Genomic DNA, 109,177 nt, shown 5'->3' on the forward strand with positions numbered 1-109,177 from the left:
TACCTCGCGGGGGGCCCAACACCCCGGGCCCCGCATACAACGCCCTCATCCACCCACCCCCCCCCCAAACCCTAGCGGCCCCCGCGGCCGCGCCCCCCCAATCGACGGGATCCCTCAGCCCCAGGCGAGCATGCGCAGGGGGTCTTCGAGCATGTCGCCGACGTCGCGGAGGACGCGGGAGCCGAGTTCGCCGTCGACGATGCGGTGGTCGAACGACAGCGCGAGCGTGGTGACCTTGCGGATCGCCAGCTCGCCCTCGTGCACCCACGGCATGTCGCGGATCTGGCCGAAGGCCAGGATCGCGGCCTCACCGGGGGTGAGGATCGGGGTCCCGGTGTCCACGCCGAACACGCCGACGTTGGTGATGGTGATGGTGCCGTCGGACAGGTCGGCGGGGGACGCCTTGCCCGCGCGGGCCTTCTCCGTCAGCTCGGTCAGCGCGCGCGCCAGGTCGGGCAGGGACATGTCCTGCGCGTCCTTGATCTTCGGGACGATCAGCCCGCGCTCGGTGGCGGCGGCGATGCCGAGGTTGACGTAGCGCTTGACGACGATCTCCGCGCCGGACGGGCCGTCCGCCCAGGTGGAGTTCACCATCGGGTGGCGTGCCACGGCCGTGAGCAGCGCGCGCGCGACGAGCAGGAGCGGGGAGACCTTGGTCCCGGCGAAGTCGGGGAGTTCCCGGAGCCGGGCCACCGCCTCCATCGTGCGGGTCACGTCGATCTGGAGGAACTCGGTGACGTGCGGCGCGGTGAACGCCGATCCCGACATCGCGGCGGCGGTCGCCTTGCGGACGCCCTTGACCGCGATCCGCTCCTCGCGTTCGGCGGCGGCGCGCGGCGCCTGCGCGGCCTGCGCCGGGGGCGGACCGGCCTGGGCGGCGAGGACGTCGTCGCGGGTGATCGAGCCGTTCGGGCCCGAGCCGGTGATCGTCGTCAGGTCGACGCCGAGGTCCTTGGCCATCTTCCGGACGGGCGGCTTGGCCAGCGGCAACCCGTTTTCCACAGGCTGTGGACGAACGGGCGCCGCAGGCGGCCGGACGGCGGGCGGTGTCGGTGGCGCCGGCGGTGCGGGTGCCGGGGCCGCTGCCTGCGGCGGCGCGGAGGACGGCGCGGGGGACGGGGCGGGCACCGGCGGCGCGCCGTTGGCCGCCTTGCGGGGACGGCGCTTGGTCGTCCCCTCCTTGACCCCGTAGCCGACCAGGACGGGCTGGCGTTTCGGCTGCTCAGGCGAGGTCATCCCGGGTTCGTCGGCGGACGGGACGCCCTCCTCGCGCATCGCCGCGGCCTGCGCCGGGGGCTCGGAGACCGGGGTCGCGACGCCGCCCTCGGCCTCGGTGCTCACCGCGATGATCGGCACCCCGACGTCCACGGTCTGGCCCTCGGTGACCAGCAGCTCGGCGACCACGCCCTCGAACGGGCAGGGCAGCTCCACGATCGCCTTGGCCGTCTCGATCTCCACGATCGTCTGGTTGACCTCGACGGTGTCGCCGGGCTGGACGTGCCACTTGACGATCTCCGCCTCGGTCAGTCCCTCGCCGACGTCGGGCAGCTTGAACAGTTTCGGGCTCACCGGCGTCACCACGCGAAGGTCCGGTCGACCGCGTCGAGGATGCGGTCGAGGTCGGGCAGGTAGTGGTCCTCGAGGCGGGACGGCGGGTACGGGGTGGAGAGCCCGCCGACGCGCAGCACCGGCGACTCCAGCCGGTAGAAGCACTTCTCGGTGATCCGGGCGGCCAGCTCGGCGCCGAACCCGCTGAACACCGGGGCCTCGTGGACGACGACGCAGCGTCCGGTGCGGTTCACCGAGCCGGTGATCGCGTCGATGTCGAGGGGGTTGAGCGAGCGCAGGTCGATGACCTCCAGCGACCGCCCCTCCTCGGCGGCCGCCGCGGCGGCCTCCAGGCAGGTCTTCACCTGCGGCCCGTAGGCCAGCAGCGTCACGTGCTCGCCGGGCCGGACGACCTTCGCGCCGTGCAGCGGCGCCCACGCGCCGGGGGCGGCGTCGACGTCGACCTCGGCCTTGTCCCAGTACCGGCGCTTCGGCTCGAAGAAGATCACCGGGTCGGGCGACGCGATCGACTGCTGGATCATCGTGAACGCGTCCGCCGGGTTGGAGCAGGCGACGACGCGCAGCCCCGCGGTGTGGGTGAAGTACGCCTCCGGCGACTCCGAGTGGTGCTCGACGGCGCCGATGCCGCCGCCGCACGGGATGCGGACGACGACCGGCAGCGACAGCGCGCCCAGCGACCGCATGCCCATCTTGGCGAGCTGGGTGATGATCTGGTCGGCCGCGGGGAACACGAACCCGTCGAACTGGATCTCGCAGACCGGGCGGTACCCGCGCAGCGCGAGCCCGATCGCGGTGCCGACGATGCCGGACTCGGCCAGCGGGGTGTCGATCACCCGCTCCTCGCCGAAGTCCTTCTGCAGCCCGTCGGTGATCCGGAACACGCCGCCGAGCTTCCCGACGTCCTCGCCCATGACCAGGACCTTCGGGTCGTCCTCCATGGCCTTGCGCAGGCCGGCGTTCAGCGCCTTGCCGAGCGTCAGGGTCTCCGCGGTCACGACGGCACCTCTTCCTCGAAGGACGCCAGGTAGGCGGCGAACTGCTCCTGCTCCTCGGTCATCAGCGGATGGTCTTCGGCGTAGACGTGCTCGAACATCGACAGCGGCGCCGGGTCGGGCAGCGCCAGGCAGCCCTCCCGCAGCTCCTTGGCGACCTGCTTGGCCTCGGCCTCGACGTCGTCCAGGAACGCGGTGTCGGCGAGCTCGTTGCGGACCAGGTACGCCTTGACCCGCTCGATCGGGTCCTTGAGCTTCCACGCCTCCTCTTCGGCCTTCAGCCGGTAGCGCGTGGGGTCGTCGGTGGTGGTGTGGGCGCCCATCCGGTACGTGTACGCCTCGATCAGCGTGGGGCCCTGGCCGGTCCGCGCGTTCTCCAGCGCCTTCCTGGTGACGGCCAGGCACGCGAACACGTCGTTGCCGTCCACCCGCAGCCCGGGGAACCCGTAGCCCTGCGCGCGCTTGTACAGCGGGATGCGCGTCTGCTTCTCCAGCGGCTCGGAGATGGCCCACTGGTTGTTCTGGCAGAAGAAAACGATCGGCGCGTTGAACACCGAGGCGAACACGAACGCCTCGTTCACGTCGCCCTGCGACGTCGCGCCGTCGCCGAAGTAGGCGATCGTGGCGCCGGCGGACGGCGTGCCCAGCACCCCGTCGCGCTGCACGCCCATCGCGTAGCCCGTCGCGTGCAGCGTCTGGCTGCCGATCACGACGGTGTACAGGTGGAAGCCGTGCTCGGCGGGGTCCCAGCCGCCGTGGTTGACGCCGCGGAACAGGCCGAGGAGGTTCAGCGGCGGGACGTCCCGGCACCACGCGACGCCGTGCTCGCGGTAGGTGGGGAAGACCATGTCGTGCTCGGAGAGCGCGCGTCCCGAGCCGATCTGCGCGGCCTCCTGGCCGAGCAGCGACGCCCAGAGGCCGAGCTCGCCCTGCCGGGTCAGCGCCACGGCCTCCCGGTCGATCCGGCGGACGATCACCAGGTCGCGGTAGAGCCCGCGGACCTCGCCGGGGCTCAGGTCCAGCGGGTAGTCGGGATGCTCGACGCGCTCCCCCTCGGGGGTCAGCAGCCTGATGAGCTCGGGTTCGGCGAGCTCGGAGGCGCCTGGCGCGCCGCGCACGGAGTCGATCGTCATTGATGGCACTCCTCGTTCGGGGCCGGTACGCGGGATCGCCGCACAGCCGGCCGATGTCAGCGGCCCCGTCCCCGGTAAGGGACAAAACCCACCAAAGACATCGTGGCAGACATCACACCCGGAGATGCAAGTGCCGCCCTCCATCTCCTACCCCGGTTGCGCGCGTCACTCCCGGGACAGGGCGCGGGTCGCGCCCGCCGCGACCGTCAGGCCGAGGACCAGCCCGGCCGCCACGATGAGGTTGGCGACCCACTGGTAGATCCCGCTCGGCGCGAACTCGACCTCCTGGCCGAGGCTGCCGATGGGCAGCAGCAGGTCGAGCGTGTAGAAGAACGCGTTGAAGTGCGGCTTGTGGCCGGTGTCCAGGACGTCCGGCCGGTGGATGGAGAAGACGATCGTCCCGAACGCCAGCAGCCCCACCAGCCAGCTCGCCGCCCGGAACGGCCGGTACCCGTAGCCGACCAGGACGTCCTGCAGGAAGCCGACGACCTTCAGCGGGATGCCCTGCGTGCGGCGCCGGTCGCGGGCCTTGGCGAGCAGGACCGAGCGCCCGTCGGCGTCCAGGCCCAGGGACCGGTAGGTCGCGGCGAGCCGCTCGTACGGCTGCGGAGCGTAGCCGTCGGTGTCGCGGCGCAGCCACGCCAGCCGCTCGCGCGCGGTCATCGGCGGTTCGAGCGTCTCGTACTGCAGGCCGTCGAGTTGGAGCCGGTCCGGCCAGGTCGCCGCATCGTCCCGCAGCAGGTTGATCCGCGCGTACGACAGGTCGGTGATCCCGGCGATCTTGTCCGCCGGGCGCAGCAGCAGCTCCTCCGCCTGGACGCGCTGCAGGCTCAGCGCCGTCCCCTGCTCGTGCCGCAGGTGCGCGCCGCGCAGGCTGAGCTGCCCGGTGACGTGCGCCCCGGAGAAGCTGACCGAGCCGTGCGCGGTGAACCCGTCCGAGCAGTACACGTCGGTCTCGACGGTGAGGTCGTCGGCGTTCAGCGCGGTCCGCTCGGGCGCCGACAGGTGCGCGCCGACGAACGACAGGTAGCCGCCGACGCGGGCGCCGCGCAGCCGGACCTCGCCCTCCGCGACGAACCCGCCGTCGCAGAACACGTTCGCCGCCACGTCCAGCCGGCTCGCGTACAGCGCGGCGCCGGACGGGTTGTGCAGCCGCGCCTTCCGGAAGATCAGCTGGCCGCCGACCCGCGCGCCGGGCAGCCGGACCTCGCCGTTCGCCGCGAACCCCTGGTCGCAGTAGACGTTCGCCTCCACCGTCAGCCGGTCGGCGAGCAGCGCGTCCCCGCCCGGGTTGGACAGCTGGACGCCCGACATGTTCAGGATGCCGGTGATGTTCGCCCCGTCCAGCCAGAGCCCGCCGGAGATCCGGCTGCCCTCCAGCCACAGGTGGCCGTCCACCCGGGTGCCGGACGCGACCAGCCCCGGCAGCCGGCACCCCATCAGGTGGACGCTGTTCATGCTCGCCCAGTACAGGTGCGGCGCCTCGTCGAACGAGCAGCCGGTCAGCGCCAGCGGCACGCGCACCTCGGCGTGCCCGAGGTTCAGCGAGCCGGTGATCCGGGCGCCGCTCAGCCGGACGGCCGCGACCCGTCCCGGCTCGGGCTCCACCGCGCCGACCAGCAGCGCGACCAGCACCTCGGCCCGGACCATCCGGTCATGTCCCCAGTGCGTCGCGTACCCGGGATCGTCGTGCGCCGGGTCGCCGGTCGACAGGTCCACGGGTTCGCCGCTCGGGAACGCCTCCCACAGGCGGCGCTCCGACGGGGTGAGGTCCTCGATGTTCATCGGACGGCTCCGGTGATGCGGGCGGGGTGCGGACAAGGGGGATGCGTGGGTCGCGAGTGCCAATGGTGCCGTACGCTTCAGGTCCGTAAGCAAAAGCGCAGATCAGTGAGGGGGCGACCGTGGCGCGTGTCGTCGTCGACGTCATGCTCAAGCCGGAGATCCTCGACCCGCAGGGCCAGGCGATAGCCCGGAAGCTGCCGCAGATGGGGTTCGACGGCGTCGTGGCCGTCCGGCAGGGCAAGCGGTTCGAGGTCGAGCTGGAGGGACCGGCCGACGAGGCCGCGCTGGAGCGGGTCCGCCGGATCGCCGAGACCCTGCTCGCCAACCCGGTGATCGAGAACTTCGAGGTGCGGGTCCTGCAGCCCGAAGGGCTCGAACCCGAGGCTCCGGAGGGCCTGTCCGAGGGCTCGGCGGCGGAGGCGCCGCCGGTCGACGAGCAGCCGGCCCCGACCGAGGGCCTCCAGGGCGAAGCGAAAGACCCGACAGTATAGCGGTTACGAAAGATTCCGTCGGGGAAGTTCTAGCTGCGTCGAGTCGTCGAGCACGCTCCGGGACCGGGGGCCCTGCCGGGACGCCCGGGGCATGACACGAGGTGTCCGGGGTGGATATGGAGTTCGCGCTCGCGCTGCCGCGCGAGGCGCCGAGCATTCCGGTGGTACGCCGGGTGGTGGGGGACGCGCTGCGGGGGCTGGGCGTCGCCGAGGACTGCGTCGCCGACATCCTGGTCGCCGCCTCCGAGGCGTGCACCAACGCGGTCCAGCACGCCCGCGCCACCGGGGACTACCGCGTCGCCGGGCGCGTCGACGACGGCACCTGCTCGCTGGAGATCGAGGACGGCGGCCACGGGCCGCGGCCCGTCCCGGCGGACCGGGGGGTTTTGAGCGAATCCGGGCGCGGGATTAAAATCATGCGGGCGCTGGTGGACGATCTGGACATCGACCGCACGCCCGACAGGGGCACCATCGTTCACCTGCGGAAGCGCCTGACCTGGCGGGACGGGGCGCTGGTGGGCGGCCTCGACCGCCGGCTCATGCACACGGCCGGGTAGATTGGTACGCGCGCGGGGGGAATGTGCGACGCGCGCAGCGGTGATCGGCGGATGAGATCCCGACCGTCCCGGCCGCACCTCATTTCGGAGGAACAGAACAGATGGACGCTGCCCGGGTGGGGGTCATCACCTTCCCTGGTTCCCTGGACGACAAGGACGCCGCGCGCGCCGTGCGGCTGGCCGGCGCCGAGCCGGTCGCCCTCTGGCACGCCGACCACGACCTGCAGGGGGTCGACGCGGTCGTGCTGCCCGGCGGGTTCTCCTACGGGGACTACCTGCGGGCCGGCGCGATCGCCCGGTTCGCGCCGCTGATGACCGAACTGGTCGCGGCCGCCAAGGCCGGCCTGCCGGTCCTCGGCATCTGCAACGGCTTCCAGGTGCTCTGCGAGTCGCACCTGCTCCCGGGCGCCCTGCTGCCCAACGCGGGGCTGCACTTCGTCTGCCGCGACCAGCGGCTGCGCGTCGAGAACGCCGGCACCGCCTGGACCTCGGAGTACACCGAGGGCCAGGAGCTGGTGATCCCGGTCAAGAACGCGGACGGCCGCTACACCGCCGACCGCGAGACCCTGGCCGAGCTGGCCGACTCCGGCCGGATCGTCGCCCGCTACCTCGACCTGAACCCCAACGGCTCCCTCGACGACATCGCCGGGATCTGCAACGAGGCCGGCAACGTGGTCGGGCTCATGCCGCATCCCGAGCACGCCGCGGAGTCGCTGACCGGCCCGTCCACCGACGGGCTCGGCTTCTTCACCTCGATCGTCAAGAGACTGGTCAACGCATGAGCGAGCAACGGCCCAACGCTTCCGGCCGCGCGGCGCGCGACGCCGCGCACGACGAGCCGTCGCTGGACTGGCTGGACGAGCTGAAGTCCGACGCCGACGACCCCGAGCTGCAGCCCGTCGACCCGTCGGTGACGCAGGCCTTCGAGGCCATTCTGGAGGAGGACCGGACCAACTCGGCCGCCGCGTCGCCCACGCCGCAGGGACCGCCGGCTCCGCCCGCCCCGCCCGCGCCGCAGGGATCGCCCACGCCGCAGGGACCGCCCGCACCGCCGGCTCCGCCCGCGCCGCAGGGGCCGTTCACCGGGCCGCTGCCCGTGCTGAACGACGACCCGGCCGCGACGGGACGCACCATGCCCGACACGGGCGTCCCCTCGGACGACTTCGCGCGCGCGCTGGCCGAGGAGGGCGTCGCCGTCCCCCTCCCGCCGCACGCCGACCCCACGCTCACCACTCCCGACCTGAGCGAGTACGCCGCGTTCCCGCCGCCCCCGCCCGCCGCGCCGCAGCGCGTCGCCGGCCCCGGGACCGGCCCGCAGCCCGCCATCGGCTCCGGCACGGGCCCGCAGCCCGCCGTCGGCTCCGGCACGGGCCCGCAGCCCGCCGTCGGCCCCCAGGGCCAGTCCGGCCCCTGGGCGAGCCCCGGCGCGAGCCCGCAGGCCGTCCCCGGTCCCGCGACGGGCCCGCTGCCCGCCGTGAACCCGAACACCGGCCCGCTGCCCGCGATCGGCTCCGGGACGGGCCCGCAGCCCGCCGTGGGGCCGAACACCGGCCGGTTCCCGGCCGTCGGCCCGTCCGGCACCGGCTCGTTCCCGGCCGTCGGCCCGTCCACGACCGGCCCGTTCCCGGCCGTCGGCACCGGCACGGGCCCGCTGCCGCCCGTCGGCCCCGCGACCGGTCCGCTGCCCGCGATCGGTTCGGGCACCGGCCCGCAGCCCGCCGTGGGCTCGAACACCGGCCCGCAGCCCGCCATCGGCGGCCCGAACACGGGCCCGCAGCCCGCGGTCGGCGGCCCCGGCACCGGGCCCCAGCACGCCGTCGGGTCCGGGACGGGCCCGCAGCCCGCCATCGGCGGCGGCGCCCGGCTCGCGATCGAGTCGTCCGTCAAGGCCGACCCCGGCACCGACACCGTCGCCATCGCCGCCGCCTCGCCGGACCGCCCGCAGCCGTACGTCGAGCTGGGCATGAACGACGAGGAGTACCAGCGCGTCCGGCACATCCTCGGCCGCCGCCCCACCTCCGCCGAGCTGGCGATCTACTCGGTGATGTGGAGCGAGCACTGCTCCTACAAGAGCTCCAAGGTCCACCTGCGGCAGTTCGGCGACAAGGCCCCCAAGACCGACAAGCTGCTCGTCGGCATGGGGGAGAACGCCGGCGTCGTCGACATCGGCCAGGGCTGGGCGGTCACCTTCAAGGTCGAGTCGCACAACCACCCGTCCTACGTCGAGCCGTACCAGGGCGCCGCGACCGGCGTCGGCGGCATCGTCCGCGACATCATGTCGATGGGTGCCCGTCCGATCGCCGTCATGGACTCCCTGCGCTTCGGCCCGGCCGACGCCCCCGACACCCAGCGGGTGCTGCCCGGCGTCGTCGCCGGCGTCGGCGGCTACGGCAACTCCCTCGGCCTGCCCAACATCGGCGGCGAGACCGTCTTCGACGCCTGCTACGAGGGCAACCCGCTGGTCAACGCCCTGTGCGTGGGCGTGATGAAGCACGAGGACATCAAGCGCGCCGTGGCCCCCGGCCCCGGCAACAAGGTGATCCTGTTCGGCGCCCTCACCGGCCCGGACGGCATCGGCGGCGCGTCCGTCCTGGCGTCCGCGACCTTCGACGAGGAGTCGCACGCCAAGCGGCCGTCGGTCCAGGTCGGCGACCCGTTCATGGAGAAGCTGCTCATCGAGTGCTGCCTGGAGCTGTTCCGCGAGGACCTCGTGGTCGGCATCCAGGACCTCGGCGCCGCCGGCGTCTCCTGCGCGACGACGGAGTTGGCCGCCGCCGGCACCGGCGGCATGTACGTTGACCTCGACGCCGTCCCGCTGCGCGACGCGACCCTGCGCCCTGAGGAGATCCTCATGAGCGAGTCGCAGGAGCGCATGATGGCGGTCGTGTCGCCCGACAAGGTCGACCGCTTCATGGAGATCTGCCGCCGCTGGGAGATCCCCGCCACCGTCATCGGCCAGGTCACCGACACCCGCCGCCTCGTCATGACGTGGCGCGGCGAGACGATCGTCGACATCCCGCCGGTCACCGCCGCCGACGAGGGCCCGGTCTACGAGCGGCCGTTCGAGCCCCCGAAGGACCTCGGCTCCCTGCAGTCCGACACCCCGGGCCGGCTGACCCGCCCGTCCAACGGCGACGAGCTGCGCCGCACCGTGCTGTGGCTCGCGGGCTCGCCGAACCTGGCGAGCAAGACGTGGGTGACCTCGCAGTACGACCGGTACGTGCTGGGCAACACCGTCCTCGCCATGCCGGACAACGCGGGCGTCGTCCGGATCGACGACGAGTCGGGCCTCGGCATCGCGCTGTCCCTGGACGGCAACGGCCGCTACACCCGGCTCGACCCGTACTCGGGCGCGCAGCTCGCGCTGTCCGAGGCGTACCGCAACGTGGCCGCCACCGGCGCCCGCCCCCTCGCCGTGACGAACTGCCTGAACTTCGGCTCCCCCGAGGACCCGGGCGTCATGTGGCAGTTCGCCCGCGCCGTCGAGGGCCTCGCCGACGCCTGCCAGTACCTCGGCATCCCGGTGACCGGCGGCAACGTCAGCTTCTACAACCAGACCGGCACCACGCCGATCAACCCGACCCCGGTCATCGGCGTCCTCGGCGTCCACGACGACGTCCGCCGCCGCGTGAACATGGCGCTCACCTCCGACGGCGCCACGATCGCGCTGCTCGGCGAGACCCGCGAGGAGTTCGGCGGCTCCGAATGGGCGCACGTCGTCTACAACCACCTCGGCGGCCTGCCGCCGCTGGTGGACCTGAAGGCGGAGGCGGCCCTCGCCTCGGTCATGGTCACCGCGATCCGCGAGGGCCTCCTGACGGCCGCCCACGACCTGTCGGACGGCGGCCTGTCGCAGACCCTGGTGGAGTCCTGCCTGCGCGGCGGCCTCGGCGCCCGGATCACCCTGCCCGGCGACCCGTTCGTCACGCTGTTCAGCGAGTCGGTGGCCCGCGCCATGGTCGCGGTCCGTCCCGGCGGCGAGGCCCGCCTGGCGGCCCTCTGCGAGTCGGCGGGCGTCCCGGTCACCCAGATCGGCGTCGCCGGCGGCGACACGCTGACCGTCGCCGGCCGCGGCCCGGAGGGCGACCAGCAGGAGCTGTTCTCCATCCCCCTCGCCGAACTCCGCGAGGCCAACGAGCGCATGCTCCCCAGCTACGCGAACTGACCCGCACGACCACAGAAGGGCGCCCCACCGGGGCGCCCTTCTCGTTTTCCATTGGACGCATGCCCCCTGCGATCCGCACCGCCACCGAGGCCGACGCCCCCGCGATCGCGCGCCTGCACCTGGCCTCGTACCGTGCCGCCTACCGCGGCCTTCTCCCGGACGGTTTCCTCGCCGCCTACGATGTGGCCGAACGCGAGCACCGCTGGCTGGAAAGGCTCCGCGACCCGTCCCGCACCGCGTTCGTCACCGCGCCCGCCATAGTCGCCTTCGCCGAAATCGGGCCGTCCCACGACGCCCCTCGCACTGGCGAACTGCTGGCCCTGCACGTGGCCGAGTCGCATTGGCGGCAAGGTATCGGTGGCGCCCTCCACACCCACGCCCTCAACGCCCTTTCCGGCCTCGGCCACGAGAGCGCCGTTCTCTGGGTCCTCGACGGCAATCGGCGCGCCTGCGCCTTCTACGAGGCCGCCGGGTGGGCCTTCACCGGCGAGACCCGCCACCGGAACGTCCGCGGCACACCCGTCGACGAACTCCGCTACCGCCGCGAGTTGCGCCCGCACCGTAGCCTGCCGGTGTGAAGGAGATCGTGACGTACGTCGAGATGACCGACCGCGCGCAGCTGGTCGCGGCCGCCCCCGTCCCCGGCCTGGCCCTGGCGCCCCTGGACCGGACCTCGCCCCTCGTCCCGGACATCCTCGCCCGCGTCGGCGCCCCGTACGGCTGGAGAAGCTCCCGCCGCACCCCCGAGGAATGGCGGGCCTGGTTCGACGAGAATCCCCGCCGGACGTTCGGCCTCCTGTTCTTCACCGGCGAGCACGCCGGAATCGTCGCCTACGACCCCCAAGACCACGAGGTCGAGATCAAGAGCTTCGGCCTGCTCCCCGATTTCGTCGGCAAGGGCCTCGGCGGCTACGCGCTGACCCTGGGAATCCAGCACGCCTGGGAACTGTCCCCGACGGCCGCCCGGGTCTGGCTCCACACCTCGTCCTTCGACCATCCCAACGCCCTCCCGAACTACCACCGCCGAGGTTTCCGCACCTTCAAAACCGAAGAGACCACCCGCTCCTGAACCATTCGCCCTTCATCGCGAATGGGCGGCAGGGATCCCAAGGGTTTCCTCGACCGGGCCGCACATTTCGGTGAGCGCGGTGCGAAGCTCTTCGCGTTCCCGCAGGTAGTCCGGGTCGTCCTCACGTACGCGAGGGGTCTCCTCACCGTCCACCCACTCGACGACCGGCAGGACGAGGTGCGCCAGGACGCCCTCGATCTCGAGCACCGCCGACCAGGCCCCGTTCACGGGGTCCGCGCCGAGAACGCACGCGCCGTCGCTGTCGAGGACGAAGGCGCCGAGCACGGGCCGGGCGGTCTCGCGCATCACCTCGATGAGCACCGTCCGCCAGTCGAGGTCCTGGTCGTGGCGGAACTGGACGCCTTGCCAGCCGTCACCGTGGTCCCAGGAGGCCATGCCGAGGGCGGCCCAGGACGACAACGCGTCCAGCGTCTCGGCGCGCCGTTGGGACCGTAGAAAGGCGACCGTGCCCCAGAACCCCATCCCGGACGCTCAGAAAGCCGAATTCTGGGCCGCGCAAGACCGCGACCAGCGAAGACACCCCGCACACACATTCACCTGGGTCTCTGCCCTCGGCGGACGCGTCGCGATGCGCGGCCCGAGCGCGTCGTCCCTTGGTTCAGAACAGCTCAATTCGGCAGCGTGGGGTCTTGCGGCTGCTCATGCTTCGGGGGTTCCGGTGGCGAGCAGTGCCCGGTGCGGCAGGGCGAGGCGGCCGTCCGGACCGGTGAACTCCGCGCTGAGAAGGTCGAACCGCCGTTTGATCTCCGCTCTGATCTCGGGCGGTTGGGTGGCGACGAGGTGGCCGATGAAGCCGACACCCGACGCCGCGCCATGCCACCACTCCTGCGCGGAGGTCCGGTGGTCCCAGGCGATGGTCCGGCAGGAAGGACGGGCAATCCCGGCGGCTCGCATCAGGTCCGCGAGCCCCTGCTCGGTCCGCGGGAAATCGGTCTCGGAGTCCAGGACCGCCCGGTGGGTGGGGCGATGCGCACCGGCGGCCTCGATCGCTCGTCCCAGCAGGGCCCGTCCCTCTCCGCCCGGCACGGCCCACATCGTCACCGCGATCCGGCCGCCCGGCCGCGTCACCCGGCCGAGCTCGGCCAGTGAACGCCGCGGCCGGCCCACGTGGTCCAGTACGAAGTTGGCGGTCACCACGTCGAAGGCATCGTCGGCGAATGGAAGGACGGGCAGCTCGGCGACGCCGACCTCGGCCAGCGGGACGGTCTTCGCGGCGACCTCCGCCATCCCCGGGTCGGCGTCGACGGCGGTGACCCGAGCACCTCTCGCGCACGCCCCCGCGGCGACGTTCCCCGATCCGGTGCCCACATCCAGCAGACGGACGTCGGGGCCTACTCCGGCGGCGTCCAGCAGGTCTTCGATCGGGTACGCGCACACCGCGGCGAAGGACTCCGCGTACGCGACCGCCCGCCCCGACCAGATCGAACTCGCACTCTCCCCCAAGTCGGTCACCGCACCACCCTAGTCAGAGCGCGATGCGGCTAGAAGACCGAGTTCTGAGCTGCCCAAGATCGCGACCAGCGGCGATACCCCGCATGACCGCGCTGACCTGCCATGAATCCCTCGGTGACTCTCAACGTCTCGTGCATGATCGCGCCCCCATGTGCCCTCGATGTGCCCTGCGCTTGAAATGGCATGACGGTGGCCGACCGGCCGGAAGGAGGGTGGGGTCATGGGATTCTGCCTACTCCGAGACGTATCCGGGAGTGGTTCCATACCCACCCTCCCTGAGCCGCGGACCCTGAAGGGTGCTCAGACCGGCCTCCAGCGGAGGCAGCGTACTGACAATCCGTATGAGCGGCCAGTTTGGAAGATGCTCCGCGCCAGGCGTCGGACGCCTCATCTAGCATGGCAGCCAAGACCGAACTCCCGGTAGGCGACGATCATCAGGTGATCCGCCTCGGCGGTGAGGCCGCCGTGGTCGTCCCGCTCGACGAGTACCGCCGGCTGCGCGAACTCGAACGCCGCGCGCAGCTCGCCGAGCAAGCCGACGCGGAAGAGGCGGAGGCCCTGGCCGAGTACCGCGCACAGCAGGACGCGGGGACGGTGACGGCGATCCCGCAGGACGAGGTACGGCGCCGGTTCGGGCTCACCCACTGATGACCGACAGCGTCACATGGAGTGAACCGGTACCGCGTCCTCTACGAGATCTAGCCGGAAGACCAAGCCATCATGGTTCTGCACGTCGGCCGGGTCGCCTAGCTTCCGCACCGCTGGGCGTGCGGCGTAGCCGCTGTTCTGCCCCCACCTTCCTCCCCCAGGGTCCGGCCGCCGCCATCCTCGACAGGCGGGGTCGGGGGGAGCCCCGCACCCTTCCAGCCCAGCTTGCAACATCCCCGTACCGCGGATGACCGTAGGTTCCACCATGGCTCACACGTTCACCTGGGCGTCCGCCCTCGGCGGATCACCCATGCGAGCAGAGGAATGGAGATGCTCGCTGGGAGCACTTGGTACGGGGGCCTAAGGAAGGCCACACCGATCGCGGCACTGACCACCACGATGAGAACGACCGGGATCGCGACGGGCATGCTCCGGGCCACGCGCCGGAGAACGTCCGTGAACGTCTCTCCTCCGGCCTCGCGCTGCTTTTGCACTCGGCTTCGGCGATCTTCACGGGACACCTTCGGAACGATCTCAGCAGGCAGTGATGAGCACAAGGCCTCTGCGTGGAGGTAGCCGCTGCGGCGGCGCGGCCCCCGCGGCGGGCAGTCGGGGCGGGGCCGGCGGACGTGGCGCGATGCGCGGCCCGGCGCGGCCGTCCGGTGACCGGCGCCCACGCCGCACGCTCCGGGCGGCCAGCGCGGGGCCGCGCAGCAGCCTGAGCGCCGCCGCTCCTTGATTTCAAACAGCTAGATTCAGCAACGCTACGTCATCCTCACGCCGTGGCCAGGCGCATCGATTACGCAGATGTCGGCGTACTCCTTCGGGAGCAGACCTTGGCACGGGTAGACGTGCACAGGTGCCACGTGTCGATGGGCTCTGTCCGTCGATGTCAGGCGGGTGGGAACCAGCATGGGGTTGCCTGCTGGGGCGGCGTGGGCTTCCGGTGCCCATAATCCGGTTAGATGCTGTTCGTGACTGCTCATGAGGTGGCTCGATCGCTGCCCGACATCGATCGGCTGCGGGATCTATGCCGGTCGGTGGCCGTGCTGGAGGCGATTTTGAGCCCCGTCTGGGAGAGCCGGTATTACTCCTTCTCTGCGGACTGGTCGCCAGGGGAAGAGATGGCCTCGATGAGGAACGGCTCGGGGGACGAGTACTCGATCGTCTTCTCGGCGGCTGGTGCCTATGTGCGCGGGTTCGCTCACGAGTCGGTGATGAGCCCGTATGTGAACGAGGGACCTTGGCCGGGGGTCCTGGACTCGGTTCCAGGGGTTTTCGGGTCGTGTGTCCAGGAGCCGGCTTTCTGCGACGAGACCGGGCTGCCTTTGGTCACCGCGTGCCTGTGGCGCGGGACCGGCGATGACCGCTGGCACGTGGGTGAGATCGACTACCCCGACGGTGAGCACGATGCCGATGGAGCGGACCGCCTCTTCGGGCTGCTCGCCGATCCTGTCCCTGAGACGTTCCAGCGCTTCGCCGAGGACTATTACCAGGTCTCGGTCGATCTGGAGGCGGTGCGTCACGTCTATTCGCTGCGCCCATTGACCGAACGTGTGATCACCGCGCTGAATCCCGAGGTCACCTTGGCCGACCTGGCTGAGGATCTGACCGAGGCCCGGTATCGCGCTGAAATCGGCGAAGGCTGAGGGGCGTCCGCCGGTCGAACGTGCCGTGGGTGCCAAGGAGCTCCGTTCAATCGTGGCGAAGCTCGTGTGAGCGGATGGCTCGACGGCAGGATTCGCTGGTATCTGAACATCCGGCTCTTGGGACCGCAGCCGGTGGCTGCGAAGTGAAAGCCTTTGAAGACGTGAGCAAGTCTCTTAGCTGGCTAACCAAGGGCGTGCCGATGTTCCGGCAACTCGGGAGAACGGCTTCCACGCGCTCCGCCATCACTTCGCGAGTGTGCTCCTGGAGCGCGGTGTGGACATCCGGGCGCTGGCCGAGTTCCTCGGGCACGCTGACCCCGGCTTCACGCTCCGGACGTACACGCATCTGATGCCGTCCAGCCGGGGACCGGATGCGCAAGGCGATCGACGACACGTGGGGAACGATTCCGGGGGCGAGTGCCCTGGATGTGCCCTCTCGGGAGATCTCGTGAGCTGCGGCCCTGGTCAGATCGCGATGCGGCTAGAAGACCGAGATGTGGACGTGGTCGTAGTGGTTGGCGGTTACGCCGCCGCGGTTCTCCATCGTGCGCCAGCCGGGGCTGCGGAGGTCGTAGATGCGCTGGCGCCAGATGATGTACTTGATGCCCAGGGCGCTCGCGTGGGCGATGGCGTAGGCGGCGGTGGCGTCGCCGTGGGCCTTGGCGGCGCCGGTGGCCATGACGCCGCCGGTGGTGATCATGAAGTCGCAGGCGTGGCCGGTGCCGTGGTCCTGCGGGTCGCCGGTGCTGCGGACGCAGCCGATCGTCGGGAAGGGGCCCTCTTCCTGGTCGATGACGTTCTTGACGTTCAGCATGCGCGGGGTGACGCCGCCCATGCCGACGCTCGGTGACTGCGGCTTGTACTTCTTGACCAAGGCCTCGACGCGCTTCTTCTGGCCCAGCAGGTCCTTGATCTCCTTCTGCAGTTCGGTGATCTTCTGCTGGGCCTGGGCGTGCGCCTTGGCCTGCTCGTCGACGAGCTTGCCGATCTGCGCGACCTTCGCCGTCTTGTTCTGCGCGAGGTGCTCGATGAGGGTGTAGCCGCTCAGCATGTCGGACGCGTTGCCCGCGGCGAGCATGGAGATGGTGGGGCCCTGGCCGTCCGTCATGTACTGGGTGGCGGCCATCTGGGCGACGAGGGAGCGGGCGTCGTTGAGGTCGCCCTGCAGGCTCTGAGACGTCTGCAGAGCCTTCTTGGCGGCGTACTGGGCGTCCTTCAGCTTGGCGAGGTCGCCGCCGTAGGCCTTGTCGAGCTTGGCGATCTGGGCGTTCATCTTGGCGAACTTGCCGCTGTCGCCGGGGTCGGACGGCAGTGCGGCGGGGGTGCGCGGCGCGGCGGCGGAGGAGGGGGCGGCGGTGCCGGCCAGCGGCAGGGCGACGGCGATGAGGGCCAAGGCCGCGCGCCGGGTTCGTCTCCGGAGGGTGGAGGTGGGGGACTCCACGTCTTCTCCTCTCCGGCCGGACACGGGGGCGTCCGGCCGAATGCCAACGGACGGCGAGGGGGCCGTCCTTGTCCTCGCCAAGGGTAAACGGCTGTGACGGGTGGGACGGTTCAACACCCAAGAAGCCCGGCCCCCCGTGGGGGAGCCGGGCCATCCTACGGGAGGGTCAGAGGTTGCTCTTGTAGAGCAGCCGGTTGGCCTGGCTGCGCATGCGCCCGAGGACGTTCTTGGTGGAGTTGTCGTTCAGCCACTTCTGCACCGTGGGGAAGGTCGCCTTGGGGTGCGTCTGCAGGTAGAGGGCGGCGGTGCCGGCGACGAACGGCGAGGCCATGGACGTGCCGCTCTCCAGGCCGGTCGTGTTGCCGGGCAGCGTCGACCGGATGTCGTAGCCGGGGGCGTTGATGTCCACGCACTTGCCCCAGTTGGAGAAGGTGGCGCGGTTGTCGTAGGACGTGGTGGCGCCGACGGCCATGACCCAGCCCGCGCCGGACGGCGAGGACTTGCACGCGTCGGCGTTCTCGTTGCCCGCCGCGACGGAGACGAACACGCCGGACCGGGACAGGTTCTCCACGGCGGTGTTCAGGGCGGCGGACTTGGGCGCGCCGATCGAGATGTTCGCGACGGCCGGCTTGGCGGCGTGGGTGCGCAGCCACTGCGCGGCGGACACGAGGTCGGACACGTAGCCCGTGCCGTCGCAGTCGAGGACGCGGAGCGCGCGCAGCTTGACGCCCTTGGCGACGCCGTAGGTGCTCGAGCCGATGATGCCGGCGACGTGGGTGCCGTGGCCGTTGCAGTCGGCGCCGTTGCCGTTGTAGGTGGGAGCGACCCACGCGATGGCGGCGCGGCCGCCGAACTGCGAGTGGGTGACGTCGAGGCCGGAGTCGATGACGTAGGCGGTGACGTCCTTGGCCAGCGAGGTGTAGTGGTAGCTCTTCGACAGCGGCCGCTTGCGCTGGTCGATGCGGTCGAGGCCCCAGGGCGCGGAACCCTGCGTCCCCTGGGCCTTCATGACCTGGTCCTGCTCGATGGCGGCGACGCGGCTGTCATGGCGAAGCTTGTCGAGCTGCGCGCCGGTCAGCTTCGCGGCGAAGCCGTTGAGGACGCCGTCGAAGCGCTGCGCGCCGGTGGCCTTCACCTTGTTGACGGCCGACTCGGCGGACGCGCCCTTCTTCAGGGTGACGATGTAGCGGCCGGGCACGGGGGTGCCCTCGGCGGCGGTCACCTTGACGAGGGAGGGGGAAGAGGAGTCCGCGAGGACGGGAAAGGCCGCCGCGCCGCCGACGCACGCCGCGACGACGCCGGCCAACAGGAGCCTCCGGTGGACAGCCCGCAAGGCTTGTCTCCTTCTGCCGGGGGGCCGCGCTCTCGGCGGCCCGTCAGAAGATCGAGGATTCGATCGAGGGGAAACCCTAGCGGAACTACTCAGATAAAGACCGCAAAAGCGGACGGGTCGGACGGGCTGCGCGGCGGCCGGAGTCGGCCGTCAACCGGAAGGCCGCGTCAGGAGACGGTTCCGATCCGGTCGCGCGCCCGGCCCTGTCGCGCGCCCCCGCGCGCCCGGCGACGTCGCGAGCGGGCGAGGGCGGGGTCAGCCGCGCGACAGCTTTCCGGAGTAGGCGAGGTTCGTGCCGGGCTTGTTCCACGCGTACTGGAGCGTCCCGTCCGCCATCCGCTTGATCTGGACGGTCCCGGGCGTGCAGGGCGCCGGGATGGCGAGGTCCATGGTCAGGTTGCTCTGCGTGCCGCTCTTGAGCGTGAGCGTTCCCGTGCAGCGCTCCTGCGGGTAGACCGCGCGCGCGGTGGTGGCCCCGGTCTGGAACGTCACCTCGACGGGGAAGGACGCGTGCTGGGCGGTGTTCACCACCGTGCCCTTCCAGGTGCCCGCGAACGGGCCGGGGACCGTGCTCACCGGCTGGTTGGCGGACGTGTTGGTCTGGTTCGTCGGCGGGTCGCCGTCGTCCTTCAGTTGCGGCCACAGCACGAGCACGATGATGGCGATGCCCACGCCCACGCCGATGACGAGGGACAGCGCGACGCCCAGGACGTGGTTGCTGGGCCGGCGCATCCGGCCGAGGGCGAGGAGCGCCGACGCCTTCCGGTCGCCACCGCCGCCCTGCTCGGCCCGCAGGCCGGGGATGAAGTGCGACGCCGTCGTCGAGTCCGACGCGTCCGGCATGCCCGGCGCGTCCGGCATGTCGAGGGGGTCGAACATGGCGGTCGGGGCCGGGTCGGACGGGACGGGGGCCTCCGGGACGGCGCTCAGCGTGGCCGTGGCGTCCGCCGACGGGGCGATCACGTTGAACGTGGTGGTCGCCTCGAAGGCGGCGGGGTCCAGATCGGGTGCGGACGGCGCAGCGCCGCCGGAACCGGCGGGGCCTTCCGGCTCGGGCTTCTGCTTGTCCTTCCCCAGGGAAGTGGAGGAGAGGAACTGCGAGAGCTTCCGGAAGGGACGCGACGGGGGCGGATGGAACGCGTGCCGGGCCGTCGCGGGCGGCGGCTGCATCTGCGGCGCGTTGCCGGGAGGCGGGGGCATGAACCCCTGGTGGGGCGGTGGCCCCTGGGGAGCACCCATGGGCGCGCCTACAGGACCGCCCATAGGCATCCCCATAGGAACGCCCATAGGCGAGCGCGGCGGCCCGGGCGGCATGGGTGCAGGCCCGGCGCCGGGAGGCGGCGGCCCGTGCGGTGCGGGCGGTCCCTGCAGGGGTGGCCCTTGCGGCGGGGGTGGTCCCTGCGGTGGGGGCGGTGAGGTGGGCTGCCCCAGACTGCGCGGTGGTGGCGGTGGGACCGGTGCCTGCGCCGGCGGCTGGGAGGGCTGAGAGGGCGGCGGCGGGGAAGCCTGCGCGGCCGGTACGACGCTCGTGGCGAGCGCACGGCCCTCGTCCACCATCGACGCGGGCAGGCGCTCCGCGAGCGCGCTGCTCTCCGCGAGGAGCCGTTCGAGCAACTGCTTAGCGGTGGGACGTGCGGCGGGGTCCTTGGCGAACGCGTCGCGCATCACCTCGCGCAGGGACGGCGGCGCCTCCGACAGGTCCGGCTCCTCGTAGATGATGTGCTGCATCACCTCGGACGGGGAGCCGTCCCCGAAGGGCGCCTTGCCCGTCGCCGCGAAGAGCATGGTGGCGGCCCAGGCGAAGACGTCGGCGGCCGGGCCGATGCCGCTGCCGCTGAGTTGCTCGGGCGCCTTGTAGGCGGGGTCTTCGGTGATGCGTCCGGTGGGCGCGGCGTTAACGGCCTCCAGCGCGCGCGCTATCCCGAAGTCGGCCATCCGGGGGCCGTTCCTGCCGAGCAGGATGTTCCCCGGCTTCAGCCCGTGATGGACGGCGCCCGCCCGGTGGACGGCGGCCAGCGCGACCGCCGCACCGACGGCCACGCGTTCCACTACGGCGCCGCCGCGCTTCCCTTCCTCGTCCACGAGCTGCTGCAGGGAAGGACCGTCCACCCACTCGCTCACCACGTAGGGGCGGTCGCCCTCCACGTCGGCGCTCAGGATCGCCGCCGTGCAGAAACCGGAGACCTTCTGGGCGGACGCGAAGGCGTTGGCGAACCGGGAGCGTGCCACGGGCTCGCCGCTCAGCCGGACGTGCAGGAGCTTCACGGCGACGAAGCCGCCCGCAGGGTCCCTGCCGAGGAAGACGGCGCCCTGCTCGCCGACGCCCAGCCGGCCCGTGACCTCGTACGAGCCGAGCCGTCGCGGGTCACCGGGCTGCAGGGGCAGCGCCTCGGGCATCTGACGAACCTCCGTGTCCTCCGGGGACGGCGTCCCCGGCTTCCCCGTTCCTTTCAAGTCCCCATGCGTGCCTGCTACCGGGGTCCATTTTTACCGTGTGTGAGGCGTTCGGGTGCCATCGATGGCCGAGCGCCCCGCCCCACCGCCGCCGAGAACCGCCGCCGAACACCCTCGCAGGCCGTCCCCGCGCACCTCCGTGCGGGCGGCCTCCCGCTCCTTCCGCCGGCGGCGACCCGGTAGCGTCGGGACGGTGCCGCGAACACCGCTCTCCACCGCCGTGCTGAACGAGCAGCGCGCCGCCCTGGGCCTGCCGCCTTTCCCCGGCCCGGACGAGGCCGCCGCACTGCGCCGCGCGGCCCTGGAGACCGTGCTGGCGGCCCTGGACGCGGGCAAGGACCCGGCCGGGGACGTGTCCCGCCCGGTCGTCCGCGGCGCCGTCCGGTTCCTGCTCGACCGGCTCGCGGAGCTGGCGCCGGGCCGGTCGGTCGAGGTGCGCGTCCCTCCGCACGCCGCCGTGCAGTGCATCGCCGGCCCGCACCATACCCGGGGAACGCCGCCGAATGTGGTGGAGATGGACGCCGGGACCTGGATCGCGCTGGCGACGGGACGGCTGAGCTGGGCGGACGCCGTCGCCGCCAACCGGGTGCGGGCCAGCGGCGCGCGCGCGGACCTGTCCGCGCAGGTCCCGTTGCCGCTCGGCTGATCCGGTTTCCCGAGCCTGACCTGCGATATCGGGCGCCGTGTCCGTTTCGTGCCTTGCCTGGCGCGCCGGGCGCTGCGAGCGTGGGTGCCGACCGTCGGGGCACCGCATCGGCGAGAGGCCGTGCAGGAGGTGGACCCGTGCTCGTTGCGCATTGGACGTTCGACGTCGCGACCGTCGACGGCCGCCGGGTGGCGGACGCCGCGGGGGGCGGGCCGGTCGCGGAGCTGAACGAGTCCGCGCAGATCGTCCCGGGACGGCACGGGGAGGCGCTGAGCCTGGACGGCCATGGCCGGGCGCTGATCCCCGCTATGCCGCAGCTGGTGCTGAGCCAGGTGTTCGGGTTCAGCGTGGCGTTCTTCGTCCGGGTGGAGGAGGAGCCGACCGGCGAATGGCGGAGCCTGCTCTACAAGCCGGTGGCGGAGAGCGATGCGCGCGCGCTCGGCATGTGGCTCTATCCCGACGCCATGCGCATGCGCGTGCAGTTGTTCACCATCAAGGGCCCTGAGTACGTGGACAGCCACGCGAGGCCGACTCTGGGGGAGTGGACCCACGTCGCCTTCGTCGTGGACCAGGAAGGCATGTTCCTCTACATCAACGGCCGTCTCGACACGGGCATGTCCCTGGAGCACGCCGTCGTGACGCCCGCCGGGCCCATCTACCTGGGCAGCGAACCCACCAAGCCCGGTTTCGGCGGCCTGATGGACGACTTCCGGGTCTACGCGTCGCCCCTGAGCGCCGAGGCGGTGGCCGCCCTCGCCGCCCCGGAAGCGGGCTGACGAGCGGCCCGGCTCAGGGAGCCGGCGTATCGCGGACGAACGGGAACTCGTGCTCCACGCACCCTTGGCGCGCCGCGTCGTCCGGGTAGCGGGACGTGTCCCCGCACATCGCCGCCTTGCTCAGCAACCAGGACAGCGCCAGGGCGCCCACCACGACGGCTATCCCGGAGCACACGATCCCCGCCACGGCGGGCCACCGCTCGGACCGCCCGCGGACGAGGGCGACCGTCCCCAGGACGAGCCCCACGAGCGCCGGGATCAGCCCCAGGAGGCACAGGGCGAGCCCTGGGAGCCCGACGATGCCGAGCACCAGGGAGGCCCGTGCCAGCCCGCTCCGCCTGGGCGGAGCCGGAGGCGAATAGGTCTGGTACCCAGGCAGCGTCATGCGTCCCTCCACGTGTCGGCCACCAGATTTGCGCGCGGACGCTGAAAGCCGTGCTCGCGGGGAGTAAAGGTCGCTTAAGGAGATCCACCGATCCGAGCAGGTGAAGGGGGCATCTAGACTGACTGGTGTGCCTCTCCGTGACGGACGTCTGAGCCACGACATCGATCCCTCCGACCGCCCCCCGCAGGACGCCTGCGGTGTGTTCGGCGTCTGGGTCCCCGCGGACCAGGCGCCGCGGGCGGAAGTGAGCAAGCTCACCTACTACGGCCTGTACGCGCTCCAGCACCGCGGGCAGGAGTCGGCGGGCATCGCGGTAAGCGACGGCTCCCGGATCGTCGTCTACAAGGACATGGGCCTGGTCGCCCAGGTCTTCGACGAGTCGGTGCTGAACACCCTGCGCGGCCACATCGCCGTGGGCCACTGCCGCTACTCCACGACCGGCTCGCCGACGTGGGAGAACGCGCAGCCCACGTTCCGCTCGACCGAGGCGGGCGGGCTGGCGCTGGTGCACAACGGCAACCTGATCAACACCCCGGACCTGGCCGCCCGGCTGGAGCCGGGGGTGCTGACCGCCACCACCGACACCGAGGTCCTGACCGCGCTGCTGGCCACCCGCGAGGGCGGCCCGCTCGCGGCGGCGCGCGAGATCCTGCCGGTGACGCGCGGCGCGTACTCCCTGGTCTTCATGGACGAGGGGATCCTGTACGCGGCGCGCGACCCCGAGGGGATCCGCCCGCTGGTGCTGGGCTCGCTGGAGGACGGCGGCTGGGTGGTCGCGTCCGAGACCGCCGGTCTCGACATCGTCGGCGCCCGGTTCGTCCGGGAGATCGAGCCCGGCGAGCTGATCGCGATCGACGGCGAGGGCGTGCGCTCCGAGCGGTTCGCCGAGCCGCGGCCGAAGGGCTGCCTGTTCGAGTACGTGTACCTGGCCAGGCCGGACACCACGATCGCCGGGCGCAGCGTCCAGGCGACGCGGGTCGAGGTCGGCCGCCGGCTGGCCCGCGAGCACCCCGTCGAGGCCGACCTGGTCATCCCGACGCCGGAGTCGGGCACCCCGGCCGCGATCGGCTACGCCGAGGCGTCCGGCATCCCCTACGGCCAGGGCCTGGTGAAGAACTCCTACGTCGGCCGGACGTTCATCCAGCCGTCGCAGACGATCCGCCAGCTCGGCATCCGGCTGAAGCTGAACCCGCTGCGCGAGGCGATCGAGGGCAAGCGCCTGGTGGTGGTGGACGACTCGATCGTCCGCGGCAACACCCAGCGCGCGATCGTGGGGATGCTGCGGGACGCGGGCGCCAGGGAGGTGCACGTGCGCATCTCCAGCCCGCCCGTGTCGTGGCCGTGCTTCTACGGCATCGACTTCGCCACGCGGGCCGAGCTGATCGCCGGGAACCTGTCGGTGGAGGAGATCCGCGACTCCATCGGCGCCGACACGCTCGGCTACATCTCGCTGGACGAGCTGATCTCCGCGTCGCGGATCCCCAAGGACAACCTGTGCCGGGCCTGCTTCGACGGCGTCTACCCCATCCCGGTGGAGGACGCCGCCCGCGGCAAGCACCTGCTGGAGGTCACCCGATGACCTCGTACGAGGCCGCCGGCGTGGACATCGCGGCGGGCGAGCGCGCCGTCGAGCTGATGAAGTCGCGGGTGGCGCGCGCGCGGCGTCCCGAGGTCGTGGACGACGCCAGCGGCTTCGCGGGCCTCTTCGACGCGTCCGCCTTCCTGCGCTACAAGCGGCCCCTGCTCGCGACGTCCACGGACGGCGTCGGCACCAAGGTCGACCTGGCGCGGCGCCTCGGCGTCTACGACACGGTGGGGCACGACCTCGTCGGCATGGTCATCGACGACCTCGCCGTATGCGGCGCCGAACCGCTGTTCATGACGGACTACATCGCCTGCGGCAAGGTCGTGCCGGAGCGCATCGCCGACATCGTCGGCGGCATCGCGGACGGCTGCGCCCTCGCGGGCTGCGCCCTGGTCGGCGGCGAGACCGCCGAGCACCCTGGCCTGCTGGAGGCGGACGAGTTCGACATCGCCGGCGCCGGGACGGGCGTGGTGGAGGCCGGAGAGCTGCTGGGGCCGGACCGTGTCCGCCCCGGGGACGCGGTCATCGCCATGGCGTCGTCCGGCATCCACTCCAACGGGTACTCGCTCGTCCGCCACATCCTGGCCACGACCGATCTCGCGCTGGAGTCGCAGCCGTCGGAGCTGGACCGTCCGCTCGGTGAGGAACTGCTCACACCGACCCGCATCTACGCGCAGGACTGCCTGGCCCTGACCCGGGCCGGGGGCGTCCGGGCGTTCGCCCACATCACGGGCGGGGGGCTGGCGGCGAACCTGGCGCGGTCCCTGCCGCCGACCGCGGACGCCGTGCTGCGCCGCTCGTCGTGGGAGGTGCCCGCGCTGTTCCGGGTCCTCCAGGACCACGGCGACGTGCCGCAGGCGGAGATGGACAAGACGTTCAACCTGGGCGTGGGCATGGCCGCCATCGTCGCCGCCGAGGCCGCCGACGAGGCGCTGCGGCTGCTGGCGTCGCGCGGCGTGCCGTCCTGGGTCCTCGGTGAGGTCACCGAGGGCGCCGGCCGGGCCGACTTCGCCTGACCCGTCCGGAAGCGACCGTCCGATCCGTCGATCAAGCGACCTGCCGTCCGATCCGTCCCGCCCGGGGTTCCGGGTGGGACGGCGAGGCGCTGAGCGCGACGCTGGGACGCCAGGGAGACCCGTGGGTCGGCTGATGCGCCGGAGACGCCGGACGCGGCCCCAGGCGTTTCTCAGCCGCGCGGGGCGGTGCTCAGGAGCGCCGGGGACCGGATGCCCGAAACCGAACAAACGCCACTGCCCGCGGGTGCGGGCAGTGGCGTGTTGTCAGCCGGTCAACCGGAGGTGCCGTCCTTGCGGTCCTCGGTCCCGTAGTCATCGGCGTAGTCCGCGTACTTCTCGGCGAGCTCATCGTAGGAGTCGTCACCGGAGTCGTTGACCCCGAGTTCGTGCTTCAGGCGGTCGAGGTCTGTACCGCCGCTGTTGTACTTGAGCTGGCGGGCAACCTTCACCTGCTTGGCCTTGGCTCGGCCGCGACCCATTGGCTCGACCCCCTCGATGGTCAGGGCTTTCGTGGGCCCATCAACGCGCGCGTGTACCACACGAACCGGTGCCTGATGAGCCATGCGTCAGTCACGGATACAACCGTACCCGTTTTGCGCCCGGCTCGGTACATCGACGGTACGTGGCGGCGCTCTTGTTGCTGAGACTCCAGTGTATCCGGTGGTCAGGGCCGCCCTACAGTGCGGCGGCAAGGCGCCCGCGACACGCGCGCGAGAGCGGCCGCCATCGGCGGAAACGCGGCGGACCGCCGCGGAGCCGGCCGTACCGGCCCCGCGACGGCCCGGATCACCGTCCGCTCGGAGGAGTCCGTCCGCTCAGAGGAGAATGCCGCGCAGGCGTCCGATCTCGGACATCCGCCGCTCGGCGAGCCGGTCGGCGGCCACCGCCGGCGGGACGCCCTCGTCGGCGGCCAGCGCGAAGATCTTCCGGGTCGTGTCGTAGATCCCCGTCGCGCGCGCCTTCGCCCGGTCGAAGTTGAAGCCCTCGATCTCGTCCGCCACCTGGATCACGCCGCCGGAGTTCACGACGTAGTCGGGCGCGTACAGCACGTCACGGTCCGCGAGGCGCTTCTCGATGCCGGAGTGGGCGAGCTGGTTGTTGGCCGCCCCGCACACCACCTTCGCGCTCAGCACCGGCACCGTGTCGTCGTTGAGGGACCCGCCGAGCGCACACGGCGCGTACACGTCCAGCTCCGTACGGACCATCTCGTCCTTGTCCGCGACGACGTCCACCTCGGGGTGCAGCGCCTGGACGCGCTCCACCGCCGCTTCGCTGACGTCGCAGATGACCACGTCCGCGCCGTCCTCGCGCAGGTGCTCCACCAGCCTGTGGCCGACCTTCCCGACGCCCTCCACGCCGACCCTCTTGCCGCGCAGGGACGGCGTGCCCCACACCGTCTCCGCCGCGGCGCGCATGCCCTGGAACACGCCGTACGCGGTCAGGATCGACGAGTCGCCCGCGCCGCCGTGCGCGACCGTCCGCCCGGTGACGAACCGGCACTCCCGCGCCACCACGTCCATGTCCTCGCTGTACGTACCGACGTCGCACGCCGTGTAGTAGCGGCCGTTGAGCGACTGGACGAACCGTCCGTACGCCCTCAGCAGCGCCTCCGACTTGTCCTTGGCGGGGTCACCGATGATGACGGCCTTGCCGCCGCCGAGGTCCAGCCCCGCCATGGCGTTCTTGTAGGCCATGCCGCGGGACAGGTTCAGCACGTCGGTGAGCGCCTCCTCCTCCGACCCGTACGGGTAGAAGCGGGTGCCGCCCAGCGAGGGGCCGAGCGCGGTGGAGTAGATCGCGATGATCGCGCGCAGGCCGCTGGCCTCGTCCTGGCAGAAGACGACCTGCTCGTGTCGGGGCTCTGTGCCCTTGTGGGGCGACCCGAAGACATTAGGCACGGTAGTGCCCTCCTCTCTGTCTGTAGATCAGACTAAGGGGCGCGGTATGGCGTGTTCGCGGCAGCGTTCGTCCGGTCTCATGTCACGATGCGGTGGTGTTTCCGTACGCGGCGTACCTACGGATATATGAACCGGTGACCGCCTTCCCGGAGCCCGCGCGGACCCTGTGGACGGCCTATGCCGACTCCAGGCGGCGGCCCCGCCGGATCCACGCGCTCGGCGCCGAGCACGACGACGCGGCGCGCCGGGTCGTCGGCGTGCCGCCGGAGGTCGTGCCGGACCGGGAGAGCCGGGACGCCTACGTCCGGCGTGTCGGCGACACGATCTACGTCTGCCCGTGGGAGACGCGGCTGCGGTCCTGGCTGGCGTTCGAGCGGTTCCGCGGGGAGCACGCGGCGGCGCTCGCGGCCGCGTTCGTCCCGCCGCCGCTGGCCGAGCGGGCCGTGCGCGAGTTCGAGCAGTGGAAGCGGGCGGGCCGCCCGCTGCGGCCGCACATCCTGACGAGCACGTGGCACGTGCCGCTGGACTGGTTCGTGCCGTTCGCCCGCGGGGAGCGGTGCCTGATGCTGGGCGCGCCGGGCGCCGGATACGGCCCGGAGGAGGACGCGTCCCAAGAACAAGCAGGTCATGGCCCTGCGACGGCGGCTCCTGCGCGTACTCTCATCTACGTCACCTCGATGGGGGAGGCGCGCCGCCGGGTCGCCGCCGCCCTCCCGGTGGTGCGCGAGACCCTCGGCGACGGGTCGGGAGAGGTCTTCCTGCTGTCGGCGGGCCGGCTGGACACGCTCGCCCGGTGGCTCGGGGAGTTCCATCCGCGGGCGCTGGTCGAGCTGGACTACGGCGGCCTCGTCCATCTGCTGGACGACCGGACGCTGCAGGGGGACGAGTCGGTCGCGGAGATGGCCGTCGCGCTCACCGGGATGGAGCGCGGTGAGGTCGAGCTGACCGTGGCGATGTACAAGCGTCTCCTCGCGCGCTGGAGGCCCGTACGGGCCCTCGAATCGGCGAACTAAAACAAATTTCCCGAATCCGCGCGCGATACGACTATACGTGTCGCTAGAATCACGCAGCGTGACCCAGTCATCATCGGACACGCGCAGCTCCCGGCCTCGGCGGGGATGTTTGCACGCAACTACCGCCAGGAACTTGCTTGTTGCGCTGAGTGGTGGCAAGGTTACACGTTGTGATGTCATAGTGGCTCTTTCGGGCCATAGGGGACATCAGTGACCGCGCGAGGATCAATCGCAGGATCGCTGTCATCGGTCCACGGAGGAGAGGCCGCAAACATGTCAGCACGTACGCCAGAGGCCGAGCCCCTGCTGACGCCGGCGGAGGTGGCGACGATGTTCCGCGTCGACCCCAAGACCGTCACGCGGTGGGCGAAGGCGGGGAAGCTCACGTCCATCCGCACGCTCGGGGGGCATCGGCGCTACCGCGAGGCGGAGGTGCGCGCGCTGCTGGCGGGCATTCCGCAGCAGCGGTCGGAGTAGCCGCTCCGGCCGGCCGGGCTCGAACCGAGCCCTGCCGGAAGCACCCGGCCGAACAACTGGGGGGGCGGTCAGGAGGCCCCTCGACGGCCTCGCACGTCGATTACGCGCGAGGACGCCGCAGCGGCCTCCTGGACGAACGGGCCGGGACCACGGTCATCCGAGAATCGCGGTCCCGGGCCGATCACCGTCCGGTCTGGATGTCCCGCTCGCGAACCGCGGGCGGGACAATCCTTTTCCCGACCCCGGTCTCGACGCCGGTCCCGGTCTCGGCCTCGGCCCGCGCCGGAGCGCACAGGGCGTGACCGGATGAGGTCAGCCGATCTTCCCGTTGTGGCAGGACGGGGCGCGGCTCAGACGCTCATCTCTTCCTGGGCGAGACGGTCGAACAGGGCGCCGGTCGACGGGTCGTGCTTGCCCGCCACGTGCAGCATCACCACGAGCTGGTCCACCACGAGGGCCTCCAGCTCGGGGCGGGTCACGTCGCGGTTGTCCAGCCAGTCCAGGCCCGCGGTCTCCACGGACGCCATCCACGAGCGCAGCGTGATGCGCAGGATCGGCGGCGGGGTCTCCACGTCCAGCGAGTGCAGGATCCGGTCCAGCAGGAGCTGCCGGATGCCGTCGACGATCTCGCCGACCTCGCCGGAGCGGTCCGCGGGCCCGCCGCGCAGCAGCGCCGTGTAACCGGCCGCGTGGCTCTCCACGAAGTCGAAGTAGCGCTCCAGCGACACCCGCAGCCGCTCCAGCGGCTTGCCCTCCGCCGGCGGCTCCAGCAGCACCGACAGCTGCTTGGCGGCGCTGCCGAGCGCCGCGAGGTACAGCTCGTACTTGCCGCCGAAGTAGTGGTAGACCAGCGCGCGCGAGGCGCCCGCGGCGGCCGCGACGTCGTCGATCGAGATGTCCTCGGGCGAGCGCGTGCTGAACAGCTGCAGCGCCGCCTCGATCAGTTCCTCTCGGCGTTCGTCCACGCTGAGCCTGCGGCGTCCTTGCCCGCCGCCCTGCCGGCTCCGCGCCTTACCGCCGGCCACCGCACGTTCTGCCACCTGGGCAGCGTATCCGAGGGCGGCCGGGGCGGGTCGCGGGCGCGTCCCGCGGGGCGGGCTTTTCACCGGGTCGTGATCACCCGCCGACACCGCTGTGATCCGGAACACCACAGGCCGCAACTGCCATTGTCGTATGCCCGTTACTCACTGTTGCGACGATATGGGGCGAAGGAGAGGCATCATGGCATCTCCTCCGCGGCGCAGGAGGTGCGCCGGCCCTCCGCGGCGTGCCGCCGCGGCAGGTCCGCCAAGACCCATGAGGCATGCCTAGGCCCCCCTGGACGGAGTGCCATGTCAGCTGGTGAAGCAAGCCCCCCGCACGAGACGCCGGTGGTGGGAGAGGGCGCGGTGCCCCCGCCGCGCGAGCCCGCCTCCGCGGCGCGCAGCGACGAGGGGAGGCCGGTGCCCGCGCCGAAGCCGACCATCCGCAACGTCGCCGAGCGGGCCGGCGTGTCGAAGTCGCTCGTGTCGCTGGTCATGCGGGGGTCACCGCACGTGAGCGAGCGGCGCCGGCAGGCGGTGCTGCAGGCGGCGCGCGAGCTCGGCTACCGGCCGAACGCGGTGGCGCGCAGCCTGGTCGAGGGCCGCACCCGGCTGATCGGGGCGATCGTCGCCGACCTGCACAACCCGTTCTTCGCCGAGTTCCTGGACGGCCTCCAGGAGAGCCTGCACGGCGCCGGGCTGCGGATGCTGGTCGGCAGCGGCCGCTGGGACCCGCTGTTCGAGGCGGAGGCCGTCGAGGCGTTCCTGGAGATGCGGGTGGACGGCCTCGTCCTGCTCAGCGTCGTCCCGGAGTCGCTGAAGGAGGCCGCGGCGAGCGTCCCGGTGGTGGTCGTCGGCGAGCGCGACGTCGTCGGGGTCGACATCGTGGTGGACGACGACGAGCTGGGCGCGAGCCTGGCCGTCGACCACCTGGTCGGCCTGGGGCACCGGCGGATCGCGCACATCGAGGGGGCGCGCTCGACGACCGCGCGGTACCGGCGGGCGGGCTACGAGAAGGCGATGCACCGGCACGGGCTGAGCGACGAGATCGTGGTCGAGCCCGGCGACTTCACCGAGGACGGCGGCTACCGGGCGACCCTGGAGCTGCTGCGCCGCGAGCGGCGGCCCACGGCGATCTTCGCGCCGAACGACCTGGTCGCCACCGGCGCGCTGTCGGCGGCGGACGAGCTGGACATGTCGGTGCCCGGGGAGCTGTCGATCGTCGGCTACGACAACACGCATCTCGCCGCGATCCGGCACATCTCGCTGACCAGCGTCGACCAGCCGCGCCGGGACATGGGGAGGGTGGCCGCGGAGCTGCTGACCGCGCGGATCGGCGACCCGTCCCGGGGGGCCAAGCAGAACCTCGTCGTCCCGCATCTGGTGATCCGTTCGACGACCGGCCCCGCTCCCGCCGTCTAGCGCGGCCTCCGCCGTCCGGCGCGCACGCGCCCGCGGGCGCTCCCCTCACGCCTGCCTGCGGCTCCCCTGGCGCCTCCCCGGGGGGGCTCCCTCGCGCCCGCCCCGGGTTCCCTGCCGCACCTGTCCCGCGCGCTCTCCTCGCTCCGTCCGACGCTCCGGACGGTCCGTGTTCCTCGAAGTGGTGTGGTGCGGGTAAGGGGCTGGCCAAGCCTGCCGCATTCATCAGCCTCCTCCCCCTCGGCGGCGCCTTAATGGACTCACCGCTCGGCGTGGCGCGCGGGCGGCTCCTGTATGGGGCCGCCCGCGCGGCCGGGCGGTACGGGTAAGGGTCGTGTTCACCCAAGGGGGTTCAGCTCGTGCGTGATCCGGAACTGGTGTCGTGCGCGCAGCGCGCGGCGAGCGAACTGGAGCAGGCGTGGTCGCAGTGGCGGCACGCGCGCGGCCTGGCCGAGCAGGTCTCGGAGTCGGTCGCCAGTTACGTCGCCCATTCGATCGACCACCCCTGGGGGCGGCCTCGCGTGGTCCTCGGCCTGGACGCGGACGAGGCGCGCGCGCTGGCGGCGCTGCTGGGCAAGGAGGACCCGCTCCTCTGACCGGAGCCTCCCCGTGCCCGTACGGGCGAACCAGGGCCGTCCAGAGCCGTCCTCGTTGACCTGGTACGGCCGGAACTCGCCCTACCCGTTTCTCCGACTTCGTTTGACGAACTCCCGCGCGTGTGCAGACTGTCAGGGTCGGTAACGAAGTCATCACGGAGGACGGTCTGTGCGCATCCAACGAGGAGGCCCCGCGGTCGCCGGTCTCGCGCTGTGCCTCGGCGCACTGGCCGCGTGCGGCGGATCGACCGGCGGGAAGGCGTCGCCGGCCGGTGACACCGCGGCGCCCCCGACCACGGGCGCGACGACGGGCACCTCGGCGGGCGGCCCCGTCTCGCCGCAGGGGTCCGGCGGGCACCCGCTGGCGGGCAAGGTCATCGTGATCGACCCGGGCCACAACGGCGGCAACGCCTCGCACCCGCGCGAGATCGCCAAGCCGGTGTACGTCGGCAACGGCACCAAGGAGTGCGACACCACCGGCACCGACACCGTCTCCGGCTACTCCGAGCACGCCTTCACCTGGGACGTGTCGAACCGGCTGGCGAAGATCCTGCGCGCGGAGGGCGCGAAGGTGACGCTGACCCGCAAGAACGACACGGGCGTCGGGCCGTGCGTGGACCAGCGGGCGGCGGTCGGCAACGCCGCGCACGCCGACGCCGCCATCTCCATCCACGGCGACGGCGCGGCCGCGTCCGGGCACGGGTTCCACATCATCGAGCCGCTGGCGGTCGGCAAGAACGCCAAGATCGTCGCTCCGTCCGCCAAGCTCGGCACGGCACTGCGCGACGCGTACCACTCCGGCACCGGCATCTCCTACTCCACGTACCTGGGCACGAAGGCCATCGACAAGCGCAGCGACCTCGGCGGGCTGAACATGTCGACGGTCCCGAAGGTCTTCATCGAGTGCGGCAACATGCGCAACAAGGGCGACGCGGCCAAGATGACCAGCGCCTCGTTCCGGCAGCGCATGGCGGAGTCCCTCGCGAAGGGCTTCCAGAACTACCTGTCCTGATCGTCGGCGCGGCGGCGGGCCGCCAGGACGACGAGGCCGCCGGTCGCGGCGAGGGCGGCGAGCGCGGCGGCGAACAGGGTGGCGCCCGCGGTGAGGCCCACGGCGTCGCTGAGGTAGCCGGCGGTGACCGGCAGGAGGCCGGCGGGGACGTAGCCGCCGATGTTGAACGCGGCGTTGGCCTCGGCGAGGCGGCGCGGCGGGACGGCGGAGTTCAGCAGCGACAGGCCCCCGAGCTGGCCCATGCCCTGCCCGGCGCCCGCGAGCACGGCGGACGCGGCGAGCGCCGCGACCGACCCGCCGTGCGCGGCGCCGACCAGCGCGGCCATCGCGGCGGTCGTGGCGGCGGCGCCCGCGAGGAGGACGGCGCGCCGGGGCAGCCGCTGGACGGCGAACTGCACGCCGGTGGCGGCGGCGAACATGACGAACGCCATGCCGCCGGCGACGATCCGGTTCCCGGTGCCGAGCAGCCCGGACAGCAGTGACGGGCCGAGCGACAGCACGAACGACGTCGCGGTGATGCCGGGCGCGAAGACCGCGATCCCGAGGACGAGCCGCATGCCGCTCCCGCGCGGGACGCGCGGGACCCGGATCCACGACCGCGCGGCGGGCCCGGACGGGCGTCCGGCCGGCATGCGCAGCACGACGAGGACCGCGGTGGCCAGCAGGACGGCCTCGACGGCGAACACGGTGGCGGTCGGGGCGGGCAGCGTCTCGGACAGGACGCCGGACAGCAGCGGCCCGAGGCCGGCGCCGAAGACCATCGCGGACGAGGCGAGGAGCGCGGCGAGGCGGCGGCGGGACGGCCCGGCGACGTCGGTGACGGCGGCCATGCCGGCGGAGACGGCCGCGCCGACGGCGACGCCGGTCATCAGCCGGGCGGCGATGAGCGCGGCGACGGTGCCGGCGGTCGCGAACACGCCGCAGGCGGCGAGCGCGAGGGCGAGCGCGGGCAGCAGCACGGGACGGCGGCCGAACCGGTCGGAGAGCACGCCGGACACCAGCAGGGAGCCGAGCAGCCCGACGATGTAGAAGGCGAAGACGACGGTGAGCGTGCCCTTGGAGAAGCCGATGTCGCGCTGCCAGAGCACGTAGAGCGGGGTGGCGGCGTTCGACAGCACGAAGACGGCGGTGACGGGCCAGGCGGCGAGCCAGATCCAGCGGGTGGGGACGGCGGCGGGCGGGGCGCCCTCCGGGGCGTCCTCCGGGGCGCGGATCGTCCGGGCGTGCGACATGGGGGGTCCCTTCGCCGAAGCAGTACGACTTTTTTCGAACATAACATGCAGTACGATGAAACTCGTACATGTGGGAGAGGGGACGCGGCATGGCGACGACGGGGACGACCACGCGACCGGCGATCCGGGTGATGGCCGAACCGCCCGGCCTGCCCGAGCCGCTGCCGGAACCGGCCGTCGAGGACCTCCGGCTGGAGACGGTGTTCGGCGCGCTCAGCGGGCCGCTGCGGCTGGAGATCGTGCGCAGGCTGCTGCTCGAACGCGAGGAGTTCGACCATCCCTGCGGCTGGTTCGGGTTCGACCGGCCGAAGTCGTCCCTGACCCACCACTTCAAGGCGCTGCGCGAGGCCGGCGTCCTGCGGCAGCGCCAGTACGGCCTGGAGCGCCGCAGCGAGGTCCGCATCGACGACCTCAACGCCCGCTTCCCCGGCCTGCTGGATTTGATCGCATCGTCCTCGGCGTCAGGCCACTAGACGGCCTTCCTGCAACGGACGGCGCGTGCGATCGCTGCATCGCTCCGACTCGCCCTGGGGGCTCGCTGCCCGATCGGATTCTCGCTTCGCTCGAATCCGGCTTCGCTCGCGATCGCGACGCCTGGGGTCCGTGCGGGGCCGGGGCGGTGCAGCGCGGGTTCGGGCATGCCGGAGAGCGGTCGGGCAGGATAGGCGGATGCGTGATCTTCGGGAGGCCCTGCGTCGCGTCCGTGCCGCGTTCGAGGACGCGGGCTACACCGTCGGCGGCGTGCGCGAGCTGCTCGGCCCGGTCGCGGGCGGCGCGCTGGCCCGCGACGAGATCGTCCCGGCGCTGCGGGCGACGCGCGGCGGGTCGGCGCTGGAACTGCTGACCCGGCTGTTCTGGTTGCAGGTGCCGGTGGACGCGGCCGCCCTCGCCGCGGCGGGCCTGGACGACCGCGACCTGTTCGCGGTGGGGCTGGCCGAGCCGTCCGGTGCGGAGGTGCGGCCGCTGCTGCACGCCGAGCCGCTGGAGTCGGTGAGCGGCGAGGGGCACGCGGGGTACGTCGTCTCCGATCTCAAGGTGCGGCCCGGCTCCGGAGCGGTCCCGGCGGACGACCATGTGGTGGGGGCGGGCGGCGCGTCGGGGAATCTGGCCCGGCTCGTTGTCCACAGGGCTGTGGACAACGTCCTCGATCTCGGTACCGGCTGCGGCGTCCAGGCGGTGCATCTGCACGACCGGCTGCGCCCCGGCCGGATCACCGCGACGGACGTGAACCCGCGCGCCCTGGAACTCGCCGCGATGAGTTTCGCGCTGTCCGGAACGGACGGCGTCGAGCTGCTGGAGGGCTCGCTCCTGGAGCCGGTGCGGGGCCGCCGCTTCGACCTGATCGTGTCGAACCCGCCGTTCGTGGTCGCGCCGTCCGGCGACCGCCGGTTCACCTACCGGGAGTCGGGGATGCCCGGCGACGACTTCTGCCGGCGGCTCGTCGGCGCCGCGCCGGAGATGCTGGAGGACGGCGGATACTGCCAGCTCCTGGCCAACTGGCTGCACGTCGACGGCGTGCCGTGGGAGGAGCGCGTCGGCGCGTGGACGGCGGGCTGCGACGCGTGGATCGTCCAGCGGGACGTCCAGGACCCCGCCGAGTACGCCGAGTTGTGGCTGCGCGATTCGTGCGAGGCGGGAACGCCCGAATACCGGGCGCGCTACGACGCGTGGCTCGACCATTTCGAGCGGCAGGGCGTCACCGGCATCGGGTTCGGGTGGATCACGCTGCGCCGCAGCGACCGCCCCTCCGTCCGGATCGAGGAGCTGCGGCAGGCCGTCGACCAACCCGTCGGCGCCTATCTGGAAGGCGTCCTGGACGGGTTCGGGAACGCCGAAAAGTTTTCCACAGGCTGTGGATCGCGGGTGCGGGCGGCGGCCGGGCTCGTCCAGGAACAGGTCGGCCCGCCGGGCGCCGAGGACCCCGAGCGGATCGTGCTGCGGCAGACCGCGGGGCTGCGCCGGGCGGCCGGGGTCGGCACAGTGGAGGCGGCGCTGGCCGGGGTCTGCGACGGCAGCCTCCCGATCGACCCGCTCCTCGACGCGATCGCCCAGCTCACCGGCATGGACCCGGGCCAGGTCCGGGCGCACGCCGAGGCCGTGCTGCCGGAGCTGATCGCCGACGGCTTCTTCGAGACGGTCCGGCCCGCGCCGGCGGCTAGTGCCTGAGGACGGTCTCCATCGCGCGGCCGAGATCGCGGTACCGGTTGATCAGGACGGTGAAGCCGATCGCGAGGTAGATCCCGGAGAGGACCAGCCGGGCCTGCTCGCCCGGCAGCGGGAACTGGATCGCGAACAGCACGAACAGCAGCGCGGCCTCCCACCGCCGCAGCACCAGGTCGATGAGGAGGCCGAGCCCGAGGACGGTCTGCGCGGCGGTCAGCAGCACCTCCTCCAGCTGCCGCGAGTCGAGCGGCAGCGACCAGGCGCCGCCGCCCGCCTTGTAGGCGAGGGGCAGGCTGCCGATCAGCAGCGTCCACTGGTTGACCTTGCTGGACAGCAGCGTGCCGATCGCGTCGGCGTCGCGCAGCCGCCACGCGAACATCACCGCGACGATCAGCTCCGGTGCCTCGGACGCCAGCGGCGCGAGCCACTGGACGAGCAGGAACTCGTCGACGCCGAGCGCGGACCCGGCGTCCACCAGCGAGTTCGCGAACGGTTCGGCGGAGATGAACACGAGGATCGCGCCGATCGCGAACCCGGCCGCGGTCGCGGAGCGGCGCATCCGGCGCGGCAGCGTGACGAGCCAGGCGGGCACCCCGGCGAGGTTCTCCACGTCCTCGCCGCCGCCCCGGGCGATCCGGCCGAGATAGACGATGTACACGGCGATCAGGACGATCGCGATGTACCACCCGATCTCCGCGGTGAGCGCGGGGACGAAGCCGAGCACGGTCGCGAGCGCGAGGAACCCCAGCTCCGTCCGGTGGTGCGGGGCGAGGCGGACGTCGCGCTCCTCGCCGGGCGGCAGCGCTCCCGGCCGTCCGCCGTGCCTCCTGCCGTGCCGCCGGCGGCGCCGGGTCGTCCGCCGGACGCCGAGCGTGAACGCCAGCACGACCAGCGCCCACCCGACGCCGACGAGGAGGCGGTTCGCGCCCGTCATATTGGCCGCCGCATAGCCCGCGTAGTGCGGTTTCGTGCCGGCCGCGAACGCGTAGTACACGTCCACGGCGTACTCGGGGAGGACGGCGATGAGGGCGAGCAGCGCGAGGGCGAGCGCTCCCGACATGTCGGCACGGGCCGTCTCGGCCGCCCACATCAGCAGGACGGCGGCGGCCAGCACCCCGGCGCCGTAGATCACGGCGGCGGCGACGGAGGGCGGGTGCAGCCCGGCGACCCGCGTCACGAGGGCGGGCATGCCGACGGCCAGCGCGGCGCCGATGCGGACGAGCAGCGTCTCACGGGGCACCAGGTCGCCGGGCATACCTGCACTCGTGCCCGCGCGATGCTCAGCTCACGGCAAAGCCGCGATCTCCGTTGGGTCCTGGCGTGTCGCCCTGCCCGCGGCCTGAGGACGAGACGCCCCGGCTCAACGGGGGCGGCGGGCGGCGGTGATGGTGGGGAAGGCGCTGGTCTTCAGGCGGCGGGCCAGGTCGCGGTGGACGCGGTGGGCCCACAGCGGCCCGCCGTAGATCATCCCGGTGTAGCCCTGGACGAGGGTCGCGCCGGCGCGGACGCGTTCCCACACGTCGTCGGCGGACTCGACGCCGCCGACCGAGACCAGGACGAGCCGGTCGCCGACGCGGTCGCGCAGCCGGCGCAGCACGTCCAGCGACCGGTCCTTCAGCGGCGCGCCGGACAGCCCGCCGGTCTCCTTCGCCAGCGCGGCGTCGCTGCGCAGCCCGGAGCGCTCGATGGTGGTGTTGGTCGCGATGATCCCGTCCAGGCCGAGGTCGAGGGCGAGGTCGGCGACCGCGTCGACGTCGGCGTCGGCGAGGTCCGGCGCGATCTTGACCAGCAGCGGGACGCGGCGCGGCGCGGACCGGTCGGCGGCCTCGCGGACGGCGGTGAGCAGCGGTCGCAGATGCTCGACGGCCTGCAGGTTCCGCAGCCCCGGGGTGTTCGGGGAGCTGACGTTGACCACGAGGTAGTCGGCGTGGGGGGCGAGCCGCTCGGTGCTCGCGACGTAGTCGGCGGCGGCCTCGGCCTCCGGGACGACCTTGGTCTTGCCGATGTTGACCCCGACGATCGTGCCGGGACGGCGGTCGCGCAGCCGGGCGGCGGCGGCCTCGGAGCCGGCGTTGTTGAACCCCATCCGGTTGATGACCGCCCGGTCGCGGACGAGGCGGAACAGCCGGGGGCGCGGGTTGCCGGGCTGGGGCCGTCCGGTCACGGTGCCGATCTCGACATGGCCGAACCCGAACGCGCCGAGCGCCTCGTAGGCGACGGCGTCCTTGTCGAACCCGGCGGCGAGGCCGAGCGGGCTCGGGAAGTCCAGGCCGAGCGCGTGGACGCGGAGCGCCGGGTCGCGCGGCGCGAGGACCCGCCGCAGCAGCGGCGCCGCGCCCGGGACGGCCTGGATCGCGCGCAGCGCCCGCAGCGTCAGGTGGTGCACGGTCTCGGCGGAGATCCGGGCGATGACCAGTGAGAACAAGAGTCGATACATCGCCCGCCAGTATCGCAGCACCGGCCCGCCCGAAAACACGTTGCCCGCCGCGCGGGGCGGTCCCTACGGCGGCGGGATGATCAGCGATCTCCTGGCCACCGCCGCGTGGCCCGTGCTCCAGCGCGTGCATCCGCCGCGTTCCGCCGGACGATCCGGCCGGGACGCCCGGGTAGTGAAGGGCGTCTGAGCGTCACCGCTCCCGCGCGGCCGGATCTGGGTGCAGGACCGATGGCACACCAGCCCGGACGGGAGTCGATCATGTCCAAGAGCAGGAGCCGGAACGGCATGCTCGGAGTCGGCGGCCAGCGCAAGAAGATCTCGCGGCGCGCGCTGCGCGGCGGGGAGGCCGCCGTGCCGGGCGGCGCCGCCGATCCGGCGGCCCGGAAGAAGGAGCTGCTCAGGAAGATGCGCGAGCGCGCCGAGCGGCGCGACTCCGCGGCGGACGAGCAGTAACGATCACCAGAGCGCGCCGGTCTCCGCACGGGAGGCCGGCGCGTTCGGCCGTCCGGCCCGGGGCCGGGCTCAGCGGCCGAGGAAGGTGCGGCGCAGCGTCCGGCGGACGTCCCGGCTCGCCTCGCGCAGCGTCCGGCGGACGGCGCGCAGCGGGTCGCGGACGGTGACGCGCCATGCCGCGCCGATGCCGCGCCCGATGGGGACCAGCACGGTCGTCCCGAACCAGCGGAGCGGGATCAGCACCAGCACGCGGAAGGGCGCGACCACCAGGGTGCGCCATAGCCAGGACAAGACGCGGGCGGAGAGCCGCCACGTCCCGGCGATGCCTGCGCCGATCGGCGCCAGCACGTACCGCCACAGCGCGCGCGCCGGAACGACGACGAAGACGCGCAGCAACCACCCGAGACAGCGCCCGGTCTGCCGCCATGTCCACACGACGGCGGTCGCGAACGCCCGCCACGCCGCGGCGAGCCCGCGGCCGATCCAGTGCGCGACCCAGGCGAGTCCGAGCAGCGGCGGCAGCAGCAGGTACCGCCAGAGCAGGCTGACGGGCAGGACGAGGAGGACGGCGACGAGCCATCCGATGCCCCGGAACAGCCACGCGAATCCGCGCCCGATCCATCCGCCGAGCCAGGCGAGGCCGCGTCCGAGGGCGCGGAGCGGCCTGAGCAGGACGAGATCGAGGACGTGCCCGATCGGCGTCAGGACGTACCGGTAGAGCCGGCGCGCGGCGGCCGCGATGCCGATGCCGAGCATGCGCAGCGGCCACCACAGGACGAGGCCGAGCGGCCGCAGCACCCACCGGTACAGCGCGACGGCGATCGCCGCCGGGACGCGGATCAGGACCCGCCAGCACGCCGCGACGCCGCGTCCGACCACCGTGAGCAGGTCGTACAGGAGCCGGAACGGCACGACGACGATCAGCGCGATCACCCGCGCCGGGACGACGAGCCAGGCCGGACCGGCCGGCGGCTCCGGCTCGGGCGGCGGCGGCTTGGCGAAGAGGCCGGCCGGCTGCGGCGGCGACGGCTTGGCGAAGAGGCCGGCCGGGTCGGGGGACGGGCGGCTCGGACGGTCGGGGGTCGGCACCTGCATACCTCGATCGCGGTGTTCGTGGGCTTTTCCTGGGACGTGTCCGAGGTTGAACCCGTTCCGCGCCCTTCACCGTACTGCTCCTCGATCAGGACGAGCGGTGCGGCCGCCTCCTCGATCGGCGTGCGGCACCCGGACCGAGCCGGGGCCCACAACACATGGAGGACACGAGATGCATTTCCCACGTTGGGCGTTCCCCGCCGCGGCCGCCCTCATCGCGTCCGGGATGGTGCTGTCGGCGTGCGGGCAGGAGAACGGGAACGGCAAGGGGCAGCGGAACGCCGCCGCCGGGAGCAGAGCCCAGGCGGACCCGTCGGCGTCGCCGTCGCCGTCCGCCGCGCCGACGACGCTGGAGGTCGCGAGCGTCACCAGGCTCGGCAAGGTGGTGACGGACGGCCAGGGCAGGACGCTGTACCGGTTCGACGACGACACGGCGAAGCCGCCCGCGTCGACCTGCGCGGGCGCGTGCGCGAAGGCGTGGCCGCCGGTGTGGGCGAACGGCGCTGCCACGCAGGTCAAGGGCGTCGAGGCGGCGCTGGTCGGGAAGGTGCGGCGGCCGGACGGCAAGTGGCAGGTCACCCTCGGCGGCTGGCCGCTGTACCGGTACGTGAAGGACCAGAGCCCCGGCGACGTGCGCGGGCAGGGCGTCGGCAAGAAGTGGTACGCGGCGGCGCCGACCGGCAAGAAGGCGCTCGCGGCGGCCAAGACCGCGAACAGGTGGAAGGGCTGGACGGTCGTCAAGGCGAAGAGCGACCCGAAGTTCGGGATGATCCTGACCGACGGGAACGGCCGCACGCTGTACCGCTACGACAAGGACACCAGCAAGCCGCCGAACTCGACGTGCTTCGGCGCGTGCAAGAAGGCGTGGCCGCCGGCGGTGTTCAACGGCTGGAAGCACCTCAAGCTCGAAGGCGTCAGCCGCAAGGTCGTCAACTTCATCGAGCGCAAGGACGACGGCAAGTGCCAGCTCACGATCAACGGCTGGCCGATGTACTTCTACGAGAAGGACAAGCAGCCGGGTGACACCAAGGGCCAGGGCGTCGGCGGGGTGTGGTGGCTGACGAGGCCGAGCGGTGCGAAGATCATGACCGGCGGCGGTTCCGGCGGCGGTTCCGGCGGCGGTTCGGGGAGCGGTTCGGGCACCGGGTCCGGCGGCGGCTCCGGTTACGGGACGGGCGGCGGTTACTGAGCCCCCGCGCCGTCCCCAAGGGCGAAGGCGCGGGAGGATCGCGGGTCGGTCGGGGTCCGCGAGCCTCCCGCGCCTTCTTCGTCTTCCCGCGTTCCCAGGTTCCCGCGTTCTCCGGGGACGGGCCGGGCCGGGGCGCGGCGGGACGGGCGGGTCAGGCGCCCTGCTCCTGCTGCTTGGCGATGCCGAGCGGGGAGGGGTGGGCGAGCTTGCCGATGGGGTTGGCGTGGCCGTTGACGCCGTGCTCGTAGGCGGTCTCGGCGTGCAGGGCGAGGTCGACGCCGCTCGTCTCGTCCTCGGCGGACACCCGGAACCCCATGACCTTGTCGATCAGCTTCCCGACCGCGAACGTGACGGTGAACGCGAACAGCCCGACGACCGGGACCGCGATCGCCTGCTTGCCGAGCTGGACGCCGCTGCCGCCGGCGATCAGCCCGGCCGCGCCGCCGGTCATCGAGCGCACGGCGAGCAGCCCGATCAGCAGCGTCCCGATGACGCCGCCGGCGAGGTGGACGCCGACGACGTCGAGGGAGTCGTCGTAGCCGAGCCGGTGCTTCCAGCCGACCGCGTAGGAGCAGACGACGCCCGCGACGAGCCCGACGGCGAGCGCGCCGAGCACGTTCACCGACCCGCAGGACGGGGTGATCGCGACGAGGCCGGCGACGACGCCGGACGCGGCGCCGAACGTGGTGGGGCGGCCGTCGCGGCGCTGCTCGACGAGCAGCCAGCCGAGCAGGCCGGTGCAGCCGGCGACGAGGGTGTTGAGGAAGACGGCGGCGGCGGTCCCGTTCGCGGCGAGCGCGGACCCGGCGTTGAAGCCGAACCAGCCGAACCAGAGCAGCCCGACGCCGAGCAGCACCATGGGCAGGTTGTGCGGCCGCATCGCCTCCTTGCGGAACCCGATGCGGGGGCCGAGGACGAGCGCCATCGCGAGCCCCGACGCGCCGGAGGCGATCTCGACGACGAGCCCGCCCGCGTAGTCGAGGGCGCCGAGGTCGGAGATCCAGCCGCCGCCCCACACCCAGTGGGCGATCGGCGCGTAGACGGCGAGGGCCCAGACGGGCACGAACACCATCCAGGCGGAGAACTTCGCGCGGTCGGCGATGGCGCCGCTGATGAGCGCGGTGGTGAGGATCGCGAAGGTGAGCTGGAAGGTCACGAACAGCAGCGCCGGGACGTGACCATGGGGTGTCGTCGGGGTGATGCCTTTAAGGCCCACGTGCTCGAATCCGCCGAGCAGCCCGAGGCCGCCGAGATCGTGGCCGAACGCCAGGCTGTAGCCGGCGACGAGCCAGGAGACGGTCACCAGCGCGACCGACACCAGGCTCATCATGATCATGTTGAGGGTGCTCTTGGCGCGGACCATCCCGCCGTAGAACAGCGCCAGTCCGGGCGTCATCAGCAGGACGAGCGCGGTGCTCGCGAGCAGCCACGCGGTGTCGCCCGCATCGGTTCCTCTGGGCACGGCGTCTCCCCCTTCGCGGATCCGGTGTCCGCCATCGAGAATCACCCGTGTCCGTTTCGTGTCCTATACCGCTTTGTTTCGGCTGTGTTTCGTGTTGCCGGTGCGTTGCGTTCCCCTCACCATCTCACTCTTCGCATCTCGACAGTTACGCATTCCGGTGTTCTCATGAAATCGGACCCGCCATGGATGCGTTCCGGCGAAGCGCCCGCACATGGTGGGTGGCTTCGGGAGGCCCGATGGTCGAGGGAGTCGGACGAGCACGCAGAACCGGTACCGCACTGAGAGCCGCGGTCGCGCTGGCGCTGGCGGCGGGCGGCCTCGCCGCCTGCGGAGGCGGCGGCACCCCCACCCTGAACTGGTACATCAACCCCGACAACGGCGGGCAGGACAAGCTCGCCGCCGCCTGCTCCAAGGCGTCCGGCGGGAAATTCAAGATCAAGACCTCGCTGATGCCGGACGACGCCACGCAGCAGCGCGAGCAGCTCGTCCGGCGGCTGGCCGCCAAGGACGGCGGGCTCGACCTGATGAGCCTCGACCCGGTGTTCGTCGCGGAGGCCGCGAACGCCGGGTTCCTGCGGCCGTTCCCGGCGAGCCAGGCGGCGCGGTTCACGCAGGGCGTGTTCCCGGTGGCGGTGCAGAGCTCCACCTGGGACGGGAAGCTGTACGCCGCGCCGTTCTGGGCGAACACGCAGCTGCTCTGGTACCGCAAGTCCGCCGTGAAGAAGGCCGGCGTCGATCCGAACGCGCCCGACTTCACCTGGGACAAGATGATCGACGCGGCGCTGCGCACCGGCACCACCGTCGGCGTGCAGGCCAACAAGTACGAGGGCTACATGGTGTGGATCAACGCCCTCGTCGCGTCCGCCGGCGGGCAGGTGGTCGGCGAGGCGCAGAAGGGCGACAACGCCCGGATCGAGATCGACTCCCCGGCCGGACGGGCCGCGGCGACCATCGTCCACCGACTGGCGACCTCCCGGGCCGCGAGCCCGACGCTGTCCACCGACATCGAGGAGCAGTCCCGCGCCCTGTTCAACGGCGCGCGCGGCGGCTTCATGGTCAACTGGCCCTACATCTGGGCCGCCGACGCCAGCGACGCCAAGGCCGGCGTCATCGGCAAGGCGATCCCGTCCGACATCGGCTGGGCCCGCTACCCGAAGGTGGCGCCGGGCCAGGACAGCAAGCCGCCGTTCGGCGGCATCGAGGTCGCGATCGGCGCCTACGGCAAGTACAAGAACACCTTCGCCGTGGACGCGGTCACCTGCATCACCTCCACCGAGCACCAGAAGGAGTACATGCTCGCCGAGGGCAACCCGGCGGCGCGTCCGGCCGTCTACGACGACCCGGAGATCCAGAAGCAGTTCCCGATGGCGGGACTGATCCGCGACTCGATCAACGCGGCGGCGCCGCGCCCGATCACGCCGTACTACACCGACGTGTCCGGCGCGATCCAGAGCCGCTGGCACCCGCCGGCGTCGGTGAACCCGAACTCGACGCCGCGCGAGTCCGCCACGTTCGTCCACCAGGTCCTGCGCGACCAGCGCCTGCTCTGAAGGGACCGACGATGACCGCAGTGCACACCGCCCCCGCCGCCGGAAGACCCGCGGCGCCCGCGGCGGAGATCTCCGACCGCGGCCGCGCCGAACGCCGGCTCGGCCTCCTGCTGTCCGCCCCGGCCGTGATCGTCATGCTGGTCGTGACCGCGTACCCGCTCGTCAACGCGCTGTACCTGTCGCTGTTCAGCTACCGGATCACCGCGCCGGACGACCGCCGCTTCGTCGGCCTCGCCAACTACGGGACGGCGCTGTCCGACCCGCTGTTCTGGCAGGACGTCCTCACCACCTTCGTCATCACCTTCGTCACCGTCGCGGTGGAGCTCGTCATCGGGTTCGCGCTCGCGATGGTGATGCACCGGGCCGTCTTCGCGCGGCGGACCGTCCGCACCGCGATCCTGCTGCCCTACGGGATCGTCACGGTGATCTCCGCGTTCGCCTGGAAGTACGCGTTCGACCTCCAGTCGGGGTTCGTGAACTCCTGGTTCGGGCTCGGCGACTACGCCTGGTTCTCCGGCCGCTGGTCCTCGATGACCGTGATCGTCCTGTCGGAGATCTGGAAGACGACCCCGTTCGTGTCGCTGCTGCTCCTCGCCGGGCTGGCGCAGGTGCCGGGCGACCTCGGCGAGGCCGCGACCGTGGACGGCGCGACGGCGTGGCAGCGGCTGCGCCGGGTGACGATCCCCAACATGAAGGCCGCGATCCTCGTCGCGGTGCTGTTCCGCACGCTCGACGCGTGGCGGATCTTCGACAACGTCTTCGTCATGACGTCCGGCCAGCAGAAGACCGAGACGCTGTCGTTCCTCACCTACCGGCAGACGATCACCCGGACCGCGATCGGGCTCGGCGACGCGGTCGGCGTGCTGCTGTTCCTGTCGGTGGTCCTCATCGCGGTCGTGTTCATCAAGGGGTTCCGCGTCGACCTGGCGCAGGCGCGCGGCGAGCGCGGGGGAGGCGAGAAGTGATGGAGACCGCCCGTTCGAAATGGCTGTGGGCCGTCGCGTCCCTGCTGATCCTCGTGTGGACGGTGTTCCCGATCCTGTGGATCGTGATGCTGTCGTTCAAGCAGCCCGGCGAGATCGGCAACCAGAAGGGCTTCCTGCCGCACCACTGGACCTGGGACAACTACCGGACGGTCTTCAAGACCGACCTGTTCACCGCCGCGCTGATCAACTCGATCGGCATCTCGCTGATCGCGACCGTGATCGGCGTCGTGTTCGCCACGCTCGTCGCGTACGCGATCGCCCGGCTGGAGTTCCCCGGCAAGAAGGCGATCCTGTCGTTCGCCCTCGCGATCGCGATGTTCCCGGTCGTGTCGCTGGTCGGGCCGCTGTTCGACCTGTGGCGCGACGTCGGCCTGTACGACACCTGGCCGGGGCTGATCATCCCGTACATCTCGTTCGCGCTGCCCCTCGCGATCTGGACGCTGTCGGCGTTCTTCCGCGAGATCCCGTGGGAGATGGAGCAGGCCGCGCAGGTGGACGGCGCGACGACCTGGCAGGCGTTCCGCAAGGTGATCGTCCCGCTGGCCGCGCCCGGCGTGTTCACCGCCGCGATCCTCACCTTCTTCTTCTGCTGGAACGACTTCGTGTTCGGGATCTCGCTGACGTCGTCGGACCGGGCCCGGGTCGTGCCCGCCGCGCTGGCGTTCTTCACCGGCGCGTCGGAGTTCCAGCAGCCGACGACCGCCATCTGCGCGGCGGCGGTCGTGGTGACCGTCCCGATCGTCGTCATCGTCCTGGCGTTCCAGCGCCGCATCGTCGCCGGGCTGACGTCCGGCGCAGTCAAGGGCTGAGGGCCCGAGGGGGTTGAAGCATGGCCGCCATCACCATGAAGAACATCGTCAAGCGGTACGGCGACGGGTTCCCGGCCGTGAACGAGGTGTCCCTGGACGTGCGGGACGGCGAGTTCATGATCCTCGTCGGGCCGTCCGGCTGCGGCAAGTCCACCCTGCTGCGGATGATCGTCGGGCTGGAGGACATCACCGGCGGTGAGATGCGCATCGGCGAGCGGGTCGTCAACAAGATCGCGCCGCGGCAGCGGAACCTGTCGATGGTGTTCCAGAACTACGCCCTGTACCCGCACCTCACGGTGTTCGAGAACATCGCGTTCCCGCTGCGGCTGGCGAAGGTGCCGCGCGAGGAGGTCGACCGCCGCGTCCGGGAGACCGTCGAGCTGCTCGAACTCACCGAGCATCTGGACCGCAAGCCGGCGAACCTGTCCGGCGGGCAGCGGCAGCGCGTCGCGATGGGCCGCGCGATCATCCGGCAGGCGAACGCGTTCCTGTTCGACGAGCCGCTGTCGAACCTGGACGCCAAGCTGCGCGGCCAGATGCGCACGGAGATCTCGCGGCTCCAGCGCCGGCTCGGCGTCACCACCGTGTACGTCACGCACGACCAGACGGAGGCGATGACGCTCGGGGACCGCGTCGCGGTGCTGCGCAAGGGCGTCCTGCAGCAGGTCGGGAGCCCGCGCGAGCTGTACGAGGAGCCGGTCAACCTGTTCGTCGCGGGGTTCATCGGCTCGCCGTCGATGAACTTCCTGCCCGCGTCCGTCGACGGCACGGCGCTCGACACCCCGCTCGGCCGCTTCGAGGTCGGCGACGAGCGCAAGGCCGCCGCGGTGGCGGGCCGCGACGTCGTGCTCGTCGGGATCCGCCCCGAGCACTTCGAGGACGCCGCGCTGGTCGGCGCGGAGAGGAAGGCGCGCGGCAGCACGGTCAGCGCGCGCGTCGACGTCACCGAGTGGCTCGGCAACGAGCTGTACGCCTACGTCCCGTACGAGGCGCCGGCCGACCTCGCCGCGCAGCTCCGCGACCTGTCCCGCGAGCTGGACAGCGACCAGCTGCGCACGCAGGCGGTGGTGGCGCTGGACGCGTCCAGCGGGATCACGCCGGGCGACGAGGCGGAGCTGTGGATCGACACCTCGAAGATCCACATCTTCGATCCGGCGAGCGGCGAGAACCTCACCCGCGACGAGGCGCGGGTCGCGGAGCTGGCGCGGGTGGCCGAGCGCGCCCGCGAGGCCCAGCGCCGTGCGCAGCGTCCCGGCGAGGGCGCCGGCGCGGCGGGCGACCCGGCCGGCGGCGCTCCGCGCGCGGCGGGCGGGGCGGGCGCGACCGGAGACGAGGCGGGCGCGCCGGAAGGGGAGGAGGGAGCGGCGACCGCGGGCGCCTCGGAGACCTGACCCCGCGCCCCGGACGGCGCGTCCGCGCGTACTGCGCGGGCGCGCCGTCCGGCGAAGGGTCTGGCACGATCGGACGCATGTACGACCGCTTCGCCGACGAGTACGCCGCGCACGCCGAAGTGAGCCCCCACAACGCGCTCTACGACCGTCCGGCCGTGCTGGGCCTCGCCGGGGACGTGCGCGGCATGACCGTGTTCGACGCCGCGTGCGGACCCGGCCTCTACGCCGCCGAGCTGCAGGAACGCGGGGCCCGGGTGCTGGGCTGCGACGCGAGCCCGAGGTTCGTGGAGCTGGCCCGCGAGCGCACCGGGGGCCGCGCGGACCTGCGCGTCCACGACCTGGCCGAGCCGCTCGACTGGGTCCCGGACGGGACGGCTGACCTGGCCGTCTTCGCCCTCGCGATCCATTACCTGGACGACCGCGTCGCGCTGCTCAGGGAACTGCGCCGCATTCTCGCGCCGGGCGGGGCGCTGGTGCTGTCGACCGAGCATCCGACGTCGAAATGGCTGCGGCTCGGCGGCTCCTACTTCGACGTGGCACCCGTCGAGGAATCGCTCAGCGACGAGCGCGACTGGCCGATCCGCGCCTGGCGCATGCCGCTGACGGACATCTGCGCCGAATTCCGCCGCGCCGGGTTCCTGATCGACGAACTCCTCGAACCCCGTCCCGTTCCGGAGATGGCCGAAAGCCATCCCGACGACCACGCTTCGCTGAGCCGGGTCCCGGCCTTCGTGGCCTTCCGGCTGATCCCGCGTCCCGGCCGGGCGGGGGCCGCCGCCTAAACTGGCCGGGTGCCGTCCCGCAGCGCGCCCGCCGAACCGGTCACGCCCGATCCGCCGGGCACGATCGACCGCCCGCTGCTCACCCAGTCCTGGCTGGACGTGACGATGGTGCACTGGACCGCCGATCCCGCCGACGTGGCGAGACTCCTCCCGGCGGGCACCCGGCCGGACACCTTCGACGGCGCCGCCCACGTGGGCCTGATCGCCTTCCGGATGCACCGCGTCGGCTGGCTCCGGTTTCCCGGCGTCCCGTATCTCAGCCGTTTCCCCGAGACGAACGTCCGCCTTTATTCGGTGGACGGGAACGGCCGGCGCGGCGTCGTGTTCCGCTCCATGGACGCCTCGCGCCTCATCCCCGTGCTCTTCGGGAGGATCGGTTTCGGGCTGCCTTACCTGTGGTCGCGGATGTCGGTCCGGCGCGTCGGCGACACCGTCTCCTATATCGGTTCGAGGCGCTGGCCGGGGCCGCGCGGCGCGGGCTGCAGAATGGTCGTCCGCGTCGGGGAGCGGATCGATGAGCCGACGGACCTGGAGCATTTCCTGACCGCCCGGTGGGGGCTGCACAATGCCTCCTTCGGCCGGACGATGTTCCTGCGGAACGCCCATCCGCGCTGGCCGCTGCACCGCGCCGAACTGCTGAAATGCGATGAGGACCTGGTGGCCGCCGCCGGGCTGCCCGCGCCGGGCGGCGAACCGGTGAGCGTCCTGTACTCGCCCGGCGTCCCCGCCCGTTTCGGGCTGCCGTCCGGCCCCCTGCGCGCCGACGCCTGACCCGTCAGGCGCCCTCGATCTCGATCCGGACGCCCCGGCTCCCGCCGGCGGCGTGGAGTTCCAGCACGCGGGCGGCGAAGCCGGGCGGGACGTCGAAGAGCAGGTAGCCGCTGAAGGAGGCGGCGATCCCCTCGACCTTCACGCCGCACCGGGGGTCGGACGCGGTGCAGAGCGGGGCGGGACCCCGCCCAGTGGACCCATGGGAAAGGCGGTAAGTTCTGCGCCATGGGGGACTATTGGGGCCGGTCTGGCCGTGTCGTCGCGGGGGCCGCGGTCCTCGCCCTCGCGCTCGCGGCGTGCCAGCGGTCCGCGGCGGAGAAGCCCAAGGGAGCGGCTCCGCCCGCCCCGGCGCCGCCCGGTCCGGCGGCGCCCGCCGTGGGGCAGCGGCCGGACACGGCGGCGGTCTGGCGGAAATGGGGCCTGAAACCGCTGGTCCCCGCGCCCGCGCCGCCGGTGGACAAGCCGCTCGAACTCCCGAGGAAGGGCCCGGCGAAGGTCTTCGAGAGCGTCCCCACGAAGGACCGCGTCGTCTTCGTGACCCTCGACGACGGGCAGGAGAAGGACCCGAAGTTCGTCGAGATGATGAACGAGCTCAAGGTCCCCGTCACGATGTTCCTCACCAAGGACGACATCCAGGACGACTACGGGTACTTCAAGCCGCTGCAGGCGCTCGGCAACCGCGTCCAGGACCACACCCTCACCCATCCGGTGCTGCCCACGCTCGGCCTGGAAGGGCAGAAGCACGAGATCTGCGGCGACCGCGACGCTCTCACCGAGCAGTACGGGACGGCGCCGACGCTGCTCAGGCCGCCCTTCGGCCGGTGGAACTCGCTGACGCAGCAGGCCGCGCGCGAATGCGGCATCAGCGGCATCGTGATGTGGCGGGCGTCGATGCAGATCCACGACTTCCAGTACGACGACCCGAAGAAGGAACTGCATCCGGGCGACATCCTGCTCGCGCATTTCCGGGGCCCGAAGCAGCTCAAGGGCGAGACGATGACGCGGATGTTCGCCGATCTGCTCAAGCAGATCGAGAAGCGCGGGTTCAGCGTCGCGCGGCTGGAGGACTACATCAGCGTTCGATGAACACCCGGACGCTCTTCACCGTCGGGTCGGCGGTGTCGGGGATGACCATTCCGGCGTCGACGCCCGTCCGCAGGTAGTCGATGACGGGGCCGGTGATCCGCTCGCCGGGCAGGACGGCCGGGATGCCGGGCGGGTACGGGGTGATCATCTCGGCGGAGACGCGGCCGGTGGCCCGGTCCGCGGGCACCTGCTCGGCGGGGCCGAAGAACGCGTCGCGGGGCAGCACGACCTGTTCGAGCCGCAGCTCGGCCGGCGGCGGCACCTTCACCTCGGGGGCGCCGGTGAGCGAGCCGACGTTCGCGCGCAGGTCGCGGAACGCGGCGAGGAGCTGCCCGACGGTGTCCTTGTCGTCGGCGAAGGTCAGCTGCGCGCTGATCCGGCGGTGGTCGGCCAGGTGCATGTTGATGCGGTGGTGGTCGCGCAGCCGGTCGGCGACGCGGTAGCCGCTCGTGCCGAGGCCGGCGAGGTCGACGACGATCGGCAGCGGGTCGAGGTCCCGGGCGAGGCCGGGGCCGGTGAACTCGTCGCGGCCCTGCACGTCGAAGCCCATCTCCGCGAGCTCGGAGCGGGCCTGCGCGGCCAGCTCCAGCGCGTTGCCGAGCAGCTCGCGGCCGTGCTCGACCATCTGCCGGCGCCACCCGTCCAGGCCCGCGTACAGCAGGACGGACGGGCTGGTCGTGCCGAGCAGGTCCTCGCGGGCCTTCAGCACGTCCGGGTCGACGAGATGCCCCTGGAGGTGGAACACCGAGCCCTGTTCGAGGCCCGCGCCCATCTTGTGGACGCTGGTCACGCACACGTCGGCGCCGGAGTCCATCGCCCAGGTCGGCAGGTCGGGGTGGAACGGCAGGTGCGCGCCCCACGCCTCGTCCACGATCAGCGGCTTGCCCCGCTTGTGGCACTCCTCGGCGATCGCCGACAGGTGCGCGCACGTCCCGTACGGGGTGGGGCTGGTGACGAGGGCGCCCTTGGCGTCGGGGTGCTCGTCGAACCGGGCGGCGTAGGCCCCGGCGGACGGCGGGTGGGCGAGGTGCCGCTCCGCGTCCCACTCCGGCTCCACCCAGATCGGGCGGATGCCGGCCAGGATGAGCCCCGACACGACGGACTTGTGCGCGTCCCGCCCGACCAGCAGCTTCTCGTGCGGCCCGGCGACCGAGAGCATCGCGCTCTTCACCGAGAGCGAGCTTCCGCAGGTGGAGAAGAACGTCTTGTCGGCGTGGACGGCGTCCGCCATCAGCTCCTGCGCGTGCTCCAGGACCCCGTTGCTCGACGTCCGGTCGTCCAGCCCCGACATCGCGAGCAGGTCCGACCGGTACACGGCGTCGCCGAGCACCTCGCGGGCGCGGGGGTCGGCGCCGCGGCCCTGCTTGTGGCCGGGCGGGGTGAACGGGACCTGGCCCTCCCGGTGGTAGGCGGCCAGGGCTTCCAGAACGGGGGCTCGGGAGTGGTCCATCCCGGGCGTGTTCCCCGCAGCGGGACGCTCTAACGGCGCGCCGGGCCGCACGGGCGGCCGAACCGGCGGACGACCAGTGGGACGAATGGGACGGCCGACACCGGGTAGGGCGAACGCCATGAACGATCGCATACCGGCCGAGGCGGAGCTGGCCTGGGAGGACTTCCACCGGCTCGTCAACATGACGTCCGACGAGCTGCGCACCTGGCTGCTCACGGACGCCTCGGGCGAGGAGGCGTTCCCGGCGGAGCCGGAAACCGGCGTCTCCGAGCTCGGCGCCCGTGTGGTGGACCTGCTGCGCAAGCGGAAGGTGGACCTCACCGACGGCGACGCCGACGTGATGCGGCAGGTCGTGGACTACGTCGAGGAGCACCTGGACGCCCCGCCGCCGGACGGCGCGAGCAACGAGCGGTGGCGGCACGAGCTGATGACGGTGGGCCACGACCCGCTGCGCCCCGAGCCGTCCAGCGCATAGGAGGGGACCATGCCGAACCCGCAGCAGCCCGAGATGAGGCGGTCCGGCCGGACCGCCGTGACCGAGGAGCCGGCGCCGGAGGCCACCGACCCCAAGGCGACGCGGGCGAAGGGCCACGCGCACGGCACCGACAAGGGGAACAAGGGCGGCGGCAAGGGCGGCGGGACACCGCCGGACCAGCAGCCCCCGCACCCCGACTAGCGGACAGGCGCCGAGGCCGCCCCGGACTCCCGGGGCGGCCTCGGCGTGCGGCTTCCCAGGGAGGCGTGCGGCTTCCCAGGGAACGGACGGACGGCGGCGGACACGAGCGGACAGGGACGGGTAGGGACGGAAGGTGCTGGAGCTTTCGGCGGGGCAGGGGCTCGTGCAGATCGGGGAGCTGCTGCTCGCCCTGGTGCTGTCGGCCTGCATCGGCCTGGAGCGGGGGCTGCGCAACAAGAGCGCGGGGCTGCGCACGCACACCCTGGTCGGGCTGGGCGCGGCGCTGTTCATGCTGGTCAGCAAGTACGGGTTCCAGCACGCGCCGGGGCCGGTGTCGTTCGACCCGTCGCGGGTGGCGGCGCAGATCGTGTCGGGCATCGGCTTCATCGGCGGCGGGCTGATCTTCGTCCGGCGGGACGCGGTGCGCGGGCTGACGACCGCGGCGGTGGTGTGGGTGACGGCGGCGGTCGGGATGGCGGCGGGCGGCGGCCTGTGGCTGCTGGCGATCGCGGTGACCGGCGGGCACTTCCTGGTGGTGTACGGGCTGAGCGCGCTGTCGCGGCGGCTGCCGATGGAGCGGTTCCAGCCCGCCGGGGTGGCCCGGCTGCGGCTGGTCTACCGGGACGGGCGGGGCGCGCTGCGCCGGGTGCTGGTGGAGTGCACGCAGCGCGGGTTCGCGGTACTGGAGGCCAACGTCGACCGCGAGTACCTGCCGGACGACTCCGACCGCGGCCGCGACGAGCGCCGCGACCGGGACGAGGCGACCGGGCGGCACGGCCCGTGGAACGCGGTGGTGACGCTGGTGCTGGAGGGGCCCGGCTCGATCCCCGACCTGGCCGCGACCCTGGCCGAGCTGCCCGACATCGTGGGGGTCACGGTCGGCTCGGACCACGACGACGACAGCGCGTGACCCGGGGGCCGGGGGATCCGCTAGGGCGCCTGGGTCTGCGGGCGGTAGCCCTCGTCCTCGCCGCCGGGGGCCTCGGCCTCGGCGTTCGGGGGGTCGGTCTTGCTCGGGGTGTGCTCTTCGGCGAAGTCGTCGTCGACCTCCTGCGGCGCGCCCGCCTCGGCGCGGCGGTCGGCGAGCGGTTTGTCCTCGTCCCGCTTGTGTTCGGCCATGGGGTTCCTCTACTCGGGTGGGCGGCGAATAAACGCTTAGGGTGAAGGCATGTTGTACGGGCGGGACGAGGAACTGGCCGCGATCGACCGGCTTCTCGGTCAGGTCCGCGAGGGGCGCGGTCGGACGCTCGTACTGCGCGGCGAGGCAGGCATAGGCAAGACCGCCCTTCTCGACCATGCCGCTGCGGAAGCGTCCGGCATGCGGGTGCTGCGCGGTACGGGCGTCGAGTACGAGAGCGGGATGCCGTACGCCGGTCTCCACATGCTTCTGAGCGGGCATCTGGACCGGATCGATTCGCTGCCCGACGCACAGGCGCGCGCACTGCGCAACGCCCTCAACATCGGCGCCCGCCAGGACACCGACGGCGGTGACCGGTTCCTCGTGGGGCTGGCCGTCCTGACGCTTCTGGCCGACCTCGCCGAGGAGAGGCCGCTGCTCTGCCTGGTCGACGACGCGCACTGGCTGGACGGTCCGTCCGCCGAGGCGCTGCTGTTCGCCGCGCGGCGCCTGGAGGCCGAGTCCGTCGGGCTGCTGTTCGCGGCCCGCGACATGGACGCGCCGGAGTTCCCCGCGCCCGGCCTGCCCGAGGTGCGGCTGCGCGGGCTCGACCGGGCCGCCGCCACCGAGCTGCTCGCCCGGCACGCCGCCGAACTGCCCCGGCACGTCCACCACGAGATCCTCGCGGCCGCGATGGGCAATCCGCTGGCCCTCCTCGAACTGCCCGGGCTCCGCACGCAGGCGCACGACGCGTCCTCGGCGTACGAGCGGATCCGCCGCTCGTACGCCGAGAAGATCGCCGCGCTGCCGGAGCCGTCCCGGACGCTGCTGCTGCTCGTCGCGGTGGACGACGCGGGCGGGATCCCCGCGATCATGGGGGCGGCGGAGCGGCTCGGCGCGTCCGTCGACGACCTGGAGCCCGCCGAGCGACGCGGCCTGCTGCGCCCCACCGCGGACGGCCGGCTGGAGGTGCGGCACCCGATCGTCCGCACCGCCGCGTACGGCGGGGCGCCCCTGAACCTGCGCATCGCGGCGCACCGCGCCCTCGCGGAGACGTACCGGGAGCGCGGCGACCACTGCCACCACGCCTGGCACCTGTCCCGGTCGGTGACCGGGCCGGACGAGGCCGTCGCGGCCGTCCTGGAGTCGACGGCGGGCACCGAGCGGGAGTCCGGCGGCGACGCGTCCGCCGCCGCGATGTACGAGTCCGCGGCCGCGCTCAGCCCCGACCCGGCCGCGCGCGGCCGCCGCCTGGCCGCCGCCGCGCGCGCGTACGCGTTCGCCGGGCTGACGGAGCGGGCCGTCGAGCTGGCCGCGCGCGCCGAGACCGACCTGGACGACCCGGTCGCGCGCGCCGACCTGACGCTGATCCGCGCGTCCCTCGCCGACGATCAGGACCGGACGAAGGAGGCGTACCGGATGTTCGCGGAGACCGCCGCGTCCGTCGCCGAGCTGGATCCCCGCCTGTCCGGCTACCTGTTCTTCCAGGCCGCGGGCGCCGCGGCGAACGCGGGCGACTACGCGGCCGTCGACGCCATCGCGACACGCGGCACCGAGCTGGACCTGCCGAACGCGTCCCATCTGCGCGCCCTGTCCCGGGTGTTCGCCGGGCAGAACCCGCTCGCCGCGCCCGGCGACATGACCGGGGGCGTCGCCGCGCTCCGCGAGCTCATGGCCGCGATGAACCTCTGCTTCGGCCCGCGCGACCGGATCCGCGTCGCCCTGTGGCACATCCTGATCGGCGACCTCGAGGGCGCCGCCGAGACGGCCGCCGAGCTGGAGGCGCGGTACCGCGCGCAGGGCGCGATCGGGCTGCTCGCGCCCATCCTGATGATCCGCGCGCGGGCGCGGCTGATGCTCGGCCACCACCGCGACGCGCACACCGCCGCGACGGAGGGCCTGCGGATCGCCGCCGACACCGGGCAGCACCGCATCCGCGTCTACCTGGAGACCGTCCTCGGCCTCCTCGCCGCGATCGAGGGCGACGAGGAGCGCTGCACCGAGCTGACCGAGGAGGCGTTGGCCCGCGCGGTGCCGCCGAGCAGCGTGCACGCGGCGGCGGCGCGCGGGCTCCTCGATCTCGGTCTCGGCCGCCACGAGGCCGCGCTGTCCCGGCTGTCGGACGTGGTGAGCGGGCCGAACCCGCAGGGCGCGATCGCGAGCCTGCCCGACCTCGTCGAGGCCGCCGTCCGCGCGGGCCGCCCGGAGCCGGGGAAGGACGCCGCCGAGTGGTACACCGGCTGGGCCCGGCAGATCGGGCGGCCGTGGGCGGAGGCGATCGCGCTGCGCTGCGCCGCCCTCCTCGCCCCGGACGACGCGGCGGACGCGTTGTTCGCGCAGGCCGTCGAGCTGCACCGCAAGGGCGGCACGCCGTTCGAGCGGGCCCGCACCGAGCTGCTCTACGGCGAGTGGCTGCGGCGCTCGCGGCGCCGCAACGACGCCCGCGCCCAGCTCCACTCGGCGCTGGAGGCGTTCGAGCGGCTCGGCGCGGCGCCGTGGGCGGAGCGCGTCCGCACCGAGCTGCGCGCGGCCGGCGAGAGCCTCGCCGCCGCCGGCGCGGACGCCGGGCGCGACGATCTCGCCGCCCGGCTCACCCCGCAGGAGCTCCAGGTCGTCCGGCTCGCCGCGGCGGGGCTCAGCAACCGGGAGATCGGCGCGCAGCTGTTCCTCAGCCCCCGCACCGTCGGCTACCACCTCTACAAGGCGTATCCGAAGCTCGGCGTCGCGTCACGAGGCGAGCTCCCCCACCTCGACCTCACCTGAGAAGGCGGGCCGGGGTGACCTGGTGGGAGTGGAACACGAGGTCGAGGAGGGCGCCGGGGGACGAGCCGGACATCGCGTGGTCCGCGTCGTCCTCGGGACGGTAGCCGGGGCCGATCACCCGGATCGGCGCGGGGGCGGCGAGCCAGGCGGCGACCGCGGCCGGGCGCGGTCCGCGCAGGTCGAGCAGGTAGTGCGGCGGCCCCGCCTGCCCGAGGACGGCGTCGCCGAACGCGGCGGGCGGCGGCGGGACCGGGACGCCGCCGTGCACCGCGCCGTGGTCGAACGTCAGCCCGACCGCCCGGTAGCCGTCGCCGAGCTCCTTGCGCAGGTGACCGCCCGTGTTCGTGCGCTCGGACGGCCCGCTGGTGACGCGCTCGCCGCTCGCCGCGTGCGCGATGCCGCCCCAGTAGACGACCTTGGAGCGCGTCCGCTCGTGCCACCAGAGCAGGTTGGCCGCCATCCGCCGCTCGCTGAACGGGATGATCTCCTCGTACGGCAGGCCGTGGAAGTGGTGGAAGTCCACGATCGCCTGGGCGGCGTGCACCGCGAGATCGTCGCCGGGGATGTCCTTGACCAGCGCGTACGCCTGCTCGGCCCGGTCGGTGAGGGGACGCTTGGCGGGCTCGCGGCGGAACCGGTCCACATGCTCGTCGATGTCGCCGTCCGGCCGCAGCGGCGCGTACAGCTCCCGGATCTCGCCGAGCCTGCCGGGGGCGGCCCGCCGGACGTGCTCGGTGACCAGGTCGTACGCCGATGCCCGGACGGTGGTGAAGTTCATCCCGAACACCCGGACCGGGTCGCCGGGGTGGTCCTCGTTGAAGCGCCGGGTCCAGAGCAGCGCGTCGAGCACCTCCTCGGTCCGCCACGGCAGCCACGCGTCGGACAGCAGCGCGCGCGGGTCGCCCTCGCCCGTCCGGACGTACGCGTCGAGGCGCAGGCCGCTCGTCCAGTCCTCCTCCAGGGCGAGCGTCCTGAACCCCAGTTCCTCCACCAGGAATCGCAGGACGCGGTGCTGGAGCACGAACAGCTCGTGGGCGCCGCGCGTCGCCGCGCCGAGGCCCGCCACGCGCGCGCCGCCCGCCGCGTCCCGCAGCGGTTCCAGGTCGCCGAGCGGCCCGTCCGCCGAGCCCGCGGCGACGGGCCGCGCCTCCTCCGCGATCCAGCTCGTGACCGCGTTCTCCCCGCTCATGCCGTCTCCTCTCGTCGTCGCCGACGCTAGGAGCCGGGGGACCGGCCGGGCATCCGTCACCCGACTGGTCCCGGCCGGGAGCGGCCGCTCAGGCGCGCATCGAGCCGGCGATCTGGCGGGTCGTGACGTTGATCCGGTTCCACGCGTTGATCGCGGCGATGCACATGATGAGGGAGAGCAGGCTCTCCTCGTCGTAGGCGTCGGCGGCCTCGTCCCAGACGTCGTCGGGGACGCCCGCCGGGCTGTCGGCGATGCGGGTGGCGGCCTCGGTGAGGGCGAGCGCGGCGCGCTCCTCGCCGGTGAAGTACGGGGACTCGCGCCAGGTCGCGACGGACCAGAGGCGCTCGTCGGTCTCGCCGCCCTTCTTGGCGTCGTAGGCGTGCATGTCGGCGCAGAAGCCGCAGCCGTTGATCTGGCTGGCGCGGAGCCGGACCAGTTCGAGGGTGCTCTTCGGGACGCTGCTCTTGGCGAGCACGCCCTCCAGGTCGAGCAGGGCCTTGTAGGCGCCGGGGGCGATGGTGGAGAGACCGGTCATCCGTGGCTGCATGATAATTCCCTTTCTTGGATGGGGGATATCCAGATTTGGGGCGCGCCGGTGCCGCTCACGGGACGGCTCCGGCGCCGGTCGGGTAGACGGTCAGGCGGTCAGGCGGTCAGTTGCGCGCGTACCAGGCCCGCACGTTGTCCTCGATCTCCGGCACCCCGCGCTTGACCGTCGCGCTGATGTCGGCGAGCGTCTGCTCGGCCAGTGCCCTGCGCCAGGCGAGCTCCGCCTTCCGCATGGCGGTGCTGACGGCGCAGGGCCGCCGCAGGACGGACGCGGGGGTGCCGGCCCCGACGCCGCGGACCCGGATCTCGGTGCACTGGAACGCCTCCTCCGGCCCCTCGATCGCGGCGACCACGTCCATCATCGTGATCTTCTCCAGCGGGCGGGCGAGGCGGAAGCCGCCCCGCGCGCCCGGCGTCGAGGTCACGAGACCGGCCTTGACCAGGGCCTGGAGCTGCTTGTTCAGGTAGGGCGGGGGGAGTTCGAAGCCGGCCGCGAGCCGTGCCGTCGGCACGGGCCGGTCCTCGTCCATCCAGTCGAGCAGCAGCAGGCAGTGCGCCGCCCACTCGACCCCCTCGCTGATCCGCATAACCCGGACATTACACGTCTAGATTCAGTCCGTCCACCGCCTTGACGAGCCGGGGCGCGTCGTCGTCCGCCAGGACGATGCCGAACTCCTCGGCGAGCACGTCGGGAAGCCGCACCGGGGGTACCGTGCGCGTCTCGCCCGCGCCGGACGGCCGCGTCACCGTCAGCTTCGTCCCGTCCAGCACGAGGTGCGCCTCGGGGGAGAACCGCTGGACGAACGGCCGCCTCGTGAACGGCGACCGCGGACTCGTCGCCACGTAGTGGTTCAGCACGTCGAAATCGACGCGGAACGCCTCGACCAGGGGGAACGAGTGCCGCGTGATCCAGCCGTCCGGGCCGCGCTGGTGCATCTCCCACACCTGGGCGCCCGCCGGCAGCGCCGCGGAGGCCCGGCCGGGACGCAGCCGGAAGCCCCAGCCGTCCTGCTCGACGTCCGCGCCGCCGGGGAACTCCAGCGGCTCCAGCGGGCCGCCGCCGAAGCCGACGTCGCACAGCAGCGCGGGCTCGTCCGCGGCCTGCCCGGGCGTGCGGACGTGCAGCAGCGCGTGCGTGCCCGGGAGCACCTTCTCCGCCCCCATGGACACCCGGCCGGTCAGCGCCGTGACCTCGAAGCCGATCCTCTCCAGCACGGCGGCGAACAGCCGGTTGTGCTCGAAGCAGTACCCGCCGCGCGGCCGGTCGACGAGCTTGCCCTGCACGGTCGCGAGGTCCAGCTCGATCGGCCGGCCCAGCATGATCTCCAGATTCTCGAACGGGACGGCGGTGACGTGCGCCCGGTGCAGCGCGCGCAGCGTCGCGGCGTCCGGCCGGGGGACGCCGTCGAAGCCGATGCGCTCGAGGTAGGCGGGCAGGTCCAGCCGGTCGCCCTGCCATCCGAAACCGAGATCCTCGCTCATGGTGCTCCCTCCGCCCGCGCGGCCGCGCGGCCGTGCTCGAATGCGCTCCTGAACGGGGCAACGCCGATCGCCGCCGTGATCGTCCCGACAGCTCGGTTGATATCGCCCATTTCGGCCTCCGGGAGCGGGGCGCCGGCGGACGCGCGCAGCGCGGATGCCTCGCCGAGCAGCCGCGCCGCCGCGATGTGCTCGCCCGCAAGCGCGCGCGCACCCGCCACCCCTTCGAGCGCGAGCGCTATGGCGCGCGGGTCGCCGGTGGCGCGCGCGCCGGCGAGCCCGTCCAGGTGCAGCGCGAGCGCGGCCTCGGCGTCCCCGCGCAGTTCCGCGACGTACCCGAGCTGGGCGTGCAGGAACGCGATCCCGGCCGTCCCGCCGATGCCGCGCAGCCAGCCGAGCGGGGCGCGCAGGTGCCGCTCGGCGGCGTCGAGGTCGCCGCGGGCCCGCGCGACCAGCCCGAGCCCGGCCTCGGCGAACTCCTCCGCCGACCGGGCGGCCTGCCGGGCGGCGATCCGCAGGGCCTCCTCGTGCAGGTCGCGGGCCTCGTCGAGGGCACCGGTCAGCAGCGCGACGCGGCCGAGCCCGGCCGTGCGGAACGACACCTCGGGCCACATCCCGAGGTCCTCGGCGAGCCGCAGGCCCGCGCGGTGGTGGGCGGCGGCCGCCGCGTAGTCGCCGGTGATCTCGGCGCGGCGGCCGAGGGCGTCGGTCGCCTCCAGCCGGCCCCACGCGTCGCCCAGAGCGGTGAAGAGCGCCATGCTCTCGCCGCCGTCGCGCTCCATGGTCGCCAGGCCGCCGTGGACGACCGCGAACTTGGCGCGGGTCGCCAGCGCGGCGGCCGTGTACCAGGGATCGGCGCGCGCGCGGAACACGGCGAGCGCATGCTCGACGCGAGCCTGGTTCACGGTGATGTCGCCATAGGCCCAGTGGGCGTGGCTCAGGAACCACTCCGCCCGCGCATAGGCGAACGTCTCCCGGTCCTTGTAGCGCTCAAGGGCGGCGACGCGCAGGCGCTCGGAATCGGTGGTCTCGCCCGCCAGCATGGTGAAACCCGCCAGCCACGTCTCGGCCTCCACACGTCCGGGCTCGGCCGCACCGGCCTCCGCCAGCGCCTCCTTGAAGGCGTACTGGGCCTCGCCGAACCGTCCGCGCAGGTACCAGTACCAGCCCAGCGCGTTCACCAGCGGCAGCCCGGCCCCGTGGTCGAGGGCGGCGCGCAGGTCGGCACCCTCCTGGTCGAGGCGTTCCAGCCATTCGCGCTGCCCAGGTCCCCGTAGCGCGCCGTCTGCCCGTTGAGCCAGGTCGGTGTAGTACCGGACGTGGCGGTGCCGCAGTTCCTCCTCCTCGCCCGCCTCGCGCAGCCGCTCCAGCCCGTAGGCGGCGACCGATTCCAGCAGGCGGTAGCGGTCGTCCCGCGCGCGCACGACGAGCGAACGGTCCACGAGGCGCGCCAGCACCTCGGCGTCCGCGCCGCACACCTCCTCAGCCGCCGCGAGCGTGCAGCCGCCCGCGTGAACGGCGAGGCGCCGCAGCACCGCCCGCTCGTCCTCGCCGAGCAGACCCCAGCTCCAGTCGATCACCGCGCGGAGCGTCCGCTGCCGCTCCGGGCCGCCGCGCCGGCCGCTCGCCAGCACGCGGAACCGGTCGTCGAGCCGCGCCGCCAGCTCCCGCACCCCGAACGCCCGGACGCGCGTCGCCGCCAGTTCCAGCGCGAGCGGGACGCCGTCGAGCCGCCGGCAGATCGACGCGACCCATGGCGCCGACGCCGCGTCCAGCGCGAACCCGGGGTCCGCCGCCGACGCCCGCGCCGCGAACAGCCGGACCGCGCCCGACTCCAGGAGCGCGTCCGGGGCCGTCGCGTGCCCGGGCAGGTTCAGCGGCGGGACGACCAGCAGCCGCTCGTCCGGCAGGCCGAGCGGTTCGCGCGACGTCGCGAGGACCCGCAGGCCGGGCGCGGCGGCGAGCAGCCGCCCGGCCAGCTCCGCGACCTGCTCGACCACGTGCTCGCAGTTGTCCAGGACGAGCAGCGCCCGCCGCCCGCGCAGCGCCTCGCCGACGCGCCCGGCCGCGTCGGACGGCCCGCCGGGGCCGCCGGGGTCCGGCGCGGTCTCGTCGCGCAGGCCGAGGACGTGCCCGATCAGCCGGGCGACCTCGGCGGACGTCGCCGGACGGCCCGGCGCCAGCTCGACGAACCAGACGCCGTCCGGGTGGACGGCGGCCGACCGGGCCGCCGTCTCCAGCGCCAGCCGGGTCTTCCCGACGCCCCCGGTGCCGGTCAGCGTCACCAGCCGGTGCGCGGCCAGCAGCGCGCGGGCGGCCTCGACCTCGCGTTCGCGCCCGATCAGCTCGCCGAGGACGGCCGGCAGGCGCGGAGCCGTCCGCGGGCGCCCGGTCTCGGACGGGTCCTGCTCCAGCATCGACCGGTACAGCGCGGCCAGCTCCGGACCGGGGTCGACGCCCAGCTCGTCGGCGAGGCGTTCCCGCAGGTCGTGGTAGCCGGTGAGCGCTTCGGCGCGCCGCCCGGCGCGGTACAGGGCGCGCAGGTGCGCGGCGCGCAGCCGCTCACGGAGCGGGTGCTCCGCGACCGGCGCGGCCAGCTCGGCGGCGACCGCCGCGTGCTCGCCCAGGTCGAGCCGCGCCTCGGCGTGCTCTTCGAGCGCGGCCAGCCGGCGCTCCTCCAGGCCGGCGGCCGCCGCCTCGGCGAACGGGGCGTCCGCGAACCCGTCGAACGCCGGCCCGCGCCACAGCTCCAGCGCGGCCCCCAGCAGGTGCGCCTTGGCGACCGGATCGGCGGCCCGCCCGGCCCGGACGAGCAGCGCCGCGAACTCGCCCGCGTCCACGGCGTCCGGCGGCACGTCCAGCGCGTACCCGGGCGGGCGGGCGGCGACCAGCGCCCGCGCGCCGGGCTCGGCGTCCTCCAGGACCCTCCGCAGCTGCGAGACCCGGGCTTGGAGCGTTCCCACCGGATTCCGGGGCGGCCGGTCGCCCCACAGCGCGTCGATCAGCCGGTCCACCGGGACGGCCCGGCCCGGCTCGGTGAGCGCCTCGGTGAGCAGCGCCGCCAGCAGCGTCCGGACCTTGGGCTCGGGCACCCGGACCGGCGTCCCGCCGGACGTCCACCCCGTAAGCGGGCCAAGTACCCCAAAGCGCACACCGCCAGCGTAACGAGCGCTACGGACGGACCCGCAGCCGTTCCGTAGCGCTCCACGCCACGGTTGGGACCGAACAACATGCCCTTAGGAGGAGCACATGACATCACCGGTCACCGTCATCGGCCTAGGCCCCATGGGCGCGACCATGGCGCGGACGTTCCTCGCGAACGGCCACCCCACCACGGTGTGGAACCGCACCCCGTCCAAGGCCGCCCCACTGGTCGAACAGGGCGCGACCCTCGCCGCCACCATGGCCGACGCGCTCGCCGCGTCCGAACTCGTCGTCATCAGCCAGACCGACTACCAGGCCATGTACGACTCCATCGGCGACGCCGACGTCAAAGGACGCGCCCTGGTGAACCTCAGCTCCGGCAGCCCCGGCGAACTGCGCCGCGCCGGCGACTGGGCCCGCGAGAACGGCGCCGACCTGCTGACGGGCGGCGTGATGGTGCCCCCGCCCGGCATCGGGCGGCCCGGCTCGTACGTCTTCTACAGCGGCCCGGAAGCGGTCCTCGACCGCCACCGCGACACCCTCGCCGAACTGGGCGACACCACGTTCGTCGGCACCGACCCGGGCCTGTCGATGCTCTACTACCAGTCGCAGCTGTACGTGTTCTGGTCCACGCTCGTCTCGTACATGCACGCCGCGGCCCTGCTCGGCACCGCCGGGGTGTCCGCGCGGCAGTTCCGGCCGTTCGCGTCGACGACGCTGGAGGCCCTGACGGGCGACGGCCCGATGGGCTTCCTGCGCATCCTCGCCGAGGAGATCGACGGGGGCGTCTCCCCGGGCGGCGCCAACAGCCTCCGCATGCAGGCCGTGGGCGCCGACCACGTCGTCGAGGCGAGCCGCGAGGCCGGGATCGACACCGCCGGACCGGCCGCCCTCCGCGACCTGTTCCGGCGCGCCGTGGACGCCGGGCACGGCGACGGCGGCCTGTCCTCGGTCATCGACGTCATCCGCCGTCCGGCACGAGGGGGAGGCGCATGACGAACCGCGCACCCCGGTCGCTGTCGGCGATGGTGAGCGTGCCGCCGTAGATCTCGGTGATCTCGCGGGCGATCGGCAGCCCGAGGCCCGTCCCCTGCGGGTCCCGCTCGCGCGACTCGCTCAGCCGCGCGAACCGCTCGAAGACCCGTTCCCGCTGGTCCGGCGGGATGCCGTGGCCGTCGTCCTGGACCTCCAGCAGCGCCGTCCCGCCGTCCCGCCGGACCGTCACCTCGACGCTCGACTCGGCGTGCCGCTCGGCGTTGCTCAGCAGGTTGCCGAGCACCCGCGCGATCCGCACCGGGTTCGCCCGCACGATCACGCCGGGCTCCAGCCGGGCCGTGACCCGCACGCCGTCGCCGCGCCGGTCGACCTCGCGGCGGGCCGCCTCCGCGAGGTCGACGGGCTCCTCCGGCTGCGGCGCCCGCGAGTCCAGCCGGGACAGCTCCAGCAGGTCCATCACGATGTCGTTGAGCCGCTCGGTGTCGCGCAGCGCCGAGCGGAGCAGCGGCCGCGACTCCTCGGTGGCCTCGTCCAGCGCCATCTCCAGCTGCATGTGCAGCCCGGCGATCGGGTTGCGCAGGTCGTGGGAGGCGTCGGAGATGAACCTGCGCTCCCGGTCGGTCGCCTCCTCCAGCCGCTGCAGCGTCCCGTTGACCGTCTCGCCCAGCGCCTGGATCTCGCCGTGGGTGCGCGGGACGTACACGCGCTGGCGCAGGTCGCGCATGTCGAGGCCGGCCAGTTCCCGGCGGATCCGGTCGACCGGGGCGAACGCCCGGCCGATCGTGTGCCACGTCCACCACGCGACGAGGGCCAGCAGCACGAGCAGGATCGCGACCAGGCTGAGCGGCAGCCCCCACACGTTCAGCAGGCTCGGGAGCGGCTCGGCCGTGACGACCATCGCCCCGGGCCCCCACGGCGACGCGTTCACCACCCGCAGGCCGAAGATCCACGCGCAGCCCGGGATCGACGCGGGACAGGTCCGCTGGTCGACGAGCAGGGTCCCGGTCGCGAGGTCGGCGCTCGCCAGCGGCGGCTTGTCGCGGGCCGCGGGCGTCGCCGCCAGCACCGTCCTGCCGTCCGGGCTGACGACCTGCACCAGGCTGGACTCGTCCGGGCGGGTGGTGAGCGCCGGGCCGCCCCGCCCGCGCAGGACGTCGAACACGATCCGCTCCGTGGTGCGCTCGGCCTTGTCCGCCTCGCGGCGCTCCAGCCAGTCGCGGACGAGGAGCATGCCGAGCACCAGGATCACGGTCAGGAACAGCGCCGCGAACGCGACGGTGACGACCGTCGCGCGCCCCCGCACGGAGATGAAGAGGCGGTCGCGCCAGTAGCGGGTGCGCTCGCCCCAGCTCTGCGTCACAGCCGTTCCCCCGGATCGTCACCCTGCGTTGCTGATCGCTACCAAGCGTACGGGGCGGCGTACCCGTTCCCGGGGACCGGTGGGCTTGTGCATAGTCAAGTCATCGATATATAAAGATCGCATGAGCAAGCCGATGCAGGAACCGACGTTCCTGATCCTCACCGCCCTCGCGGACGGGGCGCAGCACGGCTACGGGATCATCGCCGACGTCGACCGGATCTCCGCCGGGCGCACCCGGCTGCGCGCCGGCACCCTCTACGCGGCCCTCGACCGGCTCCAGGCCGAGCACCTCATCGCCCAAGACCGCGAGGAGGTCGTCGACGGCCGGCTGCGCCGCTACTACCGGCTCACCGAGGACGGCGCCGCCGCGCTCGCCGCCGAGGTCGACGCGCTCCGCCGCCGCACCGAGGCCGCCGCCCGCCGCCTCGCCGCCTTCCGCCTCCCCGGAGGCGGGACCGCCCCGGCGTTCGCCGGACTCTTCCCGAGGGGGCTCCGTTGAGCACGCTCGAAGACCGCTACCGCCGCCTCCTGGCCTGCTACCCCGCCGCCCACCGGGAGGCCCACGGCCAGGAGATGCTGGACGTCCTGCTGTCGGCGGCCCGCCCCGGCCAGACGCGCCCGTCCCTCGCCGACACCGCCGACCTGCTGTGGGGCGCGGTGCGGATCCGGTTCCGCCGCGCCCAGTCCGGCACCGTCACCTCCCTCTGGTCCGACGCCCTCGCCATCACCGGCTTCCTCGCCCTGCTCCTGCTGATGGTCGAGACGGTCCGGTTCGTCCTGGACGTGCCGACGCTGGCCGACGTCAGCTCCCACCTGGGGCCCCGAGGCACCGGGCTGTACGGGCTGCTGTACCACTTCGGCACCGGGCCGTACTGGCTCGCCTGGACGGTCATCGCGATGCTGGCCTGGCGGGGCCTGCGCCGCGAGGCCACCATCGGCGCCTGTACGGTGACCGCCGTCCAGGTCGCTTTCGCCGCCTACGGGACGGCGTTCCAGGACTACGCCTACGCGTATCTCGGGAGGGACTTCGGGGGAACGTCGCTGCCGCTCGCGCTGCTCGCCACGGCGTCCCTCGTCCTGTCGCCCGGCCCGCGCCACGGCGCCCGCCTCCTCGGCCGCGTCCGCCTCATCGGGGCCGTGACCGCGGCCGCCGTCCTGTCCGTGCTCCACTCGTACCCGGCGTTCGTCCTGTACGTGGGCGACCGGGCCGACCTTGCACCGCAGCAGGACACGGACGCTCTCGGCGCCGTCATACGGACCTGGAACGAGCTGCTGGCGGCGAGCGTGCTGGCGGCCGCCGTCCTGGCCGGCGCCGCGCTGGCGCGCGACCGCGCGACCCGCCGCGCGTTCTGCCTGTTCGCCCTCATCGGCGCACCGGGGCTGGTCAACGCGGCCGGCGGGGTCCTGCCGGACAGCGTGCCCGCCGCTCTGATGCTGCTTCCGGGATCGCTGCTGGTCGGCCTGGCGGGCCTTATCGTCGCCGGACTCTGCGTCCGCCTCGTCGAGTCTCCCGCCGGGACCCGGGTGCGCCGTCGGGTGCGGTCGTCGGTCTGATCAGCCGATCCGGAGCCCGCTGACGGCCTCGGCGGACGTCTCCGGCGCACCTTGCGGCGTCAGCCGCGCGACGGGGACCATGCGCCGCCGCTTCATCTCGTACCGCTCGCTGATGGACGCCTGCTCGAGCATCCGCTTGAGCAGGCGTTCCCTTTCTCCGGCGTCCTCGACCATGACGATGCCGGCGGGGTACCAGCGATCGCCCGCCTCGACCTTCGCGGACGTGGCGGAGCGCAGCGACTCCACCAGCGCGCCGTCCGCGTCCTCGGCCAGCAGGACATGGTCCTCGCCGTCGCGGAACGAGGCGATGATGCCGGGCTCGCCGTGGGGTTCCAGTTCGACCATCACGCCCGGCATGCCGCCGAAGCGGTAGAGCACGACCCGTCCCCGCGTGGCCGCGAACACCGTCCGGTTGGCCAGCCCGATCACGAACAGCAATGCCTTGTCCACAGGAGCCCCCTCTGCGAATCACCGCTTATGGGAAGTCTGCCCCAGATTGCTCCGGGGCGGGAGGTGCGTTGGTCGCGGGTATCCGGGCTTGGATTGCGAACGCGCCGGGGGTGAGGCCGGCGCGCGCGCGGAAGAACTTGGAGAAGTTGGCGGTGTCGTCGAATCCGGTGCGGCGGGCGCATTCGGCGACGGTGATGCCGGTATGGGCGAGGAGCCTCTTGGCCTCCAGCACCACCCGGTCGTCCAGGAACCGCTTGGCGCTGCGACCGGTCGCCTCCTGCGTCGCCCGGCTGAGGGTGCGCGGCGAGTAGCCCAGCCGCCGGGCGTACCAGGCGATCTCCCGCGACGTCGCGAAGTGCGCCTCCACTGCCGTCGCGTAGGCGGTGAACGCCTCGCGCCCGGCGGGCGGCGGAGGCGCGCAGTCGGCGGCACGGAGCAGGAGGACCTCCAGCAGCGCGCGCAGGATCGCGGTACCGCCGGGTATCGGCCGGGCGCGGGACGCGTCGTACTCGCGGCGCAGGTGGTCGGCGGCGAGGCGGACCAGTGCGGGGCGTTCGGGCCGCCGCCAGGTGACCGGCCCGAAGGGCTCGGCGCCCGGGGAGCCGTGCGGGACGGCTTCGGGACGGAAGAGCACAAGGGTTCCGTCCAGGTTCTCGATGTCGTCCCAGCGGTGCACCCGGCCCGGCCGGATCCAGACGATCGTGCCCGGCTCCAGGCGGTGATGGACGAAATCCACCGTCACCGCTCCCCGCCCCGAATCGACGATCGCGAGCACGTGGAAGTCGGCCCGCTGCAAGGGAGGTTCCTCACCACCTGCGGGCATTCCTCGCAGCCGAGGGAACGTGATGACTTCGACGCCGCCGTCCGCCGCGTAGCGCAGCGATCGGATGCCGTCTCGCTGTCCGTTTTTCACCATAGACAGGCCGGAGCTTACCTGTTCCGAGAGGTCGCCGGTTCGTAGCGTCGAAGCAGACGAAAGGAGAGTCCAGATGGACAAGCGATACGTGAACGTCCAGGGCGGACGCCTGCCGGTGTGGGTGCGCGACGGAGAGCCGACGGCGCTGGTGTTCCTCCACTACTGGGGCGGTTCCCACCGCACCTTCGCGCCGGTGATCGACCGGCTCGCGTCCGGACGCACCGTCGTGTCCTACGACCACCGCGGCTGGGGCGCGGCCCGCGACCTCCCCGGGCCCTACGGGATCGAGCGCCTCGCCGACGACGCGCTGGACGTCGTCCGCGGGCTCGGCCTCGACCGGTACGTGCTCGTCGGGCACTCGATGGGCGGGAAGACCGCCCAGCTCGTCGCGTCGCGGCGCCCCGCCGGGCTGGCCGGGCTCGTCCTCGTCGCCCCAGCCCCGCCGCGCCCGACCGTGGACGCGTCGGCGGCGGAGGCGCTGTCGCACGCCTACGACAGCCGCGCGACGGTCGCCGACGCGCTCCAGCACGTCCTGACCCACCGGCCCCTATCCGCCGACCTGCGCGAACAGGTGATCGCCGACAGCCTCGCCGCAGGCGACGACGCCCGGCTCGCCTGGCCCCGGCAGGGCATCACCGCCGACATCTCCGACGCCGCCGGTGCCATCGACGTCCCCGTCCACGTCCTGGCCGGACGGCACGACCGCGTCGACCCGCCCGCCTCGCTGGAGGCCGACCTGCTGCCCATCATCCCCGGCTCCCGCATGACGGTCATCGAGGACACGGGCCACCTGTCCCCGCTGGAGGCACCCGGCGCACTCGCCGCCCAGATCGACCGCTTCGCCGCCGGTCTCGTCCCATCCCGCTCGTGACGCCGAACCGCCCGCCTCAGATCACGTTGGACGGACGGTCGAACCAGACCCGCTGCCCCTCCGGGCCGGCGACCAGCCCGAACCGGTCCCGGCCCGGACTTCCCCACCCGACCCAGCGCAGGTAGGCGGCCTCGACCTCGTCCCACAGCCGCCGCTCACCGCCCTGCACCACCGGAAAGTCGTCCGCGCCCGCCCGGTACGAGCACCGCGCCCACGACGTGCCCGCCTCGTCCACGAGCACCAGGCTCGGCCGCCCCCGGACGATCCGCTCGTCACCGAGCACGTCGGGCAGCATCCCGGCGATCGCGACGTCCGCCCGGACGAGTCGCCGTCCACGGTCCGAGGGTCGAGCCGCGTCCGCGACTCCTCGCCGTCCCGGCCGAGGTCACCGAACCCGGGACTGCGCTGCGACCGGAGCATCATGTAATCGGCCGACCCGCGGAACCGCCCGATCGCGCGGCCGTCGCCCGTGACCGTGAGCCGCGCCTTGTGCCCGTCCCCGAACGACGGCATCCACGGGAAGAGGAGCACCCCGCCCGGCCGGGTCTGCTCGATCCAGCTCGGCGGCAGGACGGTGACCCCGCACGTCACGTGGACCCGGTCGAACGGCGCCCGCGCGGGCACGCCCTTCTCGCCGTCGCCGACCACCAGGTCCGGCGCGAACCCCGCCTCCCTGAGGTTCGCCGCCGCCCTCTCCGCGACCCGTTCGTCCACCTCGACGGACGTCACCCGCCTGGCGCCGAGCCTGGACGACAGCAGGGCCGCCGTCCACCTGGTCCCCGTACCGATCTCCAGCACGCGGTCGTGATCGCGGGGCGCGAGCAGTTCGAGGAAGCTCACCACCGCCCCGGGCGCCGACAGCGACGACGTCCACGCCCCCTTTCCGGACGCCGGATCGCCCGCCCCGTCGTCCACCTGCGTGACGATCGCGGCGTCGGCATAGGCGGCCTCCCGCCACCGCTCCGGATCGGCGGACCGGTCGATCGCGAAAGGAGCACCGCCACCGTCGGGCGTGCACCAGGCCCGATCCGGGACGAACAGATGGCGCGGCGCCGCGTGCATCGCCCGCTCCCACTCAGGACTGCGCAGGTCATCGCTCTCCCGCAGCCGCCGGACGAGTTCGGATGTGGTCACTTTCCCCTCTTCCCGCCGCCACCGGTGTTGTCGTCGTCCTTCTTGTCCGGCGGAATCGGCTGCCCCGGCCGATGCGTGTCGCCGCTGTTGTCGTGCTTGCCCATTGCCCCATCTCCTTGTCTCGCGCGGGACTTTCACCGGGCCGAGAACAACCGGCACGTGAGAAGCGCACCGACCGCCTCCACCCGCGATTCACGAGCCCGCTGGAACAGAACCTCGCCCTGCGCCGAACGCACCGGCCGAAAGGCCCGCACCCTGCCGAGCCGGAGCCGAACCGCACGACCTGCTAGAGGCCGCATTTCGCCCACGTGACCTTTCCGCCTTCCACCAGCGGCCGCGTGCCCCAGGAGAGTGCGAGCTCCGAGACCATGAACACCCCGCGCCCCGACGTGGCCTGCACGTCCTCCGCGCACACCACCGGACGCCCGTTGTCGCCGTCCCACACCTCGATCACGGCGCCGCCGTCCCGCTCGTCCCGGAACACCCGCACCACGACCGGCCCTTCGCCGTGCACGCACGAATTCGTGACGAGCTCGCTCACCAGGACGCGTCCGATGTAGTCGTCGCGCGAACCCCATTCGCGGAACCATTCCGCGAGGAACCGCCGCGCCAGCCCCGGAGCCCGATCATCCGGCTCCAACACCAGCATCGGCACCTCCGAGGCGAACGAAGTAGGCGACATCGGACACCATCCCTGACTGGCCGTGGATACTTCCTTTGCATCTTGATGACAGTCAGCCATAATCGAAGCACTCAGCGTGACAAAACGCATGTCGCGCATGGCAAGCCGTGGTGCATGCGCCCCCGCCACTTGGGTGTTGGTTGGGTGCCCCGAAAGAGGGAGGATGAGGACATGGCTCCACAGCGCAAGCGCGGGACGGTCTCGCCGACGCTGCTCGCCTTCGGGCGCCGGTTCCGCCGGCTCCGCGAGGCGAAGGGCTGGACGCAGGAGGCGCTCGGCCGCCGCGCGAACGGCGGGCTCGGAGTCAAGCCCCAGTACATCGGCGCGGTCGAGAACGGCCGCACCCGCTGCACCCGCGAGTTCGCCGAAGCCATGGACCACGCCTTGGACGCGGACGGCGAGCTCCTCGACCTCTACGACGACCTGGTCAAGGACGCCACCTTCCCCACCTGGTTCGACTGGCACACCGTCGAACCCGAAGCGGAAATGCTCCAGTCCTACCAGCCGCTGCTCATTCATGGGCTTCTGCAAACCCCGGCCTATGCCTCCGCGTTGCTCAAGGGCAACAAAGACGCCGTAGAGGCACGCATCAATCGTCAGAGCATTCTCACCAGAGGCAACCCGCCTCCACCGAATTTCTCGGTGCTTCAGGATGAGGTGTCGATCTACAGGCCCGTCGGCGACCCAGACGTGATGAAGGAGCAGCTGGAGCAGGTCCTCTACCAAGTGGAACAGGGGGTCGTGACCGTTCAGGTCGTGCCGAGTCGAGGCGAACACCTGGGCAACGTGGGGGCGTTCAACCTGGCTACGCTGCCGGACCGAAGCGAGATCGCCTACGCGGACATGGCAGCTCGTGGACTGACTTTGAGTGATCCGGAAGACATCGCGGTCGTCAGCCGAACACTCATCGAGATTCGCTCACTGGCGTTGCCCGTGGGACAGTCGATGGACCTAATTCGTAAGGTGGTGCGAGAAAAATGGACTTGAGCATGGCTACGTGGCGCAAGTCGAGCTACACCGGTCCCAACGGCGGCGACTGCGTTGAGTTGGCGTCGGTGCCGGGGACGGTGGCCGTCCGGGACAGCAAGGACCCGGATGGCCCCAGGCTGGTGTTCGACCAGCGCGCCTTCGCGGAGTTCCTGTCGCACATCAAGCACTAGCGCCCCAGGAAACGCCGTGATCGACATGACCGGGGCTGTCTGGCGGAAGTCGAGTTACACGACGTCCAATGGCGGCGAATGCGTGGAGTTGGCGTCGCTGCCGGAGACGGTGGCCGTCCGGGACAGCAAGGACCCGGACGGCCCCAGGTTGGTGTTCGACCGGCACGCCTTCGCATCCTTCCTGACGAGCGTCAAACGGTAGGACCGGCTGGAGCCGCGCCGGTCGTGGAGGTGTCAGACGAGATGGACCTGCACAACGTTTCCTGGCGTAAGAGCAGCCACAGCACCAACAACGGCGGAGATTGCATCGAGCTTGGCGCTCTTCCCAATGTCGTCGTCGCACGAGACAGCAAGGATCCGGACGGCCCGAGACTGGTGTTCGACCGGCGGGCGTTCGCGGAGTTCCTGACGCACATCAAGCGCTAGCACCGTGGGGGCGTGGCAATGATGCACCCGACGAACTAGTGCCGCGTCAATGAACGGATCGAGGCCCAAGACACCGCCCTGCGCTACTTCGCGCTCGACGTTGCCTGAGCGGTGTGTCCCGACCTTGTCAGGATCCGGCGGGCGGTTCGATCGCAGGCTCCTCGCCGGCGGCGAGCGGGAAGTAGCCCAGAAAGGTGACGCCTTCCTCTGTGGCGTCGAACTTTTCGATCACCGCGCCCTGGGGTTCGTGGAATACGTCCCCGGGGCGTAGCACCGAGGGCTCCTGGCCTGCGATCTGGTAGACGGCCGAGCCGGATTCGATGCTGCCGAACACGGGCCCGTTGTGGATGTGTCGACCGGCAGGATGGCCAGGGGCGATCCGGATGCGGCGGATCTGGATACGGGCCGTCGCCTTGACCGGGTCCACCACTTCATCGAGCAGAATCTCTCGGCTCATCGGCGCCTGGGTGCCACCGGATCCAAGGGGCGCTTGATCCTCCATGGCCCCATCATGCCCGAGGAGGGAGTGGCCGGCCGGACTGGTCCCGCCTCGGGTCACCAGGGGGCGAACATAGCCTGATGCGGCACTAGCACGCGCCGTCGCCGGCAGTGGCGCTGCGGGGCGGCTCGAGGCGTTCGACCGCCTGCCGCGCCACGGCGCTTACGCCATCAACGCCGCACCGGACTCGGCGGCCGGGCACATCGAAATCGAGCCCGGATGCGTTTTTCCTTCGGACCGCGGTCCTGCAAGCAGCTTGGCGTGACGTTCGGCGTTGTGGCGGCCGAGAACGACCCGGCTGCCGTCAGGTGATGTGCCGTAGCAGCGCGGCGACCGCCGGCGGTGCCTCACCGGGAGGTCGTACCACCATGATCTTCCAGTTCGGGGCGTGCCGGTCGAACCGGTACTGGGGCAGATCGGGGAAGCGGTCCGCAATGGACTTGGGCATGATGCAGACGCCGAGGTCGTTGCGGACCAGCTCGGCTGCCGCGCCGATGTCGTTCACCTCGAACGTCGTGCCGCGGTCGACGCCCGCGGCCCGGAAGGCGCGGTCGACCGCGTAACGGATGGCCCAGCCGGGTGTGAAGTCCACCAGGGGCAACTGGCCGATGTCGGCGAGCCGGACCTCGCCACTCGGTGTCGCTCCGGCGAGTACCCGCCGGGGCGCCGCCAGTAGCACCATGTCCTCGCGGGAGAGCAGCCGGGTCGTGAGCCCGCGCTGCTGCTGGCGGTCGAGCGCCACTACGGCGAGGTCCACCGTGCCCTCACGCAGCGCCTGCCGGATGTCGGCGACGGCCGCCTGTCGCAGGTGCACGACCACGCCGGGATGCTCCGCACGCAACGCGGCCAAGGCGTGGTGAAGTCCCGCCCATACCCCCTGCATCGTGCCGACCGTCACCCGCCCGCGCAGCTGCCCCCCTACGGCATCGACGGCCTCCCGGGCCAGTTCGGCGGCGCGGAGCGTCGCGCGTGCGGCGGGGACGAACGCCTCGCCGGCCGGAGTGAGGGAGACACGGTGTGTAGTGCGGTCGAACAAGGGCGCACCCAGTTCGCGTTCGAGGGCGCGGACCGTGCTGGACACGGCGGACTGGACCACGTGCAGCCGCCGTGCAGCCGCCGTGAAACCGCCCGTGTCCGCCACCGAGACGACGACCTCCATCTGCCGCAGATCCATCATCCGCTCCTGGTCGAACAGCGCTCCGTCCGGCGTGAAGGCGACGGGCTTCGATCTTGGCTGCATCGTATGCGGACGATGGGACGTCGTGCGCGTGCGCCGGTTCATGACCCGCAGGTGCCGGGGTCACGTACGACGGACCGAGGTCGCGGCCTTCCTCAGGCGTGGACCAACGGTGTGTCGACCAGATGCCCGGCCAGGAACCACGCCTGCCGTCCGGGGGCCGCGGGATCGAGCTGATCTCGGCGACGTGCCGCGGGTCTCGCACCGCGACGCCGCCCAGGGACTGGACGCGTTCGGCGATGGTGTCGAGCTGTTCGCCCGCGTGCTCGGCGATGGGGAACTGCTTGACGGTCCCGAACTCCTGGATCACTTCGCCCTTCTGGTGCAGCCGGGGCTGGCTGCTGTGCGGGGATGGCAAGTTGGTGGTCACGGTCCGCCTCCTGTCGTGCCGTGCTGTGCGTACCTCGGTGACGCTAGGTGCCCGGTCGGGGGTGCCTTGACCGATAGCGCATGCGGTGCTGTCTGCCAGCGCACCTTGTCGGCCGGTCCCAGGGCGGCTTCCCTGGGGCCGGCCGCCATTACAGGCTCGCGGTCTCCGGCTTCGCCGCCGCTCGCTGCCGCCGCTCGGTGGTCCAGTAGAGGAAGGCGACCAAGGGGAGGGCCGCGCCGAGGACCGTCAGGGCAGTCCAGCCGCCGGTGTGGTAGACGGCGGAGCCGAGTTGCGAGCCGACCGCGCCGCCGACGAAGAACATGGCGATGAAGGCGCTGTTGAGGCGGGCGCGGGCGGCGGAGTCGAGCTGGTAGACCATGTGCTGGCCGAGGATCAGGGTGGTTTGTACTGCCATGTCGATGAGGATCGCGGCCAAGGCGATCAGTATGACGCTGTGTCCGCCGAACCCGGCGAGTGCGAAGGCGAGGGCGGCGACCACGAAGGCGATGCCGGTCATGGGGCGGGCGAGCCCACGGTCGGCCCAGTGCCCGGCGAGCGGGGCGATGGCCGCTCCGGCCGCGCCGACGAGGGCGAACACACCTACTCCGACCGGGGAGTAGTGGAAGTGGGGGCCGGTCAGGACGAAGGACACCGTGGTCCAGAACGCGCTGAAGGCGCCGAACATCGCCGCCTGGTAGAGGCCACGGCGCAGTAGCACCGGGTGCGTGCGCACCAGCCGGACGGTGGAGCGCAGCACGTGGTGGTACGGGATGGTGGTGGTCGGCGCGTGCCGGGGCAGGGCCGCGCGCAGGGCCATGGCGAGCACGGCCATCAGGGCGGCGGAGCCGAGGAAGACGACACGCCAGCCTGCGAGGTCCGAGACCAGACTGCTCAACGTGCGGGAGAGCAGGATGCCGGTGAGCAGGCCGCTCATCACCCTGCCGACGATGCGGCCGCGGGCGTGGTCGGGAGCGAGGCTGGCGGCGAAGGGCACCAGGATCTGGGCGACGACCGAGGTGGCGCCGCTGACCAGCGAGGCGATCAGCAGCATGGGGAAGCTGGTGGCGAGCCCCGCCGCCACGAGGGCGAGCGTCGTGACCGTCAGCAGGACGGTGATCAGGTTGCGCTTCTCCAGCCTGTCGCCGAGCGGGACCAGGAAGAGCATGCCGATCACGTAACCGACCTGGGTGAGCGTGATCAATGTGCCGGCGGTGGCCGTGCTGGTGTGGAAGACACCGCTCAGCGAGGACAGGAGGGGCTGGGCGTAGTAGAGGTTGGCGACTGTCATGCCGGAGGCGACGGCCAGCAGTGCGACCAGCCACCCCGGCACGCCGTGCGGGGCCGTCGCGGCCGGGCCTCGGAGCGAGGTCCTGGCTTCGGATGATGCGGACATGTGCACCTACTTGTCGGGACGAGCCGGGATACCGGCGCGGGCGGAAGTGCTGTCGTGTGGCCGGCAGCCTTCTCGATGCCGTCACGTAGGCAGAAGCGTCGATCTGCCCCCGGCGCTTCCTCATCTGGGGCGATGATTCGGAATGTCAGTCATCTCAACCGGAGATAGGCGTGCAGAGTTCGTGCCGCCGGTGGGCTGGGGGCCTGTTGGGCTTCACGTCTGCCCGGCGCGCCCGGCGGACACGTGTTGCACACCCGGATCCGGTGGGAGTTCCTGCCCCAGGAACTGGGGTTCGGTTCGGGGATGACGTGCTGGCGGCGGCTGGGCGAATGGCACCAGGCCGGGGTGTGAGAACGTCTGCATCGGCTGCTGCTGGAGGAGCTGCAGGCCGCCGAGCAGTTGGACTGGTCCAGGGCGGTGATCGACAGCTCCCACGTGCGGGCTTGAAGGGCGGCCCAAAACCGGGCCGAGCCCGGTCGACCGCGGCCGAGCGGGCTCCAAGCACCACCTGCTGACCGACGGCAACGGCACCCGCACGGTCCGGGCTGGGCGTCCACCGCTATGTCGTCGAACGCACCATCGGCCTGCTGCACTGGTTCCGCCGCCTGCGCATCCGCTGGGAGATCCGCGACGACATCCATGAGGCCTTCATGACCATCGACGGCCGAGCCGGCGAGGAGGCGACCGGGGCGAGCCTGCTGGAGATCAGTCCGGGCCTCGCTGGCGCTGGGCTGCCGGATGGCTTTATCGGCTGCCTACGAGAACGGATGCTTAACGAGCGCGAGGTCTCCCTCTCCGGCAGGGAGCGGGTACAGCGGATGGCGGGATGGGCTGGGCCGAGTGGGACCTGGCCGACCCGCAGGCGGTCTGGACGCCGCAGATGCATGAGATATTCGGCCGCGATCGCAGTGAGGGGCCGATAGCGCTGGAGGACATCGCGACCGTGGCGGTGGCGCAGGATCTGCCAGTGCTAGCACCGCAGGCGTGGCAGTGACGGACCTGACCAGGACTGCTGGTCGTCATCGGGCAGGGGCTTGCAGGTTCAGGATGTACCAGTCGAAGCGCGTGCCGTGTTTGCGGTGCGTCGGGTCGCCGGGGGTGAATCCTGCCCGCTGCGCGACTGCGGCGGAGGCGGGATTCTCCGGTTCTACCTGGATCACCGCCTCCGCCGCGCCCTCGCTCGCCGCGTACTGGGACGCCAGCAGGACCGCGCGGGTGGCCAGGCCGCGTCCCCGCCAGGACGGGTAGAGGCCGTAGGCGATGTTCACCTGGCCGGGCGCCAGTTCTTCTCCCGCGAACCGCAGGTCGATCGTGCCTGCGAGCACCTCGTCAGCACCCGTCCGGATGCCGAACGCGCGGAGCGGCCCTGCGGTGTCCCACTGCTCCCGGCAGTGCCGGAAGTACGCTTCGATGCCCTCCCGCGTGCCGGGACCGCCGTTGAGCCACCGAACGAGTTGCTCGTCCTCCCCTGCGAGGTGCGCCTCCACATCGTCCGGCCGCAGGGGGGACAGGCTGATGATCCCGTCGGACGGCTTCACTTCGCGCATCCGATGATTCTTGACGCAAGAGCCGCGCCGCACCATCGGATTTCGCGTGACGTCCCGTGTCCGCCGTCAGGCCGTTTCAGCCGCCGCCGCCACCGCCGCCGCCGGGCGAGACGCCGGTGATGGCCTGCATCTCCTGGCCGATCATCTCCTGGAGGGGCACGCCGTCGCGGTTGCCGAGGATGACGCCGACCCAGCCGGTGTACGGGTAGATGTCCCAGTTGGCGGCGACGCCGGGGTTGCCGCCGGCGCGCTGGTACATCCACTGGCCGCCGACGATGGAGACCGGGATCCCGTACGCCCCGAACGACGCCGCTTGGTGGGGGATCTTGGGTGCGGTGAGCACATCGGCCCAGGGCCGGTCCAGCAGCGTGCCGTCGCCCAGCCCTTGCGCGAACCGGACGAGATCCGGCGCGGTGACGAAACCGCCGTCTCCGGGGGCGTCGATGAAGGCGCGGCCCGGGTTCTTGCCGAGGACCTCCCGGGCGGGGCTGCTCTTGTCCAGGTTGCGCACGGCGTCCACCTGGCTGCCGTCCGCCAGCGTCATGTACGGGTGCGCGATGTGCTCGTCGGTGAGCCACTGCGGCCGGGTGTAGAACGCCGAGCCGGTCATGCCGCAGCGCTTGAAGATGTTCTCCTGGACGTAGTCCCAGTACGTCGTGCCGGCCACGGCCTCCACGATCAGCGCGGAAATGGTGACCTCCGCCTCCGCGTGGGAGGTGTCGGGAACGCCCGGGACGCCGACCGGTTTCGCCTGCCGCGCCCGGTGCTCGTAATACCTGTGCACTTCCTTCCGGCTCCGGAAGACGTGTTGCACGTTCTCATCCGGGCTGGCCAGCCCGGATGTGCCGGATAACAGGTGGTGGATGGTCACCTTCTCGGCGACGTCCTTCGCGAAGCCTTTCAGGTGGGCGCCCACCGTGTCCGACAGATTCAGCTTGCCTTGCTGCGCCAGCTGCAAGATGGCCACCGCGTGGAACGGCTTGCCCGCCGAGCTGAGACTGAACGCGGTGCCTTCGTGATTGCGGATCCCTTTCTCCTCGTCGGCCATGCCGTAGCTGCGGGACAGCACCGTCCGGCCCTTGTGCGACAACAGGACCACGCCAGAGAACTTGCCCTCGGCGGCCAGCTTCGCCACGTACCGGTCGTAGGCTCCGCCGGGACGGGTGGCCGGTGGGATGCCGGGGCCGGTCGAGGCCGGAAGGCGCTGTCCCGCGGCCACGGCATGCCCGGACGGGGAACCCACCAGCGACGCGCCGGCCGTCACGACGCCGGCGGCCGCCAACCCGCCGCCCCACCCGAGCAGCCGCCGCCGATCGACGCCACGCACGGAATCCGAGTCCATGATCACGGTCCCTTCCTGATCGATGAATCGACCGTTACGGGACCACCGGCGGGCACTATCGGCGACCGATAGTGCCCGCCAATGCGGCCCCCGTGGCTCAAGTGAAGACGGACGCCTGTTGTGGCGGCGTATGCGATTTTCGATACGCTCGCGATACACGGGTCAGTGGTTCTGGGCCTTGAGCTGCTTGTTCTCCTTTTCGATGTAGGGGCTCTGCTTGCTCCAGGGGACGATCCGCCCGGGCAGCGTGTCCGTCCAGCCGGACGCCGTCTGCGAGGGCCCGGCGGGGACGCCGCCGTCCCCGAATCCGGCCCATCCCTCGACGCGGAACTGCGTGGTCTTCGGGTCGACGACGATCGTCTCGGTGCCGTCGACGCGCGTGCCGGCGTCGTTCATGTACGAGATCCTCAGCCGGTAGCCGCCCGCCGCCCTGCCGAGGTTGTCGATGTGGGGCATCGCCGCGAGGGCGCGGTAGGCCGCGGCGCGGACCTTCGGCGGGGCGGGCACCGCGAAGAGCATCGACTCCAGCAGGCTCACGGTGCGCACCGGCTGGTCACAGCCGCTCCGGACCGCGCAACTCTTGAGCAGCGCGGCCTTGAGCCCGTCGGGGTCGGTCGGCAGCCGCTGGACCCCCGCGAAGTCGAGGGTGCTGGTCCTGATCAGCGGACGCTTCTCGACGCGGCTGACCAGGCCGGGCGCGACGCTGAGCCAGGTGGCACCGTCGCGCCGCGTCCACGACTCGGAGACCTGGGTGACCTTGCCCAGCGTCTCGACCGACTTCATGTGCCAGTACGTGCCGGAGCTCGCGGGCTTGGACTCCGCGGTGGTCGCGGCGGCGAGCATGACCTGCCGCCCGGACAGGACCGGCTCCTTCTTCGCGTCCGGCGCCGACAGGTCGGAGACGACCATGGCCGCCGCCGCTGCCGCGGCCGTGAGCCCGACTCCGGCGGCGATCCAGCGCTTCCTGCGCCTGGGCTTGGCGGGGCCGCCGCGCATGGTGTTCTGGAGCCGGTGCCGGCTGCGGTTCACGGTGTCGGTGGACGGTTCGGGCCCGGCCAGCGCTGTGCCGAGCATCGTCAGTTCATCCATGGAATGCCTCCGGCCGGATTGCGTCGTGGAGCTTCTTGCGGGCCCGGGAAAGCCGGGAGCCCACCGTGCCCTGGGGGATTCCGAGCGCATCCGCGACCTCGTCGTAGCTGAGTTCGGCCAGCGCGACGAGGAGCACCACGTCGCGTTCACCAGGGGAGAGCGAGGCGAGCGCCTTGGCCAGCTGGGGCCGCATGCGCGAGGCGGCGGTCTCGGTGACGACGCGGTCCTCGTGGCTGCCGACCGTGGGGGCGTCGCCCGCGCTGCGCGCCAGCGCCCGGTAGCGGCGCGCCTCCTTGCGGCGGTGCTGCGCGACGAGGTTCGTGGCGATCCCGAACAGCCAGGCGCGGAGGCTGCCGCGCCGCGGATCGAACCTGTCGCGCTTCCCGAACGCCAGGCAGAAGGTCTCGGCGGCGATGTCCTCGGCGGTCTGGGCGTCCAGCCGGCCGGCGACGTACCGGTAGACGTCCCGGAAGTACCGGTCGTGGACGTCGGTGAACCGCTCCGGGTCCTGCCGGAACCCCGCCACGATGTCGAGGTCGGTCGGTGACTCGCCCACCTCGGCGGTCACGTACCTGTCCTGCTCATTGCGGAACCTTTCGAGTGTTCGGCCAACGATCACCCGTACTTCGCCGAACCCCGGCCCCGTCTTCCACCCGAGCGCCGCCGGAAGCGCTGAAGGTACTCTGCCGAGCGCCCGCACCCACTCCGACCGGAGGCGCCCCGAGCCATGCATGTGCTGACTCTGCCGTTGCCGTCCGGTGACACGTGGACTCGGGCAGACTACGAGGCGCTGCCGGAAGACCTGCCGGTGCGCGTGAGCCTCGTCCACGGTGAACTCGTCGTACGCCCACGCCCTCGTCCGATCCATCAGCGCATCGCGCGGCGGTTGGCGACGCGCATCGAGGACGCCGCTCCGGATACCTGGCAGGTCGACACCGACGTGGACGTCCTTCTCGACGACGACGAGGTGGAGCCGGTCGAGATCGCTCCCGACATCGTGGTGTACTCCGCCGCTCATGACGTCTACGAACGTCCGATCCCGGCCGAGTCGGTGGTTCTCGTGGCGGAGGTCGTGTCGCCGTCCACCAAGCGCAAGGACCGGCGGACGCAGCCCGCCTTGTACGCGGAGGCCGGGATCCGGCACTACTGGCGTGTGGAGACCGACCAGACCGCGCCGGCGTTCGCCGTGTACACGTACGAGTTGGACGATGCCACCGGCGGGTACGTCGCGACCGGTGTGCATCATGACTGGCTCGCCCTCGCCGTACCGTTCGAGCTCGATATCGAGCTCAAGGTCGTCCGCGAGCGGTGACCGTCCGGCCGTCCGCCGAGTACGTCGCCAGATAGACAAACATGTTTGTTTATTGTCAGTCGGGGCTCTAGTCTCGCCGCTCTGTCGCGTCCAGGATCGGATTCGGGCGCTTCTGGGAGAGGGCGTGATCCGGTTGGCGAGTCGGGTGAGCGTGCTGGGCGCGGTGGTGGCGCTCGTTCTCGGTTTGGGGGCCGGGCCTGCGCGGGCCGCCTCGGCGACGTACTACCTGGCGCTGGGCGACTCGGGGGCGGTGGGGGTTCAGGCGGGGCGGGGTCCGACGGACGAGGGTTACACCGACGACCTGCACGCCGCGCTCAAAGCGCGCCAGCCCAGCCTGCGGCTGGTGAAGCTGGGATGCCCCGGCGAGACGACCACCACCATGCTCCGCGGCGGGATCTGCGCCTACGCCGCCGGTTCCCAGATGAACGCCGCGCTCGACTTCCTCAAGCGGCACCGCGGGCGCGTCCGGTACGTCACCTTGAGCATCGGGGTCAACAACACCGGCTGCCTGCTGGGAGGGGACGTGGCCTGCGGTCTGAAGGGCGTCGGGAGCCTGCTCGGTGAGTTGCCGCGGATCACCGGTGGGCTGCGGGCGGCGGGAGGCGGTACCCCGGTCTACGCCTCGATGACCTACTACGACCCGGGCCTGGCGTCCTGGGTGAAGGGCGACCGGATCACCGCGATCGCCTCGGTGCCGCTGCTCGACGCGTTCAACGGCGTGCAGCGGGCGGCGGCGCTGGCGAGCGGCTTCAAGGTGGCCGACGTCAGCACCGCCTTCGCCGCGCACGACTTCGCCACCGAGGTCACGGTGGCGCCGTACGGGACCGTCCCGCTGAACGTGGCACGGATCTGCGCCTGGACCTCCCAGTGCACCGCCGGCGACGGGCACGCCAACGCGGCCGGGTACCGGACGATCGCCGGGGCGTTCCTGCGGACCGTGTCCTGACCCTGCGGTCATTTGCCGCGGGCGCCGTCGATGCGTTCGCGCAGGAGGTCCGCGTGCCCGTTGTGCTGGGCGTACTCCTCGATCATGTGGATGAGCACCCAGCGCAGCGAGACCGTCCCGCGCCAGGCGTCCCGGCCCTCGACGTCGAGGTGGGGCGCGGCGGCCGCGAAGGCGTCGGCGAAGGCGACCTCGTCGCGCCAGGCGTCCCAGGCGGCGGCGATCACGCCTGGGTCCGGGACGGCGCCGTCGAAGTCGCCGTCCGGGTCGTCGGCGGACGAGAAGCGCGGCGGCGCGTCGTGCCCGGCCAGCACCTGCCGGAACCAGCGGCGCTCGACGTCGGCGAGGTGCCGGACGAGCCCGAGCAGCGACAGCGTCGACGGCTCGGCGGCCCGCAGCGCCAGTTCCTCGCCCAGACCGGCGCATTTCAGCTCCAGCGTCGCCCGCTGCGACCCGAGGACGTCGAGGAGCATGCGGCGCTCGTCGCCGACGGCCGGGAAGGCGAACCTGCTGCCGCCGCCGTCGGCCGCGAAGAACTCGGCCCTTCTGGACCGCGCGATGTCGCTCACGCCGCCGCCTCGACGCGTCGGCGGGCGAGGGCGTCGGCGGCCTCGGCGGGGGTCCGGCCGAGACGGGACGCGGTGTCGAGCAGGCCGGTGACGGTGTCCTCGATGGCGGCGACGCGGGCCCGCGCCTCGTCGGGGCCGAGGCGGTGCAGCTCCGAGGTGACCGCGTGGATCACCCCGCCCGCGCCGGCGACGTAGTCGGGCACCCACAGGATCCCGCGCCGGTGCAGCAGGTCGGCGACGCCGGGGGCGGTGAGCTGGTTGTTCGCGGGCCCGACGACGGCCCGGCAGCGCAGCCGCGGCACGGTCCGCTCGGACAGGACGCCGCCGAGGGCGGCGGGGACGAGGACGTCGACGTCCGCGCCGAGGATCTCGCCGGGATCGGCCCAGGCGGCGCCGAGCGCTTCGGCCGCCCGCCGCCGGCCGGGGTCGATGTCGGCGACCGTGAGCTCGGCGCCCTCCGCCGCGAGCAGCCCCGCGAGGTGCGCGCCGACGCGGCCGAAGCCGATCAGGCCGAAGCGGCGGCCCGCCAGGCTCCGGGTGCCGTACAGGTGGCGGGTGGCGGCGCGCAGCGCGGCGAGCGTCCCGTCCGCGGTGTGCGGGGACGAGTCGCCGCTGCCGCCCGCCTCGGCGGGGCGGCAGAAGACGTGCGGCGTGATCTCGCCGATCACCGCCATGTCGGCGGGCGACGTGCCGACGTCGGGCCCGCCCGAGTACGCCCCGTCCAGCGCGGCGATCGCGTCGCCGACGTCGTGCAGCGCGTCGCGCCGCCGGGACGCGTCGAGCTCCGTCCCCTCGGGGAGGGCGACGACGGTCTTCCCGCCGCCGCTGGACAGCCCGGCCGCCGCCAACTTCGCGGTCATCGCGGCCGACAGCCGGAGGGCGTCGGCGAGGCCGTCCCGCCAGCCGGGGTACCGCCACATCCGCACGCCGCCGGCGGCCGGGCCGAGCGCCGTCGAGTGGACGGCGATGATCACGGGCAGTCCCGTGCGCGGGCCGGTCCGGATGACCACCTGTTCGTGCTCGAACATCGCTCTCCCTCCGAACGCACACCTTCCTCACAGAGAATCGGGCAACTGGCCGAGCCTGACCAGATGCACCGAACGAATGTTTGAAATCGGTGTTACGTTCCCGGGCATGGACGAACTTGATTCGGAGATCGTGCGGCTTCTCCAGACGGATGCGCGGCAGTCCAACCGGGAGCTCGCCCGCAGGCTCGGGATCGCGCCCTCGACGTGCCTGGAGCGGGTCCGCGCGCTCACCCGCCGGGGCGTGATCCGCGGCTACCACGCCGACATTGACCCGGCCGCGCTCAACCGCCGCGTCCAGGCGCTGGTGTCGATCCAGGTGCGGCCGCTGAGCCGCACCGCGATCGACGCGTTCAAGGAGTTCGCGGGCGGGCTGCCGGAGGTGCTCCGCGTGTTCGTCCTGTCCGGCGACGACGACTTCCTGCTGCACGTCGCCGTCCAGGACCTCGACCACCTGCACGCCTTCCTCGTCGACCGGCTCGCCGGCCGCCGCGAGATCACCGGCTTCCGGTCGTCGATGATCTTCGAGCAGGTCGCCGACCGCACCCCGGCCCGCCTGCCGTCCCCGCCCGCCTGACCCTCCGGGGCTCGGACCTGCGGCCGCGTTCGCGCCGTCCTCGACGGGCACTTCAGGGCGTGGGGGCGGTGAGGTAGCGCTGGATCGTGGGTCCGAGCCAGTCCACGATCTCCTCGCGGCCGAGCGCCACGCTCGCCGGGAAACGCAGCACGTAGCGGGTCAGCGCGAGCCCCAGGACGGTCGAGGCGCACAGGGCCGCTCGCGCCGGCGCCTGGTCCGGTTCCGGGCCCACCTGGCGGGCCAGCGGGATCAGCTGGTCGCGCACCACGAACTGCATGCGCTCGGCGGCGGCGGGGTCGGTGGCACCGACCCGCAGCAGCGCGGTGAGCCCCTCGTTCTCCTCCCACAGGGTGAGGAAGTGGCGCACCAGCGTGCGGCCGAGATCCTCGCGGGGTTCGACGGGCAGGCCGGGCAGCCCGGGGTCGATCGAGACGGCCGCCGCGAACAGGGCCGCCTTGTTGCCGTAGTAGCGCATCACCATCGACGGGTCGATCTTCGCGTCGCGCGCGATGGCCCGGATGGTCGCCTTCTCGTAGCCGTCCTCCGCGAACCGCACCCGGGCGGCGGCGAGGATCGCGGCGCGGGTGGCGTCGGAACGCCGTGCGGCCTGCTGGTTCTCCGTGACGCCGGTCATGCCAACAAGTGTAGGCCAACGGCTGTTGACAATCCAAGGCGGCTCGATCTACGTTTGCCAACACACGTTGGCCAACAAGCGTTGGCGGATTCGCGTGGCACGACGACCGACCGCGAGAGGGAGTACCGAAGATGGCCGAGCTGAAGAGCCTGGACCCGAGCACGCCGATGTTCGCCCAGTTCGCCGAGAAGACCGGACCCATCGTCCTGGCCAACACGTTCCTCGTCCCGAGGGAGAGGACCGAGGCGTTCCTGCCGCTCTTCCGGAGGCAGGCCGAATTCATGAAGGCTCAGCCGGGATTCGTCTCCCTGCAGATGCACAAGGGAACGGCGGACAGCCGACTTCTGATGAACGTCGCGGTCTGGGAGTCGACCGAGGCGCTCGCCGCCGCGTTCGGCAGCCCGGAGTTCCAGCGCATGGCCGCCGAGTTCCCCGACGACATCGTGTCCTACCCGCACATCTTCGAGCGGATCGACGTCTGACACGGCCGCACTGATCGGAGTCCCTATGACCGTGGAACTGAACCACACCATTGTCCCCGCCCGTGACCCGCAGGCTTCGGCGCGGTTCCTGGCCGGAATTCTCGGCCTGACCGTCGATCCGCCGCTGGCGCACTTCACGCCGGTCACGCTGGCCAACAAGGTCACCCTCGACTACGACCGGCTGGACGACTTCGAGCCGCACCACTACGCGTTCCTGCTCGGCGAGCAGGAGTTCGACGCCGCCCTCGCCCGCATCCGGCACGGCGGGATCGCCCACTACGGCGATCCCGCATGCCAGGAGATCGGGCAGGTCTATCACGGCAAGCACGTCAAGGGCCGCAGGGGCACCTACTTCCGCGACCCCGACGGGCATCTCATGGAGATCCTCACTCCGGGCGACGCCGGATCGTGAGGCCGACGACGCCCCGCCCCGCCTTGCACCGCCCCGCTTCGCACCGCCCCGCTTCGCACCGCCCCCGTTCCGAACGTCGAAGGAGAAGCGCCATGTCGCTGAAGAACGTCAACACCGTCCTGGTCACCGCCTGCGCCCTGTTCGTCCTCTACCTCGGGCTGTCCTTCATCCTGGCCCCGGCCGCGTCCACCCAGGGCGTCGGCCTGCCGAGATGGCCCGCCGGGAACGGGGACGGCTTCCTGGTCATGAAGGGCACCCGCGAGTTCGCGATGGGCCTGGTCATCGGCGTCCTGCTGCTGACGGGCCACCGCCGCGCCCTGGGCTGGGTCCTGCTGATGGAGGCCGTCGCCCCGTTCGGCGACATGATCAACGTGCTGGCCCACCGCGGCTCCACCGCCGCCGCGTTCGGCATCCACGGCCTGACCTCGGCGCTGATCGCGATGACCGGTCTGCTGATCCTCCGCGAGACCCGCAAGGTCGCGGACGGCCGGCGGTCCTCCACGGCGGCGGGCACGGCGTCGGCGTCCGGTTCCTCACCGCTCCGCGCAGCGAACTGATCAGGGTTTCGCCCGGCCTCACCACCGCCCCGGGCAGCAGTGTTCGCCTCCGGCTCTCGCCGGAGGCGAACCCTTTGCCGCGGCGGCGAACCCCAGGGGGCTGGACGTCAGCGCTGGCGGGCGGGCCTGACGACGATCTCGTTGACGTCCACGTCCGGCGGCTGCGCCAGGGCGTAGGAGACGGCGGCGGCGATGGCGTCCGGCTCGATGGCGTGCGCGCGGTACTCCCGCATGGCCTCCGCGGCGCCCGGCTCCGTGATGGTGTCGGCGAGTTCGGACGTCACGACACCGGGCGAGACCGTCGTGACCCGGATCGACGGGTCGGACTCCTGGCGCAGCCCCTCGGTGATCGCCCAGGCGGCGTACTTCGTCCCGGAATAGACGGCGCTGGTGGGGACGACCTGGTGCGCGCCGATGCTCGCGACGGTCACGAAATGCCCCGACCCCTGGGCGGTGAAGACGGGCAGGACGGCGGCGATGCCGTGCAGCAGGCCGCGGACGTTGACGTCGATCATCCGGTCCCACTCGTCCACGAGCAGGGAGTCGAGCCGCGACAGCGGCATCACCCCGGCGTTGGCGACGAGGACGTCCACGCGGCCGAACCGGTCGCGGGCGGTCTCGACGAAGGAGCGGACGCCGTCGCGGTCCGTCACGTCCACCGGGACGGGGTGCAGGACGCCCGGGGAGCGGGCGGCGAGGTCCCGCAGCCGGCCGGTGCGGCGGGCGCCCGCGACCACGCGGTGCCCCTCGCCGGCGAGGCGGGCGGCGGTGGCCGCGCCGATGCCGCTGCTCGCCCCCGTGACGAGGACGACCTTGGATTCGTGCTGGTCAGTGCTCATGCCGGAAGCGTCGCAGCGCCCGCCGGACGGGACGAGAGGCGCGCTTCTCCCGGGAGGGGCGCACCCACGCGGACGGCCGGGCAGCCGGTGCTGGGATCATTGGCGTGAGCATTGGTGATTCGAGGGGGACGGCGTGGAACTGCTGCACTCGGGGAAGGTCCGGGACGTCTACGCGGACGGGGACGACCTGATCCTCGTCGCGTCGGACAGGGTGAGCGTGTACGACGTCGTCCTGCCGACGCTGATCCCCGACAAGGGGAAGATCCTCACCCAGCTGTCGCTGTGGTGGTTCGAGCAGCTCGCCGACGTGGTGCCGAACCACGTGATCTCGGCGACCCAGGTGCCGGACGAGTGGGCGGGCCGGGCGATCCGGTGCCGGCGGCTGACGATGCTGCCCGTCGAGTGGATCGCGCGCGGCTACCTCGCCGGGCTCGGCCTGAAGGAGTACGAGAAGGGCGGCACCGTCTCCGGGATCGCCCTGCCGGACGGGCTCGTCGAGGCGTCGAAGCTGCCCGAGCCGATCTTCACGCCGACCACGAAGGCGTCCGAGGGGCACGACGAGTTCATCACCTACGACGACGTCGTGGCCGAGATCGGCGCGGACACCGCCGCGCGGCTGAAGGACGTGACGCTGGACGTCTACAAGCGGGGCGCCGAGATCGCGGCGGAGCGCGGCATCATCATCGCGGACACGAAGCTGGAGTTCGGCCGCGCCGCCGACGGCACGCTCGTCCTCGCCGACGAGGTGCTGACGTCCGACTCGTCGCGGTTCTGGCCCGCGGACGAGTGGGAGCCGGGGCGACCGCAGCGCTCCTACGACAAGCAGTACGTCCGCGACTGGAGCAGCACGCTGGACTGGGACCGCACGCCGCCCGGCCCGGCCATCCCGCAGGACGTCGTGGACGCCACCCGCGCCCGCTACATCGAGGTCTACGAGCGCCTGACCGGCCGCCCCTGGCGTTCCTGAGGGGCGGCCGTCCCGAGGCGCGGTCCCGAGGCGCGGCTCAGAGCAGCGCCAGCAGGTGTTCGGCCTGGTGGGCTAGGGTGCCGGGCGGGTTGCGCGGACGGTCCGGGTCGTCGGACAGCAGGGCGAGAAGCCAGAAGACGGCCAGCAGGCGCCGGCACTCGGGCAGCCGCGCGCGCTCGGACGGGGACAGCTCGAACCGGTCGAGCAGGTCGCCGGGCGCCAGGACGTGCTTCGCGGAGACGTGCTCGGCGACCTCGGCGAGCTCGTAGGCGCGGTCGCCGCGTCCGGAGAACTCGAAGTCGACGAGCCGGGCGCGCGACCCGTCCCACAGGACGTTGGCGAGGTTGCCGTCGCCGGTGCCGAAGACGGGCGGCGGTTCGGCGGCGAACACGGTGTCGAGGTGCGGGCGGCCGAGCCAGCCGCGGGCCCCGTCGAGGGCGGCGGCGGTCGCCGCGTCCGGGGGCGGCGGCACCCGCTGTGACCAGGCGCGGAGGTTCGTCAACGCGTCCAGGGGATGGAGGAGCCGCGGCGGCAGGGCGGCGAGGTCCGCGGCGGGGATCGCGTTCTGGCAGGTGGACATCGCCTCGACGAGCCCCGTGAGCTGCGCGTCCGAGAGCGGCGCCGAGAGGGGCTCGCCGGGGAGCCGGGACATGGTGACGCTGGGCGGTGCCTCCGCCGGGGCGTAGCGCAGGGGCTCGGGCGCGAGCGCGGGCGCGTGCTCGGCGAGCAGGGTCAGCGCCCGCCATTCGCGTTCCGGTTGCCGTAGGTCCCACGACCGGTACCGCTTGGTGACGGTCGCCGCGTCCAGTTCGACGACGTGGGTGGTCGGCACGGAGCGGGTGGTCGGTGTGAAGCGGGCGGGAGGCATGGCGGGGAGCGTACCGGCGGGAGTGAACGCGGGGCGGGTGCGGAGACGTACTGGGCGGTGACGGGCTGCTTTCGGAACGAGGGGGCCGTCTGCGTGGGCGTCGAGGACGTGCTCGGAACCGCCGGCCGCGTCGCCGGCCATGGCCGGTACGGGGGAGGCGGTGGTGTGGACGGGAAAGGGCTCGTGGTGCTCGGCACGGTCACGCTGCCCGGGGTCGGCAGGTCGGTGGGGTGCGCGCGGGCGTTCGTCCGGGGCCTCCTGGCGGACCTGCCGGGACGGGACGACGTGGTGATGGCCGCCAGCGAGACCGTCGCGAACGCGGTGACGCACACGGCGTCGGGCCTGGAGGGCGGGCTCGTGACGGTGACCGTCGCGGCCGCGCCGGGGGCGGTGCTGCTGGAGGTCACCGACGACGGGGCGGCGGGCACGCGGCCCTATGTGAAGGACGACCCCGGCGCGGAGACGGGCCGGGGGATGCGGATCGTCCAGGGACTCGCCGCGCGGTGGGGATACCGCGCCGACGGGACGCGGACCGTGGTGTGGGCGGAGTTCCCGGCCCCGGACGCGTGGGTCCGGGGCCGGGGTGCCGTCAGCGGCCCCGGTTGAACTGCCGGGTGGGCATCCGGCCGGTGTCGCGGCGGTTGTTCGCGAACGTCGCCGACCTGAAGTCGGTCTTGTTCTTCTTGAGCTTCTTCTTCGTGGGGAACGGAATGTTTTCAAGGTTGTTGGAGCGCATGAAGAAACCACCTCCGGGCAGGTCGGATCGCGGCAGTGAAAGGGTGAGGGAAATGGCCGGAGGCATGGCGAAGACGCTGGTCACGCGGGTACGCGTCGACCAGTGAGAATGTTCGCGGAATGTCGCCTTCGGCGCGGAGGACGGGAGCGGGCCCGGCGGGAATGCGGGCGGCTCGACCGTGCGGATATCAAAGCTCCATGCCGATGATCATGTCTGAGGCCGGGTACCGGTGTCAATCCCTTTTTTTCCGATGGGAGCATGACGCGATCTGTGGGGCACGTGTCGTTGACGCCATGGCGGGCCGGGCCGCAGCCTGGAGCCATGCGCGTCGCGTTCGTGATCTATGACGGGTTCCAGGGGCTGGACCTCACCGGTCCGTTCGAGGTCCTGCAGGCGACCGGGCGGTACGAGTGCCTGGTCGTGGGGCCGCAGGCGGGACCGGTGACGTCCAGCAGCGGGCTGCCCGTCGTCGCCTCCCGCGGCATCGGCGATCTCCCGCCGGAGGGGTTCGACACGGTGCTGGTGGCGGGCGGGGCCGGCGTCGACCGCGCCCGCGAGGACCCGGCGCTGGTCCGCTGGGTGACGGACGCGGCGCGGGACGCCCGGCGGGTCGCGGCCGTGTGCAGCGGGGTCATCCTGCTCGCCGAGGCCGGCCTGCTCGACGGGCGGCGCGTCACGAGCCACTGGGGCCGCGAGGCGCAGCTCAGGGCCGAGTACCCGGCGCTGCGCGTCGACTGCGACCCGATCTTCGTCCGGGACGGGCGGATCTGGACGTCCGCGGGCGTCACCGCGGGCATGGACCTCGCGCTCGCGCTCGTCGAGGACGACCACGGGCGGGAGGCCGCGCACGCGGTCGCGCGGGAGCTGGTGATGTTCCTGCGGCGGCCGGGCAGCCAGTCGCAGTTCAGCGTCCCGCTGTGGTCGGCGCAGCCGGCGTCCGACCCGATCCGGGTCGCGGTGACGGCCGTGCAGACCGATCCGGGCGCCCGGCACAGCATCGCCGACCTGGCCGAATGCTCGGGGCTGAGCCCGCGGCACCTGCAGCGCCGGTTCACCGCCGAGATGGGGGTGCCGCCGTCGGTGTACGTGGAGCGGGTGCGGATCGAGGCGGCGCGGCGGGCGCTGGCCGAGGGCGACGAGCCGGTGGAGACGCTGGCGCGGCGGCTCGGGTTCGGCACGGGCGAGACGCTGCGGCGCGCGTTCCACCGGCGGGTCGGCGTGGCGCCGTCCGACTACCGGGACCGATTCCGAGGGACGAAGGAGTACGCATGACGACCTACGGGCTGCTGGTGTTCGAGGACGCCGAGGAGCTGGACTTCGTGGGGCCGTGGGAGGTGTTCACCGCGTCGGCCGCGCAGCGCGACAAGGGCGACAGGGCGGTCCTGGTCGCGGAGCGGCCCGGGCCGGTGCGCTGCGCGAAGGGCATGAGGGTCGTGCCGGACTGCACGTTCGACGACCATCCGGAGCTGGACGTCCTGCTGGTGCCGGGCGGCAGGGGCGCCCGCGTGACGCAGATCGGCAACGCGGCGCTGACGGGCTGGATCGCGAAGACCGCCGAGCGGGCCGACTGGGTGGCGAGCGTGTGCACCGGCTCGTTCCTCCTGCACGAGGCGGGCGTCGCGAGGGGACGCCGGGTCGCGACGCACTGGGCGTCCGAGGACAAGCTGGAGGCGCGCGGTGACGTGACGGTCGTCCGGGACGCGCGCTACGTCGTGGACGGCGACCTGGTCACGAGCCAAGGCGTGTCGGCCGGTATCGACATGGCGTTGTGGCTGATCGGCCGCATCCATGGGCGCGACCACGCGCGCACGGTGCGCCGCTACATCCAGTACGAGCCGGCCCCGCCGTACATGGCCGACGAGCCGCTCTAGGGCTGCTCCGGGGCCGCTCCAGGGCTGCTCCAGGGGCGCTCCGGGCGCGGCGCCGGTCCCGAATCGGGACCGAACATTCCGCCATACCGGTGATGATCTTCGCTTATCGGCATAATCACGCGAATGGCGATGGCGCTTCCGGTGCGGATCCGTGGTGACGGCGTGCGCGTCGCGGTCGAGACCGACCCCGCGCACGCCCCGCTGCGCGACTTCCTGCTCAACGACCTGGGCGAGGACGTCGCCGCGATCCTCCGCGCCAAGGGCCGGCTGAGCGCCGGGCCGGCCGGACCCGGCGGGCCCGACCCCTGGCAGGAGCTGTACCGCTTCCACCGGCTCGACTACGACGGCGCGGTCGTGCACCTGCGCGACGTCGGCGGCTGGTCGTCCTGCGACCTCGACCCGGGCGTCCTGCTGCGCTGCCTGGAGGAGTACCTGGAGCAGGTCGGGGCGGTGCGGCACCGGCAGATGCTCGAAGGCGTGCTCCAGTCCGGCACGGAGCGCTTCGTCCCGGACCGGGAGCTGCCCGTCGCGTTCCGCGTCGACGGGCCGGGCGAGGTCGCGTGCCTCCCGGCGCCGGGCAACGAGCCCCTCGCCGGGCTGCTCGGCGACGCCGAGTTCGTCCTCGGGCTGGACTGGATGCTCGCCGAGCTCGGCCGTCCGGGCGCCGCCGTGACCTGGCCGGGACGGGTGTTCCGGGTCGGCGTCGCGGACGGCCTCGCCACCATCGAGGGCGAGGGCGGCGCCTACCTGTGCCTGGACGGCGAGACGTTCCGGCAGGTCGTCGCGGTGTTCCGGCAGGCGCACGCGGACTCGCACCGGGCGCACCGCGCCGCCGCGCCCGGCCGCGACGAGCCCGTGGCGGCGGTGCTCGCGCTCGGCGGGACGTCCCGCCGGACGCGCGGCTGGGCGCTGGTCCGGACGCCCCGCGCCACGCTGGAGGACGTCGCCGGCCTCACCCCGCACCCCGACGCCTGCCTCCCGCACGGCGTCCTTGGCACCGGCTCGGGCGCGTGCTGGGCCGACCTCGCCGTGCTGGACGAGGCGGGCGGGCGGCTGCGCGGCGGCACCAAGACCTTCATGCCGCGCGGCATCGACGCGGACCGGCTGGTCCCGGACCTGCGGGACGCGCTGACCCGCGCCCGGTTCCTCGCGTCAGTGCCGGGCGCCTGGGCGTCGTTCGTCGCGGGCGTCCCCGTGCACGGCTACGTCGACCCGGACGCGGTGGTGCGGCTGCCGTGCGCGCCGATGGAGGCGGAGGGCGTCGCGCAGCACGTCCGGGTGTTCTTCCCCGAACTGGTCGAATCGGGCGTGGACCTGGAGGGGGCGGCCTCGCGCGCCGCCGGGACCGCCCGCGCGGTGAGCGGCGCGCCGCACGTCCTGACGGCGTTCCTCCTGCACGACGTGCAGTGCCACCGGCACCACCTCGACGTCGTCCGCGCGGCGCGTCCCGGCTGGGAGCACACGGGGAACGCCTGCCACCTGCGGCTGGACGTCCGGACGGTCCGGCTGGAGCACCTCTGGCTGGACGGCCACGCCTGCGAGCTGCCGACCGGCGAGTTCGCGCGCGTCCTGGAAGAGTACGAACGCCTCGCCGCCCTCTGACCCCGCCCCCACGGGGGGCATGGGACGGTGAGGGTTCCCCTTCCTCGGAGGTTGCGCATGTCGATGGCGGGCCGGCTGGCCGACCGTCTCCTCGGGCCGCCCGGGGCCGATGCCGTGGCGGTGGACGTCGGCATCGCCCGCGACCTGCGGGTTCCCATGCCGGACGGCGTGGTGCTGGTCGCCGATCTGTACCGTCCGCGCGGCGCGGGGCCGCTGCCCGCCGTGCTCGTCCGGACCCCGTACGGCAAGCGGCAGGCGCTCGTCCGGCTGTTCGCCGGGGTCCTCGCGCGGCGCGGCTTCCAGGTCGTCATACAGAATGTACGTGGGATACACGGGTCGGGCGGCGAGTTCCACGCGTTCCACGACGAGCGGGACGACGGCCTCGCGACGCTGGCGTGGGTGCGGGCCCAGCCGTGGTGCGACGGGCGCGTCGCGACCGCCGGCGCGAGCTACCTCGGCTACACGCAATGGGCGATCGCGCCGTACGCCGACCCGCCCCTGGAGGCGATGGGGCTCGGCATCACCGCGTCCGAGTTCGTCAGCTCGTTCTACCCGGGCGGCGCGCTCGCCCTGCACAACACGCTGGTGTGGTCGTCGCTGATGGGGACGCGCGACGCTCGGAAGCGCCCGCTGCACAACCGGCGCGTCAGGCACGCCATGCGGCACCTCCCGGTCGGCGAGTCCGACATCGCCGCGATAGGGCGGGCCGAGTCGTTCCTACGCGAGGTCACCGGCAACGCCGAGAACATCGCGTTCTGGCGGGAGACGGACCACAGCGCGGGCGTCGCCGCGACCACGTCGCCCGCGAGCATGGTGACGGGCTGGTGGGACCTGTTCCTGCGCGGCCAGCTCCGCGACTTCGCCGCCCTGCACGCCGCCGGACGGCAGGTCCGCATCACCATCGGCCCCTGGGGGCACGACGCCAGGGCGCTGCGCGCCGTCCTCGCCGACCAGGTCTCCTGGCTGAACGCGCACCTGAACGGGGACGCGGCGGAACTGCGGCGCGCACCCGTCCGGCTCTACCTGCAGAAGGCCGGCCGCTGGCTCGACTTCCAGCAGTGGCCCCCGCCGGAGACCACGCCGACGCCGCTGTACCTCTCCCACGGCCTGACCTGGGACGAGCCGTCCGGCCCGCTCGACCCGGCGGCGTTCACCTACGACCCGCTCGACCCGACGCCGTCCACCGGCGGGCCGCTGCTGTCGCCCGGACGGGGCGGGCAGCGCGACAACGGGCGGATCGAGGCGCGCGGCGACGTCGCCGTGCTGACCGGCGCCCGCCTCGACCGCCGCCTCGACCTGATCGGCCCGGTGTCGGCGGCGTTCCACGTCCGGACGGACACCGGGCACGCCGACCTGTTCGTCCGGCTCTGCGACGTCGGCCCGGACGGCGCCTCCCGCAACGTCACCGACGGCATGCTCCGCATCGACGCCGCGCCGGGCGAGACCGTCCGGGCGGAGATCGAGATGCACCCGACCGGCTACCGGTTCCGGCGCGGGCACCGGCTGCGCGTCATGCTCGCGGGCGGCGCGTTCCCGCGCTTCGCCCGCAACCACGGGCGCGGCGAGCCCGCCGGGCGGGCCGTCGCGTCGCGCCGCGTCCGGATCGAGGTGCTGCGCGGCGCGGACCACCCGTCGGCGCTCCACCTGCCCGTCTGGGCACCCTGACCCCGCCCGGCCCGGCCTGCTCCGCCCGGCTCACTCCGCCTCGGCGGCGGCGCGCAGCGCCTCGTACTCCTTGAGGACCTTCTTGCGCGCGCGGGCCGACAGGCGGTCGATGTAGACCTTGCCTTCGAGATGGTCGGTCTCGTGCTGCAGGCAGCGCGCGAGCAGGCCCGTCCCCTCGACCGTCACCGGGTTCCCCTTGACGTCGAAGCCGCGCACGGTGGCGCGGTCGGGACGGGCGACGCGCGCGTGCGGCCCCGGCACCGACAGGCACCCCTCCTCGTCGTCGTCGAGCCGACGGTCCGCGAGGTCCGGCAGCTCCAGCACCGGGTTCACGACCGTCCCCTTGTGCCGCTCGCCGTCCTCGTCCGGGCAGTCGTAGACGAAGATCCGCAGGTCGACGCCGATCTGGTTGCCGGCGAGGCCCACGCCCTCCGCCGCGTACATGCTGGCGAACATGTCGTCGGCCAGCTCCGCCAGCGCCGCGTCGAACTCCTGCACCGGCCGGCACGCCCGGTGCAGGACCGGCGTCCCGACCAGCGTGATCGGCCGCACCCGTCCCGCCATCCGATCTCCCTTCGCGCTCGGTGACCATCCTGTCCCATCCTCCCCGCGACCCGCGCGGCGGGACGGCGGCGCCACTTCTTTTCGCGCGACCGTGCAGAAATACCGGCACCGGACCCGGTGTGATTTTGATCAAATGGTGGAGGTCGCATAGCACGGGAAAGGACGTCGGCAGTGGCGGGCGAGCGCACCGAGCGCGGGTCCGAGCGGGACCGGGAGCACGTCCGGATCGTCCTGCTCGGCCGGGTCGGCGTGGAACGGGCCGGCCGCCGCACGCTGCCCAGCTCCGGGATCGCCCGCGCGCTGCTCGGCGCGCTCGCCCTCGCCGGGCTCGCCGGGCTGTCCGGCCTCGGCGACGACACGCTCAAGTCGCTGCTGTGGGGCGCCCGCGAGACCGTCATCTCCGACTCCACGCTGGCCGTCGCCGTCTACCGGCTGCGCCGCTGGCTCACCGAGGCCGCGGGGCCGGGCGTCGAGGTCGTCCGCACCACCAACGGGTACGCGCTGGAGCTGCCGGACGCCGACATCGACGCGGCGGTGTTCCGGCGCGCGGTCGCCGACGCGGGCATGCTGCCCCCCGACCGGCGAGCGGGCGCGCTGGAGCGCGCGCTCGGGCTGTGGCGGGGCCGCGCGCTGGAGGACGTGTCGCCCGACTCCGTCGACCAGGCCGCCGTCGACAGGCTGGAACGCGAGCGGGTCGAGGCGACGATGGAGCACGCCCGGACGGTCCTCGCGGCGGGTGCGCCCGAGCGCGCGCTGCCGCACCTGAGCCCGCTGGTGCGCGCCCACCCGCTCGACGAGCAGCTGCTCACGGTCTGGATCGAGGTGCTCGCGTCGTGCGGGCGGCAGGCCGAGGCGCTGGAGGCGTACGAGGAGGCGCGGGTCCGGCTGCTCGACCAGCTCGGCGTCGACCCGGGGCCCGAGCTGCGCGGCGTCCACGTCCGCGTGCTGCGCCAGGAGACCGCCGCCGGTCCGGCCTCCGCCGCCTCGAACGCCGCCGCGCCGGGCCGCGCCGAACCGAGGGACGGCGGCGGTAGGGACGCCGGCACCGACCGGGAGGGCGACGCCGACAGGGACGGCGGCGACAGGGACGGCGGCGAGAAGGACGGCGGTGACCGCTTCCGCCCGGAGCGGCCGAGCCAGCTCCCGCCCGCCGTGCCCGACTTCACCGGGCGCGGCGACCAGATCGACAGCATGCTCGCGCTGCTGTCCGCCGGGGACGGCGACGAGCCCGTCTCGGTGTCGGCCGTCGCCGGGATGGGCGGGATCGGCAAGACGGCCCTCGCCGTGCACATCGCGCACCGCACCCGCGACGCCTTCCCCGACGGCCAGCTCTTCGTGGACCTGCGCGGCGCCGAACGCGATCCCGCCGACCCCGCCGAGGTGCTCGGCCGTTTCCTGCGCGCGCTCGGCGTCAACGCCGCCGCCGTCCCGGAGAACCCGGGCGAGCGCGCCGCGCTGTACCGCAGCATCCTCGCCGACCGGCGCATCCTCGTCGTGCTCGACAACGCCGCCGACGAGACTCAGGTCGAGCCGCTGCTGCCCGGCGGCCGGCTGTCCCGCGCCGTCATCACCAGCCGCACCCGGCTCACCGCGCTGCCCGGCGCCCGGCTCATCGAGCTGGACGTGCTGACCCCCGCGCAGGCCGTCGACCTGCTCGTGCGCATCGTCGGCGCGGACCGGATCGCGGCGGAGCCGGAGTCCGCCGCCGAGCTCGCCCGGATGTGCGGCCACCTGCCGCTCGCGCTGCGCGTCGCCGGCGCCCGCCTCGCCGCGAAGGCGCACTGGAGCATCGCCGGGTTCGTCCGCCGGATGCGCGAGCAGGGCCGGCTGGACGAGCTGACGCAGCGCGGCCTCAGCGTCCGCACCACCCTGCACCTCAGCTACCAGGGCCTCGGCGCGGACGCGCGGCGGCTGTACCGGCTGCTCGGCCTGCTCGACGCGCCCGACTTCGCCTGCTGGACCGCGGCCGCGCTGCTGGACCGGCCGCCCGCCGAGGTCGCCGAGCTGCTGGAGACGCTCGTCGACGCGCAGCTGCTGGACGCCCAGCTCCTCGATGCTCAGCTCCCCGAGGCCGAGCTCCTCGACGAACAGGGCCGGTCCGCGGTGCCCGGCGCCGTCCGCTACCGGTTCCATGACCTCGTCCGCGACCACGCCCGCGAGCTGTGCCACGACGAGGACGGGCCGGAGACGCGCACCGCCGCGCTGCGCCGCGCCCTCGGCGGCCTGCTGGCGCTCACCGACCGGGTCGTCGAGCTGGTCACCGGCGGCGGCGACGCCCTGGCGGCGGGCCCGGCCGTCCGGTACCCGCTGGACGAGGCGATCGTGCGGAACACGCTGGCGCACGCCCCCGACTGGTTCGAGGCCGAGCGGTTCGGGCTCACCACCGCCGTGCGGCAGGCCGCCCGGCTCGGTGAGGAAGGGCTGGCCTGGGAGATCGCGGTCCGGTCGGCCATCCTGTTCCAGCCCGCGCACTACACCGACGACTGGCAGCAGGTCATCGCGGACGCGCTGCCCGTCGTCCGGGCGGCGGGCGACCTGCGCGGCGAGGCGGCGCTGCTGGAGCGCACGACGGACCTGGCGTGCGCGCGCCGCGACTACGACCGGGCGCTGCGGTCCGTCCGGGAGGCGCTGCGGCTGTTCGAGGAGACGGGGAACCCGCACGGCACCGCCCTCTCGCTCCGCCAGCTCGCGACCGTGCACCGGATGACGGGCCGGTTCGGCGACGCCGAGGCCGACGGCCGCCGGGCCCGCGAGCTGTTCCGGCGCGTCGGCGACGTCGCGGGCGAGTCGCACGCCGTCCTGGTGATCGGCTGCGCCCAGTACGAGCGCGGCGCCGCCCAGGACGCGCTCGGCGTGCTCACCATGGCGCGGGACCTGGCGCGCCAAGCCCGCTACACCGGCGTCGAGCTCCAGGCGGTGTACTGGATCGGGCAGGCGCTGCTCGCGCTCGGCCGTCCCGGCGAGGCCCGGCCGCTGTTCGAGCACATCCACGAGGCGGGCACCGCGGCGGGCAGCCGGCTCGTCGGCATGTACGCCGCGCACGGCCTCGGCTGCACCGCCTTCGCGCTCGGCCGTACGGCGGAGGCCGAGCAGTCGCTGCGGCTGGCGCTGCGGCTCGCCGAGGAGCGCGCCGACCCGCTGATGTGCGCGCGCATCATGTACGTGCTCGGCGACCTCTACTGGGACCGCGGTGACCTCGCCGCGGCGAGGCGGCTGCTCGAACGCGCCCTGAAGCTGGCCACCGAGGTGTCGGTGCCGCTCTGGCGGGCCAAATGCCTCTTCCTGCTGGGCGCCCTCCTTCAGGTGTCCGGCGATCAGGCGGCGGGTGAACAGGTGACGGATGAACAGGCGGCGGGCGATCAGGTGACGGGCGGGGACGCCGGCGGCGGGGCGGACCCGCGCCGCGAGGCGCTGGAGATCTTCGACGCGCTCGGCGTCCCGACCGAGGACGGGACGGCCGCGCACCTGCTGTGGTGATCGCGCGCCACCGGCCGGCGCCGCCACGGGCCACACCGCCACGGGCCACACCGCCACCGGCCACACCGCGATCGGCCCGCGCCGCAGCGGGCCCACCCCCGTGCGGCCCGTCGCGGTCGATCTCCACGCGGCCACGGTAGGACGGGCCGATTACAACTCGCTTACACCTCGGCCCGCGCCCGAACCGATCGTCCGCGGCCGGAGTCCGTGCGCGGGAGAAGAGGACGCTCCACTGCGGAGCGTGAGCCGTTCGTCGCAGACGGTGCGCCGTTCGTCGACGGGAGGGGTTGAAGCGTCGAACGGCGGCCAAGGGGCTCGCTACCGTCTTCTCATCCGCAGGGCGCCCCGCGCCGAAGCCGCTTCGGGGGGAGCGGCCGTCCCCAGTGCGCGTATGGGCCGGCCCGCGGAACGGGGGGAGAGGGGTCACTCTGGGGGGAGTGGCCCCTCTCCGTTTATAACTTCGCTATAAGCGCCCCGGCTTCAAGGCGTCGCCGCTTAAGCAGCGCCCGGCGGCAGGGCGGCCCAGAATTCTGGCACCGCGGAGACCCACCCGCCGCGGCTCCGGCTAGTGAAGGGCACGCCCCCCCGATGAACAGGACATTCGCCCGTTCGGTCCGGCTCCTCTCCGTCGCGTCCGTCCTCGCCGCCGGTGCGGCGCTGGCTCCGCCCGCGAACGCCGCGGCCCCGGCGAGACCCGCGACCACCACGGCCACCGAACGCACCGCCATCGTCGGACGCGCCGCCGACAATCCGTACCAGCGCGGCCCCGCGCCGACCGAGGCGAGCATCACCGCGGAGAAGGGCCCGTTCGCCATCGAGACGATCCCCGTCCCGGCGGGCAGCGGCACCGGCTTCAACAAGGGCACCGTCTACGCGCCGACCGACACGAGCCAGGGCACGTTCGGCGCCATCGTCGTCTCGCCCGGCTTCGTCTCCCCGGAGGCGTGGATCTCCTGGTACGGGCCCCGGCTGGCGTCGCAGGGCTTCGTCGTCATGACCCTGGAGACCAACAGCCTCCTCGACGTCCCTGCCTCGCGCGGCGACCAGCTTCTCGCCGCCCTTGACTGGCTGACCGGCAAGAGCGGCGTCAAGAACCGCATCGACGCGACCCGCACCGCCGTCATGGGCCACTCGATGGGCGGCGGCGGGACGCTGGAGGCCGCCAACAAGCGGCCGTCCCTCAAGGCCGACATCCCGCTCGCGCCGTGGGACACCAATTACAGCTTCCCGAACATCAGGACCCCGACCCTCATCATGGGCGCGGACAACGACTTCATCGCGCCCGCGTCGTCGATGGCGGAGTCGTACTACAACAACGTCAAGACGGCGCCGGAAAAGGCGTACCTGCTGCTGAAGAACGCCGGCCACATGACCTTCGTGTCGCCGAACACCACCATCGCGAAGTACTCCATCGCGTGGATGAAGCGGTTCGTCGACAACGACGCCCGCTACGACCAGTTCCTGTGCCCGGCGCCGAAGCCGGACGGCGCCATCGCGAAGTACCTGGACACCTGCCCCAACGGCTGACCTCGCCCGGGACGGTGGCGGCGCCCCCGCGCGAGACCCGGGGGCGCCGCCACCGTTCCCCGTTTCACGCGGGGGACAGCCGCCGGTCCCCGGAGTCGAGGCGGACGAGGTGGTGCAGCAGGAGCAGCAGCTCGATCCGCCGGTCCGGGTCCAGCATGGCGCCGCCGACGGTCTCCTCCAGCCGCCGGATCCGGTACCGGACGGTCTGCTCGTGCACGAGGAGCCGCTCCGCCGCCGCCACCGCGTTGTCGCGGCACTCCATGTAGGTCAGCAGCGTCCGCGACAGCGCGTCCCTGCGGTGCGGCGCCAGCGCCATCAGCGGCCCGAGCCGGGCGCCGAGCGCCACGTCCAGCAGCTCCTCGCTCTGCGCCGCGACCAGCGTCGGCAGGTGGTCCAGGCAGCGCAGCGGCTCCTTGCCCGGCAGGACGCCGCGCTCGATCAGCGCGAGGCCGCGCCGGGCCCAGCGCAGCGACAGCGCGGCCCGCGCCGGCGGGACGGTCGGCCCGATCGCCGCCGCCCGCGTCCCCCGCACTGCCGCGGGCAGCCGGTCCCGGCCGGGGCCGTCCGGGTCCGGGCAGATCAGGTAGGGGTCCGCGGCGTCCCAGTCGGCGAGGAACGCGGGCGGCAGCACCGGGGCGGGCCCGCCGGGCGCCGGGCGGAACGCGACGACCGCGAGCGTGCGCGGCACCTGCCAGCCGGCGTCCCCGGCCAGCTCCCCGATCGCCTCGTCGCTGGCCGGCGGGTCCATGACCAGCAGGTCGCGCAGCCGCCGCCGGAACCGCTCCCGCTCGCCCGCCAGCTCGCCCTGCGCCCGCGCGTACCCCTGCCCGGCCGCGCAGGCGATCCGCTCCAGGAACACGAACAGCGCCTCGGTGATCGTCCCGAGGACGTCCAGCGACCAGCCGAGCCGCCGCGCGTCCTTGATGAACCGGCGGCACGCGACCTGCCCGCCGACCCGGATCGCGGTCTGGAGCCCGTCGAGGCCGCGGCCCGTGCGCGCCTCGTACGCGCCGATGCCCTCGAAGATGCCGGTGACCGCGGCCCAGTCCATGTCGGGACGGCCTATCGAGTCCACGAACTGGTGGACCGTCTGCTCGACGGCCCACCGCATCCGGCGCCCGTAGCGGCTGTCCGGCGGGCGCGCGTACTCGGGGACGAGCCCCTGGATCTCGCCGACCATCTCGGTCGCGGCGGCCTCCAGGTACGGCCGCAGCGGCTCGGCGATGCAGGCGGGCACCCGGGAGAGCGGGAACTCCGCGGCGGCGGGACGGGCGGACCGGCTCAAGACACCCTCCTGGAACTCGCGACCCCCGATGCCACTGGGGCTCCCAGCGTCCGCCGCCCGGTCCCGCGGCGCTAGGCAGGACCGAGAGGGATCCGGCCGCCGCGATTGTCAGCGCCCTGACAGTCTCCGGGCCGGATCGGCGGCGGCGTCGACGACCGTGAGGAGTTCGCGGAGGGTTTCGCGCTGGGCGTCCGACAGCGGGGAGAGCACCTCGCGGGCGGCCTCGCGGCGGGTGCCGGCGATGCGCGCGCGGACCGCGCGGCCCTCGTCCGTCGGGCGGACGAGCAGGGACCGGCGGTTGGCCGGGTCGGGCTCGCGGGTGACGAGGCCGTCCTCCTCCAGGGCGTCCACCAGCGTGGTCGCGGAGCGGGGGACGATGTCGAGGCGCCGGGCGAGGTCGGTCATCCGCAGCGGGCCGTCGGTGCCGACGATCACCCGGAGCGCGCGCGACTGGGCGGGGGTGAGGCCGAGCGGCGCGAGCCGCTCCACCTGGTGCCGGCGTATCCGCTTGGCCGCCTTCAGGAACAGGTCGGCCAGATCGTTCTCCATGCATCCGAGCCTAGCTCATAGTTGTGCGGAAATAATTATGAGCTAACCTCAGTTACGTTGAGGGTCGTCCCCCGGAAGGAGCCGCCCATGGCGAAGGACCCCACCACGAACCTCACCGCGAACCCCGCCACCGACACCGCCGCGAAGGCCGCCACCGAGCCCGCCGCCGGGACCGCGCGTTCCGACCGCGCACGCATCCTGCGCCTGTTCGTCCCGTACCGCGCCCGGCTGGCCGGCGTCGCGCTGCTCGTCGGCCTGTCCGCGCTCGTCTCGCTGGCCTCGCCGTTCATGCTGCGCCACATCCTGGACGTCGCGCTGCCGCAGGGCCGCACCGGGCTGCTGTCCCTGCTCGCCCTCGGCATGATCGCGATCTCGGTCGCGACCAGCGTGTTCTCCGTCCTGCAGACCTACATCTCCACCGGCGTCGGGCAGCGCGTCATGCACGACCTGCGCACCGCCGTCTACGCGCACCTGCAGCGGATGCCGCTGGCGTTCTTCACCCGGACCCGCACCGGCGAGGTGCAGTCCCGGATCGCCAACGACATCGGCGGCATGCAGTCCACGGTCACCACCACCGTGACCTCGCTCGTCTCCAACTTCACCGCCGTGACCGCGACCGCCATCGCGATGCTCGCGCTGGACTGGCGGCTCACCCTCGTCACGATGGTCACGCTGCCGTTCTTCGTGTGGATCAGCCGCCGCGTCGGCAACGAGCGCCGCCGGATCACCTCCCGGCGGCAGCGGCAGCTCGCGGCGATGTCGGCGATCGTGGAGGAGTCGCTGTCGGTCAGCGGCATCCTGCTCGGCCGCACCATGGGCCGCTCGCCCGCGCTCACCGACCGGTTCGCCGGCGAGTCCCGCGACCTCGCCGACCTGGAGATCCGCGCGAGCATGGCCGGACGGTGGCGGCAGTCCACGATCCAGATCGTCATGTCGGCGATGCCCGCGCTCACCTACTGGGCCGCAGGGCTCACCGTCTCGCGGGGCCACCCGCTCGTGTCGATCGGCACCCTCGTCGCGTTCACCACCCTGCAGACCAGCCTGTTCCGGCCGACCGTCCAGCTGCTCCAGACCGCGGTGGACGTGCAGAGCTCCATGTCGCTGTTCCGGCGGATCTTCGAGTACCTCGACCTGGAACCCGGCCTGGAGGAGCCCGCGGCGCCGCGCCCGCTGCCCCGGGCCCGCGGCCACGTCCGCTTCGAGGACGTCGGCTTCGCCTACGACGCGGACTCCACCGCGCTCACCGGCATCGACCTGGACGTCCCCGCCGGCTCGTCCCTCGCCGTCGTCGGCGAGACCGGCTCCGGCAAGACCACCCTCAGCTACCTGGTGCCGCGGCTCTACGACGCCACGTCCGGGCGCGTCACCATCGACGGCGTGGACGTCCGGGACCTGTCGTTCGCCGACCTGTCCGCCGCCGTCGGCGTCGTCTCCCAGGAGACGTACCTGTTCCACGCGTCCGTCGCCGACAACCTGCGGTTCGCCAAGCCCGACGCGACCGACGCCGAGCTGCACGCCGCCGCCCGCGCCGCGCAGATCCACGACCACATCAGCGGCCTGCCCGACGGCTACGACACCGTCGTCGGCGAGCGCGGCTACCGGTTCTCCGGCGGCGAGAAGCAGCGCCTCGCCATCGCCCGGACGATCCTGCGCAACCCGCCGATCCTCGTCCTGGACGAGGCGACCAGCGCGCTCGACACCCAGACCGAGCACGCCGTCCAGCAGGCCATCGACGCGCTCGCCGAGGGGCGCACCACCATCACCATCGCGCACCGGCTCTCGACCGTCCGGGACGCGGACCAGATCGTCGTCCTCGACCACGGGCGCGTCGCCGAGCGCGGCACCCACGCCGAGCTGCTCGCGGCGGGCGGCCTCTACACCGCGCTGGTCTCCCGCGACGAGGACCTGACCCCCGCCGCCTGACCGGCCGGGCGGCCCGGCGGGCCTCGGGCGGCGTCCGGCGCGGCCACGGCGGCGCGCGCCGGAAAAGGCGATCTTCCCGGCCCCCGCCAACCGGAATTCTTGGCAAAGGAATCCCCGCGCCGGTCAAAAGGAACCGGATCACCGGCAATGGCGAGAAGATCGATGAGGCCGATGGGACGGTTCCGGCGGACTGTCGCGATGACCCTTTTTCCTTGATCGCGCGCGAAAAACTTGACGCGTCGGAGGTCGACTTCCGCGGCACGCTGCGAAATGGTCTCCGGCATGGATTCCCGAATTCGAACCTCCACCGCCGCCGGCCCCACCGGATGGCTGCTCACCTTTCTCTCCGCGCGGGAGCAGGGCCTGCGCCCCCACAGCGGCCTCGCGGCGGGTCCCGCGGAATGGCTGCTGGTCTTCCTTGAGGTCGAGCGGACCGAACTCGCCGCCCGGCAGCGCCCCGCCCCCGTCCCGTCCCGCCCCGGCGGCCGGTCCGAGGAGCACCCGTTCGGCCGCATGAACGCCCGCAGCGCATAGAGACGAAGGTCATGATCATCGAGATGTTCCTCGCCGCCCTGATCGGCGGCGCGATCGGAGTCGCCGAACTCGTCGCCCGCTACCGCGACAAGCCCGTGGCGGCGCTGCTGTCGCCGGGCGGCCTGCTGTTCGCCCTCGTCAACACCGGCGCGTCCGTGGTCGCGCTGATCGCCGTCACCGCCGCCGGGTGGCGGTTCGGGCTGCCCTACACGATGCCGCCGACCGCGCTGCTGGTCGTCCACGTGATCGCCGCCGGGCTCGGCTCCGCCGCCCTCCTGCGCATGTCGTTCGCCCCGGCGCAGACGGTGTCGCCGGGCACCGGGCCGATCGCGCTGCTCAACGGGATCCTGCGGATCGCCGACGGCGAGCTGGAGCGCAAGCGCGCCCTCAGCCGGCTCTCCCACAACGACCTCGCGGACCTGTCGTTCGAGCGCGACCACGCCGCGCTCGCCGAGCTCTGCTGCCACCTGCTGCGCGAGTTCGACCTGGCCGAGGCGCAGCGCCTCGGCGGCCTCGCCGCCGAGCTCAGCGCCCGCGACGACCTGACCGACGCCGACAAGCTGGACTGCTGGGGCCTGGAGCTGACCCGGCTGGTCGGCGAGCGCGCGCTGCGGCAGGCGGCCCGCCGGCTGCGCGACCGCCCGCACGAGGAGCCGGACGCCGCCGAGGACGAGCGGCTCGCCCCGGTCGCGGCCGAACCGGACCCGCCGGCCGAGCCCGCGTCGGTCCCGCCGCCCCGCCCGCCGCTCGGCAAGACCTCCCGGCTCGCGCCGCACGCGAACGGCCGGATCGAACGCAAATCGCTCAGCGATGTCTGACGCTCTGTGAGAACCGGTGTGCCCCGCCACGGGGCACACCGGTATTTCATTGCCCGCGCTATTTCGCCCGGGCGGCCGCCGGCGCCGTTTCGCCCTGCTCTTCCAGAACCGCGGCGATGCGGTGCAGCGCCTCCGCCATCGAGATCATCGCCTGCACCTGCGCGGCCGCCATGAGATTCGCCGGCGACGGGTCCGCGGCCTGCGCCTCCGCCGCCGCGTCGCACGCTTGCTGGCTCCACCAATGCACCCGCCGATCCTATTCGAACCGACCATTCCGCACCGGCCGCCGCGCGGTCGCAACCGAAAGGCCCGCATTCCGTGAGCGCCCGTCCGCCCGCCCCGCGTCCCGGCCGGCCGAACGTCCCGCCGCCGCCCTGGACCGGCAAGCCGCTCCGCCGCCTCACCGCGGCCGAGCTCGCCGAGGCCCTGGAGTACCTGGAGCGGCACCGTCCCGACGACGACGTCCTCGGCCGCGCGCTGGCCGGCGAGTTCGCCCGCCGCACCGCCGCCGAGCACCACGCCTTCCACTTCGACTGACCCCGCTCGGCCTTGGTCAGGCCGCCTCCCGGGCGGGGCCGGGCTCGGGGCGCGAACGCGGTCCGACGTTCCCGGCTCTCGGCCGCCGGTGACGGGGTAGGACGGGCTCATGGGACGTGATGTGAGGGTGCGCCGAGTCTACGACGGCGCCGCCGACGGGGACGGGGAGCGGGTCCTGGTGGACCGCGTGTGGCCGCGCGGCCTGTCGAAGGAGGAGGCCCGCCTCACCCGGTGGGAGAAGGACGTCGCTCCGTCGACCGAGCTGCGCAAGTGGTACGGGCACGACGTGGAGAGGTTCGAGGAGTTCCGGCGGCGCTACGGCGCCGAGCTGGAGGACCCCGAGCGCGCCGCGGCCCTCGACCGGCTGCGCGGCGACGCCGACCCGGGCCCGCTGACGCTGCTCACCGCCACCAAGGACGTCGAGCACAGCCAGGCGGCCGTGCTCGCGGAGATCCTCGGTTCCTGACGCCCCGCCCACGGGCCACTACTCGCCGGTAACTGAGTATCCGCGCCCATGCGCACGGACGGGCCGGTGCGGCATCGTGGCGGGCATGAGCGAACGCGCCTCCCTCCCCGGCCCCGCCCTCGGCCGCCGCCTGGTCACCGCGGCCCGCGCCGTCCTGTGGGCGCAGGCGGCGCTGCTCGTCGCCGCCGGGACGGCGATGGTCGCGTACGGGGAGAGGGCGACCGGCGCCGAGGCCCGGGTGGGCGCCGCGATGATGTTCCTGGCCGTCTACCCGTTCGCGCTCGCGGTCGCGGTGGTCGCGCTGGCCGCCGCGTTCCGCGGCCGGCGCGCGAGCACGCGCGGCTGGGCCGCCGGGTACGAGGCGTTCCTCCTGCTCGTCACCGGGCCGTTCGTCAACCACCCGTCCCCGGGCATCGCCGCCCTCGGCCTCTGCTCCATCCTGACCACCGCGTTCGTCATCGCCGTCATGGCGTCCCCCGCCGCCGCCGCGCGCTTCCCGGTCCGGGCGGCGGAGGCTTTGCCGGCCGCGGATGATCATTTGAACACGGCCGGGTAGGCGGGAAGGAAGCAATGATCGTCGCGGGAGGGGACCCCATGCCGTACGGATCGGCCGCCACCGGCGGAACGCTCGCCTACACCGGATTCGCGATGGGCCATGTCTGGCTCGCCGCGGTCGGCCTCGGCCTGGTGCTGGTCGGCGCGGTGCTCGTGAGATTCGGGTTCCGGCGCGGGCGCGGGCCGCTTGAACACTGAGTTCCGGTCGCCGCGGGCGCGGTACGCGCCGTCACGGACCCGGATCGCGCTGGCGGCGCTGCCGCTGGCCGGGTTCGCCGCTTGGGCGGTGAGCCATCTCGTCGCCAGCGTCACCACCTTCCGGACCCCGCTTGGGGCGACCTGCGTGGCCTGGGGCGTGTCGTTCCTCGCCCTGTGGTGGCTCCCGGTCTCCTGGCTGGAGCGGCCGTTCAAGGCGTCCGAGGAGCAGCGGGACGCCCTCGACGAGCTGACGGTGACCGTCCAGGTGCCCGTCTACAACGAGGACCCGGCCGCGTTGCGCGCCTGCCTGCGCTCGGTGCTGGAGCAGAGCCGGCGGGTGGACCGCGTCCGGGTCGTCAACGACGGATCCGCCGACGCCGCCGGCGAGCCCGTCGCCTTCGACGACGTGCGCCGCGACTTCGAGGCGGCCGCGTCCGCGCTCGGGATCGGCACGTCCTGGGAGTACACCCCCAACCGGGGCAAGCGGTTCGCGCAGATGCACGCCCTGGCCGGGGACGGCGCCGACGTCTTCGTCACGCTCGACAGCGACTCCGTCCTGGACCGGCACGCCGTCCGGGAGGGCCTGCTGCCGTTCGCGGACCCGCGCGTGCAGTCGGTGGGCGGGCACGTCCTCGTCCTCAACCGGACGGCGAGCCTGCTGACCCGCATGACGTGCGTGCTGTACCTGCCGTTCACGCGCGGCGTGCGCAGCGCCCAGTCGGTGCTGCGGCGGGTGACCATCAACTCCGGGACGCTGGCGTTCTACCGGGGCGACGTCGTGCGCCGCGCCGCGGGCGTGTACGAGCACGAGCGGTTCGCCGGCCGGCCGATGCAGATGAACGACGACTCGATGCTCACCTTCTATGCGCTGCTGGACGGCGACACCGTCCACCAGCCCAGCGCGATCGCGTTCACGCTGGTCCCGCAACGGCTGGACCACTACCTGAAGCAGCAGCTCCGCTGGATGCGCGGGACCACCGTCCGGCACCTGTGGTGGCTGCGGTACATGCCGGTGACCGGCGCCGTGTTCTGGATGACGGTGAGCGAGTACCTGCACCTGGTGCTGGCGCTGCTGCTGCCGCCGGTCCTGCTCCTCGACCCCTACTACCGGGCGCACCTCGGCCCGGTGGCGTCCTCGGGCGTGCAGGTGGGGATCGTCCTGAGCTACCTGTCGGCCCTGCGGATCTTCGTCGTCCGGCGCAGCGACGAGCCGGCGTGGGCGCGCGCGGCGCTGTTCGCCTGCACGCCGCTGATCGCGCTGTGGCGGCTGTTCGTCCTGCGGCCGCTGTACCTTTACGCGATGTGCACGTGCCGCAGGGTCGGCGACTGGGGGACGCGCGGTTCCGTCGAGGTCGCGCTGGCCGCACCGCGGCGGACCTGACCCCGCCGCGGCGTCAGCGGGCGGCGAGGCCGAGGGCGCGGAACGTGACGCGCTGGTCGAACCAGAGCAGCCCCACGGTCGCGGCGGCCATGCCCGCGGCGAACGCGAGGTGCGCGGCGGTGCCGGTCACGTCCGCGCCGGCCACGCCGAGGACGAGGTGCAGCCCGGCCCGCAGCGCGATCAGCCCGAACGCGATCAGACGGGTGCGGCCGTTCTTCAGCATCGCCTTGACCAGCTTGATCCGGCGGCGCAGCACCGTCAGGCCGACGACGGCGTTCACCGCCGCGATCGCGACGACGGCCATCCACGCCGAGTGCCATACGTGGCAGATGTCGGACGCCGCGCCCAGCACGCCCTCGAAGGCGAAGAACCAGACCGGCAGCGGCCTGACCGCGTCCAACCCGTCCGGCCGGGCGGGCCGGACGGCCTGGACGGGCTCGGCGGCGGCCCGCCGGCGGGTGGAGGTGGCTTGCATGTCCGCTCCTTCGGGTGCCCTGTCCTGCTGACGACCCGATCGTGCCGCGCGGGGCGGTACCGGCGGCAGAGCCGTTCCTCGCAGGTTCGACCGGGACAAATGTCCTGGTGCGCCGGTGCCGTAGGGCCGCGTGAGCATGGAGGAGCCGATGCGGCGCCCCTCCCGCACCACTACCTCAGCCGGCGGCCGGACCGACGATCAGGACCCGGCCGGTCGATCGATCTCTCCCTGCCGATCATCGCCACCGAGCAGCGCCATGGCCATCCGCTGGATCGAGCGGGTGAAACGGCGGGGGTCGTCGGGCGGTGTCACCAGTCGGATCAGGTCGCCGTCGAAGACGGCGAGCACCCCATGAGCCAGGAAGTCCGCGTCGAGGTCGGGGCGCGCTTCCGCGAACAGCGTGCTGAGATGGCGGTGCCAGAACCGGTA

At 72.8% G+C, this 109,177-nt stretch carries 113 protein-coding genes and 4 pseudogenes (1 of these 117 cut by a window edge); 65 read left to right on the top strand and 52 right to left on the bottom strand.

Annotated elements, in window-relative coordinates; translation table 11 throughout:
* Positions 1-114 precede the first annotated feature (114 nt).
* From ABT299_RS15905 to ABT299_RS15920, 4 genes are all read right to left on the bottom strand, one after another.
* Positions 115-1,569: a dihydrolipoamide acetyltransferase family protein gene (locus tag ABT299_RS15905; RefSeq protein WP_500251208.1), complete on the bottom strand. Its 1,455-nt coding sequence runs from the start codon at positions 1,567-1,569 to the stop codon at positions 115-117.
* 5 nt (positions 1,570-1,574) lie between these two features.
* Positions 1,575-2,564: an alpha-ketoacid dehydrogenase subunit beta gene (locus ABT299_RS15910; RefSeq protein WP_387024235.1), complete on the bottom strand. Its 990-nt coding sequence runs from the start codon at positions 2,562-2,564 to the stop codon at positions 1,575-1,577.
* Complete coding sequence (pdhA, locus tag ABT299_RS15915) at positions 2,561-3,694, bottom strand: pyruvate dehydrogenase (acetyl-transferring) E1 component subunit alpha (RefSeq protein WP_500251209.1); 1,134 nt, start codon at positions 3,692-3,694, stop codon at positions 2,561-2,563. The genes ABT299_RS15910 and pdhA overlap by 4 nt, the downstream gene beginning before the upstream one ends.
* A 165-nt stretch (positions 3,695-3,859) precedes the next feature.
* The gene (locus ABT299_RS15920; RefSeq protein WP_190867248.1) at positions 3,860-5,479 is read right to left on the bottom strand and encodes a hypothetical protein; all 1,620 of its coding nucleotides are present in this window, start codon (positions 5,477-5,479) and stop codon (positions 3,860-3,862) included.
* 119 nt (positions 5,480-5,598) lie between these two features.
* Between ABT299_RS15920 and purS the strand changes: the two are divergent.
* The 6 genes and pseudogenes from purS to ABT299_RS15950 form a co-directional block, all read left to right on the top strand.
* Positions 5,599-5,835, top strand: a pseudogene (gene purS / locus ABT299_RS15925) (phosphoribosylformylglycinamidine synthase subunit PurS); the annotation flags it as partial.
* A gap of 251 nt (positions 5,836-6,086) precedes the next feature.
* Entirely contained in the window at positions 6,087-6,527 is a 441-nt protein-coding gene (locus ABT299_RS15930; protein WP_194737662.1) for an ATP-binding protein, read from the top strand.
* 101 nt (positions 6,528-6,628) lie between these two features.
* Positions 6,629-7,309, top strand: coding sequence for a phosphoribosylformylglycinamidine synthase subunit PurQ (gene purQ, locus ABT299_RS15935; RefSeq protein WP_173097141.1), 681 nt, complete (start codon positions 6,629-6,631; stop codon positions 7,307-7,309).
* 1,088 nt (positions 7,310-8,397) lie between these two features.
* A complete protein-coding gene (gene purL, locus ABT299_RS15940) occupies positions 8,398-10,692 on the top strand; it encodes a phosphoribosylformylglycinamidine synthase subunit PurL (RefSeq protein ID WP_500251285.1) in 2,295 nt (764 codons plus the stop codon).
* A gap of 59 nt (positions 10,693-10,751) precedes the next feature.
* Complete coding sequence (locus ABT299_RS15945; protein ID WP_500251210.1) at positions 10,752-11,270, top strand: GNAT family N-acetyltransferase; 519 nt, start codon at positions 10,752-10,754, stop codon at positions 11,268-11,270.
* Complete coding sequence (locus ABT299_RS15950) at positions 11,267-11,761, top strand: GNAT family N-acetyltransferase (RefSeq protein ID WP_500251211.1); 495 nt, start codon at positions 11,267-11,269, stop codon at positions 11,759-11,761. Before ABT299_RS15945 ends, ABT299_RS15950 begins: the two co-directional genes overlap by 4 nt.
* Before the next feature lie 12 nt (positions 11,762-11,773).
* Here the strand turns inward: ABT299_RS15950 and ABT299_RS15955 are convergent, their stop codons facing one another.
* Complete coding sequence (locus ABT299_RS15955; RefSeq protein WP_500251212.1) at positions 11,774-12,244, bottom strand: hypothetical protein; 471 nt, start codon at positions 12,242-12,244, stop codon at positions 11,774-11,776.
* 177 nt (positions 12,245-12,421) lie between these two features.
* Positions 12,422-13,234, bottom strand: coding sequence for a class I SAM-dependent methyltransferase (locus ABT299_RS15960; protein WP_500251213.1), 813 nt, complete (start codon positions 13,232-13,234; stop codon positions 12,422-12,424).
* A 396-nt stretch (positions 13,235-13,630) separates the two neighbouring features.
* Between ABT299_RS15960 and ABT299_RS15965 the strand changes: the two genes are divergently transcribed.
* A complete protein-coding gene (locus ABT299_RS15965; protein ID WP_387024221.1) occupies positions 13,631-13,882 on the top strand; it encodes a hypothetical protein in 252 nt (83 codons plus the stop codon).
* A 965-nt stretch (positions 13,883-14,847) separates the two neighbouring features.
* Entirely contained in the window at positions 14,848-15,531 is a 684-nt protein-coding gene (locus tag ABT299_RS15970) for a hypothetical protein (protein ID WP_387024219.1), read from the top strand.
* A gap of 481 nt (positions 15,532-16,012) precedes the next feature.
* Here ABT299_RS15970 and ABT299_RS15975 read toward each other — a convergent pair whose 3' ends face one another.
* The 3 genes from ABT299_RS15975 to ABT299_RS15985 all read right to left on the bottom strand — a co-directional run bounded on the left by ABT299_RS15975 (position 16,013) and on the right by ABT299_RS15985 (position 20,702).
* Complete coding sequence (locus tag ABT299_RS15975; protein WP_387024217.1) at positions 16,013-16,972, bottom strand: coiled-coil domain-containing protein; 960 nt, start codon at positions 16,970-16,972, stop codon at positions 16,013-16,015.
* Positions 16,973-17,138: 166 nt separating this feature from the next.
* Entirely contained in the window at positions 17,139-18,305 is a 1,167-nt protein-coding gene (locus tag ABT299_RS15980; protein WP_433146038.1) for a S8 family peptidase, read from the bottom strand.
* Between the two features lie 255 nt (positions 18,306-18,560).
* Positions 18,561-20,702, bottom strand: a complete 2,142-nt coding sequence (locus ABT299_RS15985) for a serine/threonine protein kinase (protein ID WP_500251214.1) — start codon at positions 20,700-20,702, stop codon at positions 18,561-18,563.
* Between the two features lie 250 nt (positions 20,703-20,952).
* On the opposite strand from ABT299_RS15985, the gene ABT299_RS15990 reads away from it, so the two are divergent.
* Both ABT299_RS15990 and ABT299_RS15995 read left to right on the top strand, forming a co-directional pair.
* Complete coding sequence (locus tag ABT299_RS15990; RefSeq protein ID WP_387024211.1) at positions 20,953-21,405, top strand: sterol carrier family protein; 453 nt, start codon at positions 20,953-20,955, stop codon at positions 21,403-21,405.
* 137 nt (positions 21,406-21,542) lie between these two features.
* Positions 21,543-22,181, top strand: a complete 639-nt coding sequence (locus tag ABT299_RS15995; protein ID WP_500251215.1) for a LamG domain-containing protein — start codon at positions 21,543-21,545, stop codon at positions 22,179-22,181.
* Between the two features lie 13 nt (positions 22,182-22,194).
* On the opposite strand, the gene ABT299_RS16000 is transcribed toward ABT299_RS15995, so the two are convergent.
* Positions 22,195-22,566: a DUF4190 domain-containing protein gene (locus tag ABT299_RS16000; protein ID WP_190867273.1), complete on the bottom strand. Its 372-nt coding sequence runs from the start codon at positions 22,564-22,566 to the stop codon at positions 22,195-22,197.
* Positions 22,567-22,693: 127 nt separating this feature from the next.
* Here ABT299_RS16000 and purF point away from each other — a divergent pair, with 127 nt between their 5' ends.
* The gene (purF, locus tag ABT299_RS16005) at positions 22,694-24,145 is read left to right on the top strand and encodes an amidophosphoribosyltransferase (protein WP_387024207.1); all 1,452 of its coding nucleotides are present in this window, start codon (positions 22,694-22,696) and stop codon (positions 24,143-24,145) included.
* Positions 24,142-25,167 (top strand): phosphoribosylformylglycinamidine cyclo-ligase, encoded by a 1,026-nt coding sequence (gene purM, locus ABT299_RS16010; RefSeq protein WP_190867277.1) that lies wholly within the window; start codon positions 24,142-24,144, stop codon positions 25,165-25,167. The genes purF and purM overlap by 4 nt, the downstream gene beginning before the upstream one ends.
* 272 nt (positions 25,168-25,439) lie before the next feature.
* Here purM and ABT299_RS16015 read toward each other — a convergent pair whose 3' ends face one another.
* Complete coding sequence (locus ABT299_RS16015) at positions 25,440-25,646, bottom strand: DUF3073 domain-containing protein (RefSeq protein ID WP_151542604.1); 207 nt, start codon at positions 25,644-25,646, stop codon at positions 25,440-25,442.
* Positions 25,647-25,982: 336 nt separating this feature from the next.
* Positions 25,983-27,065: a Glu/Leu/Phe/Val dehydrogenase dimerization domain-containing protein gene (locus ABT299_RS16020; protein ID WP_190867279.1), complete on the bottom strand. Its 1,083-nt coding sequence runs from the start codon at positions 27,063-27,065 to the stop codon at positions 25,983-25,985.
* A gap of 95 nt (positions 27,066-27,160) precedes the next feature.
* On the opposite strand from ABT299_RS16020, the gene ABT299_RS16025 reads away from it, so the two are divergent.
* Positions 27,161-28,078 (top strand): DUF8083 family protein, encoded by a 918-nt coding sequence (locus tag ABT299_RS16025; protein WP_500251216.1) that lies wholly within the window; start codon positions 27,161-27,163, stop codon positions 28,076-28,078.
* A gap of 273 nt (positions 28,079-28,351) precedes the next feature.
* Positions 28,352-28,555 (top strand): developmental transcriptional regulator BldC, encoded by a 204-nt coding sequence (gene bldC, locus ABT299_RS16030; protein ID WP_012850682.1) that lies wholly within the window; start codon positions 28,352-28,354, stop codon positions 28,553-28,555.
* 350 nt (positions 28,556-28,905) lie between these two features.
* Here bldC and ABT299_RS16035 read toward each other — a convergent pair whose 3' ends face one another.
* Positions 28,906-29,595 (bottom strand): TetR/AcrR family transcriptional regulator, encoded by a 690-nt coding sequence (locus ABT299_RS16035; RefSeq protein ID WP_225991928.1) that lies wholly within the window; start codon positions 29,593-29,595, stop codon positions 28,906-28,908.
* 291 nt (positions 29,596-29,886) lie between these two features.
* On the opposite strand from ABT299_RS16035, the gene ABT299_RS16040 reads away from it, so the two are divergent.
* The 3 genes from ABT299_RS16040 (at position 29,887) to ABT299_RS16050 (ending at position 32,604) form a co-directional block, all read left to right on the top strand.
* Entirely contained in the window at positions 29,887-30,999 is a 1,113-nt protein-coding gene (locus tag ABT299_RS16040) for a LacI family DNA-binding transcriptional regulator (protein ID WP_190867283.1), read from the top strand.
* Positions 31,000-31,355: 356 nt separating this feature from the next.
* Positions 31,356-31,592: a hypothetical protein gene (locus ABT299_RS16045; protein WP_151542608.1), complete on the top strand. Its 237-nt coding sequence runs from the start codon at positions 31,356-31,358 to the stop codon at positions 31,590-31,592.
* 169 nt (positions 31,593-31,761) lie between these two features.
* Complete coding sequence (locus ABT299_RS16050) at positions 31,762-32,604, top strand: N-acetylmuramoyl-L-alanine amidase (protein ID WP_500251217.1); 843 nt, start codon at positions 31,762-31,764, stop codon at positions 32,602-32,604.
* Here the strand turns inward: ABT299_RS16050 and ABT299_RS16055 are convergent.
* Positions 32,592-33,836 (bottom strand): MFS transporter, encoded by a 1,245-nt coding sequence (locus tag ABT299_RS16055; RefSeq protein WP_500251218.1) that lies wholly within the window; start codon positions 33,834-33,836, stop codon positions 32,592-32,594. The two genes, ABT299_RS16050 and ABT299_RS16055, sit on opposite strands and share 13 nt — an antisense overlap.
* A gap of 89 nt (positions 33,837-33,925) precedes the next feature.
* On the opposite strand from ABT299_RS16055, the gene ABT299_RS16060 reads away from it, so the two are divergent.
* Positions 33,926-34,309 carry an ArsR/SmtB family transcription factor gene (locus ABT299_RS16060; protein ID WP_500251219.1) on the top strand — a complete coding sequence of 128 codons (384 nt, stop codon included), beginning with the start codon at positions 33,926-33,928 and terminating at the stop codon, positions 34,307-34,309.
* 196 nt (positions 34,310-34,505) lie between these two features.
* On the top strand, positions 34,506-36,002 hold the full coding sequence (locus ABT299_RS16065; RefSeq protein ID WP_500251220.1) for a DUF7059 domain-containing protein: 1,497 nt from the start codon (positions 34,506-34,508) through the stop codon (positions 36,000-36,002).
* Here ABT299_RS16065 and ABT299_RS16070 read toward each other — a convergent pair.
* Positions 35,992-37,254, bottom strand: a complete 1,263-nt coding sequence (locus tag ABT299_RS16070) for a calcium:cation antiporter family protein (protein WP_500251221.1) — start codon at positions 37,252-37,254, stop codon at positions 35,992-35,994. The genes ABT299_RS16065 and ABT299_RS16070 overlap by 11 nt on opposite strands.
* A gap of 105 nt (positions 37,255-37,359) precedes the next feature.
* On the bottom strand, positions 37,360-38,436 hold the full coding sequence (locus tag ABT299_RS16075) for a quinone-dependent dihydroorotate dehydrogenase (protein ID WP_387024189.1): 1,077 nt from the start codon (positions 38,434-38,436) through the stop codon (positions 37,360-37,362).
* Here ABT299_RS16075 and ABT299_RS16080 point away from each other — a divergent pair.
* On the top strand, positions 38,408-38,623 hold the full coding sequence (locus ABT299_RS16080; protein WP_500251222.1) for a hypothetical protein: 216 nt from the start codon (positions 38,408-38,410) through the stop codon (positions 38,621-38,623). The genes ABT299_RS16075 and ABT299_RS16080 overlap by 29 nt on opposite strands.
* 71 nt (positions 38,624-38,694) lie before the next feature.
* Entirely contained in the window at positions 38,695-38,889 is a 195-nt protein-coding gene (locus ABT299_RS16085; RefSeq protein ID WP_500251223.1) for a DUF6243 family protein, read from the top strand.
* A 69-nt stretch (positions 38,890-38,958) separates the two neighbouring features.
* Here ABT299_RS16085 and ABT299_RS16090 read toward each other — a convergent pair whose 3' ends face one another.
* On the bottom strand, positions 38,959-39,978 hold the full coding sequence (locus tag ABT299_RS16090; RefSeq protein ID WP_500251224.1) for a hypothetical protein: 1,020 nt from the start codon (positions 39,976-39,978) through the stop codon (positions 38,959-38,961).
* A 175-nt stretch (positions 39,979-40,153) separates the two neighbouring features.
* On the opposite strand from ABT299_RS16090, the gene ABT299_RS16095 reads away from it, so the two are divergent.
* Positions 40,154-41,170 carry an SCO0930 family lipoprotein gene (locus tag ABT299_RS16095; RefSeq protein ID WP_500251225.1) on the top strand — a complete coding sequence of 339 codons (1,017 nt, stop codon included), beginning with the start codon at positions 40,154-40,156 and terminating at the stop codon, positions 41,168-41,170.
* Positions 41,171-41,321: 151 nt separating this feature from the next.
* Here ABT299_RS16095 and ABT299_RS16100 read toward each other — a convergent pair whose 3' ends face one another.
* Entirely contained in the window at positions 41,322-42,632 is a 1,311-nt protein-coding gene (locus ABT299_RS16100) for an ammonium transporter (protein ID WP_500251226.1), read from the bottom strand.
* Between the two features lie 236 nt (positions 42,633-42,868).
* Between ABT299_RS16100 and ABT299_RS16105 the strand changes: the two genes are divergently transcribed.
* From ABT299_RS16105 to ABT299_RS16130, 6 genes are all read left to right on the top strand, one after another.
* Positions 42,869-44,182, top strand: coding sequence for an extracellular solute-binding protein (locus tag ABT299_RS16105; RefSeq protein ID WP_387024183.1), 1,314 nt, complete (start codon positions 42,869-42,871; stop codon positions 44,180-44,182).
* An 11-nt stretch (positions 44,183-44,193) separates the two neighbouring features.
* A complete protein-coding gene (locus ABT299_RS16110; protein WP_433244164.1) occupies positions 44,194-45,147 on the top strand; it encodes a carbohydrate ABC transporter permease in 954 nt (317 codons plus the stop codon).
* Positions 45,147-45,977 carry a carbohydrate ABC transporter permease gene (locus ABT299_RS16115; RefSeq protein ID WP_190867306.1) on the top strand — a complete coding sequence of 277 codons (831 nt, stop codon included), beginning with the start codon at positions 45,147-45,149 and terminating at the stop codon, positions 45,975-45,977. The genes ABT299_RS16110 and ABT299_RS16115 overlap by 1 nt, the downstream gene beginning before the upstream one ends.
* A 20-nt stretch (positions 45,978-45,997) precedes the next feature.
* Entirely contained in the window at positions 45,998-47,368 is a 1,371-nt protein-coding gene (locus tag ABT299_RS16120; protein WP_500251227.1) for an ABC transporter ATP-binding protein, read from the top strand.
* Between the two features lie 77 nt (positions 47,369-47,445).
* Positions 47,446-48,150: a class I SAM-dependent methyltransferase gene (locus ABT299_RS16125; protein ID WP_500251228.1), complete on the top strand. Its 705-nt coding sequence runs from the start codon at positions 47,446-47,448 to the stop codon at positions 48,148-48,150.
* Positions 48,151-48,159: 9 nt separating this feature from the next.
* A complete protein-coding gene (locus ABT299_RS16130; protein ID WP_500251229.1) occupies positions 48,160-48,921 on the top strand; it encodes a YqjF family protein in 762 nt (253 codons plus the stop codon).
* 4 nt (positions 48,922-48,925) lie between these two features.
* On the opposite strand, the gene ABT299_RS16135 is transcribed toward ABT299_RS16130, so the two are convergent.
* Positions 48,926-49,063, bottom strand: coding sequence for a hypothetical protein (locus ABT299_RS16135; protein WP_500251230.1), 138 nt, complete (start codon positions 49,061-49,063; stop codon positions 48,926-48,928).
* An 83-nt stretch (positions 49,064-49,146) separates the two neighbouring features.
* On the opposite strand from ABT299_RS16135, the gene ABT299_RS16140 reads away from it, so the two are divergent.
* Positions 49,147-50,007 (top strand): polysaccharide deacetylase family protein, encoded by an 861-nt coding sequence (locus ABT299_RS16140; RefSeq protein ID WP_500251231.1) that lies wholly within the window; start codon positions 49,147-49,149, stop codon positions 50,005-50,007.
* Here the strand turns inward: ABT299_RS16140 and ABT299_RS16145 are convergent.
* A complete protein-coding gene (locus ABT299_RS16145; RefSeq protein ID WP_500251232.1) occupies positions 49,994-51,457 on the bottom strand; it encodes an aminotransferase class I/II-fold pyridoxal phosphate-dependent enzyme in 1,464 nt (487 codons plus the stop codon). The two genes, ABT299_RS16140 and ABT299_RS16145, sit on opposite strands and share 14 nt — an antisense overlap.
* A 118-nt stretch (positions 51,458-51,575) precedes the next feature.
* Between ABT299_RS16145 and ABT299_RS16150 the strand changes: the two genes are divergently transcribed.
* From ABT299_RS16150 to ABT299_RS16160, 3 genes are all read left to right on the top strand, one after another.
* Positions 51,576-51,932, top strand: a complete 357-nt coding sequence (locus ABT299_RS16150) for a DUF3140 domain-containing protein (protein WP_190855900.1) — start codon at positions 51,576-51,578, stop codon at positions 51,930-51,932.
* A gap of 9 nt (positions 51,933-51,941) precedes the next feature.
* The gene (locus ABT299_RS16155) at positions 51,942-52,133 is read left to right on the top strand and encodes a hypothetical protein (RefSeq protein WP_173097109.1); all 192 of its coding nucleotides are present in this window, start codon (positions 51,942-51,944) and stop codon (positions 52,131-52,133) included.
* Positions 52,134-52,266: 133 nt separating this feature from the next.
* Positions 52,267-53,043 (top strand): MgtC/SapB family protein, encoded by a 777-nt coding sequence (locus ABT299_RS16160; protein ID WP_347256643.1) that lies wholly within the window; start codon positions 52,267-52,269, stop codon positions 53,041-53,043.
* Positions 53,044-53,063: 20 nt separating this feature from the next.
* On the opposite strand, the gene ABT299_RS16165 is transcribed toward ABT299_RS16160, so the two are convergent.
* A complete protein-coding gene (locus tag ABT299_RS16165; protein WP_190855897.1) occupies positions 53,064-53,252 on the bottom strand; it encodes a hypothetical protein in 189 nt (62 codons plus the stop codon).
* A gap of 49 nt (positions 53,253-53,301) precedes the next feature.
* On the opposite strand from ABT299_RS16165, the gene ABT299_RS16170 reads away from it, so the two are divergent.
* Positions 53,302-56,013 carry a helix-turn-helix transcriptional regulator gene (locus ABT299_RS16170; protein WP_500251233.1) on the top strand — a complete coding sequence of 904 codons (2,712 nt, stop codon included), beginning with the start codon at positions 53,302-53,304 and terminating at the stop codon, positions 56,011-56,013.
* Here ABT299_RS16170 and ABT299_RS16175 read toward each other — a convergent pair.
* The 5 genes from ABT299_RS16175 to ABT299_RS16195 all read right to left on the bottom strand — a co-directional run bounded on the left by ABT299_RS16175 (position 56,006) and on the right by ABT299_RS16195 (position 62,322).
* Positions 56,006-57,202: an erythromycin esterase family protein gene (locus tag ABT299_RS16175; protein ID WP_500251234.1), complete on the bottom strand. Its 1,197-nt coding sequence runs from the start codon at positions 57,200-57,202 to the stop codon at positions 56,006-56,008. The two genes, ABT299_RS16170 and ABT299_RS16175, sit on opposite strands and share 8 nt — an antisense overlap.
* Positions 57,203-57,290: 88 nt before the next feature.
* The gene (locus tag ABT299_RS16180; RefSeq protein WP_500251235.1) at positions 57,291-57,737 is read right to left on the bottom strand and encodes a carboxymuconolactone decarboxylase family protein; all 447 of its coding nucleotides are present in this window, start codon (positions 57,735-57,737) and stop codon (positions 57,291-57,293) included.
* A gap of 118 nt (positions 57,738-57,855) precedes the next feature.
* On the bottom strand, positions 57,856-58,338 hold the full coding sequence (locus ABT299_RS16185) for an RrF2 family transcriptional regulator (RefSeq protein WP_190855888.1): 483 nt from the start codon (positions 58,336-58,338) through the stop codon (positions 57,856-57,858).
* A 10-nt stretch (positions 58,339-58,348) separates the two neighbouring features.
* Positions 58,349-59,233 (bottom strand): arylamine N-acetyltransferase family protein, encoded by an 885-nt coding sequence (locus tag ABT299_RS16190; RefSeq protein WP_500251236.1) that lies wholly within the window; start codon positions 59,231-59,233, stop codon positions 58,349-58,351.
* On the bottom strand, positions 59,230-62,322 hold the full coding sequence (locus ABT299_RS16195) for an AfsR/SARP family transcriptional regulator (RefSeq protein ID WP_500251237.1): 3,093 nt from the start codon (positions 62,320-62,322) through the stop codon (positions 59,230-59,232). The genes ABT299_RS16190 and ABT299_RS16195 overlap by 4 nt, the downstream gene beginning before the upstream one ends.
* A 157-nt stretch (positions 62,323-62,479) precedes the next feature.
* Here ABT299_RS16195 and ABT299_RS16200 point away from each other — a divergent pair, with 157 nt between their 5' ends.
* Positions 62,480-63,370 carry an NAD(P)-dependent oxidoreductase gene (locus tag ABT299_RS16200; RefSeq protein WP_190855879.1) on the top strand — a complete coding sequence of 297 codons (891 nt, stop codon included), beginning with the start codon at positions 62,480-62,482 and terminating at the stop codon, positions 63,368-63,370.
* Here the strand turns inward: ABT299_RS16200 and ABT299_RS16205 are convergent.
* A complete protein-coding gene (locus ABT299_RS16205; RefSeq protein WP_500251238.1) occupies positions 63,336-64,730 on the bottom strand; it encodes a sensor histidine kinase in 1,395 nt (464 codons plus the stop codon). The two genes, ABT299_RS16200 and ABT299_RS16205, sit on opposite strands and share 35 nt — an antisense overlap.
* A gap of 121 nt (positions 64,731-64,851) precedes the next feature.
* Here ABT299_RS16205 and ABT299_RS16210 point away from each other — a divergent pair, with 121 nt between their 5' ends.
* Together ABT299_RS16210 and ABT299_RS16215 are read left to right on the top strand one after the other, a co-directional pair.
* The gene (locus ABT299_RS16210; protein ID WP_190855877.1) at positions 64,852-65,229 is read left to right on the top strand and encodes a PadR family transcriptional regulator; all 378 of its coding nucleotides are present in this window, start codon (positions 64,852-64,854) and stop codon (positions 65,227-65,229) included.
* A complete protein-coding gene (locus ABT299_RS16215; RefSeq protein WP_500251239.1) occupies positions 65,226-66,284 on the top strand; it encodes a hypothetical protein in 1,059 nt (352 codons plus the stop codon). The genes ABT299_RS16210 and ABT299_RS16215 overlap by 4 nt, the downstream gene beginning before the upstream one ends.
* Here the strand turns inward: ABT299_RS16215 and ABT299_RS16220 are convergent, their stop codons facing one another.
* Together ABT299_RS16220 and ABT299_RS16225 are read right to left on the bottom strand one after the other, a co-directional pair.
* Positions 66,285-66,734 carry a hypothetical protein gene (locus ABT299_RS16220; RefSeq protein ID WP_500251240.1) on the bottom strand — a complete coding sequence of 150 codons (450 nt, stop codon included), beginning with the start codon at positions 66,732-66,734 and terminating at the stop codon, positions 66,285-66,287.
* 25 nt (positions 66,735-66,759) lie between these two features.
* On the bottom strand, positions 66,760-67,530 hold the full coding sequence (locus tag ABT299_RS16225) for a helix-turn-helix domain-containing protein (protein WP_500251241.1): 771 nt from the start codon (positions 67,528-67,530) through the stop codon (positions 66,760-66,762).
* A gap of 193 nt (positions 67,531-67,723) precedes the next feature.
* Here ABT299_RS16225 and ABT299_RS16230 point away from each other — a divergent pair, with 193 nt between their 5' ends.
* The gene (locus tag ABT299_RS16230) at positions 67,724-68,521 is read left to right on the top strand and encodes an alpha/beta fold hydrolase (RefSeq protein ID WP_500251242.1); all 798 of its coding nucleotides are present in this window, start codon (positions 67,724-67,726) and stop codon (positions 68,519-68,521) included.
* Positions 68,522-68,537: 16 nt separating this feature from the next.
* Here ABT299_RS16230 and ABT299_RS16235 read toward each other — a convergent pair whose 3' ends face one another.
* The 3 genes and pseudogenes from ABT299_RS16235 to ABT299_RS16245 all read right to left on the bottom strand — a co-directional run bounded on the left by ABT299_RS16235 (position 68,538) and on the right by ABT299_RS16245 (position 70,337).
* Positions 68,538-68,816 carry a hypothetical protein gene (locus ABT299_RS16235; protein ID WP_500251289.1) on the bottom strand — a complete coding sequence of 93 codons (279 nt, stop codon included), beginning with the start codon at positions 68,814-68,816 and terminating at the stop codon, positions 68,538-68,540.
* 278 nt (positions 68,817-69,094) lie between these two features.
* Positions 69,095-69,583, bottom strand: a pseudogene (locus ABT299_RS16240) (methyltransferase domain-containing protein); the annotation flags it as partial.
* 358 nt (positions 69,584-69,941) lie between these two features.
* Positions 69,942-70,337: an ATP-binding protein gene (locus tag ABT299_RS16245; RefSeq protein ID WP_500251243.1), complete on the bottom strand. Its 396-nt coding sequence runs from the start codon at positions 70,335-70,337 to the stop codon at positions 69,942-69,944.
* 171 nt (positions 70,338-70,508) lie between these two features.
* Here ABT299_RS16245 and ABT299_RS16250 point away from each other — a divergent pair, with 171 nt between their 5' ends.
* Genes ABT299_RS16250 through ABT299_RS16265 form a run of 4 tightly spaced genes read left to right on the top strand, consistent with a single transcriptional unit; the run spans position 70,509 to position 71,923 of the window.
* Positions 70,509-71,324 (top strand): helix-turn-helix domain-containing protein, encoded by an 816-nt coding sequence (locus ABT299_RS16250; protein ID WP_500251244.1) that lies wholly within the window; start codon positions 70,509-70,511, stop codon positions 71,322-71,324.
* A gap of 2 nt (positions 71,325-71,326) precedes the next feature.
* Positions 71,327-71,497 (top strand): DUF397 domain-containing protein, encoded by a 171-nt coding sequence (locus tag ABT299_RS16255; RefSeq protein ID WP_500251245.1) that lies wholly within the window; start codon positions 71,327-71,329, stop codon positions 71,495-71,497.
* 25 nt (positions 71,498-71,522) lie between these two features.
* Positions 71,523-71,699 carry a DUF397 domain-containing protein gene (locus ABT299_RS16260; RefSeq protein WP_500251286.1) on the top strand — a complete coding sequence of 59 codons (177 nt, stop codon included), beginning with the start codon at positions 71,523-71,525 and terminating at the stop codon, positions 71,697-71,699.
* A 41-nt stretch (positions 71,700-71,740) separates the two neighbouring features.
* Positions 71,741-71,923, top strand: a complete 183-nt coding sequence (locus ABT299_RS16265) for a DUF397 domain-containing protein (RefSeq protein WP_500251246.1) — start codon at positions 71,741-71,743, stop codon at positions 71,921-71,923.
* 127 nt (positions 71,924-72,050) lie between these two features.
* On the opposite strand, the gene ABT299_RS16270 is transcribed toward ABT299_RS16265, so the two are convergent.
* The 4 genes and pseudogenes from ABT299_RS16270 to ABT299_RS16285 form a co-directional block, all read right to left on the bottom strand.
* Positions 72,051-72,425 carry a cupin domain-containing protein gene (locus tag ABT299_RS16270; protein WP_500190549.1) on the bottom strand — a complete coding sequence of 125 codons (375 nt, stop codon included), beginning with the start codon at positions 72,423-72,425 and terminating at the stop codon, positions 72,051-72,053.
* 301 nt (positions 72,426-72,726) lie between these two features.
* A complete protein-coding gene (locus tag ABT299_RS16275; protein ID WP_387024126.1) occupies positions 72,727-73,704 on the bottom strand; it encodes a LysR family transcriptional regulator in 978 nt (325 codons plus the stop codon).
* A gap of 103 nt (positions 73,705-73,807) precedes the next feature.
* A pseudogene (locus ABT299_RS16280) lies at positions 73,808-74,029 on the bottom strand (DNA starvation/stationary phase protection protein); the annotation flags it as partial.
* Positions 74,030-74,177: 148 nt separating this feature from the next.
* Positions 74,178-75,422: an MFS transporter gene (locus ABT299_RS16285; RefSeq protein ID WP_500251247.1), complete on the bottom strand. Its 1,245-nt coding sequence runs from the start codon at positions 75,420-75,422 to the stop codon at positions 74,178-74,180.
* 243 nt (positions 75,423-75,665) lie between these two features.
* On the opposite strand from ABT299_RS16285, the pseudogene ABT299_RS16290 reads away from it, so the two are divergent.
* Together ABT299_RS16290 and ABT299_RS16295 are read left to right on the top strand one after the other, a co-directional pair.
* Positions 75,666-75,954: pseudogene (locus tag ABT299_RS16290) on the top strand (transposase); the annotation flags it as partial.
* Positions 75,955-76,248: 294 nt separating this feature from the next.
* Entirely contained in the window at positions 76,249-76,416 is a 168-nt protein-coding gene (locus ABT299_RS16295; RefSeq protein ID WP_500251248.1) for a hypothetical protein, read from the top strand.
* Positions 76,417-76,441: 25 nt separating this feature from the next.
* Here the strand turns inward: ABT299_RS16295 and ABT299_RS16300 are convergent, their stop codons facing one another.
* From ABT299_RS16300 to ABT299_RS16315, 4 genes are all read right to left on the bottom strand, one after another.
* Complete coding sequence (locus ABT299_RS16300; RefSeq protein ID WP_500251249.1) at positions 76,442-76,969, bottom strand: GNAT family N-acetyltransferase; 528 nt, start codon at positions 76,967-76,969, stop codon at positions 76,442-76,444.
* 76 nt (positions 76,970-77,045) lie between these two features.
* On the bottom strand, positions 77,046-78,311 hold the full coding sequence (locus ABT299_RS16305) for a serine hydrolase domain-containing protein (RefSeq protein WP_500251287.1): 1,266 nt from the start codon (positions 78,309-78,311) through the stop codon (positions 77,046-77,048).
* A gap of 162 nt (positions 78,312-78,473) precedes the next feature.
* The gene (locus ABT299_RS16310) at positions 78,474-79,400 is read right to left on the bottom strand and encodes a CU044_5270 family protein (RefSeq protein WP_500251250.1); all 927 of its coding nucleotides are present in this window, start codon (positions 79,398-79,400) and stop codon (positions 78,474-78,476) included.
* A complete protein-coding gene (locus ABT299_RS16315) occupies positions 79,393-79,968 on the bottom strand; it encodes an RNA polymerase sigma factor (protein WP_347256637.1) in 576 nt (191 codons plus the stop codon). The genes ABT299_RS16310 and ABT299_RS16315 overlap by 8 nt, the downstream gene beginning before the upstream one ends.
* 159 nt (positions 79,969-80,127) lie before the next feature.
* On the opposite strand from ABT299_RS16315, the gene ABT299_RS16320 reads away from it, so the two are divergent.
* A complete protein-coding gene (locus ABT299_RS16320) occupies positions 80,128-80,712 on the top strand; it encodes a Uma2 family endonuclease (RefSeq protein ID WP_500251251.1) in 585 nt (194 codons plus the stop codon).
* A 124-nt stretch (positions 80,713-80,836) separates the two neighbouring features.
* Entirely contained in the window at positions 80,837-81,658 is an 822-nt protein-coding gene (locus tag ABT299_RS16325; protein WP_500251252.1) for an SGNH/GDSL hydrolase family protein, read from the top strand.
* Between the two features lie 8 nt (positions 81,659-81,666).
* Here ABT299_RS16325 and ABT299_RS16330 read toward each other — a convergent pair whose 3' ends face one another.
* Entirely contained in the window at positions 81,667-82,224 is a 558-nt protein-coding gene (locus tag ABT299_RS16330) for a DinB family protein (protein ID WP_387024112.1), read from the bottom strand.
* Positions 82,221-83,252: a Glu/Leu/Phe/Val dehydrogenase family protein gene (locus tag ABT299_RS16335; protein WP_500251253.1), complete on the bottom strand. Its 1,032-nt coding sequence runs from the start codon at positions 83,250-83,252 to the stop codon at positions 82,221-82,223. Before ABT299_RS16335 ends, ABT299_RS16330 begins: the two co-directional genes overlap by 4 nt.
* 106 nt (positions 83,253-83,358) lie before the next feature.
* Here ABT299_RS16335 and ABT299_RS16340 point away from each other — a divergent pair, with 106 nt between their 5' ends.
* Positions 83,359-83,826: an Lrp/AsnC family transcriptional regulator gene (locus ABT299_RS16340; RefSeq protein ID WP_190855830.1), complete on the top strand. Its 468-nt coding sequence runs from the start codon at positions 83,359-83,361 to the stop codon at positions 83,824-83,826.
* A gap of 52 nt (positions 83,827-83,878) precedes the next feature.
* Here the strand turns inward: ABT299_RS16340 and ABT299_RS16345 are convergent, their stop codons facing one another.
* A complete protein-coding gene (locus tag ABT299_RS16345; RefSeq protein WP_190855827.1) occupies positions 83,879-84,460 on the bottom strand; it encodes a TetR/AcrR family transcriptional regulator in 582 nt (193 codons plus the stop codon).
* A 131-nt stretch (positions 84,461-84,591) separates the two neighbouring features.
* On the opposite strand from ABT299_RS16345, the gene ABT299_RS16350 reads away from it, so the two are divergent.
* From ABT299_RS16350 to ABT299_RS16360, 3 genes are all read left to right on the top strand, one after another.
* Entirely contained in the window at positions 84,592-84,942 is a 351-nt protein-coding gene (locus tag ABT299_RS16350) for an antibiotic biosynthesis monooxygenase family protein (protein WP_500251254.1), read from the top strand.
* A gap of 25 nt (positions 84,943-84,967) precedes the next feature.
* Complete coding sequence (locus tag ABT299_RS16355; RefSeq protein WP_500251255.1) at positions 84,968-85,354, top strand: VOC family protein; 387 nt, start codon at positions 84,968-84,970, stop codon at positions 85,352-85,354.
* Between the two features lie 92 nt (positions 85,355-85,446).
* Positions 85,447-85,911 (top strand): DUF4267 domain-containing protein, encoded by a 465-nt coding sequence (locus ABT299_RS16360; RefSeq protein ID WP_190855818.1) that lies wholly within the window; start codon positions 85,447-85,449, stop codon positions 85,909-85,911.
* Positions 85,912-86,018: 107 nt separating this feature from the next.
* Here ABT299_RS16360 and ABT299_RS16365 read toward each other — a convergent pair whose 3' ends face one another.
* Positions 86,019-86,750 (bottom strand): SDR family oxidoreductase, encoded by a 732-nt coding sequence (locus tag ABT299_RS16365; RefSeq protein WP_500251256.1) that lies wholly within the window; start codon positions 86,748-86,750, stop codon positions 86,019-86,021.
* Positions 86,751-86,883: 133 nt separating this feature from the next.
* Here ABT299_RS16365 and ABT299_RS16370 point away from each other — a divergent pair, with 133 nt between their 5' ends.
* Positions 86,884-87,717 (top strand): phosphoribosylaminoimidazolesuccinocarboxamide synthase, encoded by an 834-nt coding sequence (locus ABT299_RS16370; protein ID WP_190855813.1) that lies wholly within the window; start codon positions 86,884-86,886, stop codon positions 87,715-87,717.
* A gap of 37 nt (positions 87,718-87,754) precedes the next feature.
* Here ABT299_RS16370 and ABT299_RS16375 read toward each other — a convergent pair whose 3' ends face one another.
* Positions 87,755-88,585 carry a phosphotransferase gene (locus ABT299_RS16375; protein WP_500251257.1) on the bottom strand — a complete coding sequence of 277 codons (831 nt, stop codon included), beginning with the start codon at positions 88,583-88,585 and terminating at the stop codon, positions 87,755-87,757.
* A gap of 93 nt (positions 88,586-88,678) precedes the next feature.
* Between ABT299_RS16375 and ABT299_RS16380 the strand changes: the two genes are divergently transcribed.
* Positions 88,679-89,191, top strand: a complete 513-nt coding sequence (locus ABT299_RS16380; RefSeq protein ID WP_387024095.1) for an ATP-binding protein — start codon at positions 88,679-88,681, stop codon at positions 89,189-89,191.
* Here the strand turns inward: ABT299_RS16380 and ABT299_RS16385 are convergent.
* Positions 89,175-89,405 carry a hypothetical protein gene (locus ABT299_RS16385; RefSeq protein WP_500251258.1) on the bottom strand — a complete coding sequence of 77 codons (231 nt, stop codon included), beginning with the start codon at positions 89,403-89,405 and terminating at the stop codon, positions 89,175-89,177. The genes ABT299_RS16380 and ABT299_RS16385 overlap by 17 nt on opposite strands.
* 237 nt (positions 89,406-89,642) lie before the next feature.
* Between ABT299_RS16385 and ABT299_RS16390 the strand changes: the two genes are divergently transcribed.
* The 4 genes from ABT299_RS16390 (at position 89,643) to ABT299_RS16405 (ending at position 94,459) form a co-directional block, all read left to right on the top strand.
* Entirely contained in the window at positions 89,643-90,593 is a 951-nt protein-coding gene (locus ABT299_RS16390; RefSeq protein WP_500251259.1) for a GlxA family transcriptional regulator, read from the top strand.
* The gene (locus ABT299_RS16395) at positions 90,590-91,192 is read left to right on the top strand and encodes a DJ-1/PfpI family protein (protein ID WP_190855799.1); all 603 of its coding nucleotides are present in this window, start codon (positions 90,590-90,592) and stop codon (positions 91,190-91,192) included. The genes ABT299_RS16390 and ABT299_RS16395 overlap by 4 nt, the downstream gene beginning before the upstream one ends.
* A gap of 123 nt (positions 91,193-91,315) precedes the next feature.
* Positions 91,316-92,794, top strand: a complete 1,479-nt coding sequence (locus ABT299_RS16400; protein ID WP_500251260.1) for a hypothetical protein — start codon at positions 91,316-91,318, stop codon at positions 92,792-92,794.
* A 57-nt stretch (positions 92,795-92,851) separates the two neighbouring features.
* Positions 92,852-94,459, top strand: a complete 1,608-nt coding sequence (locus ABT299_RS16405) for a CocE/NonD family hydrolase (protein ID WP_500251261.1) — start codon at positions 92,852-92,854, stop codon at positions 94,457-94,459.
* 30 nt (positions 94,460-94,489) lie between these two features.
* Here the strand turns inward: ABT299_RS16405 and def are convergent, their stop codons facing one another.
* A complete protein-coding gene (def, locus tag ABT299_RS16410; protein WP_190855792.1) occupies positions 94,490-95,023 on the bottom strand; it encodes a peptide deformylase in 534 nt (177 codons plus the stop codon).
* A gap of 171 nt (positions 95,024-95,194) precedes the next feature.
* On the opposite strand from def, the gene ABT299_RS16415 reads away from it, so the two are divergent.
* Positions 95,195-98,500, top strand: coding sequence for an AfsR/SARP family transcriptional regulator (locus ABT299_RS16415; RefSeq protein ID WP_500251262.1), 3,306 nt, complete (start codon positions 95,195-95,197; stop codon positions 98,498-98,500).
* Between the two features lie 588 nt (positions 98,501-99,088).
* Positions 99,089-100,027 carry a dienelactone hydrolase family protein gene (locus ABT299_RS16420; protein WP_500251263.1) on the top strand — a complete coding sequence of 313 codons (939 nt, stop codon included), beginning with the start codon at positions 99,089-99,091 and terminating at the stop codon, positions 100,025-100,027.
* A 64-nt stretch (positions 100,028-100,091) separates the two neighbouring features.
* On the opposite strand, the gene ABT299_RS16425 is transcribed toward ABT299_RS16420, so the two are convergent.
* Together ABT299_RS16425 and ABT299_RS16430 are read right to left on the bottom strand one after the other, a co-directional pair.
* On the bottom strand, positions 100,092-101,312 hold the full coding sequence (locus ABT299_RS16425) for a PucR-like N-terminal domain-containing protein (protein ID WP_500251264.1): 1,221 nt from the start codon (positions 101,310-101,312) through the stop codon (positions 100,092-100,094).
* A 108-nt stretch (positions 101,313-101,420) separates the two neighbouring features.
* Entirely contained in the window at positions 101,421-101,861 is a 441-nt protein-coding gene (locus ABT299_RS16430; RefSeq protein ID WP_387024078.1) for a MarR family winged helix-turn-helix transcriptional regulator, read from the bottom strand.
* Between the two features lie 87 nt (positions 101,862-101,948).
* Between ABT299_RS16430 and ABT299_RS16435 the strand changes: the two genes are divergently transcribed.
* The 3 genes from ABT299_RS16435 to ABT299_RS16445 all read left to right on the top strand — a co-directional run bounded on the left by ABT299_RS16435 (position 101,949) and on the right by ABT299_RS16445 (position 105,136).
* Positions 101,949-103,784 (top strand): ABC transporter ATP-binding protein, encoded by a 1,836-nt coding sequence (locus tag ABT299_RS16435; protein WP_500251265.1) that lies wholly within the window; start codon positions 101,949-101,951, stop codon positions 103,782-103,784.
* A 282-nt stretch (positions 103,785-104,066) separates the two neighbouring features.
* Positions 104,067-104,318, top strand: coding sequence for a hypothetical protein (locus ABT299_RS16440; RefSeq protein ID WP_190855778.1), 252 nt, complete (start codon positions 104,067-104,069; stop codon positions 104,316-104,318).
* A gap of 11 nt (positions 104,319-104,329) precedes the next feature.
* A complete protein-coding gene (locus ABT299_RS16445) occupies positions 104,330-105,136 on the top strand; it encodes a hypothetical protein (protein ID WP_500251266.1) in 807 nt (268 codons plus the stop codon).
* 58 nt (positions 105,137-105,194) lie between these two features.
* On the opposite strand, the gene ABT299_RS16450 is transcribed toward ABT299_RS16445, so the two are convergent.
* The gene (locus ABT299_RS16450; protein WP_190855774.1) at positions 105,195-105,383 is read right to left on the bottom strand and encodes a hypothetical protein; all 189 of its coding nucleotides are present in this window, start codon (positions 105,381-105,383) and stop codon (positions 105,195-105,197) included.
* 71 nt (positions 105,384-105,454) lie between these two features.
* Between ABT299_RS16450 and ABT299_RS16455 the strand changes: the two genes are divergently transcribed.
* From ABT299_RS16455 to ABT299_RS16475, 5 genes are all read left to right on the top strand, one after another.
* The gene (locus ABT299_RS16455; protein WP_190855771.1) at positions 105,455-105,673 is read left to right on the top strand and encodes a hypothetical protein; all 219 of its coding nucleotides are present in this window, start codon (positions 105,455-105,457) and stop codon (positions 105,671-105,673) included.
* A gap of 121 nt (positions 105,674-105,794) precedes the next feature.
* Positions 105,795-106,139, top strand: coding sequence for a DUF488 domain-containing protein (locus ABT299_RS16460; RefSeq protein ID WP_500251267.1), 345 nt, complete (start codon positions 105,795-105,797; stop codon positions 106,137-106,139).
* Between the two features lie 85 nt (positions 106,140-106,224).
* Positions 106,225-106,695, top strand: coding sequence for a hypothetical protein (locus ABT299_RS16465; protein WP_500251268.1), 471 nt, complete (start codon positions 106,225-106,227; stop codon positions 106,693-106,695).
* A gap of 38 nt (positions 106,696-106,733) precedes the next feature.
* Complete coding sequence (locus ABT299_RS16470; RefSeq protein WP_190855761.1) at positions 106,734-106,892, top strand: LPXTG cell wall anchor domain-containing protein; 159 nt, start codon at positions 106,734-106,736, stop codon at positions 106,890-106,892.
* On the top strand, positions 106,882-108,273 hold the full coding sequence (locus ABT299_RS16475; protein ID WP_500251269.1) for a glycosyltransferase: 1,392 nt from the start codon (positions 106,882-106,884) through the stop codon (positions 108,271-108,273). Before ABT299_RS16470 ends, ABT299_RS16475 begins: the two co-directional genes overlap by 11 nt.
* A gap of 13 nt (positions 108,274-108,286) precedes the next feature.
* Here the strand turns inward: ABT299_RS16475 and ABT299_RS16480 are convergent, their stop codons facing one another.
* Entirely contained in the window at positions 108,287-108,748 is a 462-nt protein-coding gene (locus ABT299_RS16480) for a hypothetical protein (protein WP_500251270.1), read from the bottom strand.
* Between the two features lie 198 nt (positions 108,749-108,946).
* A protein-coding gene (locus ABT299_RS16485; protein ID WP_500251271.1) for a TetR/AcrR family transcriptional regulator crosses the window boundary here: on the bottom strand, positions 108,947-109,177 show its final stretch. 381 nt of this gene lie beyond the right edge of the window; only the last 231 of its 612 coding nucleotides appear in the window; its start codon lies beyond the right edge, outside the window; its stop codon occupies positions 108,947-108,949.

This window comes from Spirillospora sp. NPDC000708 (assembly GCF_040299565.1).
Classification (GTDB): domain Bacteria; phylum Actinomycetota; class Actinomycetes; order Streptosporangiales; family Streptosporangiaceae; genus Spirillospora.

What these genes read in the sequence shown, in the direction of transcription:
- ABT299_RS16470 (WP_190855761.1), top strand. Translation starts at nt 106,734, where the DNA reads ATGCCGTACGGATCGGCCGCCACCGGCGGAACGCTCGCCTACACCGGA.
- ABT299_RS16300 (WP_500251249.1), bottom strand. Translation starts at nt 76,969, where the DNA reads ATGCGCGAAGTGAAGCCGTCCGACGGGATCATCAGCCTGTCCCCCCTG.
- ABT299_RS16210 (WP_190855877.1), top strand. Translation starts at nt 64,852, where the DNA reads ATGAGCAAGCCGATGCAGGAACCGACGTTCCTGATCCTCACCGCCCTC.
- ABT299_RS15945 (WP_500251210.1), top strand. Translation starts at nt 10,752, where the DNA reads ATGCCCCCTGCGATCCGCACCGCCACCGAGGCCGACGCCCCCGCGATC.
- ABT299_RS16335 (WP_500251253.1), bottom strand. Translation starts at nt 83,252, where the DNA reads ATGTTCGAGCACGAACAGGTGGTCATCCGGACCGGCCCGCGCACGGGA.
- ABT299_RS16285 (WP_500251247.1), bottom strand. Translation starts at nt 75,422, where the DNA reads ATGTCCGCATCATCCGAAGCCAGGACCTCGCTCCGAGGCCCGGCCGCG.
- ABT299_RS15930 (WP_194737662.1), top strand. Translation starts at nt 6,087, where the DNA reads ATGGAGTTCGCGCTCGCGCTGCCGCGCGAGGCGCCGAGCATTCCGGTG.
- ABT299_RS16420 (WP_500251263.1), top strand. Translation starts at nt 99,089, where the DNA reads ATGAACAGGACATTCGCCCGTTCGGTCCGGCTCCTCTCCGTCGCGTCC.
- ABT299_RS16355 (WP_500251255.1), top strand. Translation starts at nt 84,968, where the DNA reads ATGACCGTGGAACTGAACCACACCATTGTCCCCGCCCGTGACCCGCAG.
- ABT299_RS16250 (WP_500251244.1), top strand. Translation starts at nt 70,509, where the DNA reads ATGGCTCCACAGCGCAAGCGCGGGACGGTCTCGCCGACGCTGCTCGCC.
- ABT299_RS15955 (WP_500251212.1), bottom strand. Translation starts at nt 12,244, where the DNA reads ATGGGGTTCTGGGGCACGGTCGCCTTTCTACGGTCCCAACGGCGCGCC.
- ABT299_RS16095 (WP_500251225.1), top strand. Translation starts at nt 40,154, where the DNA reads ATGCATTTCCCACGTTGGGCGTTCCCCGCCGCGGCCGCCCTCATCGCG.
- ABT299_RS16125 (WP_500251228.1), top strand. Translation starts at nt 47,446, where the DNA reads ATGTACGACCGCTTCGCCGACGAGTACGCCGCGCACGCCGAAGTGAGC.
- ABT299_RS16150 (WP_190855900.1), top strand. Translation starts at nt 51,576, where the DNA reads ATGAACGATCGCATACCGGCCGAGGCGGAGCTGGCCTGGGAGGACTTC.
- ABT299_RS16105 (WP_387024183.1), top strand. Translation starts at nt 42,869, where the DNA reads ATGGTCGAGGGAGTCGGACGAGCACGCAGAACCGGTACCGCACTGAGA.
- ABT299_RS16070 (WP_500251221.1), bottom strand. Translation starts at nt 37,254, where the DNA reads ATGCCCGGCGACCTGGTGCCCCGTGAGACGCTGCTCGTCCGCATCGGC.
- ABT299_RS16200 (WP_190855879.1), top strand. Translation starts at nt 62,480, where the DNA reads ATGACATCACCGGTCACCGTCATCGGCCTAGGCCCCATGGGCGCGACC.
- ABT299_RS16395 (WP_190855799.1), top strand. Translation starts at nt 90,590, where the DNA reads ATGACGACCTACGGGCTGCTGGTGTTCGAGGACGCCGAGGAGCTGGAC.
- pdhA (WP_500251209.1), bottom strand. Translation starts at nt 3,694, where the DNA reads ATGACGATCGACTCCGTGCGCGGCGCGCCAGGCGCCTCCGAGCTCGCC.
- ABT299_RS16115 (WP_190867306.1), top strand. Translation starts at nt 45,147, where the DNA reads ATGGAGACCGCCCGTTCGAAATGGCTGTGGGCCGTCGCGTCCCTGCTG.
- ABT299_RS16235 (WP_500251289.1), bottom strand. Translation starts at nt 68,816, where the DNA reads ATGCTGCCCGACGTGCTCGGTGACGAGCGGATCGTCCGGGGGCGGCCG.
- ABT299_RS16060 (WP_500251219.1), top strand. Translation starts at nt 33,926, where the DNA reads ATGGCGACGACGGGGACGACCACGCGACCGGCGATCCGGGTGATGGCC.
- ABT299_RS16065 (WP_500251220.1), top strand. Translation starts at nt 34,506, where the DNA reads ATGCGTGATCTTCGGGAGGCCCTGCGTCGCGTCCGTGCCGCGTTCGAG.
- ABT299_RS16365 (WP_500251256.1), bottom strand. Translation starts at nt 86,750, where the DNA reads ATGAGCACTGACCAGCACGAATCCAAGGTCGTCCTCGTCACGGGGGCG.
- ABT299_RS16320 (WP_500251251.1), top strand. Translation starts at nt 80,128, where the DNA reads ATGCATGTGCTGACTCTGCCGTTGCCGTCCGGTGACACGTGGACTCGG.
- ABT299_RS16270 (WP_500190549.1), bottom strand. Translation starts at nt 72,425, where the DNA reads ATGGAGGATCAAGCGCCCCTTGGATCCGGTGGCACCCAGGCGCCGATG.
- ABT299_RS15970 (WP_387024219.1), top strand. Translation starts at nt 14,848, where the DNA reads ATGCTGTTCGTGACTGCTCATGAGGTGGCTCGATCGCTGCCCGACATC.
- ABT299_RS16055 (WP_500251218.1), bottom strand. Translation starts at nt 33,836, where the DNA reads ATGTCGCACGCCCGGACGATCCGCGCCCCGGAGGACGCCCCGGAGGGC.
- ABT299_RS16435 (WP_500251265.1), top strand. Translation starts at nt 101,949, where the DNA reads ATGGCGAAGGACCCCACCACGAACCTCACCGCGAACCCCGCCACCGAC.
- ABT299_RS16190 (WP_500251236.1), bottom strand. Translation starts at nt 59,233, where the DNA reads ATGAGCGAGGATCTCGGTTTCGGATGGCAGGGCGACCGGCTGGACCTG.
- ABT299_RS16430 (WP_387024078.1), bottom strand. Translation starts at nt 101,861, where the DNA reads ATGGAGAACGATCTGGCCGACCTGTTCCTGAAGGCGGCCAAGCGGATA.
- ABT299_RS16275 (WP_387024126.1), bottom strand. Translation starts at nt 73,704, where the DNA reads ATGAACCGGCGCACGCGCACGACGTCCCATCGTCCGCATACGATGCAG.
- ABT299_RS16345 (WP_190855827.1), bottom strand. Translation starts at nt 84,460, where the DNA reads ATGACCGGCGTCACGGAGAACCAGCAGGCCGCACGGCGTTCCGACGCC.
- ABT299_RS16230 (WP_500251242.1), top strand. Translation starts at nt 67,724, where the DNA reads ATGGACAAGCGATACGTGAACGTCCAGGGCGGACGCCTGCCGGTGTGG.
- ABT299_RS16405 (WP_500251261.1), top strand. Translation starts at nt 92,852, where the DNA reads ATGTCGATGGCGGGCCGGCTGGCCGACCGTCTCCTCGGGCCGCCCGGG.
- ABT299_RS15965 (WP_387024221.1), top strand. Translation starts at nt 13,631, where the DNA reads ATGGCAGCCAAGACCGAACTCCCGGTAGGCGACGATCATCAGGTGATC.
- ABT299_RS16040 (WP_190867283.1), top strand. Translation starts at nt 29,887, where the DNA reads ATGTCAGCTGGTGAAGCAAGCCCCCCGCACGAGACGCCGGTGGTGGGA.
- ABT299_RS16310 (WP_500251250.1), bottom strand. Translation starts at nt 79,400, where the DNA reads ATGGATGAACTGACGATGCTCGGCACAGCGCTGGCCGGGCCCGAACCG.
- ABT299_RS16145 (WP_500251232.1), bottom strand. Translation starts at nt 51,457, where the DNA reads ATGGACCACTCCCGAGCCCCCGTTCTGGAAGCCCTGGCCGCCTACCAC.
- ABT299_RS16015 (WP_151542604.1), bottom strand. Translation starts at nt 25,646, where the DNA reads ATGGGTCGCGGCCGAGCCAAGGCCAAGCAGGTGAAGGTTGCCCGCCAG.
- ABT299_RS16180 (WP_500251235.1), bottom strand. Translation starts at nt 57,737, where the DNA reads ATGACCGGTCTCTCCACCATCGCCCCCGGCGCCTACAAGGCCCTGCTC.
- ABT299_RS16375 (WP_500251257.1), bottom strand. Translation starts at nt 88,585, where the DNA reads ATGCCTCCCGCCCGCTTCACACCGACCACCCGCTCCGTGCCGACCACC.
- ABT299_RS16155 (WP_173097109.1), top strand. Translation starts at nt 51,942, where the DNA reads ATGCCGAACCCGCAGCAGCCCGAGATGAGGCGGTCCGGCCGGACCGCC.
- ABT299_RS16255 (WP_500251245.1), top strand. Translation starts at nt 71,327, where the DNA reads ATGGCTACGTGGCGCAAGTCGAGCTACACCGGTCCCAACGGCGGCGAC.
- ABT299_RS16120 (WP_500251227.1), top strand. Translation starts at nt 45,998, where the DNA reads ATGGCCGCCATCACCATGAAGAACATCGTCAAGCGGTACGGCGACGGG.
- ABT299_RS16085 (WP_500251223.1), top strand. Translation starts at nt 38,695, where the DNA reads ATGTCCAAGAGCAGGAGCCGGAACGGCATGCTCGGAGTCGGCGGCCAG.
- ABT299_RS16360 (WP_190855818.1), top strand. Translation starts at nt 85,447, where the DNA reads ATGTCGCTGAAGAACGTCAACACCGTCCTGGTCACCGCCTGCGCCCTG.
- ABT299_RS16170 (WP_500251233.1), top strand. Translation starts at nt 53,302, where the DNA reads ATGTTGTACGGGCGGGACGAGGAACTGGCCGCGATCGACCGGCTTCTC.
- ABT299_RS16305 (WP_500251287.1), bottom strand. Translation starts at nt 78,311, where the DNA reads ATGGACTCGGATTCCGTGCGTGGCGTCGATCGGCGGCGGCTGCTCGGG.
- ABT299_RS16445 (WP_500251266.1), top strand. Translation starts at nt 104,330, where the DNA reads ATGATCATCGAGATGTTCCTCGCCGCCCTGATCGGCGGCGCGATCGGA.
- ABT299_RS16340 (WP_190855830.1), top strand. Translation starts at nt 83,359, where the DNA reads ATGGACGAACTTGATTCGGAGATCGTGCGGCTTCTCCAGACGGATGCG.
- ABT299_RS15920 (WP_190867248.1), bottom strand. Translation starts at nt 5,479, where the DNA reads ATGAACATCGAGGACCTCACCCCGTCGGAGCGCCGCCTGTGGGAGGCG.
- ABT299_RS16000 (WP_190867273.1), bottom strand. Translation starts at nt 22,566, where the DNA reads ATGACGCTGCCTGGGTACCAGACCTATTCGCCTCCGGCTCCGCCCAGG.
- ABT299_RS16390 (WP_500251259.1), top strand. Translation starts at nt 89,643, where the DNA reads ATGCGCGTCGCGTTCGTGATCTATGACGGGTTCCAGGGGCTGGACCTC.
- ABT299_RS16265 (WP_500251246.1), top strand. Translation starts at nt 71,741, where the DNA reads ATGGACCTGCACAACGTTTCCTGGCGTAAGAGCAGCCACAGCACCAAC.
- ABT299_RS16175 (WP_500251234.1), bottom strand. Translation starts at nt 57,202, where the DNA reads ATGAGCGGGGAGAACGCGGTCACGAGCTGGATCGCGGAGGAGGCGCGG.
- ABT299_RS15985 (WP_500251214.1), bottom strand. Translation starts at nt 20,702, where the DNA reads ATGCCCGAGGCGCTGCCCCTGCAGCCCGGTGACCCGCGACGGCTCGGC.
- ABT299_RS16185 (WP_190855888.1), bottom strand. Translation starts at nt 58,338, where the DNA reads ATGCGGATCAGCGAGGGGGTCGAGTGGGCGGCGCACTGCCTGCTGCTG.
- ABT299_RS16080 (WP_500251222.1), top strand. Translation starts at nt 38,408, where the DNA reads ATGACCAGTGAGAACAAGAGTCGATACATCGCCCGCCAGTATCGCAGC.
- purQ (WP_173097141.1), top strand. Translation starts at nt 6,629, where the DNA reads ATGGACGCTGCCCGGGTGGGGGTCATCACCTTCCCTGGTTCCCTGGAC.
- bldC (WP_012850682.1), top strand. Translation starts at nt 28,352, where the DNA reads ATGTCAGCACGTACGCCAGAGGCCGAGCCCCTGCTGACGCCGGCGGAG.
- ABT299_RS16165 (WP_190855897.1), bottom strand. Translation starts at nt 53,252, where the DNA reads ATGGCCGAACACAAGCGGGACGAGGACAAACCGCTCGCCGACCGCCGC.
- ABT299_RS16440 (WP_190855778.1), top strand. Translation starts at nt 104,067, where the DNA reads ATGGATTCCCGAATTCGAACCTCCACCGCCGCCGGCCCCACCGGATGG.
- ABT299_RS16480 (WP_500251270.1), bottom strand. Translation starts at nt 108,748, where the DNA reads ATGCAAGCCACCTCCACCCGCCGGCGGGCCGCCGCCGAGCCCGTCCAG.
- ABT299_RS16140 (WP_500251231.1), top strand. Translation starts at nt 49,147, where the DNA reads ATGGGGGACTATTGGGGCCGGTCTGGCCGTGTCGTCGCGGGGGCCGCG.
- ABT299_RS16465 (WP_500251268.1), top strand. Translation starts at nt 106,225, where the DNA reads ATGAGCGAACGCGCCTCCCTCCCCGGCCCCGCCCTCGGCCGCCGCCTG.
- ABT299_RS16245 (WP_500251243.1), bottom strand. Translation starts at nt 70,337, where the DNA reads ATGTCGCCTACTTCGTTCGCCTCGGAGGTGCCGATGCTGGTGTTGGAG.
- ABT299_RS16110 (WP_433244164.1), top strand. Translation starts at nt 44,194, where the DNA reads ATGACCGCAGTGCACACCGCCCCCGCCGCCGGAAGACCCGCGGCGCCC.
- ABT299_RS16075 (WP_387024189.1), bottom strand. Translation starts at nt 38,436, where the DNA reads ATGTATCGACTCTTGTTCTCACTGGTCATCGCCCGGATCTCCGCCGAG.
- ABT299_RS16350 (WP_500251254.1), top strand. Translation starts at nt 84,592, where the DNA reads ATGGCCGAGCTGAAGAGCCTGGACCCGAGCACGCCGATGTTCGCCCAG.
- ABT299_RS16260 (WP_500251286.1), top strand. Translation starts at nt 71,523, where the DNA reads ATGACCGGGGCTGTCTGGCGGAAGTCGAGTTACACGACGTCCAATGGC.
- ABT299_RS16400 (WP_500251260.1), top strand. Translation starts at nt 91,316, where the DNA reads ATGGCGATGGCGCTTCCGGTGCGGATCCGTGGTGACGGCGTGCGCGTC.
- def (WP_190855792.1), bottom strand. Translation starts at nt 95,023, where the DNA reads ATGGCGGGACGGGTGCGGCCGATCACGCTGGTCGGGACGCCGGTCCTG.
- ABT299_RS16295 (WP_500251248.1), top strand. Translation starts at nt 76,249, where the DNA reads ATGGGCTGGGCCGAGTGGGACCTGGCCGACCCGCAGGCGGTCTGGACG.
- purM (WP_190867277.1), top strand. Translation starts at nt 24,142, where the DNA reads ATGACCTCGTACGAGGCCGCCGGCGTGGACATCGCGGCGGGCGAGCGC.